99 protein-coding genes (2 of these 99 running past the window's edge) are annotated in these 115,343 nt (G+C 69.1%); 49 read left to right on the top strand and 50 right to left on the bottom strand.

From position 1 onward, the window contains the following. The 3 genes in view from ACFVVM_RS04340 to ACFVVM_RS04330 are tightly spaced (each overlapping or abutting the next) and all read right to left on the bottom strand, a layout consistent with a single transcriptional unit that may run on beyond the window. Positions 1–102 carry the start of a DUF742 domain-containing protein gene (locus tag ACFVVM_RS04340; RefSeq protein ID WP_071928220.1) on the bottom strand. Its footprint begins 249 nt before the window's first position, so only the first 102 of its 351 coding nucleotides appear in the window; the start codon lies at positions 100–102; its stop codon lies off the left edge, out of view. Next, positions 102–512, bottom strand: a complete 411-nt coding sequence (locus ACFVVM_RS04335; protein ID WP_302872329.1) for a roadblock/LC7 domain-containing protein — start codon at positions 510–512, stop codon at positions 102–104. The genes ACFVVM_RS04340 and ACFVVM_RS04335 overlap by 1 nt, the downstream gene beginning before the upstream one ends. Beyond that, the gene (locus ACFVVM_RS04330; protein WP_387612831.1) at positions 490–1,878 is read right to left on the bottom strand and encodes a sensor histidine kinase; all 1,389 of its coding nucleotides are present in this window, start codon (positions 1,876–1,878) and stop codon (positions 490–492) included. Before ACFVVM_RS04330 ends, ACFVVM_RS04335 begins: the two co-directional genes overlap by 23 nt. Before the next feature lie 293 nt (positions 1,879–2,171). Here ACFVVM_RS04330 and ACFVVM_RS04325 point away from each other — a divergent pair, with 293 nt between their 5' ends. From ACFVVM_RS04325 to ACFVVM_RS04315, 3 genes are all read left to right on the top strand, one after another. Beyond that, entirely contained in the window at positions 2,172–2,603 is a 432-nt protein-coding gene (locus ACFVVM_RS04325; protein WP_387612829.1) for an SRPBCC family protein, read from the top strand. 123 nt (positions 2,604–2,726) lie between these two features. Further along, positions 2,727–3,659 (top strand): family 2A encapsulin nanocompartment shell protein, encoded by a 933-nt coding sequence (locus tag ACFVVM_RS04320; protein ID WP_387612827.1) that lies wholly within the window; start codon positions 2,727–2,729, stop codon positions 3,657–3,659. Next, positions 3,631–5,559, top strand: coding sequence for a family 2A encapsulin nanocompartment cargo protein cysteine desulfurase (locus tag ACFVVM_RS04315; RefSeq protein ID WP_387612826.1), 1,929 nt, complete (start codon positions 3,631–3,633; stop codon positions 5,557–5,559). Before ACFVVM_RS04320 ends, ACFVVM_RS04315 begins: the two co-directional genes overlap by 29 nt. Positions 5,560–5,616: 57 nt before the next feature. Here ACFVVM_RS04315 and ACFVVM_RS04310 read toward each other — a convergent pair whose 3' ends face one another. Then, positions 5,617–7,149 carry a DHA2 family efflux MFS transporter permease subunit gene (locus ACFVVM_RS04310; protein ID WP_387612824.1) on the bottom strand — a complete coding sequence of 511 codons (1,533 nt, stop codon included), beginning with the start codon at positions 7,147–7,149 and terminating at the stop codon, positions 5,617–5,619. 103 nt (positions 7,150–7,252) lie between these two features. Between ACFVVM_RS04310 and ACFVVM_RS04305 the strand changes: the two genes are divergently transcribed. Both ACFVVM_RS04305 and ACFVVM_RS04300 read left to right on the top strand, forming a co-directional pair. After that, entirely contained in the window at positions 7,253–7,873 is a 621-nt protein-coding gene (locus ACFVVM_RS04305) for a VOC family protein (protein WP_387612822.1), read from the top strand. A 74-nt stretch (positions 7,874–7,947) separates the two neighbouring features. Continuing rightward, complete coding sequence (locus tag ACFVVM_RS04300) at positions 7,948–8,484, top strand: nitroreductase/quinone reductase family protein (RefSeq protein ID WP_387612820.1); 537 nt, start codon at positions 7,948–7,950, stop codon at positions 8,482–8,484. A gap of 37 nt (positions 8,485–8,521) precedes the next feature. Here ACFVVM_RS04300 and dapA read toward each other — a convergent pair whose 3' ends face one another. Beyond that, positions 8,522–9,424, bottom strand: coding sequence for a 4-hydroxy-tetrahydrodipicolinate synthase (gene dapA / locus ACFVVM_RS04295; protein ID WP_387612818.1), 903 nt, complete (start codon positions 9,422–9,424; stop codon positions 8,522–8,524). Between the two features lie 71 nt (positions 9,425–9,495). Between dapA and ACFVVM_RS04290 the strand changes: the two genes are divergently transcribed. Further along, entirely contained in the window at positions 9,496–10,494 is a 999-nt protein-coding gene (locus ACFVVM_RS04290; protein WP_387612816.1) for a LysR family transcriptional regulator, read from the top strand. Between the two features lie 100 nt (positions 10,495–10,594). Here the strand turns inward: ACFVVM_RS04290 and ACFVVM_RS04285 are convergent, their stop codons facing one another. Further along, positions 10,595–11,317, bottom strand: coding sequence for a GntR family transcriptional regulator (locus ACFVVM_RS04285; RefSeq protein WP_387612814.1), 723 nt, complete (start codon positions 11,315–11,317; stop codon positions 10,595–10,597). A 159-nt stretch (positions 11,318–11,476) separates the two neighbouring features. Here ACFVVM_RS04285 and ACFVVM_RS04280 point away from each other — a divergent pair, with 159 nt between their 5' ends. The 6 genes from ACFVVM_RS04280 to ACFVVM_RS04255 all read left to right on the top strand — a co-directional run bounded on the left by ACFVVM_RS04280 (position 11,477) and on the right by ACFVVM_RS04255 (position 17,672). Further along, on the top strand, positions 11,477–12,469 hold the full coding sequence (locus ACFVVM_RS04280; protein ID WP_387612812.1) for a BMP family protein: 993 nt from the start codon (positions 11,477–11,479) through the stop codon (positions 12,467–12,469). A gap of 5 nt (positions 12,470–12,474) precedes the next feature. Then, complete coding sequence (locus ACFVVM_RS04275) at positions 12,475–14,040, top strand: ABC transporter ATP-binding protein (RefSeq protein ID WP_387612810.1); 1,566 nt, start codon at positions 12,475–12,477, stop codon at positions 14,038–14,040. Positions 14,041–14,195: 155 nt separating this feature from the next. Next, complete coding sequence (locus tag ACFVVM_RS04270; protein ID WP_387616746.1) at positions 14,196–15,266, top strand: ABC transporter permease; 1,071 nt, start codon at positions 14,196–14,198, stop codon at positions 15,264–15,266. After that, entirely contained in the window at positions 15,263–16,189 is a 927-nt protein-coding gene (locus tag ACFVVM_RS04265; RefSeq protein ID WP_387612808.1) for an ABC transporter permease, read from the top strand. The genes ACFVVM_RS04270 and ACFVVM_RS04265 overlap by 4 nt, the downstream gene beginning before the upstream one ends. Positions 16,190–16,218: 29 nt before the next feature. Further along, the gene (locus ACFVVM_RS04260) at positions 16,219–17,199 is read left to right on the top strand and encodes an ornithine cyclodeaminase family protein (protein WP_387612806.1); all 981 of its coding nucleotides are present in this window, start codon (positions 16,219–16,221) and stop codon (positions 17,197–17,199) included. Continuing rightward, positions 17,196–17,672 carry a nucleoside deaminase gene (locus ACFVVM_RS04255; protein ID WP_387612804.1) on the top strand — a complete coding sequence of 159 codons (477 nt, stop codon included), beginning with the start codon at positions 17,196–17,198 and terminating at the stop codon, positions 17,670–17,672. Before ACFVVM_RS04260 ends, ACFVVM_RS04255 begins: the two co-directional genes overlap by 4 nt. 36 nt (positions 17,673–17,708) lie before the next feature. Here ACFVVM_RS04255 and ACFVVM_RS04250 read toward each other — a convergent pair whose 3' ends face one another. Continuing rightward, a complete protein-coding gene (locus tag ACFVVM_RS04250; RefSeq protein WP_387612802.1) occupies positions 17,709–19,070 on the bottom strand; it encodes an MFS transporter in 1,362 nt (453 codons plus the stop codon). A 104-nt stretch (positions 19,071–19,174) separates the two neighbouring features. Between ACFVVM_RS04250 and ACFVVM_RS04245 the strand changes: the two genes are divergently transcribed. Beyond that, complete coding sequence (locus tag ACFVVM_RS04245; RefSeq protein WP_387612800.1) at positions 19,175–19,966, top strand: LLM class flavin-dependent oxidoreductase; 792 nt, start codon at positions 19,175–19,177, stop codon at positions 19,964–19,966. A 147-nt stretch (positions 19,967–20,113) separates the two neighbouring features. On the opposite strand, the gene ACFVVM_RS04240 is transcribed toward ACFVVM_RS04245, so the two are convergent. After that, a complete protein-coding gene (locus ACFVVM_RS04240) occupies positions 20,114–21,400 on the bottom strand; it encodes an RNA polymerase sigma factor (protein ID WP_387612799.1) in 1,287 nt (428 codons plus the stop codon). Between the two features lie 6 nt (positions 21,401–21,406). Further along, entirely contained in the window at positions 21,407–21,826 is a 420-nt protein-coding gene (locus ACFVVM_RS04235) for a YciI family protein (RefSeq protein ID WP_387612797.1), read from the bottom strand. Between the two features lie 258 nt (positions 21,827–22,084). Here ACFVVM_RS04235 and ACFVVM_RS04230 point away from each other — a divergent pair, with 258 nt between their 5' ends. Continuing rightward, positions 22,085–22,864: a crotonase/enoyl-CoA hydratase family protein gene (locus tag ACFVVM_RS04230; RefSeq protein WP_387612795.1), complete on the top strand. Its 780-nt coding sequence runs from the start codon at positions 22,085–22,087 to the stop codon at positions 22,862–22,864. Positions 22,865–23,322: 458 nt separating this feature from the next. After that, entirely contained in the window at positions 23,323–24,150 is an 828-nt protein-coding gene (locus ACFVVM_RS04225; protein WP_387612793.1) for an SDR family oxidoreductase, read from the top strand. Here the strand turns inward: ACFVVM_RS04225 and ACFVVM_RS04220 are convergent. After that, positions 24,131–24,736, bottom strand: a complete 606-nt coding sequence (locus ACFVVM_RS04220; protein WP_387612792.1) for a TetR/AcrR family transcriptional regulator — start codon at positions 24,734–24,736, stop codon at positions 24,131–24,133. The two genes, ACFVVM_RS04225 and ACFVVM_RS04220, sit on opposite strands and share 20 nt — an antisense overlap. A gap of 140 nt (positions 24,737–24,876) precedes the next feature. On the opposite strand from ACFVVM_RS04220, the gene ACFVVM_RS04215 reads away from it, so the two are divergent. Both ACFVVM_RS04215 and ACFVVM_RS04210 read left to right on the top strand, forming a co-directional pair. Beyond that, positions 24,877–25,806 (top strand): metal-dependent hydrolase, encoded by a 930-nt coding sequence (locus tag ACFVVM_RS04215; RefSeq protein WP_387612790.1) that lies wholly within the window; start codon positions 24,877–24,879, stop codon positions 25,804–25,806. A 12-nt stretch (positions 25,807–25,818) separates the two neighbouring features. Beyond that, positions 25,819–26,958, top strand: coding sequence for a hypothetical protein (locus ACFVVM_RS04210; protein WP_387612788.1), 1,140 nt, complete (start codon positions 25,819–25,821; stop codon positions 26,956–26,958). Between the two features lie 154 nt (positions 26,959–27,112). Here the strand turns inward: ACFVVM_RS04210 and ACFVVM_RS04205 are convergent, their stop codons facing one another. Then, positions 27,113–28,105, bottom strand: coding sequence for an oxygenase MpaB family protein (locus ACFVVM_RS04205; RefSeq protein WP_387612787.1), 993 nt, complete (start codon positions 28,103–28,105; stop codon positions 27,113–27,115). Between the two features lie 70 nt (positions 28,106–28,175). Next, a complete protein-coding gene (locus ACFVVM_RS04200) occupies positions 28,176–29,339 on the bottom strand; it encodes a thiolase family protein (protein ID WP_387612786.1) in 1,164 nt (387 codons plus the stop codon). A gap of 358 nt (positions 29,340–29,697) precedes the next feature. On the opposite strand from ACFVVM_RS04200, the gene ACFVVM_RS04195 reads away from it, so the two are divergent. The 13 genes from ACFVVM_RS04195 (at position 29,698) to ACFVVM_RS04135 (ending at position 41,937) form a co-directional block, all read left to right on the top strand. Next, positions 29,698–29,922: a hypothetical protein gene (locus ACFVVM_RS04195; protein WP_387612784.1), complete on the top strand. Its 225-nt coding sequence runs from the start codon at positions 29,698–29,700 to the stop codon at positions 29,920–29,922. Then, the gene (locus ACFVVM_RS04190; RefSeq protein ID WP_387612783.1) at positions 29,922–30,107 is read left to right on the top strand and encodes a hypothetical protein; all 186 of its coding nucleotides are present in this window, start codon (positions 29,922–29,924) and stop codon (positions 30,105–30,107) included. The genes ACFVVM_RS04195 and ACFVVM_RS04190 overlap by 1 nt, the downstream gene beginning before the upstream one ends. Before the next feature lie 42 nt (positions 30,108–30,149). Beyond that, a complete protein-coding gene (locus ACFVVM_RS04185) occupies positions 30,150–31,001 on the top strand; it encodes an MlaE family ABC transporter permease (RefSeq protein ID WP_387612782.1) in 852 nt (283 codons plus the stop codon). 1 nt (position 31,002) lies between these two features. Further along, complete coding sequence (locus ACFVVM_RS04180) at positions 31,003–31,866, top strand: ABC transporter permease (protein ID WP_387612781.1); 864 nt, start codon at positions 31,003–31,005, stop codon at positions 31,864–31,866. 9 nt (positions 31,867–31,875) lie between these two features. Continuing rightward, complete coding sequence (locus ACFVVM_RS04175) at positions 31,876–33,303, top strand: MlaD family protein (protein WP_387612780.1); 1,428 nt, start codon at positions 31,876–31,878, stop codon at positions 33,301–33,303. Beyond that, the gene (locus ACFVVM_RS04170) at positions 33,300–34,322 is read left to right on the top strand and encodes an MCE family protein (protein WP_387612778.1); all 1,023 of its coding nucleotides are present in this window, start codon (positions 33,300–33,302) and stop codon (positions 34,320–34,322) included. The genes ACFVVM_RS04175 and ACFVVM_RS04170 overlap by 4 nt, the downstream gene beginning before the upstream one ends. Next, positions 34,319–35,332 carry an MCE family protein gene (locus ACFVVM_RS04165; RefSeq protein ID WP_387612776.1) on the top strand — a complete coding sequence of 338 codons (1,014 nt, stop codon included), beginning with the start codon at positions 34,319–34,321 and terminating at the stop codon, positions 35,330–35,332. Before ACFVVM_RS04170 ends, ACFVVM_RS04165 begins: the two co-directional genes overlap by 4 nt. Then, complete coding sequence (locus ACFVVM_RS04160) at positions 35,332–36,432, top strand: MCE family protein (protein ID WP_387612775.1); 1,101 nt, start codon at positions 35,332–35,334, stop codon at positions 36,430–36,432. Before ACFVVM_RS04165 ends, ACFVVM_RS04160 begins: the two co-directional genes overlap by 1 nt. Beyond that, on the top strand, positions 36,429–37,541 hold the full coding sequence (locus ACFVVM_RS04155) for an MCE family protein (protein WP_387612774.1): 1,113 nt from the start codon (positions 36,429–36,431) through the stop codon (positions 37,539–37,541). Before ACFVVM_RS04160 ends, ACFVVM_RS04155 begins: the two co-directional genes overlap by 4 nt. Beyond that, on the top strand, positions 37,538–38,722 hold the full coding sequence (locus ACFVVM_RS04150) for an MCE family protein (protein WP_387612772.1): 1,185 nt from the start codon (positions 37,538–37,540) through the stop codon (positions 38,720–38,722). The genes ACFVVM_RS04155 and ACFVVM_RS04150 overlap by 4 nt, the downstream gene beginning before the upstream one ends. A 15-nt stretch (positions 38,723–38,737) precedes the next feature. Beyond that, on the top strand, positions 38,738–39,322 hold the full coding sequence (locus ACFVVM_RS04145) for a hypothetical protein (RefSeq protein ID WP_387612770.1): 585 nt from the start codon (positions 38,738–38,740) through the stop codon (positions 39,320–39,322). After that, positions 39,319–40,539 (top strand): TetR/AcrR family transcriptional regulator, encoded by a 1,221-nt coding sequence (locus ACFVVM_RS04140; protein WP_387612769.1) that lies wholly within the window; start codon positions 39,319–39,321, stop codon positions 40,537–40,539. Before ACFVVM_RS04145 ends, ACFVVM_RS04140 begins: the two co-directional genes overlap by 4 nt. Positions 40,540–40,776: 237 nt before the next feature. Further along, the gene (locus ACFVVM_RS04135; RefSeq protein WP_387616744.1) at positions 40,777–41,937 is read left to right on the top strand and encodes a TetR/AcrR family transcriptional regulator; all 1,161 of its coding nucleotides are present in this window, start codon (positions 40,777–40,779) and stop codon (positions 41,935–41,937) included. Between the two features lie 49 nt (positions 41,938–41,986). Here ACFVVM_RS04135 and ACFVVM_RS04130 read toward each other — a convergent pair whose 3' ends face one another. Then, positions 41,987–43,132 (bottom strand): acyl-CoA dehydrogenase family protein, encoded by a 1,146-nt coding sequence (locus ACFVVM_RS04130; protein ID WP_387612767.1) that lies wholly within the window; start codon positions 43,130–43,132, stop codon positions 41,987–41,989. Between the two features lie 39 nt (positions 43,133–43,171). Then, a complete protein-coding gene (locus tag ACFVVM_RS04125) occupies positions 43,172–44,680 on the bottom strand; it encodes an aldehyde dehydrogenase family protein (protein WP_387612765.1) in 1,509 nt (502 codons plus the stop codon). 223 nt (positions 44,681–44,903) lie between these two features. Between ACFVVM_RS04125 and ACFVVM_RS04120 the strand changes: the two genes are divergently transcribed. The 3 genes from ACFVVM_RS04120 to fadD5 are packed head-to-tail and all read left to right on the top strand — an operon-like array spanning position 44,904 to position 48,290. Continuing rightward, entirely contained in the window at positions 44,904–45,890 is a 987-nt protein-coding gene (locus ACFVVM_RS04120) for an NAD(P)H-dependent flavin oxidoreductase (RefSeq protein WP_387612763.1), read from the top strand. Then, positions 45,887–46,693 (top strand): enoyl-CoA hydratase-related protein, encoded by an 807-nt coding sequence (locus ACFVVM_RS04115; protein ID WP_387612762.1) that lies wholly within the window; start codon positions 45,887–45,889, stop codon positions 46,691–46,693. The genes ACFVVM_RS04120 and ACFVVM_RS04115 overlap by 4 nt, the downstream gene beginning before the upstream one ends. Before the next feature lie 22 nt (positions 46,694–46,715). Then, positions 46,716–48,290 carry a fatty-acid--CoA ligase FadD5 gene (fadD5, locus tag ACFVVM_RS04110; protein ID WP_387612760.1) on the top strand — a complete coding sequence of 525 codons (1,575 nt, stop codon included), beginning with the start codon at positions 46,716–46,718 and terminating at the stop codon, positions 48,288–48,290. Between the two features lie 178 nt (positions 48,291–48,468). Here fadD5 and ACFVVM_RS04105 read toward each other — a convergent pair whose 3' ends face one another. From ACFVVM_RS04105 to ACFVVM_RS04055, 11 genes are all read right to left on the bottom strand, one after another. After that, entirely contained in the window at positions 48,469–49,818 is a 1,350-nt protein-coding gene (locus ACFVVM_RS04105; RefSeq protein ID WP_387612758.1) for a lipase family protein, read from the bottom strand. Between the two features lie 104 nt (positions 49,819–49,922). Continuing rightward, positions 49,923–50,915, bottom strand: coding sequence for a diiron oxygenase (locus ACFVVM_RS04100; protein ID WP_387612756.1), 993 nt, complete (start codon positions 50,913–50,915; stop codon positions 49,923–49,925). Between the two features lie 84 nt (positions 50,916–50,999). Next, positions 51,000–51,692: a TetR/AcrR family transcriptional regulator gene (locus ACFVVM_RS04095; protein WP_387612754.1), complete on the bottom strand. Its 693-nt coding sequence runs from the start codon at positions 51,690–51,692 to the stop codon at positions 51,000–51,002. A gap of 83 nt (positions 51,693–51,775) precedes the next feature. Continuing rightward, positions 51,776–52,933 (bottom strand): CaiB/BaiF CoA transferase family protein, encoded by a 1,158-nt coding sequence (locus tag ACFVVM_RS04090; protein ID WP_387612752.1) that lies wholly within the window; start codon positions 52,931–52,933, stop codon positions 51,776–51,778. Then, on the bottom strand, positions 52,930–55,143 hold the full coding sequence (locus tag ACFVVM_RS04085; RefSeq protein ID WP_387612750.1) for an acyl-CoA dehydrogenase: 2,214 nt from the start codon (positions 55,141–55,143) through the stop codon (positions 52,930–52,932). The genes ACFVVM_RS04090 and ACFVVM_RS04085 overlap by 4 nt, the downstream gene beginning before the upstream one ends. A 2-nt stretch (positions 55,144–55,145) precedes the next feature. Then, positions 55,146–56,024, bottom strand: coding sequence for an SDR family oxidoreductase (locus tag ACFVVM_RS04080; RefSeq protein WP_387612748.1), 879 nt, complete (start codon positions 56,022–56,024; stop codon positions 55,146–55,148). Positions 56,025–56,037: 13 nt separating this feature from the next. Next, the gene (locus tag ACFVVM_RS04075) at positions 56,038–56,910 is read right to left on the bottom strand and encodes a MaoC/PaaZ C-terminal domain-containing protein (protein WP_387612746.1); all 873 of its coding nucleotides are present in this window, start codon (positions 56,908–56,910) and stop codon (positions 56,038–56,040) included. Further along, positions 56,907–57,347 carry an SRPBCC family protein gene (locus ACFVVM_RS04070; protein ID WP_387612744.1) on the bottom strand — a complete coding sequence of 147 codons (441 nt, stop codon included), beginning with the start codon at positions 57,345–57,347 and terminating at the stop codon, positions 56,907–56,909. Before ACFVVM_RS04070 ends, ACFVVM_RS04075 begins: the two co-directional genes overlap by 4 nt. A gap of 34 nt (positions 57,348–57,381) precedes the next feature. Beyond that, positions 57,382–58,572 (bottom strand): lipid-transfer protein, encoded by a 1,191-nt coding sequence (locus tag ACFVVM_RS04065; RefSeq protein ID WP_387612742.1) that lies wholly within the window; start codon positions 58,570–58,572, stop codon positions 57,382–57,384. A gap of 207 nt (positions 58,573–58,779) precedes the next feature. Further along, the gene (locus ACFVVM_RS04060; RefSeq protein ID WP_387612740.1) at positions 58,780–61,176 is read right to left on the bottom strand and encodes a DUF4132 domain-containing protein; all 2,397 of its coding nucleotides are present in this window, start codon (positions 61,174–61,176) and stop codon (positions 58,780–58,782) included. A gap of 83 nt (positions 61,177–61,259) precedes the next feature. Further along, positions 61,260–62,231, bottom strand: a complete 972-nt coding sequence (locus tag ACFVVM_RS04055; protein ID WP_387612738.1) for a helix-turn-helix transcriptional regulator — start codon at positions 62,229–62,231, stop codon at positions 61,260–61,262. Positions 62,232–62,293: 62 nt separating this feature from the next. Here ACFVVM_RS04055 and ACFVVM_RS04050 point away from each other — a divergent pair, with 62 nt between their 5' ends. Beyond that, the gene (locus ACFVVM_RS04050; protein WP_387612737.1) at positions 62,294–63,079 is read left to right on the top strand and encodes an SDR family oxidoreductase; all 786 of its coding nucleotides are present in this window, start codon (positions 62,294–62,296) and stop codon (positions 63,077–63,079) included. 12 nt (positions 63,080–63,091) lie between these two features. On the opposite strand, the gene ACFVVM_RS04045 is transcribed toward ACFVVM_RS04050, so the two are convergent. Further along, complete coding sequence (locus tag ACFVVM_RS04045) at positions 63,092–63,931, bottom strand: alpha/beta hydrolase (protein ID WP_387612736.1); 840 nt, start codon at positions 63,929–63,931, stop codon at positions 63,092–63,094. 144 nt (positions 63,932–64,075) lie between these two features. Here ACFVVM_RS04045 and ACFVVM_RS04040 point away from each other — a divergent pair, with 144 nt between their 5' ends. Beyond that, entirely contained in the window at positions 64,076–65,275 is a 1,200-nt protein-coding gene (locus tag ACFVVM_RS04040; RefSeq protein WP_387612735.1) for a PucR family transcriptional regulator, read from the top strand. A 13-nt stretch (positions 65,276–65,288) separates the two neighbouring features. Here the strand turns inward: ACFVVM_RS04040 and ACFVVM_RS04035 are convergent, their stop codons facing one another. Together ACFVVM_RS04035 and ACFVVM_RS04030 are read right to left on the bottom strand one after the other, a co-directional pair. Continuing rightward, complete coding sequence (locus ACFVVM_RS04035; RefSeq protein ID WP_387612733.1) at positions 65,289–65,468, bottom strand: hypothetical protein; 180 nt, start codon at positions 65,466–65,468, stop codon at positions 65,289–65,291. A gap of 206 nt (positions 65,469–65,674) precedes the next feature. After that, complete coding sequence (locus tag ACFVVM_RS04030) at positions 65,675–66,313, bottom strand: hypothetical protein (RefSeq protein WP_387612731.1); 639 nt, start codon at positions 66,311–66,313, stop codon at positions 65,675–65,677. 18 nt (positions 66,314–66,331) lie between these two features. On the opposite strand from ACFVVM_RS04030, the gene ACFVVM_RS04025 reads away from it, so the two are divergent. The 4 genes from ACFVVM_RS04025 (at position 66,332) to ACFVVM_RS04010 (ending at position 70,612) form a co-directional block, all read left to right on the top strand. Beyond that, entirely contained in the window at positions 66,332–67,240 is a 909-nt protein-coding gene (locus ACFVVM_RS04025; protein ID WP_387612729.1) for an aminoglycoside phosphotransferase family protein, read from the top strand. 231 nt (positions 67,241–67,471) lie between these two features. Continuing rightward, the gene (locus ACFVVM_RS04020; protein ID WP_387612727.1) at positions 67,472–68,914 is read left to right on the top strand and encodes an ATP-binding protein; all 1,443 of its coding nucleotides are present in this window, start codon (positions 67,472–67,474) and stop codon (positions 68,912–68,914) included. Next, positions 68,914–69,327 carry a roadblock/LC7 domain-containing protein gene (locus tag ACFVVM_RS04015; protein ID WP_387612725.1) on the top strand — a complete coding sequence of 138 codons (414 nt, stop codon included), beginning with the start codon at positions 68,914–68,916 and terminating at the stop codon, positions 69,325–69,327. The genes ACFVVM_RS04020 and ACFVVM_RS04015 overlap by 1 nt, the downstream gene beginning before the upstream one ends. Before the next feature lie 67 nt (positions 69,328–69,394). Further along, positions 69,395–70,612, top strand: a complete 1,218-nt coding sequence (locus tag ACFVVM_RS04010) for a cytochrome P450 (protein ID WP_387616742.1) — start codon at positions 69,395–69,397, stop codon at positions 70,610–70,612. Positions 70,613–70,660: 48 nt separating this feature from the next. On the opposite strand, the gene ACFVVM_RS04005 is transcribed toward ACFVVM_RS04010, so the two are convergent. The 3 genes from ACFVVM_RS04005 to ACFVVM_RS03995 all read right to left on the bottom strand — a co-directional run bounded on the left by ACFVVM_RS04005 (position 70,661) and on the right by ACFVVM_RS03995 (position 73,595). Next, positions 70,661–71,893 carry a cytochrome P450 gene (locus tag ACFVVM_RS04005; protein ID WP_387612724.1) on the bottom strand — a complete coding sequence of 411 codons (1,233 nt, stop codon included), beginning with the start codon at positions 71,891–71,893 and terminating at the stop codon, positions 70,661–70,663. A gap of 195 nt (positions 71,894–72,088) precedes the next feature. Next, positions 72,089–72,925 carry an alpha/beta fold hydrolase gene (locus ACFVVM_RS04000; RefSeq protein WP_387612722.1) on the bottom strand — a complete coding sequence of 279 codons (837 nt, stop codon included), beginning with the start codon at positions 72,923–72,925 and terminating at the stop codon, positions 72,089–72,091. Between the two features lie 97 nt (positions 72,926–73,022). Next, positions 73,023–73,595, bottom strand: coding sequence for a PadR family transcriptional regulator (locus tag ACFVVM_RS03995; RefSeq protein WP_387612720.1), 573 nt, complete (start codon positions 73,593–73,595; stop codon positions 73,023–73,025). A gap of 63 nt (positions 73,596–73,658) precedes the next feature. Between ACFVVM_RS03995 and ACFVVM_RS03990 the strand changes: the two genes are divergently transcribed. Next, a complete protein-coding gene (locus ACFVVM_RS03990) occupies positions 73,659–74,054 on the top strand; it encodes a nuclear transport factor 2 family protein (RefSeq protein WP_387612719.1) in 396 nt (131 codons plus the stop codon). Positions 74,055–74,061: 7 nt separating this feature from the next. On the opposite strand, the gene ACFVVM_RS03985 is transcribed toward ACFVVM_RS03990, so the two are convergent. After that, positions 74,062–75,291 carry a glycosyltransferase gene (locus ACFVVM_RS03985; RefSeq protein ID WP_387612717.1) on the bottom strand — a complete coding sequence of 410 codons (1,230 nt, stop codon included), beginning with the start codon at positions 75,289–75,291 and terminating at the stop codon, positions 74,062–74,064. A gap of 11 nt (positions 75,292–75,302) precedes the next feature. Then, positions 75,303–76,592: a glycosyltransferase gene (locus tag ACFVVM_RS03980; protein ID WP_387612716.1), complete on the bottom strand. Its 1,290-nt coding sequence runs from the start codon at positions 76,590–76,592 to the stop codon at positions 75,303–75,305. Positions 76,593–76,684: 92 nt separating this feature from the next. Between ACFVVM_RS03980 and ACFVVM_RS03975 the strand changes: the two genes are divergently transcribed. Beyond that, positions 76,685–77,674 carry a Gfo/Idh/MocA family protein gene (locus tag ACFVVM_RS03975; protein WP_387612714.1) on the top strand — a complete coding sequence of 330 codons (990 nt, stop codon included), beginning with the start codon at positions 76,685–76,687 and terminating at the stop codon, positions 77,672–77,674. On the opposite strand, the gene ACFVVM_RS03970 is transcribed toward ACFVVM_RS03975, so the two are convergent. The 3 genes from ACFVVM_RS03970 to ACFVVM_RS03960 are packed head-to-tail and all read right to left on the bottom strand — an operon-like array spanning position 77,657 to position 92,099. After that, positions 77,657–78,709 (bottom strand): alpha/beta hydrolase, encoded by a 1,053-nt coding sequence (locus ACFVVM_RS03970; RefSeq protein ID WP_387612713.1) that lies wholly within the window; start codon positions 78,707–78,709, stop codon positions 77,657–77,659. The two genes, ACFVVM_RS03975 and ACFVVM_RS03970, sit on opposite strands and share 18 nt — an antisense overlap. Next, positions 78,706–81,465, bottom strand: coding sequence for a thioester reductase domain-containing protein (locus ACFVVM_RS03965; protein WP_387612712.1), 2,760 nt, complete (start codon positions 81,463–81,465; stop codon positions 78,706–78,708). The genes ACFVVM_RS03970 and ACFVVM_RS03965 overlap by 4 nt, the downstream gene beginning before the upstream one ends. Beyond that, positions 81,462–92,099 carry an HAD-IIIC family phosphatase gene (locus ACFVVM_RS03960; protein ID WP_387612710.1) on the bottom strand — a complete coding sequence of 3,546 codons (10,638 nt, stop codon included), beginning with the start codon at positions 92,097–92,099 and terminating at the stop codon, positions 81,462–81,464. Before ACFVVM_RS03960 ends, ACFVVM_RS03965 begins: the two co-directional genes overlap by 4 nt. Positions 92,100–92,293: 194 nt before the next feature. On the opposite strand from ACFVVM_RS03960, the gene ACFVVM_RS03955 reads away from it, so the two are divergent. Next, a complete protein-coding gene (locus ACFVVM_RS03955; protein WP_387612708.1) occupies positions 92,294–93,652 on the top strand; it encodes a cytochrome P450 in 1,359 nt (452 codons plus the stop codon). Here ACFVVM_RS03955 and ACFVVM_RS03950 read toward each other — a convergent pair. Then, complete coding sequence (locus tag ACFVVM_RS03950; protein WP_387612706.1) at positions 93,634–95,556, bottom strand: acyl-CoA dehydrogenase family protein; 1,923 nt, start codon at positions 95,554–95,556, stop codon at positions 93,634–93,636. The genes ACFVVM_RS03955 and ACFVVM_RS03950 overlap by 19 nt on opposite strands. Positions 95,557–95,662: 106 nt before the next feature. On the opposite strand from ACFVVM_RS03950, the gene ACFVVM_RS03945 reads away from it, so the two are divergent. Continuing rightward, on the top strand, positions 95,663–96,289 hold the full coding sequence (locus tag ACFVVM_RS03945; RefSeq protein WP_387612705.1) for a TetR/AcrR family transcriptional regulator: 627 nt from the start codon (positions 95,663–95,665) through the stop codon (positions 96,287–96,289). Positions 96,290–96,417: 128 nt separating this feature from the next. Then, complete coding sequence (locus ACFVVM_RS03940) at positions 96,418–97,041, top strand: class I SAM-dependent methyltransferase (protein ID WP_387612704.1); 624 nt, start codon at positions 96,418–96,420, stop codon at positions 97,039–97,041. Here the strand turns inward: ACFVVM_RS03940 and ACFVVM_RS03935 are convergent. The 3 genes from ACFVVM_RS03935 to ACFVVM_RS03925 all read right to left on the bottom strand — a co-directional run bounded on the left by ACFVVM_RS03935 (position 96,992) and on the right by ACFVVM_RS03925 (position 101,884). Beyond that, a complete protein-coding gene (locus ACFVVM_RS03935) occupies positions 96,992–98,461 on the bottom strand; it encodes a hypothetical protein (RefSeq protein WP_387612702.1) in 1,470 nt (489 codons plus the stop codon). The genes ACFVVM_RS03940 and ACFVVM_RS03935 overlap by 50 nt on opposite strands. 202 nt (positions 98,462–98,663) lie before the next feature. After that, positions 98,664–101,045: a glycoside hydrolase family 3 protein gene (locus ACFVVM_RS03930; protein WP_387612700.1), complete on the bottom strand. Its 2,382-nt coding sequence runs from the start codon at positions 101,043–101,045 to the stop codon at positions 98,664–98,666. Next, on the bottom strand, positions 101,042–101,884 hold the full coding sequence (locus ACFVVM_RS03925; protein WP_387612698.1) for an alpha/beta fold hydrolase: 843 nt from the start codon (positions 101,882–101,884) through the stop codon (positions 101,042–101,044). The genes ACFVVM_RS03930 and ACFVVM_RS03925 overlap by 4 nt, the downstream gene beginning before the upstream one ends. 148 nt (positions 101,885–102,032) lie before the next feature. Between ACFVVM_RS03925 and ACFVVM_RS03920 the strand changes: the two genes are divergently transcribed. Continuing rightward, positions 102,033–102,635 carry a TetR/AcrR family transcriptional regulator gene (locus ACFVVM_RS03920; protein WP_387612696.1) on the top strand — a complete coding sequence of 201 codons (603 nt, stop codon included), beginning with the start codon at positions 102,033–102,035 and terminating at the stop codon, positions 102,633–102,635. Positions 102,636–102,808: 173 nt separating this feature from the next. On the opposite strand, the gene ACFVVM_RS03915 is transcribed toward ACFVVM_RS03920, so the two are convergent. The 6 genes from ACFVVM_RS03915 to ACFVVM_RS03890 all read right to left on the bottom strand — a co-directional run bounded on the left by ACFVVM_RS03915 (position 102,809) and on the right by ACFVVM_RS03890 (position 108,652). Continuing rightward, positions 102,809–103,891: a zinc-binding dehydrogenase gene (locus tag ACFVVM_RS03915; protein ID WP_387612695.1), complete on the bottom strand. Its 1,083-nt coding sequence runs from the start codon at positions 103,889–103,891 to the stop codon at positions 102,809–102,811. 89 nt (positions 103,892–103,980) lie between these two features. Continuing rightward, positions 103,981–105,213 carry an MFS transporter gene (locus ACFVVM_RS03910; protein WP_387612693.1) on the bottom strand — a complete coding sequence of 411 codons (1,233 nt, stop codon included), beginning with the start codon at positions 105,211–105,213 and terminating at the stop codon, positions 103,981–103,983. 193 nt (positions 105,214–105,406) lie between these two features. Next, positions 105,407–106,291 carry an intradiol ring-cleavage dioxygenase gene (locus ACFVVM_RS03905; RefSeq protein WP_387612691.1) on the bottom strand — a complete coding sequence of 295 codons (885 nt, stop codon included), beginning with the start codon at positions 106,289–106,291 and terminating at the stop codon, positions 105,407–105,409. After that, on the bottom strand, positions 106,288–107,364 hold the full coding sequence (locus ACFVVM_RS03900; protein WP_387612689.1) for a maleylacetate reductase: 1,077 nt from the start codon (positions 107,362–107,364) through the stop codon (positions 106,288–106,290). The genes ACFVVM_RS03905 and ACFVVM_RS03900 overlap by 4 nt, the downstream gene beginning before the upstream one ends. Next, complete coding sequence (locus tag ACFVVM_RS03895) at positions 107,361–107,765, bottom strand: nuclear transport factor 2 family protein (RefSeq protein WP_387612687.1); 405 nt, start codon at positions 107,763–107,765, stop codon at positions 107,361–107,363. Before ACFVVM_RS03895 ends, ACFVVM_RS03900 begins: the two co-directional genes overlap by 4 nt. After that, positions 107,762–108,652, bottom strand: coding sequence for an NAD(P)-dependent oxidoreductase (locus tag ACFVVM_RS03890; RefSeq protein ID WP_387612686.1), 891 nt, complete (start codon positions 108,650–108,652; stop codon positions 107,762–107,764). Before ACFVVM_RS03890 ends, ACFVVM_RS03895 begins: the two co-directional genes overlap by 4 nt. A gap of 404 nt (positions 108,653–109,056) precedes the next feature. Here ACFVVM_RS03890 and ACFVVM_RS03885 point away from each other — a divergent pair, with 404 nt between their 5' ends. Next, the gene (locus ACFVVM_RS03885) at positions 109,057–109,803 is read left to right on the top strand and encodes a helix-turn-helix domain-containing protein (protein ID WP_387612685.1); all 747 of its coding nucleotides are present in this window, start codon (positions 109,057–109,059) and stop codon (positions 109,801–109,803) included. Between the two features lie 22 nt (positions 109,804–109,825). Here the strand turns inward: ACFVVM_RS03885 and ACFVVM_RS03880 are convergent, their stop codons facing one another. Continuing rightward, the gene (locus ACFVVM_RS03880) at positions 109,826–111,034 is read right to left on the bottom strand and encodes an acetyl-CoA C-acetyltransferase (protein ID WP_387612684.1); all 1,209 of its coding nucleotides are present in this window, start codon (positions 111,032–111,034) and stop codon (positions 109,826–109,828) included. 17 nt (positions 111,035–111,051) lie between these two features. Then, on the bottom strand, positions 111,052–111,831 hold the full coding sequence (locus tag ACFVVM_RS03875) for an IclR family transcriptional regulator C-terminal domain-containing protein (protein ID WP_387612683.1): 780 nt from the start codon (positions 111,829–111,831) through the stop codon (positions 111,052–111,054). Between the two features lie 256 nt (positions 111,832–112,087). Between ACFVVM_RS03875 and ACFVVM_RS03870 the strand changes: the two genes are divergently transcribed. Beyond that, positions 112,088–112,834: a CoA transferase subunit A gene (locus ACFVVM_RS03870; RefSeq protein ID WP_387612679.1), complete on the top strand. Its 747-nt coding sequence runs from the start codon at positions 112,088–112,090 to the stop codon at positions 112,832–112,834. Continuing rightward, the gene (locus tag ACFVVM_RS03865) at positions 112,831–113,484 is read left to right on the top strand and encodes a CoA transferase subunit B (RefSeq protein WP_387612677.1); all 654 of its coding nucleotides are present in this window, start codon (positions 112,831–112,833) and stop codon (positions 113,482–113,484) included. Before ACFVVM_RS03870 ends, ACFVVM_RS03865 begins: the two co-directional genes overlap by 4 nt. Before the next feature lie 78 nt (positions 113,485–113,562). Here the strand turns inward: ACFVVM_RS03865 and ACFVVM_RS03860 are convergent, their stop codons facing one another. After that, the gene (locus tag ACFVVM_RS03860) at positions 113,563–114,078 is read right to left on the bottom strand and encodes a TetR/AcrR family transcriptional regulator (protein WP_387612675.1); all 516 of its coding nucleotides are present in this window, start codon (positions 114,076–114,078) and stop codon (positions 113,563–113,565) included. A gap of 191 nt (positions 114,079–114,269) precedes the next feature. Beyond that, the gene (locus ACFVVM_RS03855) at positions 114,270–115,148 is read right to left on the bottom strand and encodes a hypothetical protein (protein WP_387612673.1); all 879 of its coding nucleotides are present in this window, start codon (positions 115,146–115,148) and stop codon (positions 114,270–114,272) included. A gap of 173 nt (positions 115,149–115,321) precedes the next feature. Here ACFVVM_RS03855 and ACFVVM_RS03850 point away from each other — a divergent pair, with 173 nt between their 5' ends. Then, positions 115,322–115,343, top strand: partial view of a hypothetical protein gene (locus tag ACFVVM_RS03850; protein WP_387612672.1) — the start only. Its footprint extends 770 nt past the window's final position; 22 of the gene's 792 nt are visible here — the first part of the coding sequence; its start codon is at positions 115,322–115,324; its stop codon lies beyond the right edge, outside the window.

Below are 115,343 nucleotides of genomic sequence, written 5' to 3'. Positions count from 1 at the left end.
CCTGACCAGGGTCACCAGGTCGAGTTCATGGGCCGCTCGGACCCGCCCACCCGTGCGCACGTACGACCTGACCAGGTCGGGATCGCGCCTGCCCCGGCTCATTACCTGCCACCGTGCCGGGGCGCGGCGCCGATTTCGTGCCCGACGCGCGAGGCCAGCTCGTTCATCCGGTGCGCCACCAGCGCGACGTCGACGTCGACCGTCGTCGCCACCCCGAGCAGCGCGCCGACCCCGGCGGCGGTGATCATGATCATGCCCTCGTCGTACTCGGTCATGTTCTGGCGCACCGAGTTCGACGACCCGCCGCAGAACTCGCCGAGCGCCTTGCCGAGGGAGCGCAGACCCGACGCGGCCGCGGCGAACCGCTCGGCATCGTCCTTGGCCACGCCACGGGAATGGGCGATGCGCAGTCCGTCATCGGACAGCAGCACCGCGAAGCGGACGCCGGGGATCTCCAGATCCTCGAGCAGCCACGCCAGTCGGTTCGTGCTATCTGCCACCGGTGTGCTCATCGGCTGTTCCTTCCGTGGTTCGCTCGGCCGCAGCGGCGCGACCGCTGCGGGAACCGCTGTGCCAGGCAGCGGCGAGGTCGGGGCGAGCCTGCCCCGATTCGGTGGCCACCCCCGCCGAATCCGGGGCGACCGGCCTGCGGCGGCGCTTGGGCAGCCCGCCACTGGTGATCTCGTGCACCGCGGCGCTGGGCGCCTCGGCTTCGACCAGCGTAGGCACCGGAACCGGAATATGTGCGGGAGCGGCGAGTTCGGGCTCGGGCAACCGCGGCGCGGCACCGCTGACCAGCAGCGCCGACGGCACGTAGACCATGGCCCGCATACCGCCGAAGATGTTCGGTCCGTCGACATGGACCGAGAACCCGTAGCGACCGGCCAGCGCCGCGATGCCGGGGAAACCGACCTTCGGCGCCGGACCGAGATCGTGGATGTCGACCGGACGTTCGCCGCTGAGCACCAGCCGCGCGTCCTCGAGCTGTTCGGGACTCATCCGCATGCCCGCGTCGTCGATGATGACGGTGACGCCGTGATGGCCCTCCTGGAAACCGACCTCGACGAACGAGGACGGCGGCGAGTAGCGCAGCGCGTTGTCGAGCAGCGTGGCGAGGGTGTGCACCAGCGGTTCGACCGCGCGGCTGATCACGATCCGTTCGCACTGTCCCGAGCGCACGCGCAGGAATTCGCGCACCCGCCCGGTGGCACCGCCCGCGACATCGGTGAGCGACTGCTGTGGCCAGCGGCGACCGGGCAGACCACCGGAGACGATCACATAGGACTGGGCCTGGCGGATCATCTGCTGCACGGTGTGGTCGATGCGGGTCAGCGTCTCGTAGATCGCGTCGTCGCGGTGCTCGCGCAGCGCGGAGCTGACCACCTGACCGAGGTCGGTGCCGAGGCTGACCACCGAGGTGCCGAACGACCGCACCGCGGCGCTGGTGGCCGCGCGCGAAGACGCCGCCACCTCGGCCCGCGCCTGCTCCTGGGCGGCCTTGACCTCGCTGGTGCGGCGCTGCTCGCCGTAGCGCTCGACCATCGCCCTGGTGTCCTCGGTGACGGTGCGCAGGTCCTCGGCGTGCCCGGTCGCGATCCACTGCAGCGCCTGGCCGAACTGCGAGTCGCCCAGGTCCGCGGGCACGTCGACCGCCACGGTCGGGATCTCGTGGCGGCGCACCGCTTCGGTGATCGCGGGTAGGGTGGTGCGCGCCAGCTGGAGCAGGGCTTCTTCGGCGGCGAGGCGTTCGCGGATCGCGGCGTCGGCGCGCAGTCGTTGCTGGCGCTCGTTACGCATCGCCACCACGGCAACGGCCATCGCGAGCAGTAACAGCGGTGCTCCGATGGCGAGTAGCAGCACCGCGATTCCTGAGTTCATCAGATCTTTCGTCGTCGTGACCACGCGACGCCCTGGCCGGTGGGCCCTGCCCGGCCTGCCCGGGAGGCATTCGCCTTCGACCGCGGGCCGGGTCGGAATATCCGATCCACATGCTCCGCTTCCAGCGACCCGCACACACTAGCAGCATCATGATCGACTTCGAAGTGGATCTTCCTGTCCGCCATCAGAATTCCCGCCGAAGCCGCCCGCGCTCCCGGACGGTTGATCTATTCTGATTCGCTATGCCTCGAGCCGCCCGAGGCGGAACCTCGGGTACCGGATACCATCCCGGCGTGGCGAAACTGAAGCTCTCCGTCGATGTCCCCGTCCCGCCGGATCAGGCGTGGGCCCACGCCGCCGACCTCCCGCGGCTCGGCGACTGGCTGACCATCCACGAGGCCTGGCGCGGCACCCTGCCCGAGGACCTCACTCCCGGCACCGTGCTCGTCGGCATCGCCCGGGTCAAGGGCTTCCGCAACAAGGTCACCTGGACCGTGCGCACGGCCGAGCCACCGCGGCGGCTCGCGCTCACCGGAACGGGCATCGGCGGGACCAAGTTCGGTCTCGGCATGCTGGTGGAGCCCAAGGGCACCGGGTCGAAGGTGAGTGTCGACATCGACCTCGGCGGCGCACCGCTGTTCGGCCCGATCGGCTCGGCGGTGGCGAAGGCGTTGCGCGGCGACATCGAGCGCTCGCTCGAGGCGTTCGTCAAGCTCTACGGTTGAGATTTCGTTACCTCGTGTAAACGGCCGTCGGACACGGCGATCTCGGTACGACAGCCGAGACCGGCGGGGGTTAGTCTGTCCCCGCCGGTTAACCGTCGATTTGCCTAATCTCGAGGTGGTTCGATGACCAAAGCTGTCCCCAGTCCAGTCGCGCTCGGCGATGTCGCCGCCCGCACACTGGCCAACGCGACCAAGACCGTCCCGCAGATGGAGTCGATCACCCCACGGTGGTTGGTCCATCTACTCAATTGGGTTCCGGTCGAGGCCGGTATCTATCGGCGCAATCGCGTCACGCACGAACAGACCGTCGACATCCAGTGCGACAACTTCGACGAGTCGCCCCTGCCGGAGACCTTCATCGATTACGAGAAGGATCCGCGCGAGTACCGTCTCAAGGCCGTCAACACGATCCTCGACGTGCACACCAGGGTCTCGGATCTGTATTCGAGCCCGCACGACCAGATCGCCCAGCAGTTGCGGCTCACCATCGAGGCGATCAAGGAGCACCAGGAAGGCGAGCTGATCAACAGCCCGGATTACGGGCTGATCGCCAATACGGTGGAGCGCCAGCGCATCACCACCCTGGCCGGGCCGCCGACGCCCGACGACCTGGACAATCTGATCACCAAGGTCTGGAAGGAGCCCGGCTTCTTCCTGACCAGTCCGCAGGGCGTGGCCGCCTTCGGCCGGGAATGCACGCGGCGCGGGGTGCCGCCGCCGACGGTCAGCCTGTTCGGCTCCCAGTTCCTCACCTGGCGCGGCATCCCGATCATCCCCTCGGACAAGGTGCCGGTGGAGGACGGGAAGACCTCGTTCCTGCTGATTCGCACCGGCGAATCCCGCCAGGGCGTGGTCGGGCTGTACCAGCCGGGACTGGCCGGTGAGCAGGGTCCTGGCCTGTCGGTGAAGTTCATGGGCATCGATCGCAGCGCGATCGCCTCGTACCTGGTCTCGCTGTACTGCTCGCTGGCGATCCTGACCGATGACGCGGTGGCCCTGCTGCACGGCGCCGAAGTGGACAAGTTCCATGACTACGCCCCGACCTACCGGGGCTGAACCGGGCGGGCAGCCCGGCTGGGACGCACTGCCGGACGAGGCGACGCTGAGTCGCCTCGCCGGTGAGTTCTTCGCCGCGCTGCCCACCGGTGCGCCGGGTGGTCCGGCCGGAGTGTCACTGCTGCAACCGGATTCGCCGTCGCCACCGGTGACCCCACCGGTGCCTGCCTCGGCGGCGCCGGTTCTCGGGGCGACTCCCCCGATTGCCCACAACCCCGCGGGGCCGAACGCGGCGGCACCGCCCGGTGTCCGGGCGCCCGCGGCCTTCGGCCAGGGTTTCGCACCGGCGCCGTCCTTCGAGCAGGGCTCCGCACCGGCGCCGGCCGCTGGACTCGGTTCCGGCGCGGCGCCGTCCGCCGGGCATGGTCCCGCGCCGACGTCGTACGGCGGACCGGCGTCGGCACCGGTGCAGCCCAGCGGGCAAGGCGCGGTACCGCCGGGCGGTCCGACTCCCGCACCGGAAGTGCCGGGATGGGAGGGCGCGCACGCATCGAGTGCACCGGCGAGCACCCCGGTCGATCCGGGTTCGGTGCACATCGATCCGTTCCTCGCCGCCCTGCCATCGCTGCGAGAAGTGTTGTCACCACCGCGTTCTCCGGGAGTGCCGTCTCCGGCCGGTGCGCCGTCGTTCTACTTCCTCGACAGCCCGGCACCGATCGCGCCGATCGCACCCGACCCGCATCCGCCGTTCGACGTGCACGCGGTGCGCGCCGATTTCCCGATCCTGGCCGAGCGGGTCAACGGACAGCAGCTGGTCTGGTTCGACAATGCCGCCACCACGCAGAAACCGCGGGCGGTGATCGATCGGCTCGCGTATTTCTACGAGCACGAGAACTCCAACATCCACCGGGCGGCGCACGAACTGGCCGCCCGGGCCACCGACGCCTACGAGAACGCCCGCGAGACCGTCGCGGACTTCCTCGGTGCGTCTTCGGCGCAGGAGATCGTGTTCGTGCGCGGCGCCACCGAGGGCATCAATCTGATCGCCCAGACCTGGGGCCGCAAGAATCTGCGCGAGGGTGACGAGATCCTGATCTCGCACCTCGAGCACCACGCGAACATCGTGCCGTGGCAGCTGCTGGCCGCGGAGACGGGCGCGCGGATCCAGGTGATCCCGGTCGACGACCGGGGCCAGCTGCTGCTCGACGAGTACACCCGCCTGCTCACCGATCGCACCAAACTGGTGTCGGTGACGCAGGTGTCCAACGCGCTCGGCACGATCACGCCGGTCCGCGAGCTCGCCGCGCAGGCGCACCGGGTCGGGGCGAAGTTCCTGGTCGACGGTGCGCAGTCGGTACCGCACACACCGATCGACGTGCAGGACATCGACGCCGATTTCTTCGTGTTCTCCGGGCACAAGCTGTTCGGGCCCACCGGAATCGGCGTCGTCTACGGCAAGGCGGCGGTCCTCGAGGACATGCCGCCGTGGCAGGGCGGCGGGAACATGATCGCCGATGTCACGCTGGAACGTTCGGTGTTCCAGCCCCCGCCGGGCCGGTTCGAGGCGGGGACGGGCAATATCGCCGACGCGGTCGGGCTGGCGGCGGCGATCGAGTACGTGCAGCGCATCGGCATGGACGTCATCGGCCGCTACGAGCACGAACTGCTCGAGTACGCCACCCCCCTGGTGGCCGCGATTCCGGGTGTCCGGCTGATCGGCACCGCGGCGGAGAAGGCCAGCGTGCTCTCGTTCGTGCTCGAAGGGTGCGATCCGGTCGATGTCGGCCGCGCGCTCAACGAGCACGGCATCGCGGTGCGCGCCGGGCATCACTGCGCGCAGCCGATCCTGCGCAGGCTCGGCGTGGAGGCGACGGTGCGTCCGTCCTTCGCCTTCTACAACACCACCGACGAGATCGACCGGATGGTGCGGGTCCTGCGCCAGATCGCCGAGCGCCGCTGAGATCACGAAAGCCCGGGCGCGACCTCGTTGTCGCGCCCGGGCTTTCGCGTGTCCGGCTCAGACCATCATCGACGCTTCGGTGTCGACCGGCGCCTTGGGTTTGGTCCGCGGCAGGAAGAACGCCGGGATCAGGGTGAGCGCCGCCAGGATGACCGCCACCCAGTAGGTGTTGCTGAACGCGCGCGCGGCCAGCTCCAGGCCCTCGGCGATCACCGCGGGCGGGAACTGCGCGGCGATCTCGGGTTTGACGTTCGAGGCGATGCCGATCTGCGTCTCGGGGAAGTTGTTGAGCTGGGAGGCCAGTACCACCGACATCGTGGCCGTGCCGATCGAGGCGGCCGTCTGATTGATGATGTTCATCAAGGTCGACCCGCGCGCCACCTGACCGTGCGTCAGAGTCTGGATGGCCGCGGTCATCACCGGCATCATCGTGCAGCCCATGCCGAGGCCCATCACGAACAGCGCGCTGCCGAGCATCAGATAGGACGTGTCGGCGTGTAGCTGGGTGAACGCGGCCAGACCGGCGGTGATGAAGGTGATGCCGAACATGACGATCTTGCCCGGACCGATCTTGTCGACCAGGAAGCCTGCGATCGGCATGGTCAGCATGGCGCCGATGCCCTGGGGCGCCATGAGCAGGCCCGCGTCGAAGGCGGTCTCACCGCGTACCTGCTGCAGATAGTTGGGCAGCAGGAAACCCGCGCCGAAGAACGCCGTCGCGAACAGCGACATGGTGATCACCGCGTAGCGCAGCGACGGATTGCGGAACAGGCGCAGGTCGATCAGCGGGTGCGGGGTGCGCAGCGCGTGGAACACGAACAGCACCAGCAGGACCGCGCCGATCGCCGAGGGAATCAGCACGCGCGCCGAGGCGACGGTCCCCATCTCCGGGATGGAGGACACACCGAACAGGAACAGGGCCAGGCCCGGGGAGGCCAGCAGCATGCCGACGAAGTCGAACGATTCCGAGAGCTTGGGCTTGTCGGTGGGGAACACGACGAAGGCCAGCACCAGCGCGAGCAGCCCCAGCGGCAGGTTGATCAGGAAGATCCAGTGCCAGCTGAACGCGTCGATGAGCCAGCCACCCAGGATCGGGCCGCAGATCGGGCCGAGCAGCATCGGCACACCGAGCACCGCCATGACCCGGCCGATCCGTTGCGGACCCGCCGCGTGGGTCATGATCGTCATGCCCAGCGGCATCAGCATGCCGCCGCCGATGCCTTGGAGCACGCGGAAGGCGACCAGGGATTCGATGCTCCACGCCATCGAGCACAGCACCGAGCCGAGGATGAAGAAGGTCAGCGCCGCCATGTAGAGGCGTTTGGTCCCGAAGCGGTCCGCCGCCCATCCCGTCATCGGGATGACCGAGGCCAGGGCCAGGGTGTAGCCGGTCATCGTCCAGGCGACCACCTCGACGGAGGCCTGGAAGTCCTCCATGAACGTCGGGATGGCCACGGTGACCACCGTGATGTCGAGGATCGACATCACGGCACCGAGGACGACCACGCCCGCCACTTTGAGAACGGCGGCGTCCAGCTTGTCGGTTGAGGGATCGGGCCCGGCGGCACCGATATCCGGAGGTTTCGTCACCGCTTGAGCCTGGCACCAACCTGGCCCGAAGACCAGCGAAATTTATTGTTCGTCCTGAATCAGACCGGTGACCTGGGCGTCCACACTGGCTATCGTGCGCCGGATGACCACTCTGGACCATCTGGTGCTCGCCGCGCCCGACCTGCCCGGCACCGTCGACCGCATCGCCAGGGCACTCGGCGTCGCCCCGATCGCGGGCGGGCGGCACAACGGCGTCGGCACCCGCAACTACCTGCTCGGCCTCGACGACCACAGCTATCTCGAGATCATCGGCATCGATCGCGACGCCCCCGAACCCGAGCATCCGCGCCCGTTCGGCCTGGACACCCTGACCGAACCGCGCCTGGCGGCCTGGCTGGCCCAGGTCAGCGGGATCGAGACGGTCGTGCGCGCGGCCCGCGCGGCCGGCTTCGACCCCGGTGAGCCCCGTGACATGTCCCGCACGACGGTCGAGGGCGAGGTGCTGAGCTGGCAGCTCACCGCGCCGTTCGCGACCACGGGCATCGTCGTGGTCCCCTATCTCATCGACTGGCTCGACAGTGCCCACCCCGCGCGCTCGCTGCCGCGGGTGAGTCTGCGCTCGTTCGAGGCCGTGCATCCCGACCCGGCGCCGGTGGAGGCCGCGCTCGACGCGCTCGGGACGAAGCTGACGGTCGCACCGGGCGTCGCTCCCGCGCTGATCGCCGTGCTGGATGGGCCCGCGGGTTCGATCACGCTGGTGTAGCGAATCGGCAGCCCACACCCGCCGAGTTGAACTACTATTTGTCGTAGTAGTTCAACTCGGAGCGGGGGAACGCCATGAGGGACTTCGTCACCGGACCACGCAATTTCCGCTCGCAGCCGGTCGACCCGACCAGTCGGCCGAGTTGGTTCGTGCGGGTCTACTCGGCCTTGGCCACCGGCCGCCTGGCCCGGCTCGTCTCCCGTCACCTCGCCTGGAAACTCGATCCGCTGCTCCTGCGGTTCACGCGCGGACGGCTCGCGACAACCCTCATCTTCCCGACCGCCGTCCTGGAGACCGTGGGTGCCAGAACGGGAGCCCGGCGGCGCAATGCCGTCATCTACTTCGCGGACGGCGATCATTTGGTCATCGTGGCGTCTCATGCGGGCAGTGCGACCAATCCCGGTTGGTACCACAACCTTCTCGCCGATCCCGAGGTCGTCTTCGGCGGAGTGCCGATGCGGGCGACCGTGGTCGACGACGAGCCCGAGCGCCGCCGGCTCTGGACACTCGCCGACCGCGTCTTTCCCGCCTACAGCACCTACCGGTGGGAGGCGGGCCGAGCCGGGCGCACCATCCCGCTCATCCGGCTGACCCCGCGCAGTACGCCCTGACCGGTGCCGAAAGCGGCACCACCTGGCGAAGGCGGGACTAGGCCGACGGCACAACGGCGCTCATCGCGACCTGGTACGCCTGTAGTGCCTTCTCGGTGGCCGCAGCAGTGGCGGCGAGCAGCGGCAACCGGACTCCTGGGTCGGGGATCGCGCCCTGAGCGGCGAGCACGCTCTTGATCACCACCGGGTTGGGCTCGGCGAACAGTGCGGCGCCGAGGGCATCGAGGCTGTTGCCGAGTACTCGGCCCCGCCATAGGTCGCCGGTGAGCCAGGAGGTGACGAGGTCGGCGTAGGCGGTCGGGGCGACATTGGCGGCGGCGAGGATCGCGCCGTGGGCGCCGAGGGCGAGCTGAGCGGAGGCGAAGCGATCGTCGCCGCTCAGAATCGTTGTGCGCGAACCGGCTTCGGCGAACAGGTGGACGGTGGCCGCGTCGACCCCGCCGACGGCGTGCTTGAAACCGGCGACGTTCGGGATGTCCGCCAAGCGCACCAGGGTCTCACCGCTCACTGTCCGCGCGGTCCGGTACGGCACGTCGTAGACGAGCACCGGAACCGGACTGGCTGCCGCGACCTGCGTGAAGTGCGCGATGACGCCCTCCTCGCTGGGCCGCACGTAATACGGCACCACCGCCAGCACCGCTGCGACGCCCGGCGGGAGTGCGGTGATCGCGTCGACCGACTCCGCGGTCGCGTTGCCGCCCGCGCCCACGATCAGCGGCGCGTCACGGTCGGCGCACACCCGCACGCAGATATCGAGGACCCGTGCCCGCTCGGCGCCACTCAGGGCCGACGCCTCGGCCGTGGTGCCGAGCGCGACGAGCCCGGTCGCGCCCGCGTCGAGAACGGTGTGCGCGTGCCGCTCCAGCGCCTCGGCGGCGAGGGCGCCGCCACTGGTGAACGGGGTGATCAGGGGGACGAAGAGTCCGTGCAGCGAGGTCATGGGTCCATGGTCGGGCGGCCACATACATCAGGTCCAGTTCACATTCCCGATGTCGACCGTAAGCTGAACTGATGCTGGATGTCCGCAAACTGCGCCTGCTCCGCGAACTCGCCCATCGCGGCACCATCGCGGCGGTCGCCGAGGCGCTCAGCTACACGCCCTCGGCCGTCTCCCAACAGCTCACCGCGCTCGAACGCGAAGCCGGCGTCCCACTCCTGGAACGCACCGGCCGTCGGGTCGAACTCACCCCCGCCGCCCACCTCCTGGTCGGCCACACCGAGACGATCCTCGCCGCCCTGGAACACGCCGACGCCGAATTGGCTTCCACCCGAACAGAACTCACCGGAACCCTGCGCATCGGCGCCTTCCCCACCGCCGCCCGCACCCTCCTCTCCCCCGCCCTGGTCACCCTCAGCACCGACCACCCCCGCCTCGAACTCACCGTCACCGAGATCGACCCCGCCGACGTCGCCGACGCCCTGCGCGCGGGCACCCTCGACATCGCCCTCACCCACGACTACGACCTCGTCCCCGCCGACCCCGACCCGTCCCTGCAGACCGAGCCGCTGCACACCGAAACCGTCTACCTGGCGACCCGAGATCCAGCCCCCAACCCCGCCGATGCCGAACCCCTCCAGCACGCCAGGCCCCGCCGCCCCAACACAGGACACCCGGCCCGAGATCCGGCCACCGCCCTCTCCCTACACACCGACACCAGCACCCAGGATGCCGATCCCCTTCGCGCGCACCACGAATCACCCTGGATAGCGGGCACTCCCGCAACCCTGTGCCACACGATGACCGTCCGCGCCTGCCAGGCAACCGGATTCACCCCGCACATCCGCCACCATGCCGACGACTTCACCACCGTCCTGGCCCTGGTCGCCGCAGGTGCCGGCACCGCGATCGTTCCCGCCATGGCCCTGCACGCCCCACCCGACGACATCACCCTCACTCCCCTGCCCACCCGCCGCCGCACCCACCTCGCCTACCGCAACGGCACCGCCACCCACCCCGCCATCACCGCCGCCCGCACCGCACTGCACGCGGCAGCCGCACACGCCCGCTGACCCTGCTGGACCACTGATCACCAGGCATCCATGTAGGCATCGGCCGAGAACCGACCGCCACCACAGCCTGGTGATCAACGGTCCAGGCCGGTCGTCGCCTTCAGGCCGACTTCTCGCGCGAGGGCGTGCGCTGGCGGGTGCGGGTAGCCGAGACCGGGTCGATGTCGGGCATGGACCACTGGGCCGAGAGGGCCAGGCTGGGTTCGCGGCCGGAAGCCACGTGGCGGTAGGCGATTTCGGCGGCGGCGTCGGGGTCGTTGGCCGCGATGGCGGCGTAGAGGTCCTCGTGTTCGTCGCACTGGGTGCCGGGGTCGCGTTCCTTCGTGAGGTGGAACAGCCAGCGGACGCGGGATTCCAAGGGGCGCAGCAGCGATTGCAGCAGCGGGTTGCCAGAGACCTCCACGATGACGGCGTGGAAGCCGGCATTGGCGGCGGCGATGGCGGCCTGGTCGCTGCGGGCGGTGGCCTGGCGCGCGGCGGTGAGCTGGGCGCGCAGGGCGGCCAGGTCCGCGGGCCCGGCGCGCTCGGCGGCCAAGCGGGCGGCGAGCACTTCGAGGCTCTCGCGCACGTCGAACAGGTCGCGCACATCGGTGACGGTGAACGGCGCGACGATGGCACCCTGGCGCGGCACGATCACGACGAGACCCTCGCGTTCGAGCATCTGCAGCGCCTCGCGCAGCGGGATCCGCGAGATGGCCAGTTCGGTCGCCAGATCTCGTTCCACCAGTCGCTGACCAGGACTCAACCGCAGGTCGATGATCCGGTCGCGTAGTTCCTCGTACGCCTGATCCCGCAGCGACTTCTTCACCGTTTCCTCCGCCACCACAGCATCCTTCCGCTCCCGCACGCCTCCCACGGTAGCCCGCTCGCGGGACGCGACCGTTTCTTACGTTTCGGTAATCCGCCCGTCATCTGCGGGCCGCAGGCTCTCACTTAACGGTATACCGCTAAGTGAGCGGTTCGTTCGATCAAGGAGTACCCCGTGCACAAGTCCACTCGGCGCGCGATCGCCTTCGGCTCGGCCGCCCTGGCCGCCGCCGCCCTGCTGTCGGCTTGCGGATCCGCCGACACCGCCGCTTCGGGCGACAAGCTCAAGGTCGGCGTGTTCTTCCCCGGTTCGCTGTCGGACACCGGTTTCATGCAGTCGGGGTACCTCGGCTACCAGCGCCTCGCCGAGACCCTCGGTGACAAGGTGGAGCTGAGCAAGGTCGAGCAGGTGGCCGCCGCCGACTACCAGCAGGCACTGGTTCGCTTCGCCTCCACCAACGACCTGGTCATCTCCCTCGGCGGGCAGACCGACGCCGATGTGCGCAAGGTGGCCCCGCAGTTCCCCGACGTGAAGTTCGTCGAGATCGGCGGCCCGGCCGACGCGGTGCCGATGGCCAATCTCGCCTATTACGATCCGCAGCAGCCCGAGGCGGAGTTCCTCAGCGGCGCGGTGGCCGCGGCGGGGTCGAAGTCCGGCGCGGTGGCCTTCGTCGGTGGCGTGGAGCTGCCCGCGATCGTCAACGCCGCCAACGCCTTCGGCAACGGCGCGCGCTTCGCCAAGCCCGATGTCCGGGTGCTCACCCCGCAGTACGTGGGCGACTTCAACGATCCGGCCAAGGCCAAGCAGGCCGCGCTGGCCAACTACGGTGCGGGCGCGGGCGCGCTGGGTCAGATCGTGAACCTGGGCAAGGCGGGTCTGGAGCAGGCCGCGGCCCAGTCCGGTGCGGCCGTCGTCGGCGGACCCATCCCCGGCGACTGCGGCAATCCGGTCTACCTGGGCTACGTGCACACCGATATCGGTGCCGAGGTCGAGTACGCGGTCAAGTCCGTCCTCGACGACACCTGGAAGGCCGAGAACGTGCAGTTCGGGCTGACCTCGGACAACGACGGCACCGACTTCGTGCTGTGCAGCACCGACACCGCCGTCGTCGAGGCGCTCGACAAGGCCAGGACCGCACTGGCCACCGGCGCCGTGAAGCCGTACTGACGATCATGAGCACTCCCGCATTGATCCTGCAGGGACTGGGGAAGAGTTTCGGTGACGTGCGCGCCCTGCACGATGTAGACGTCACCGTCGAAGCGGGCACCGTCCACTGCGTGCTCGGCGAGAACGGCGCGGGCAAGTCGACGCTGTGCAATCTGGTGTTCGGCGGCTACCGGCCCGACACGGGCCGGATGCTGCTGGGCGGCAGCGAGTTCCGGCCCGACTCCCCCGCGGCGGCGATGGCCGCCGGTGTCGCCATGGTGCACCAGCATTTCAGCCTGGTCACCACGATGACCGTCGCGGAGAACCTGCTGCTCACCCAGCACGGCCTCCGGATGCGCCGCAAGCAGCTCACCGACCGGCTCGACGAGATCGCGCAGCGGTACCGCCTGCGTGTCGATCTCGACCAGCGGGTCGCGACGATGCCGGTCGGGGCGCGGCAGAAGGTCGAGATCGTCAAGGCGCTGCTGCGCGATCCGTCGCTGATCCTGCTCGACGAACCGACGGGCGTGCTCGATCCGGCCGAGATCGACGCGCTGATCGACACCTGCCGCGCCGTCGCCGCCGACGGCACCGCGGTGGTGCTGGTGACGCACAAGCTGGGCGAGGTGGCCAGGGTCGCCGACGCCGCGACCGTGCTGCGCCGCGGCACGGTCGCTGGCGGCGGGCGGATGTCGACCACCAGCATCGCCGAGCTGCTCACCGCGATGGTCGGTCGCACGGCCGCCGATCTCGATCCGACCGTGGCCGCCACGCTCGGCATCGACACCGCGGCGGCGAAACCCACTGCCAAGCAGAGCAATTCGGCCGCCCTCGACGCGACCACCCCGGTGTTGTCGGTCGAGGGTCTGTGCGCCGAGCGCGACGACGGCAGCACCGCGCTCGACGAGGTGCGCCTGGCGGTCCGCCCCGGCGAGATCGTCGGCATCGCCGGGGTGGAGGGCAACGGCCAGAGCGAACTGATCGCGGTTCTCGCGGGTGGTGCTCCGGCCACCGGCGGCACCGTCACCCTCGACGGCACCGACATCACTGCCGCGCGGCCCGCCACCCGCACCGAGCTGGGCCTCGGCATCGTCCCCGAGGACCGGCATCGCGACGGGATGGTCGCCGACATGACCATCGCCGAGAACCTCTTCCTCGGTCGGCTCGGCCGGTTCCGCCGCTTCGGGCTGCTGGACCGACGGGCGATCGGTCGCGCCGCCCAGGCCGAACTCGACCGGTTCGACGTGCGCGCGACGGGGCCGTGGGTGCGGATGGGCTCGCTCTCGGGCGGTAATCAGCAGAAGGTGGTGCTGGCCCGCGAACTGTCCGCCACGAACCTGCGCTGCCTCGTCGCGGGCCAGCCGACCCGTGGGTTGGACATCGGCGCGGTCGATTTCGTACTGACCCAGTTGCGCCGCGCCGCCGCCGAGGGCCGCGGAGTGCTGGTGGTCTCGAGCGAGGTCCCCGAGCTGCTCGCCCTGTGCGACCGGGTGTTCGTCGCCTACCGTGGTGCGCTCACCGGTCCGGTCGAGACGTCCGATCCCACTGCCGCACAACAGATCAGCGAACTGATGATGGGAGTCGCGGCATGAGCACACCACCTCGGGAACAGACCGTGGCCGACTCGAGCCCCCGCCGCTGGGAGCAGGCCGTACGGAGCACCACGGCAGCCTTGCGTGGAACCGGTCAGCGGCCGATCGGCTTGCGTCAGTGCGCGCATCACCCGCTCGTCGTCGCGGTGGCGGCGATGGTCGCCGCCGGTCTGATCGGGCTGATCCTGGCCGCCGTCGCCGGCGCCGCCCCCGCTGCCGCGATGAATGCCCTGTGGGAGGGCATGTTCGGCAGCAACTACGCCATCGGCGCCTCGCTCAATGTCGCGGCCACCCTCATGCTGGTGGCCGTCGGCTTCACCATCGCGCACCGCGCCGGACTGGTGAATGTCGGTGGCGAGGGCCAGATCTGCGCGGGCGCCATCGCCGCCACTGCCGTCGGCACCACCTTCACCGGCGCGCCCGCCGCCATCACGCTGCCCGCCGTGCTGATCGCGGCCGCGGCCGCGGGCTGGTCGTGGGCGGCGATCGCGGCGTACCTGCGGGTCCGGCGCGGTACCAGCGAGATCATCACCACGCTGCTGCTCAACTTCGTCGGTCTGGCGCTGGTGCTGCTCGTCGTGCACGAGCCCGCGCTGCTGCGTCAGCCGGTGACCTCCTCGGAGACCCTGCCGCAGTCCGCGCCGCTGACCCCGGCCGCGCATCTGCCCCTGTTGGGCATCGAACGCTCCCCCGCCACCATCGCCCTCTGGATCGCGCTGCTGGCCGCGTTCGCCACCGCGATCCTGGTGCGGCGCACCGCGCTCGGCACCCGGCTGCGCGCGGTCGGGCTCAATCCCGATGCCGCCGCCCGGCTCGGGCTGCCCGTGCAGCGGCTGCGTTTCCTCAGCCTGTCCAGCGCGGGCGCGTTCTCCGGCGTGGCGGGCGGTCTGCTCGTGGCCTCGGCGCCGTTCGTGCTGGCCGAGGGCCTGTCCTCCGGGTACGGCTTCTCCGGTCTCGTCGTCGGCCTGCTGGCACGTGGCTCACTGGCCGCGGTGGTCGCGGTCTCGCTGCTGCTCGGATTCCTGGTCTCCGGCGGAATCAATCTCCAGCTGGCGGCGGGAGTGCCTGCCTCGACCGTCTCGGTCGTGGAGTCGCTGATGATCGTGTTCATCGCGGGCGCCGCGCTCTGGACCAGAACCATTCGCAAGTCCGAACCCGCTGCACCGCAGCCGGTTTCCCCCGTCGAATCCCCCGACACCACCGACCTGGCAGGAGCGCCGCGATGAGCCTCGACACGGTCACCGACATCGCCACCAGCGGGATCGGTTTCACCCTGCCCATCCTCGTGGCCGCCAGCGGCGAACTGGTCAGCGAACGCGCCGGTGTGCTCAATCTGAGCCTCGAGGCGATGATGCTGACCGGCGCGTTCGCGGGGGTGCTCGGCGCCGTCACCACCGGGTCACCGGTGCTCGGCGCCATCACCGCCGTCACCGCGGCGCTGATCTTCGGTGTGCTCCAGTCGATCTGGAGCATCGGGCTGCGCGCCAACCAGATCGTCGTCGGTATCGCCAGCAACGCACTCGCCCTCGGTGCCACCACCTACGGCGCGCGGCTGCTGCTCGCCGATGGCAAGGGACACAGCGTTCCCGGTTTCGATCCGCTGGAAATCCCGCTGCTGCACCGGATTCCGATCGTCGGTCCCGCCCTGTTCGGACAGACCACGCTCGGCTACCTGTGCATCGCGGTCGTCGCCGCCCTGGCGTTCGTGTTCGCCCGCCGCACCAAACTGGGCCTGGTGATCGACGCGGTCGGCGAGGACGCCGTCGCCGCCGATCGCACCGGTCTGTCCGTGCGCGCGGTCCGCTACGGCTGTGTGCTGCTGGCCGCGTTCGCCGCGGGCCTCGGCGGTGCGCAGCTGGCGCTGTCGGAGGTGCATTCGTTCAGCGACAACATGACCGGCGGCATCGGCTATCTGGCGGTGGTCGCGGTGATCGCGGGCCGCTGGCGCGCGCTCGGCGTGATCTGGGCGTCGGTGTTCTTCGGCATCGCCCAGGCGCTGCAGTTCGCGCTGCCCGCGCTCGGCGTGAGCGTGCCGTTCGCGCTGCTGGTGATGCTGCCCTATCTGATCGCGATCGTCGCCGTCAGCGGCCTGGTCGGCAACAGCCGCTCGCCGCGCGACCTGACCGTCGCCTTCGCCCGCACGTCCTGACCTGTCCCCGCTTTCTCGAGGAGCCGACGTTGACTCTGATCCTGTCGCATTCCGATGTGGCCGCCGTGCTCGATCGCGGCGAGGTGCTCGCCGCGGTCGAACGCGCGCACGCCGACCTCGCGCTCGGCACCGCGCTCGTGCCCGCGCCACCGGCGATGACGCTCGGCGACGCGGCGTTCGTGCCGATGGTCGCCGCCGCCGAATCCGCGGGCGCCGCTGCCGTGAAACTGCTCGCCGACCTGCCCGGCAACCGGGCGCGCGGGCTGCCGGTGCAGCGGTCGGTGATCGTGGTGACCTCGGCGGCCGACGGTGGCTGCGAGGCGCTCATCGACGGCCGCATGGTCACCGCCGTGCGCACCGCGGCCGCCAGTGCGGTCGCCACGAAACACCTTGCCCGGCAGGACAGTTCGGTCCTCGGGCTGATCGGCGCCGGTGGTCTCGCCGTCGAACACACCCGCGCCATCGCGCAGGTCCGGAAGCTCGAGACGGTGTTCGTCTGGTCGCGCACGGCCGCCACGATCGAGTCGTTTCGGGCCGCGATCGCCGATCTCGGTCTCGAGGTGCGCGCGCTCGACTCACCCGAGGCGGTCACCCGGGCGGCGGACGTGCTCTGCACGCTGACCCCCTCGCGCACACCGATCGTGCACGGCGCCTGGTTCGGCCCCGGTCTGCACGTCAACGCGGTCGGCGCCCCGCCACGGGCCGATCATCGCGAGGTCGACGGTGAGGCCATGCGCCGCGCCACCGTGGTCGTAGACTCGATCGGTACCACGCTCGCCAAGTCCGGTGACACGTTGCTGGCCATCGCCGAGGGCGCGATCACCGAGACGGCGGTGGGCACCGAACTGGGTGAGGTGATCGTCGGCCGCACGCCCGGCCGCACCGGCGCCGGTGACATCACCCTGTTCAATTCGGTCGGGATCGGCCTGCAGGACCTGGCCGCCGCCCGCCTGCTCATCGACAAGGCTCGCGCCAACGGCATCGGAACGGAAGTGGACCTGAGCTCATGACCGCACTCACCGAGATCGACAGCACCCACCTGCGCCGCGCGATCACCCTCGCCGGACAGGCCGCCGCACGCGGTGACCGCCCGTTCGGCGCGGTGGCCGTCGACAGCTCAGGCCATGTCATCGCCGAGGGCGAGAACGCGGTGAGCACCAGCGGCGACGTGACGACCCATGCCGAACTCGCCGCGATCACCGCCGCCACCGCGGCAGGCCGCGCCGAGTCCCTGCGTGGCGCGACCGTCTACGCCAGCGGCGAACCGTGCCCGATGTGCGCGGCGGCGATGGTGTGGGCCCAGGTGGGTCGCATCGTCTTCGCCGCCGAGGCGGCCGAGTTCGGGCAGATCCTGCCGGGTGGGCCGAGATTCGTGCTCACCTGCGCCGAACTCGTCGCCACGTCGAACGTTCCCGTCGAGGTCAGCGGGCCGCATCTGGGTGAAGAAGCCCTCGCGGTCTTCCGCGCCGCCGCGGCGGGCTGACGCCGGTGCCGGTCGCCGCGCGGCGACCGGCACCACTCACTTCACCGGCACAGGCTCCTCCAGTTCGCCCAGCTCGCGCTGTTCCTCGATCGCCTCCGGCGTGCCAGGGACCTGCGTGCCACGCAGCGACATGCCCTTGGTCTCGATGAGGAAGTAGGCCGCGATCAAGCCGATCAGGCAGGCGCCGAACATGTAATAGGCGGGGATCAGCTGGTCGCCGGTCGCCTCGATCAGCGTCTGGTTGATCACCGGCGCGGTGCCGCCGAACAGCGAGGTGGCCACGTTGTAGCCGATCGCGACGCCGGCGAAGCGCACGATCGTCGGGAACATGGCGGGGAAGGTCGCCGAGATGGTCGCCAACTGTGGCGCGTAGAGCAGGCCGAGGATGGCGAAGCCGACGATCGCGCCGGTCAGCGAGGTGCCGATCAGCTTGTAGATCGGGATCACCATGATCATCAGCGCCGCGCACGAGAACAACCACATCGGTCTGCGCCCCACCCGGTCGGAGAGCGCACCCAGGAACGGCAGCGTCAGCAGCATGGCGATCTGACCGATCAGCGGCACGAGCAGCGCGTCGGACTCCTCCATGCCGAGCGTGGTGCCCAGATAGGTCGGGGTATAGCTGAGCAGCGAATAATTCACCACGTTCAAGGCGATCACCAGGCCGAACAGCGTCAGCACCGGGCGCAGGTATTTCGTCACCAGATCGCGGTAGACGCCGACGGTTTCCTCGGTGGCGTCGTTGCGTTCCACCTCGCGGAAAACCGGGGTGTCCTCGACGCGGCTGCGCAGATACATACCGATCAAACCCAGCGGCCCGGCGATCAGGAACGGAATGCGCCAGCCCCAGGAATGCATCGACGATTCGTCGAGCACATTCACCAGCAGCAGCGCGGTCAGATTACCGAGCGTGAATCCGGCCAGCGTGCCGACTTCCAGGAAACTGCCATAGAATCCGCGCTTGCGGTCGGGCGCGTATTCGGCCATGAAGGTCGCGGCGCCACCGTACTCACCGCCCGCGGACAGGCCCTGGACCATGCGCAGCAGGTAGAGCAGGATCGGCGCGGCGATCCCGATGGTCTCGTAGCTGGGGATCAAGCCGACGACCATCGTCGAACCGGCCATCAGGATGATGGTCATCGCGAGGACGCGTTTGCGTCCGATCCGGTCGCCGAGTGGCCCCCAGATCATGCCGCCGATCGGCCGGATGAGGAACGACACGGCGAATCCGAGGAGAACGTAGACAACGCTCGATCCCTCGCCGTTTCCGGGGAACAGCGATACGGCGATATAGGTCGCCAGATAGGCGTAGACGCCGTAGTCGAACCATTCGACCGCATTGCCGATCGCCGATGCACCGATGGCCCGATGCAGCACCGATTTCGATTCCTGTGACATCCACAAAACCTCTCGTCGTCGCCTATCCGGGCTACCCGGGCCGATCAGCGAACAAACGTGTCGCGGGTGCGAAGAACATCACTCATACCCCCTACACTGCGGAAATGGTGCTGCGACACGGGGTATATCTGCCGCCGTTCGGCGAACTCGCCGATCCGCGGGTGCTGGCCGAGATCGCCGCCGAGGCCGAAGCGGCGGGCTTCGACGGGGTATTCGTCTGGGACCACGTGGCCCGCCCACACGACGAGGGACTGGCGGTCGGGGACGCCTGGATCGGGATGGCCGCGATCGCCGCCGCGACGAGCCGGGTGGTGTTCGGACCGCGGATCACCCCGCTGTCGCGTCGACGGCCCCAGGATGTGGCGCGCGAGTCGGTCGCGCTGGATCTGCTCAGCGGCGGCCGACTGATACTCGGGGTCGGTCTCGGCTCGGAGGCGACCGGCGAGTTCTCCCGGCTCGGCGAGGTCACCGCGCCACGCGAGCGAGCGCACCGGCTCGACGAGGCGCTGACGGTGCTCACCGCGCTCTGGTCGGGCGAGGTCGTACATCACGACGGGCCCGCCTTCCGGGTGGACGGGTTGCAGTTCCTGCCCCGGCCCGTACAACGGCCGCGCATCCCGATCTGGCTCGCCGCCCAGTCGGTGCGCCAGGCCCCACTGCGCCGGGCCGCCCGCTACGACGGCCTGTGCCCGGAGGCCACCCCCGGCGAACTAGTCGACATGCTGGCCATCGTCGCCGAGCACCGCGGCGACCTGACCGGCTTCGAGGTGGCGATCGCCGCGAGCACCGACCGCGACGCCTACGAGCGAGCGGGTGCCACCTGGTGGCTGGCCGAACTCCCCAAGATCATCTCCCGCTCCGACGCGCTGGCCCTGGTCCGGCGCGGCCCCCGCTAGCCGCGACATGGACAGGTGATCACCAGGCACTGGTGGCGGCCGGCTCTCGGTCGATACTCGCCTGAGCGCCTGGTGATCAACCGCCCAACTTGCGCGATGGTGCACCGAGGCCGCGAGTAGGGGCGCTGCCACCGCCCGGGCGGCGATTCAGGCGAGTGCCGCCAGTTTGCGGGCCAGTACCGCCCGCTCGCGTTCGTTGCCGCACAGGCGGATGGCCTCGGTCAGTTCCGCGCGCGCCTCGGCGGTCCGGCCCAGCCGGGTGAACAGTTCGCCGCGCACGCTCGGGAGCAGGTGTGACGACGACAGGGTGCCCGCGGCGACCAGCTCGTCGACGATCGGCAGCGCGGCGGCGGGACCATTGGCCATCGACACCGCGACCGCCCGGTTCAGCTCGACCACCGGCGAGGGCGCCAACCGGCCGAGCGCCTCGTAGAGCACCACCACCCGCTCCCAGTTCGTCTCCGCCACCGAGGGCGCGATCGCGTGGCATTCGGCGATCGCGGCCTGGAGGCCGTAGGCGCCCAGCCCGCGACCGACCTGTCCGGCCTTGGCCAGCGCGGCACGACCACGCCGGATCGCCGAGCGGTCCCAGCGGCGGCGGTCCTGCTGTTCGAGCAGCACGGGCTCACCGTCGGGTCCGGTGCGGGCCGGGAATCGTGCCGCGGTCAACTCCAGCAGCGCGAGCAGGCCGAACACTTCGGGTTCGGTGGGCATCAGCCGGGACAGCACGCGCGCGAGGCGCTGGGCCTCCCCGGCCAGGTCGAAGCGGATCAGATCACCGCCCGTGCTGGCCGACGACCCTTCGGTGAAGATCAGGTAGATGACGCCGAGCACCGAGCCGAGCCGAGAACCGCGTTCGGCGGCGGGCGGCACCTCGAAAGCGACCTGCGCCGCGCCCAGCGTCTTCTTCGCCCGGGTGATCCGTGCCTGCACGGTCGCGGTCGGCACCAGGCACGCCTTGGCGATCTCGTCGCTGGTGAGACCACCGACCACCCGCAGGGTCAGTGCCAGTCTGGCCTCCCGCGACAGCACCGGGTGACACGAGATGAACATCAGCGCGAGCACGTCGTCGTCGATCTGATCCGGATCCCACAGGACCTCCGCCGCCGCGCGCACCGGGTCGGCGCCCGCGCCGCCGGTGAGTACGCCGCCCTCGCCGAGGTCGTTGGCGAGGGCGGCGTACCGGTCGTCGAGGGCGGCGCGGCGCCGGAACGCGTCGATCGCGCGGCGCCGCCCGACGGTGAGCAACCACCCGGCCGGATGCCGTGGCACGCCCTCGCGCGGCCAGGTCACCAGTGCCTCGGCCAGCGCCTCCTGGGCGAGATCCTCGGCCATCGCGAAATCGCCGGTGTAGCGGGCGAGGGCGCCGACGATCCTGGCCGATTCGATGCGCCAGACGGCGGCGACGGCCTCGCGGCCGGTGTGGTCGCTCATCGTGGTTCAGAGCTGGCCGGTGGCCTCACGCCAGGCGCGTTCCTTCTGGATCCAGATGTTGTCCTGCGGGAACTCGTCGATGCTGCTGACCCGGCGGATCTCGGTCTTGGTGCCGGGGCCGCCGTAGGGCAGCCGCTTGGCCCACTCGATCGCCTCCTCCTTGGAGGCCACGTTGAGGATGTAGTAGCCGCCGAACAGTTCCTTGGTCTCTCCGTAAGGTCCGTCGGTGATGACCGGGGTCTCCGACGAGTAGTCGACGACCACGCCCTCGGCCGGGTCCTCCAGTCCTTCGGCGGCGACCAGCACGCCGGCGTTGATCAGCTCGTCGTTGAACTTGCCCATGGTCTCGAGCATCTCGTCGAAGTTCACCTCGCCCATCGCGGCGTAGGCTTCGTCGGTCGCGCGCATGATCAGCATGTACTTCATGGTGTTGTCTCCTCGGATCGGTGCGGATCCGCCTGCCGGATCCTGCTGTCATCCCTAGGTCGAACGGGCATCAGCGCGGATCGACACCCGATCGAAATTTCTTTTCGCGAGTTTCCGGCAGCCTACGACGCGGTGCGGTGTGGTGTCCGGAAGGTGAGCGCGGATGCGCGATCCGGCTGCCAGGGCACCGTCGGCGTGATACATGTCGAAGGGATCTGGCACGCCTCCCGTGCGCAGACATCGACAAAGGAGTCACCGGTGAGCGCAGTTCTCGTCGAGCAACGCGAGCATGTGCTCGTCATCGTCATCGATCGGCCGCAGGCCATGAACGCGGTCGATGCCGAGGTCAGCACGGGCGTCGGCGAGGCACTGGAGCGGGCCGAGGCCGATCCGCAGATCCGGGCCGTGGTGCTCACCGGCGCCGGAGAACGCGCGTTCTGCGCGGGCGCGGATCTGAAGGCGCTCGGCCGCGGCGAGTCGATTCTCGCTGCCGGACACGAGAACTGGGGCCTGGCCGGCTACGTGCGCCACCCGATCTCCAAGCCGACAATCGCCGCGGTGAACGGCTTCGCCCTCGGCGGCGGCACCGAACTCGTCCTGGCCAGCGACCTCGCCGTCGCCGCCGACACCGCCACCTTCGGCCTCCCCGAGGTCGCCCGCGGCCTCTTCGCCGCAGCAGGCGGCGCCTTCCGCCTCCCCGAACAACTCCCCCGCAAGATCGCCATGGAAATGATCCTCACCGGCGACCCCATCACCGCCCCTCGCGCCCTGGAACTCGGCCTGATCAACCGCGTCGTCCCCGCCGCCGACGTCCTCGACGCCGCCCTCGCCCTCGCCACCCGCATCGCCGAAAACGCCCCCCTCGCAGTCCAAGCCAGCAAACGCGTAGCCCTCGGCATCATCGACGGCACCCTCGCCGACGACGCCTCCTGGAACCACACCAACCACGAAATCGCCACCCTCGCCCTGACCGAAGACGTCCGCGAAGGCACCCTCGCCTTCGCCCAGAAACGCAAACCCACCTGGCAGGCCCGCTGACCGTGCCCCAGAACTTCGCCCCCGGATCCACCGTGCTCCGCCGCGAAGTTCTGCACGGCCAGGTCTGGCTGACGATGCCCGTCCAGGTCATCGCCGACGACGATGTCCTGGCGATCTGGTTCGACGACTCCTGGTGGCTACCGAGGTGGCGGCATTGGACGCCACCGAAGCTCAACACCCTCGGGCATCTGACAGAGGAGCCACCGAGGAGCGATCCTGGTACGTCCGGACCTAGACAAGAGGACGACCATGGACGTGATCGTCGACGACCCGACTCGCGTGACTCAGGTCTTCATCGGTCAGGTCCAGTTCGGTGAACAACTGATCGACATCGTTGTAGGACGGCCACTCCGTACGGTCGGGCAAATCCGTCGTGCCTTTCCTCCGTTCATCCGCTGCCGCTGCGAGACCCTTGATGTGGGGCCAGGATATCCGTGCTGACTGGCTACGATCGCCGGATGCGCACCCACTCCTCACGGATTCTGATTCTGGGCGCTTCCGGGTTCGTCGGGAGTGCGTTGCAGGCGCAATTGGGTGTACAGAATCAGGTCGTCGGGGCGAGCCGGGGTGGGCTCGTACGGGTGGACCTCCGGGACGGAACGGCAGTTCACGAGCTGGTGGGGCGGGGCTTCGATCTGGTGATTCATACCGCTGGAGTCGTGGATCTTGCTGCCGCGCAGCGTGATCCAGCAGCCGCACACGCAGCGAATGTGACCCCGATGGGGCGATTGCTCGATGCCGTGGAGGAGACCGGGGCGAAGCTCGTGTATCTGTCGACCGACAATGTCTTCGACGGGAGCCGCGAGTTCTACGACGAGACCGCTGCGCGGGCGCCGATCAATGTCTATGGGCGGACCAAGGTTGCGGCGGAGGACTTGGTGTTGGCGCGCGATCGGCATCTGGTTGTGCGGCTTCCGCTCGTCTATGGGCGGAGTCCGGGGTCGGACAAGTTTCTCGCTCGGTTCGCCACGACCGAGATCGAGGCGCGCACCGATATCGTGTGCAATCCGCTGTATCTGCCCAGTCTGGCCGGGATGCTCGAGCAGCTGTTCGAGATGTCGGGCGTGGTACATGTCGGGGGCGCCGAGACGCTGAGCCGGTACGAGTTGATGACGCGGGTGCGTGATCGGCTCGGCGCACCCGCGCGCGTCGTCGCGGTGGACGCGGGCACGATCGTCGAGGACTGTCCGCGCCCACGGCGACTCGTGTTGCGCAGCGTCCGGCACACGCTCACCGGACCCGAGGTGGACACCGCCCTCGACGATCTCACCGGGGCTGGGCGCTGATCGCCGTCCCCATCCAGCGGCGCAGGTAGCCGCGGAGTTTCTCGTCGTCGCGGGGCGGATCACCGGGCGAGAGGAAGAACGACTGCATGGTGCGCAGCGCGTATTCGACGAGTTCGCGCAGGGCGGGTTCGTCGTAGCCGTGGGCGGCCCAGTCGACGTCGAAGCGGCGGATCATCGTCATGCCGAAGGCCTGGGCCTCGTCGGAGGTGAGGCTGTCGGTGTGGGCGTTGGAGTAGGAACTCGACAGCATGATGCCCAGGTGGGGGGTGCGACGGACCTCGGCGAGGGTGTAGACGATGGCTTCGATCATGGCGGTGGCCGGATCACGCAGGCCGGTGACGTGCGCGGTCAGGCGGTCGAGGAAGCCGTCGACCGAGGCGATGGCGGCCGCGGTCATCAGCGCGTCGGCGCTCGGGAAGTACCGGTAGACCGTCTGGCGGATCACGCCGAGTGATTCGGCGACGTCGGCGATGCTGATCTCCGCACCGGTCCGGCCGATGAGTTCGACTGCGGCGGCGATGATTCGGCGCGATGCCTCCGCATCATCCGCCGGTGGACTCCCACCCCAGCCACGTCGTCGCGCCACCGGGTGGACGCTAGCACAAGCGCAGGTCACGGCGAATTCCCCGAAAGTGATCATACATACGGGTGTCCATTCGTATGATTGCCTCATCACCCGAGCGGCAGGCCGACCCGGCGCATGCCCGAACAACGAGGTACTCGACCGTGACAGATCTTCACGTCCGCAAAATGGACTTCGCGTTCTCCGACTACGACGTGCCGTTTCTGTGGAATCCGCAGAACCCGGCGTTCTCCTCGATGGCCAATGCCGTCTCGTTCCTGGCCATCGGCTTCGAGAAGATGATCGTGCAGCTGATCACGCAGGCGAAACCGCAGATCACCGACCCGGAAGTCGCCGAGGAGGCCGACGCGTTCATGCGTCAGGAGGGCCAGCACTCCACCGCGCACCGCCAGCACGTCAAGGCGCTGATCCGGCGCTACCCCGGCCTGCAGCAGACCCTCGACGCGGTGATCGGCGAGTTCGACAAGCTCACCGCGAGCACCCCGGTGAAGTACCGCCTGGCCTACACCGCCGATCTCGAGGCCACCTTCACCCCGGTGTTCAAACTGATGCTCGACAACGACGCGAGCCTGTTCGAGCCCGGCGACGACCGGGTGGCCTCGTTGTTCATCTGGCATTTCGTCGAGGAGGTCGAACATCGTTCCTCGGCGCTGATCATCTTCAACTCCGTGGTCGACAGCGAGCTGTACCGGATGCGGGTGGCGCCGTCGATCTTCCGGCACGTGATGCAGGTGATCCGGGTGGCGTGCGAGGGCTTCAACGAGCATGTGCCGCTGGAAGATCGGCAGGTCGACGCGATGTCGATGTTCGCCAGCTACCGCAATCAGCAGAAGCTGCGCCGGTGGCTGCCGTTCCTGGGCGCGCCGATCGAGAACGGAACCTCCCCGCGCGCTTTCGACGACCTCGCCCTGCGCGAACAGCTCATCGCCCTGGTCGGCATCGTGCGCAGTCAGATGCCGCGCCACAACCCCGCCCACGAGAACCTGCCCGATCTCGCCAACGAATGGTTCCAGCGCTATGACGACGGCTACGACGTAACCCGTTGGTACACCGCCGATTCCGCCCGCTCGTAGAAGGACCACCCGATGGCCGAGCTCTGCTCACCCACCTTTGCCGATCTCGCCGAACGCCTCGGCTTCTCCTGCGCCGAAGCGGGCGGACTGGTCGAGTTCCGTAATCCGGCCGACCTGGAGAACTGGACGCTGCCGGTTCTCGAACTGACCATCACCGTCGGCGCAGTGCTGGCGTTGATCTACGCGATCGTGCGCCTGCGCCGCCACGGCGATCCCACCAATCTGGTGCTGTGGTTCGGCGCCTGCGCCTACCTGTTCATCATCGAACCGCCGCTGTACTTCCCGGCCGCGTTCGGCATCGAGGAACATGTCGACACGATGTTCGCGCACAACGTGTTCACCGTGGACTTCCTCTGGGGACGGCTACCCCTCTACATCATCGCGATCTATCCGCTGATGGCGACGATGGCGTTCGGCATCGTCCGGATGCTCGGCATCTTCCGCCGCTACGGCGTGCTGGTCGGCGCCGTCTGTGTGGGATTCGTGCATCACGCCTTCTACGAGATCTTCGATCACATCGGCCCGCAGCTGCGCTGGTGGGAGTGGTCGCTGGACAATCCGATCAACCAGCCGATGTTCGACTCGGTTCCGGTCGGCAGCGTGGTGGTGTTCGCGGCGCTGTGGCCGATGTCGCTGGCGTTCTGCGTGCAGTACTTCGTCGGCAGGCACGTGGACGCGGGTACGCACTTCTCCGGGCTCGCGCTGACCTGGCGCACCGTGGTCATCGGCCTGGCCGCCTCGGTCGGTACCTTCCTGCTCCCGCTGCCCGCCACGGTGCTCGGGCTCGCCGGTGACACGGTCCGCGGGGTGGTGTATCTGCTCGAACTGGCGGTGATGGCGGTGGTCGCCACACTGGTCATGACGCGGCAGTGGCGGCAGCTGCGTGCGGGAACCGCGGACGATCCCGGCTATGTCGACCGCTTCGTCAAGATCTTCGCCTCGGTCTACCTGGTCGTGTTCGCCTTCCTCTGGCTCACCGCCCTGCCCGACTACTTCACCGCGGTCGACGGCGTGACCGGCAACGGCGACCCGATCGGCAACCTCTGGTACACCCTGGCCTGCTTCGTCGTCGCCATCCTGTCGGTCGTCGCCACCGTCACGGTGCCGCAACCGGTGGGCGCGCAGGCACCGGCGAAGGAGCCGACGGCTTAGCGGGGGTCGTTGCCGGTCGATTCGGGTTCATCCGGCGGTCGAGTCGTCGACCGCCGGTACGCGATGACCCCGATGACCAGGACGATCAGAGCTGCGATCACGAGTATCTCCATGGTCGGCGCCTACCCCGCGAGGCGCCGACCAATCACCATGCTCAGATGAGCGCCTTCTGCTTGCGAATGCGGCGGCGCACATCGCGCATCATCGAGTGGGTGCCGGCGAACCGGATGAACTTCGGGATGAACCGGTTGACGAAACCCACGAACAGGAAGAGGTGCTCGAACCGGCGCTGATCCGACTCGCTCCATTCGATCGCCATCTGCTCGCGGAAGTGCGGCGGCAGGAAACCCGCGGTCAGGAACTGCAGGAGCCCGCCCGCGAGGATCCGCAGCGACCAGTGGATCATCCGCAGGTGCACCAGATCGTCGATGTAGGCACGGAATTCGTCGTCGCACACCACGCCCTTGCACGCCTCGAGCCAGTACGCGTCGAAGTCGGCGCGGGTCTTGGGCCACATGTCGGGATGCACCTGCAGGGTGGTGCCGAAGGTGTCGGCGCCCTGGTAGAAGGCTTCCAGCTCCGCGGCGGTCATCTTGCCGTGCAGCATCTGGTGCGTGTCCTCGAAGCCGATGTAGATGGCCGCGGCCACATACATCTGCAGATTGCGGTCGAAGGCGTTGTATTTGACCTTCGATCCCGGCCGCGAGCGGACCTGGCGGTGCGCGACGTCGACCGCCTCGCGCATGGCCTTCTTGTCCTCTTCGGTACCGAGCACCGCGGTCGCGAGGTAGGCGGCGGTGGTGCGCAACCGCTTCCACGGATGCACCATCAGCGCACCGGATTCGACCTTGCTCTCCATCACCCCGGCCGCGACGCCCTGGTGCGCGAACTGCATCGCCACATTCGCCGCCGCGCCGGCGAACATCCAGAAGTCCAGCGAGTCGGCCAGTTGCGCGGGCCGCTTGCGCGGGGAGCGGTAGGTGTCGGGAATGTGGATGCGCACCCGGTCGAGAGTGAGTCCCTCGAAGGCTTGCGACGGTTCCGGGGCCCGCCCGGATCGCCACTGTGGCGCGGGACCTTCCTCGACGTAGTTCTCGCTGTTCGGGTTCCCGTACTCGGGGTCGCCCGGCTTCGTTGCCGTGGTCATGGTCATCCTTCCCAGAGGTGCCAGAACCGCACCGCTATGTTACTGCTAATTCTGATTGTCGCGGACCGGCTCACAGCCGTTCGATGATCGTCGCGTTGGCCAATCCGCCCGCCTCGCACATGGTCTGCAGCCCGTAGCGGCCACCGGTCTGTTCGAGGTGGTTGACCATGGTGGCGAGCAGGCGGGTACCCGAGGCGCCCAGCGGATGCCCGAGCGCGATCGCGCCTCCACGCGGGTTCACCCGGTCCGGATCGGCGCCCAGTTCGTGCTGCCAGACCAGCGGAACGGGTGCGAACGCCTCGTTCACCTCGAAGGTGTCGATGTCGTCGACGGTCAGCGAGACGCGCTCGAGCGCCTTGCGGGTCGCCGGGATCACGGCGGTCAGCATGAGCGTCGGGTCGTCGCCGACGACGGCGAAGGAGTGGAAGCGGGCGCGCGGGGTGAGACCCAGCTTCGCGGCCGTCGCCTCGCTCATGATCAGCGCAGCCGAGGCACCGTCGGTCAGTGGCGAGGAGTTGCCCGCGGTCACCGACCAGTCGATCTCCGAAAAGCGTTCCCGCATCACGGGATCGGTGAAGGCCGGACGCAGTCCCGCCAGGCCCGCCACGGTGGTGCCGGTCCGGATCGTCTCGTCGGCGGTGAGCTCACCGGCGGCCACGAGTTCGGCGTCGAAGCCACCCGCGGCCGCGGTGGCGGCGGCGAGGCGGTGCGAGCGCGCGGCGAACTCGTCGAGGGTCGCGCGGTCGAGCTTCCACCGGGCGGCCAGGATCTCCGCCGCGATGCCCTGGCCGATCAGGCCGTCCGGGTAGCGCGCGGCGAGCGGGGCGCGCAGGGAATCCTTGCCCTGGGTGTTGGAGAACATCGGCGCGCGGCTCATCGACTCGACACCACACGCGATGGCGATGTCGTAGGCACCGGCGAGCACGCCCTGGGCCGCGAAATGCACGGCCTGCTGGCTGGATCCGCACTGCCGGTCGACCGTGGTCGCCGGCACCGACTCGGGGAACCCCGCGGCGAGCACCGCGGTGCGGGAGATGTTGTTGGCCTGCTCGCCGCTCTGGGTGACGCAGCCGCCGATCACGTCGTCGACCAGGGCCGGATCGATCCCGGTGCGCACGACCAGTTCCGCCAGCACCCCGGCCAGCAGGGTGGCCGGATGCACGGACGACAGTCCACCACCAGCCTTGCCCCGGCCCGAGGGCGTGCGAACCACATCGACGATGACTGCGGACATCGTGTTCCTCCTGCACCATCGCCGACCCTCGGCGACTTCAGCAATAAGTTACTAATGATTCTCGCCATCGACAAGCAGCGCGCGTTTTCCCGCCGAATCTGTAGGCAATCGCCGATGTATGCGATATGTTACCGGTAATTCTCGTCACAACGGAGAGAATTACGAGTAACTTAGCCGAGGTGTCAGCTGCGGATCACCGCAAGCATGCCAGAGCCGTCCGGAGATCACGGGGAAGATCGCTGGATGTCAAGAACCCTTCCCCAAGAATGATCAGCAACATCATGCGACCGTCGACGACGCCGGCCACTCAGCCGCTTCGCCCTGGACGGTCCCCGCAGGAAGGAACGCCGGTACCGCCATGCTGCGACGGCTGGACAGGTTTCTCAGCTACGAGATGAAGGTGTCCGAGTTTCTCGGCACGCTCGTCATCCTCGGCATCCCCTACGGCCTCGTCGGGGTCGTCTGGACACTCACCCACACGAGCCATCTCGGCGATCTGCACGGTGTCGACCTGGTCGTCTCGTTCCTGGGATCGATCGTGTGCTGGCCCGTGCTCATCTTCGCGAACGTGACGATGACCTGATGATGGCACTGGTCTGGGTCATCGATCTCGTGGTGATCATCGTCAAGATCCTCGGCGGGCGCACACAGGTCAATCCGGTGCTCCGATTCGGCATGTGGCTCGCCTTTCTCTGCGTGCTCGCACTCGGCCTCGCGGCCGTCGCCGGCCTCGTCGCCCTGCTCCACCACTGGCTGAGCACGCTCTAGCCACCGAGCACCCACCCCGCAGCAAGAAAGGATCGGTGCAGCGTGACGCCGCAACCGGCCACCGAACCGTCCGAGGTCGGACGGATCATCGACAGCGCCACCGGGCTCTGGCGACGACATCCCCAGCAGTCGATCGAGACCCTGGGCAGGCAGGTCCTGCTCGGCAGGGCCGCGATCGCGGCGCTGTTCCTGTCGCTGGTGCGACGGCGATTCCCCTTCCAGGAGTTCGTCAAGCAGTGCGCGTTCATGGCCAATGTCTCGGCCCTGCCGACCGTGTTCGTGGCCATCCCGGTCGCGGTGGTGGTCTCGATCCAGGTCGGGGCGCTGGTCAACCAGGTCGGCGCCACCACCTTCATCGGCGCGGTGGCCGGACTCGGCATCATCCGCCAGGGCGCGCCGCTGGTCACCTCGCTGATGATCGCGGGCGCGGTCGGCTCGGCCATCTGCGCCGACCTCGGCTCCCGCACGATCCGTGAGGAGATCGACGCGATGAAGGTGATGGGCGTCGATCCGGTGCGGCGGCTGGTCGCCCCGCGCCTGGCCGCGGCGGTCCTGGTCAGCATGTTGCTGTGCGGGTTCATCGTGTTCGTCGGCTTCGCCACCGCGTACCTGTTCAACGTCTACGCCCAGAGCGGCACGCCGGGTTCGTTCATCAGCTCGTTCGCCTCGTTCGCCGTCGCCAACGATCTGCTGGTGGCGCTGTTCAAGGCGGCGATCTTCGGTGCGCTCACCGCGATCATCGCCTGTGACATCGGCCTGCACACCAAGGGCGGCCCGGGCGGGGTGGCCAACTCGGTCAACTCGGCGGTGGTCACCTCGGCGCTGATGCTGTTCGCCACCAACATCATCGTCACCCAGCTCTACAACAGCTTCTTCCCCTCGAAGGTGGTCTGAGATGGCGGCCGAATACATCCCGCCCACCTTGCGCCCGGTCCGCGCGATCACCACCGCGGCCAAGGTTCCCGTCCACGCCAATCAGCGCCTCGGCCACCAGGCCATCGTGTTCTTCCAGGCGCTCATCGCCATTCCGTTCACCCTGCGCCACTACCGCAAGGAGGTCGCCCGGCTGGTCGCCGATGTCGGCTGGGGCAACGGCTCACTGATCGTCGGCGGCGGCACGGTGGGCGTGGTGATCGTGCTGTGCGCCTTCGGCGGCATCACCGTGGGCGTCGAGTCCTATACGGCGCTGAATCTGCTGACCATGGGTCCGCTGACCGGTGCCATCTCCGGCTTCGCCACCACCCGCGAGATCGCGCCGATCCTCGGCACGCTCGCCTTCGCCATCCAGTCCGGCTGCCGCTTCACCGCCCAGCTCGGCTCGATGCGGATCTCCGAGGAGATCGACGCGCTGGAATCCATCGCCATCCGGCCGCTGCCCTACCTGGTCACCACCCGGATGATCGCCGCCACCATCACCATCATCCCGCTCTACACCCTGGGGCTGGCGGTGGCCTATGTGGCGACCAAGCTGTCGGTGCTGTTCCTCGGCGGAACCACCGCGGGCACCTACGACCACTACTTCTTCCAGTTCCTGGTGGGCGGTGACGTGTTCTTCTCGCTGTTCAAAGTGGTGGTGTTCGTGCTGATCGCCGCGTTCATCCAGTGCTACTACGGCTTCGTGGCCACCGGTGGACCCGAAGGCGTCGGGGTGGCGGCCGGGCGGGCGATCAAGATGGTCATCGTCGTCATGGTCTTCACCAATCTCTTTCTCACCCTTGCTATCTGGGGCATCGACCCCGGATTCCGGATCTCGGGATAGGTCGATCGAATGATTCTCGATCTCAGCGGCCGCGGCCCCAAACCCCTGCAGCTCACGCTCGCGGGGCTGGCGGTGATCACCGCGTTCGCGGTCGCGCTGTATCTGCTCGCCCTGCGCTACAACGGCGCGTTCGAGGACACCGTGGTGGTCGGCGCGGACCTGACCAGCACCGGCGACGGGCTACCCCAGCGCGCCGACGTGAAGTACCGCGGCATGGTCGTGGGCGCGGTCGGTTCGGTGGAGATGGTGGCCAAGGGTGAACGCCAGTACGCCACCTTCGAACTGAAACCCGGTCTGGCCGCGACGATCCCGGACACGGTGACCGCTCGTGTCGTTCCCGACAATATCTTCGGCGTCTCCTCCATCCAGCTGGTCGACAACGGCGCCGCCGCCTCGACCCTGCGCGCGGGTGCTGTCATCGCCGAGGACACCAGCGAGGCGACCGTCCAGTTGCAGTCCACCCTCAACACCCTGCGTGACGTGCTGGCCAACATCCAGCCGGAGAAGCTCGGCCGGGTGCTGGCCACCCTGTCGGCCGCGCTAGAGCCCAGTGCCCGGGTCCCGGGGTCGACCGTCGAACGGCTCGACCAGTGGCTCACCACCGTGCACCGGATTCCCGAGATCGGCGATCTGCTCGGCGATCTCGGCCGCGCGGCGACCGCACTGAGTCAGTCGGCGCCGGAGCTGGTCGGTGTGCTCGCCGATTCGGTCACCTCGGCCCGCACGCTCAACGAGCATCGCGCCCAGCTCGTCGACCTGCTCGTCCAGGGCGGCGCGACCGTGGACACGGTGAACGTGCTCTTCGCCGCGAACCCGGATTCGGGCAAGGAGCTCGTCGCCGGGCTGGACGGGCTGATCGGCGGCATCGCCAAGGATCCCGGCGCACTGCAGTCGACGGCGGCCAATCTCAACGAATCGCTCCGGAAACTGCAGCAGACCTTCAACTTCGGCCCGCGCAAGCAGATGACCTGGCGGATGAATGTGACCTTCACGCCGTTCCAGCAGTACACCGCCCAGGACTGCCCGCGCTACGGCGAGATGGCCGGTCCCCGCTGTGGCGGCCCGACCGTGCCCGATGTCGCACCGCCCCAGGAGTATCCGGCGTCGATGCTGCCGCAGTGGCTCGCCTCCGCCGGTCCCGCACCGGTGGCGCCGACGGTGACCCTGCCCGAACTGCCCCCGCTGCCCAACATCACTTTGCCGACGATTCCCGGCCTGCCGCCGATCCCGGGACTGCCCGCCATTCCGGGCATCACCGCACCGGCCGCGGCCCTCGATCCCGCGCCCTCCCCGGCGGCACAGCCCCAGCTCACCGGGATCGCCGCGGTGTCGGCCCTGGTCGGCGGTACGCCGACGGTCAGTCAGCTGCTGCTGCTCGGCGCGATTCTGGGCAACGTTCCCCTCGTCCTCGACACAGAAGGTGGTGTCCAGCAGTGAAATCCGGCAAAGCACTCATCGGATTCAGCTTCTTCGTCGTGCTGGCGACGGTGCTCACCTACACGATCTGGTCGACCCTGCAGCGCAGTGTCCCCGGCGAGACCACGAGCTATTCGGCGGTGTTCACCGATGTCCTCGGCCTGCGCGTCGGTGACGACGTCCGGATGGCGGGGGTGCGGGTCGGCCGGATCGACAAGATCGATTTCACCGAGAACTACGCCGCGCAGGTCGATTTCCAGATCGAGGCGCGCCAGCAGCTGACCGATTCCACCAAGGCCCTGGTGCGCTACCAGAATCTGATCGGCCAGCGCTATCTCGCGCTCGCGCCGGGCACGGGCGAGGGCGCGGTGATTCCGCCCGGTTCGCGGATTCCGCTCGACCGAACCGAGCCGTCCTTCGACGTCTCCTCGCTGCTGTCGGGGTTCGAGCCGCTGTTCAGCGTGCTGCAGCCCGATCAGATCAACTCGCTGTCGGAGACGCTCATCCAGGCGTTGCAGGGCAACGAGGTGTCGCTGTCGGCGCTGATCACCCAGGCCGCGCAGCTGGCGAGCACGTTCGGGGAGCGCGATCAGATCCTCGGCGACGTGCTGAGCAACCTGAGCTCGGTGCTGGCCGGTCTGGCCAATCGCAGCGGCGAGCTGGAGACCCTGATCACCCAGACCCGCAGCCTGATGGACGGGCTCTACGCCGAAGGAGAATCGTTGAAGAGTTCGGTCGAACGCGTGGCGGGGGCGACGGACTCGCTGGTCTCGCTCATCGGCGCGGTCAAGCCCGGTATGGCGCAGGCGCAGAGCAACGCGACCACCGCCGTGATGATGCTGCTCTACAACGGCGCGGCCCTCGATCGCATGGCCGTCGAGTTCCCCGACTTCCTCAACGGTGTCGCCCGGTTCACCCAGTACGGCACCTACGGCAACGCCTACATCTGTCGCCTGGACGTGTCGCTGTGGGGAGTTCTCCTGCCCGAGGGCCTGTTCTCGCAGGTCGGCGGCGACGCACAGTCGGGGGTGTGCCGATGATCCGGCCTCGCGTTCCAGAATTCCTGCGCCACAACCGGCATCTGCGGCTCGGACTGATCGCCGCCGCCTCGGTGCTGGTGCTGCTCGGCGCGTCGAGCGTGCTGTCGCAGGTCCGGCTGGGCGACATCACCATTCACGCCGAGTTCGCCCAGGCCGCCGGCCTGCGACCGGGCGCGACCGTCGACATCTCCGGGATCGAGGTCGGCGCGGTGCAGTCGGTGAACCTGGTCGACGACCGGGTCGAGGTGGCACTGCGCATCCGCCACGACATCCGGCTCGGCGCCGACGTGCGCGCGGCGATCAAGATGTCGACCATCCTCGGCCGCCTGCACATCGATCTGATCCCCGGAGACGGAAAAGGACTGCCCGGCAACCGGATCGGGCTCGACAACACCTCGGTGCCGTACAACCTGAGCAAGGTCATCCAGGACCCGACCTACACCTCCTCGTTCGAACGGATCGAACGCATCGACCCGGCCAAGCTGCGCACCGCGCTCGACGTGTTCAGCGAGCAACTGGGTGACTCGCCGGCCATGGCGGTGCAGGCCCTCGACAGCATCGGCGCACTGGCCCAGGTGATCAACAGCAGGCGCGACGAGGTCGACATCCTGTTGAAGAGCATGAATCAGGTCTCCCAGCTGGTCTCGGACAATCGCAACAGCGTGCTGGTGCTGCTCACCAGGGGTGAGGCCATCGGTGCCGCGGTCCAGCAGCGCCAGGCCCTGCTCACCCAGCTGCTCGACAATGTCGCCGAGATGTCGAAGCTGTTGCAGGACATGGGGATCGAGAACAACGGTGAGCTCGGACCGCTGATCGCGAACCTGAACACCATGTCCGACGGGTTGACCAAGAACAAGGAGAACCTGGACCGGCTCTACGAGATCGCGCCGGTCACCTTGCGCCAGTTCAACAATCTGCTGGGCAACGGGCCCTACGGCGAGATCTGGGCGCCGTGGATCCTGCCGGACAACTGGCTGTGCTTCGCGCAGGCCGTACAGGGGTGCAACTGATGAGAACTACGCGCACGGGAAAATTGGCGGCGGTCTGCCTGGCCGCACTGCTCGCGTCGGGCTGCGCGCTGCTGCCCGACAGCGTGACCGGCCTCGGTGACCGGATGCTGAGCGAGCGCAAACGCATCAGCGCCGACTTCGAGAACGTCGCGGGCCTGTATCCGGGCAACGAGGTCGCGATCCTCGGCGTCCCGGTCGGTGTCGTCGACTCGGTGACACCGCGCGGCAGCTACGTCGAGGTGGTGATGTCGGTCGATCGCGAGGTGCGCGTTCCCGCCGACGCCATGGCGGCGCTGATCTCCCCGCAGCTGATCACCAACCGCCACGTCGAACTCGCGCCGGCCTACACCGGCTCGGGGCCCGAACTGGCCGACGGCGCGCACCTTCCGCTGGCCCGGACCAGGACACCGGTCGAACTGGACCGGATCCTGGCCAATTTCGATCAGCTCGGCGAGGCGCTGAAGGGCGACAGCGAGGACGGTCCGATGGCGAGCCGGGTGCTGTTCCCCCTGCTCGACGGCAACGGCGACCGGCTGCGCGAAACGCTCGACGAGCTGTCGGCGGCCTTCGAGGTCACCTTCGCCAACAAGGACCAGATCGCCAACACCATCGTGAAACTCGGCGAGATCACCCAGATCATCGCCGAGAACGACCAGACCGTCCGGGATTTCAGCGGCCGCATCACCGAACTGGTTGCCCTGTTCGGCCAGCAGTCCCCCGGCCTGCAGGCGGTGCTGACCCAGCTCGACGACTTCATCACCAACACCTCCTCGGTGGTCGGCGAGAATCAGGATCAGCTCGCGGGCGCGCTCACCAAGTTCGTCGCGATCGCCGCCCAGATGCGGGCCAATGCCCGCAATCTCACCGAGATCATCGATGTCGGGCCGCTGATGTTCCAGAACTTCGACAACGCGATCAGCCGCGAACACCAGGCCCTGCGCCTGCACGGCCTGCTCGACAAGATCGTCCTCGACAGCGAGGTGATCGCGACGTTCTGCGAACGCGTGCAGATGCGCCTCGACGGGTGCCGCACCGGCAAGATCTCCGACATGGGCCCGGATTTCGGGCTCACCGCCGCGCTGTTGGGACTGACGCGATGACCCTGCGCACCACGCTGGCCGCGGCCTGCTGCGCCGCCGCGGTGGCCGCCTCCGCCAGCGGCTGCTCGATGACCGTGGCCCAGCTGCCGATGCCCGAACCCGGCATCGGCGGACCCGGCTACACCCTGCACGCCACCTTCCGGGACGCGCTCAACCTGCCCGATCGCGCGCACGTCAAGATCGGCGGCACCGATATCGGTGTGGTCACCGGCATTTCGACCACCTCGTTCCTGGCCGATGTCGAGATGCTGATCCGCACCGACATCCAGCTGCCCGAGGGCACCACCGTCGAACTGCGCCAGGCGACCCCGCTCGGCGACATCTTCGTGGCGATGACCCTGCCCAGTGCCGAGGAGGCCGGGCCGCCACTGCGGGCGGGCGCGACCATCGGCACCGAACGCACCGCCTCGGCGGCCTCGGTCGAGCAGCTGATGATGTCGGTCTCGATGCTGATCAACGGCGGCGGCCTGAACCAGGCGGCCAGGGTCACCGCCGAGCTCGACTCGATCTTCGCGGGCAAGGCACCCGAGCTCCAGCACCTGATCGGCGAGATGACCTCGGTCATCACCGCGCTCAACGCACGCACCGGCGACCTCGACGCGACCCTGTCCGGCCTGTCGGTGCTCACCGGCGAACTGGCACGGCGCAAGACCGAACTCGGTGCCGCGGCGGACAGTTTCCCGCAGCTGATCGGGCTGTTCGCCGAGAACAACCAGGCCATGGTCGACCTGATCAACAAGGTCGCGGTGACCATGGACGCGCTCGGCGACTTCAGCGCGACGAACGGTCCGCAGTTCGTCAGCCTGTTCCAGAGCATCCAGAATCTGATGTCGGGGTTCGTGCAGATGGGCGACGACCTCACCGGCACCCTCGACGGCTTCCATCAGATCTATCCCTCGGTGATGGACAGCATGCGCGGACCGAACCTCTCGGTCGGGGCGGTCCTGTCCTACCTCGATGTCGGCGCGCTCTCCGATCCGGCGGGCAGCCGCTGGCCCGACGGCACCGATGTGCCCGCCTTCGTCGGCAGTCTCGCCGACGTGATCGCCAAGGTGACCGGCCGCCTCAACAGCACACCGCAGCAGCCACCGCAGGAGGGACCCCGATGAATTCTCCGTTGTGGCAGTGGCTGGTTCGGCGCCGCGTCGCGGTGGCCAATGTCGGTCTCATCGTCGTCATGGTGCTGGGCAGTTTGTACCTGGGCGGCGCGGTCCTGCGGATCGACCCGACCAGAACGCCGTTCGCCGTCACCGTCGAGCTGGCGACCTCGGGCGGACTCACCGCGGGCAGTGATGTGACGTTCCGTGGGGTCAGGGTCGGCCGGGTCGGCGATGTGCGCGTGGCGGGCGACGGCATCGCCGCCGTGGCCGAGATCGACGAGGGCACACGGATTCCGGTCGGCGGCACGGTCACCGTCGCCCGTCTGTCGGCGGCCGGTGAGCAGTATCTGGACTTCCGGCCCGAGACCGACTCCGGGCCGTATCTGGGTCACGGTGCCGTCATCGCCCGGGCCGACACCGCGGTGCCCGTGCAGGTGCAGTCGGTGCTGGGCAATATGGCGGGGCTGGTCGGCGGCATGAACCCGGAGCGGCTCACCGTGATCGTCGACGAGCTGGACAAGGCACTGGCCGGTGGGCCGGACGGCTTGCGCAACATGATCTCCGGGCTCAGCCGCGCGATGGCCGGGCTCACCGATCTGCTCCCGCAGACCGAGCACCTGCTGCGCAATCTCCAGGTGATCGCGGAGACGACCTCGCACGCCCAGCCGGACCTCGGCACCATCACGAACGCGGGCAGCGCCCTGTTCCAGCAGTTCACGGCCGCCGACGCGGAACTGCGGCATCTGCTCGAGCAGGGGCCGGGCCAGCTGGCCACCCTCGGTGGGTTCGTCTCGCGCACCCATGATCCGATCACCGACCTGGTGACGAACTTCGTCGCGATCACCCGCGCGGCCAAACTGCGCCAGCCCGCCATCGAGCTGCTGTTCCCCAGCCTGAGCCGCTTCGCCGAGGCCGTCGGCGTTCCCGCGCACGACAACGCCTTCTACACCCTCGTCGACCCGTGGCCGCGCCCGACCTGCGACTACGACACGGTCCCGATCGTGCCGACCACCCCCACCACCGACACCAGGGTGCGGCTCTACAACTACTGCGTCACCGACAATCCCGCGCTGCAGGTCCGCGGTTCGGCCAACGCGCCACGACCCGCGGGCCCCGACAACGGTGCGGGACCGCCGCCCGGGGTGACCGGCGACGAACTGTCCCAGCCCGCGGTCCCCGCACCCCGATAAGGAGTCCGACAAATCATGAGCAGCGACGAAACAACTACCAGCACAACACCTTCCGAGACAACCGAAGCCACCCCGAAAGTGAAGTGGTGGGCGATGGATCGCAAGACCCTCGGTCTGCGCGGCGCCGCGGCGATTGTGCTCGGCGCCTCGGTGGCCACCTCGGTCTACTTCTTCGTCGAGAACAAGGACACCAAGGATCTCCTGGCCGCCCAGCAGGGCGCGCGCGAGGCCGCCTGCCACTACGCTCCCGTGCTGGCCGATTACGACAGCAAGAACCTCGACACCTACTTCACCGCCGTGCTCGACGGTGCGACCGGTGACTGGAAGAAGCAGTTCGAAGCCACCAGCACCGAATTGCGCGACGCCCTCACCCAGGGCGAGGTCGTCTCGAAGTCCACCGACACCCAGTGCGCGCTGCGCAGCGGCGACGAGTCCTCGGCCGAGGCGATCGTGGTAATCGGGACGACCATCTCCAGCCTCGGCACCGAGCACAAGGCCAAGCCCGGCCAGCTGTCGATGGTGCTCGGCCTGCGCAACGACGACGGCCGCTGGCTGGTCGAGAAGGTGAACTCGCCACTACCCGCGGTGCCCGCCCAGTGACCGACACCTCCCCCGACGCGCCGCCACGCCAGGTGCGGCGCAGGCCGAAGAATCGGCGCGCCCAGATCGCGGCGGAATCGGCGGCCGCCTTCGGCGCGCACGGCTATCACGGCGTCAGTATGGACGACATCGCCCGCCGACTCGACATCAGCTCGACAGCGCTCTACCGGCACTTCCCGAGCAAATACGCACTGTTTCGCGAGGAACTGCTGCGGCTGTCCGGGCTGGCGCTGCGCGCGGTCGCGCTGCCCGAGGAGGCCGCGGACTGGTCACCGCGTCGGCGCCTTGACCACGTCCTCGACGCGATCGTCGTCGCGACCATCACCAACCGCCCCACGGTCGCACTGGCCCGCTGGGAACGCCGGTATCTCGAGCCCGCCGACTTCGCGGAGTTCACCGGCCAGTTCACGACCGCGATCGCCGCCGTGCGGGCGCTGATCCGGGACGTGCACCCCGAACTCGACGGCCACGACCGCGTGGTCCGCGCGGTGTCGCTGTTCGCGGTGATCAGCAGCATCGGCGACCACCACGTCGCACTGTCGGTGAAAGCGCTTGCCCCGCTGCTCAAAGCGACCGTCTGGACGATGATCGACGCGGATCTGCCGGGCGAGCGCGCCGCGACGCCGATCCGGCGGGCCGGCGAGCGACCACCGCCGTTCAAGCACGAGCTGCTGCTGCGCAAGGCGGTGGAACTGTTCCACGAGCACGGCTACCCGAATGTCAGTGTCGAGGACATCGCCGTCGCCGCGGACCTGTCGGCCGCCTCGGCGGTGTACCGCTACTACCGCGGCAAGAGCGACCTGCTCGCGGCGGCTTTCCGGCGCGCGGCCGACCGGGTGTCCGCGGCGATCGCGCCCGCGGTGCGTGCGGCGACCACCCCCGCCGAGGCGCTGGGGACGCTGATCGACCTCTACGTCACCGGGTCCTTCGACGAGCGCGCCCTGACCTTCGTCTACTACGCCGAGTTCACCCACGTGGACCGGGCCGACCAGGTGACGCTGCGCCACCTGCAGCAGGTGATCGTCACCGAATGGGCCACCCTCGTGACCGAAGCCCGACCGGAGCTGTCGCTCGCCGAGGCCAGAATCCTCGTCCACGCCTCGTTCAGCCTGGTGGTCGACCTCGGCCGCACCTTCGGCGACGACGGAATCTGCCCGCCCGACCTGGTGATCGGGCTGCTCCACGCGGTCGCCCTCGGTCGGCCTTCCCCGCGCTGACGCCCGCGAACGACACACTCGCGGCGGGCCGCTCACCGCCGATGGGATCGGCGCGACGACCCGAATCCGGTGCGATGTGCCCGCACCGCCAGGCGATAGCATGACGGGCAAGATCATCGGGAACGCGCGGTCCCGCGAGGAACAAAGGGCAAGACGACGAGCAAGCAGGCAGACGAAGCATCCTCGGACACGCCGACCCGCCAGGTCCGGCGCAGGCCGAAGAACCGGCGCGCCCAGATCGCCGCGGAATCGGCGGCCGCCTTCGGCGCGCACGGCTACCACGGCGTCAGCATGGACGACATCGCCCGCCGACTCGACATCAGCTCCACCGCCCTCTACCGGCACTTCCCCAGCAAATACGCCCTCTTCCGCGAGGAACTGCTCCGCCTGTCCGGGCTGGCGCTGAGCGCCACCGAACTGCCTGACGCAGCCGCCGACTGGGCGCCGCGGGATCGCGTGGACCACGTCCTCGACGCGATCATCGGCCTGACCATCGCGAATCGGCCGACGGCGGCACTGGTGCGCTGGGAACGCCGGTATCTCGAGCCCGCCGATTTCGACGAGCTCAACAACCAGTTCACCGCGGCCATCGCCGCGCTGCGCGGCCTCATCGGCGAGGTCCGCCCCGAGCTGGGCCGACGCGACAGCGCGATCCGCGCGGTGTCGATCTTCGCCGTGGTCAGCAGCATCGGCGATCACCACGCCACCGTGCCCGCGAAAGCCCTTGCCCCGCTGCTGAAAGCGACGAGCTGGGCGCTCATCGACGCGGACCTGACCAGCCCCGGCACCGCGGCACGCGCGAGCTCGGTCGAGGAGCGCTACCAGCCGTTCAAGCACGACCTGCTGCTGCGCAAGGCGGTCGAACTGTTCCACGAGCGCGGCTACCCCAACGTCAGCGTGGAAGACATCGCCGTCGCCGCCGATCTCTCCGCCGCCTCGGCGGTGTACCGCTACTACCGCAGCAAGAGCGATCTGCTGGTGGCGGCCTTCCGGCGCGCGGGCGACCGGGTGGCGGCGGCGATCCCCCGCGCGGTCGCCGACGCGGACACCGCGGACGAGGCGCTGGGCACCCTGATCGACCTCTACGTCGCCGGTTCGTTCGACGAACGGGCACTGACCTTCGTCTACTACGCCGAGTTCGGCCACGTCGACCACGCCGACCAGGTCACCCTGCGTCATCTCCAGCAGCTCGTCATCACCGAGTGGGCCAAGCTCGTCGTCGCGGCCCGGCCGGAACTGTCGCTGGGCGAGGCCCGCATCCTGGTGCACGCCGCGTTCAGCCTGGTGGTCGACCTCGGCCGCGCCTTCGACGACGAGCGGATCTGCCCGCAGGACACAGTGGTCCAGCTGCTGGAGACCATTCTGCTCGGCCGGCCGCTGCCCCGTCCGGCGCACTGACCCGGGCGCCCCGCCGGACAGTCCGGCCGGGCGCCCGCTCCCCTCCTCGTCAGAGCCCGAAGGTCTTGCCGATGATGTCGCGCTGGATCTCGCTGGTCCCGCCGAAGATGGTCGACACCAGGGCACCGCGGACATGCTTCTCCATGTCGAACTCGCGGGCGTAGCCGTAGCCACCCATCATCTGCATGCCGGCCAGGGCCACCTGCTTGGAGGTCTCGGTGGCCTTGAGCTTGGCCATCGACGCCTCACGGGCGAAGGTCTTGGTCGGGTTGGCGTCCACGGCGGCGGCGACGCTGTAGACCAGCAGCTTGGTGCACTCGATCTCGGTGGCGAGATCGGCGATGCGGTGCCGCAGGGCCTGGAAGGAACCGATCGGCCTGCCGAACTGCTTGCGCTCGCGGACGAACTGCAAGGTGTCCTCGAAGGCGCGCTCGGCGGCGCCGAGGCTCATCGCGGCCAGGATCAGGCGCTCGAAGTTCAGGCCCGTCATCAGCTGACGCCAGCCGTTGCCGACCTCGCCGACCACCGCGTCCTCGGGGAGCAGGCAGTGGGTGAAGTACAGGTCGTTGGTCTCCTTCTGGTTGCCCATCAGCTCGATCGGGCTGATCTTCAGGCCCGAGGTGTTGGCGGGCACATGGAACATGGTGAGTCCCTCGTGCTTGCCGCCACTGCGGTCGGTCCGGGCGACCAGCAGGATGTTCTCGGAGATGTGCGCGTTCGAGCACCAGGTCTTCTGGCCGTTGATCAGCCAGCCGTCGGTGGTCTTCTCCGCGCGGGTGGTGATGTTGCCGACGTCGGAACCCGCCTCCGGCTCCGACATCGAGATCGACTGCGACGCACCGCGCACGATGCCGCGCAGCACGGCGTCCTTCTGCGCCTCGGTGCCGAACTTGGCGTAGGCGCCGCCGGTGATCAGGGTCGGGCCGATGGCGCCGATCGGCAGCAGGCCGCGCAGGCTCTCCTCGAGCAGGATGCACATGTCGACCATCGAGGCGTCCGAGCCGCCGTACTCCTCGGGCACGGTCAGGCCGAGCCAGCCCAGCTCGGCCATCTTGGCGTAGACACCCGCGTTGTGCTGCTCGGCGTCATGGTCGGTGAGCGCGTCGCGCTTCTCCCTGGTCCCCGCCTCACGCTTGGCGAACGCGGCGACCGCCGCGGCGAAATCCTGCTGTTCCGGGCTGAATTCGACGCCCATGAGTGTGTTCCTCTTTCCGTGGTCGGTGAATGTACTGGTCTACTTCGCGCGCCCGAAACGGCGGGCGGTGAGCTTGCGCACGAGCGACATGGTCGACGCGGTGCGGGAGAACGACAGCAACGCCATGCCGGGAATGACGAAACGCTGTCGCGCGATCGAATGCGGCCGGGTGAAGCCGAGCAGGCCCGCGGCACCGTGGATGCGGCCGATGCCGGACTCCCCCACCCCGCCGAATGGCAGCGCCGGGATCGCGGCGTAGGCGGCCGGGCTGTTCACCGAGGTCGCGCCGACCCGCAGCTGGCGGGCGATCTCCATGCCGCGTTTGCGGGAGAACACCGTCGAGGCCAGGCCGTAGCGCGAGGCGTTGGACAGCCGGATCGCCTCCTCGACATCGCGCACGCCACGGATGGTGAGGGTGGGACCGAAGGTCTCCTCCTCGACGGCGAGGGAGTCCTCGGGGGCGTCGAGCAGCACGATCGGGCGCACGAACGGCGCCTGCACGGAGTCGCGGCCACCGAAGACCGCCTTCGCGCCCCTGGCCAGGGCGTCTTCGACATGGCTGATCACCACATCGAGCTGGCTGGGCAGCGTCATCGGACCGTAGGCGGCGTCGGGGTCCGAGCCCGGCTTCAGCTCGGCGACCCGCTTGGTGACCTCGGCGACGAACTCGTCGAGCACCGAGTCCACCACGTAGCAGCGCTCGGTGCCGACGCAGGTCTGGCCGGAGTTGGCGATCGCCGACCAGACGACCGCGTCCGCGGCCGCGGCGACATCGGCGTCCTCCGCGATGATGGCCGCGTCCTTGCCACCGCATTCGAGGACCACCGGGGTCAGGCGCTGCGCGGCCGCGGCCATGATCTTCTTGCCGGTGGCCGTCGAGCCGGTGAAGGCGATCATGTCGACATCGGACTCGACCAGCGCGCGTCCGGTCTCGCCGTCACCGCTGACGACGCTCAGAATGCCCTGGGGCAGTGCGGGATTGGCCTTGGTGAACGCATCGGCGAACCAGTGCCCGACACCGATGGTCAGTTCGCTCGGCTTGAAGACTACGGTGTTGCCCGCGGCCAGCGCGTAGGCAATGGACCCGTTGGGCGTGTACACCGGGTAGTTCCACGGGCCGATCACACCGACCACCCCGTGTGGCCGCTGCTCGATCACCGCCTCGTGGTTGGCCATCATCAGGCCGGGGAAGACCTTCTTCGGCTTCAGCACCTTGGGCGCGTTCTCCGCGGCCCAGTTCAGGTGCTCGACGGCGGTGATCACCTCGAGGTAGGCGTCCTCGAGCGGCTTGCCGTTCTCGGCCTTGATCAGCTCGCAGAACTCGTCGATGTTATTGACGATGCCAGCAGCCCAGCGCAGAAGTGCCCGCTTCCGCTCGGTGAACCCGAGTTCACTCCACGTCTGCGCGGCGGTGCGTGCCCGCCCGACAGCAGCGGCGACGCTCGCGGCGTCGTCGACGGCCCACCGGCCGACCGGCTCACCCGTCGCCGGGTTCACGGTGCTCACCATCTTCGCAGAAATGGATGCGGTCGTGGGGGTTTCGGTCATTCTCGACCATCCTTCAGATAGCTCGACGGCGCCCTCGCACCGCACGGGACAGGCAGGGCGCCCACAGGTTCCAGCGCGCCGCACGAACTGTTGACAGGTCGCGCCGGCCACCGTTAAGTTCATCGTAATTCTCGTTAAGTTAATCACGATTCTCTTCGGTTGCAAAGAGCTGTCACCGCTCGGCGGCACTGCGGGGAAGCGTCGAATCCGGAGGGAGAGCGCAATGCTGCGCACCCGATTCACCGAGGCCTTCGGTGTCGAGCATCCGATCGTGCAGGGCGGAATGATGTGGGTCGGCCGGGCCGAGCTCGCGGCCGCGGTCTCGGAGGCGGGTGGGCTCGGCATCATCACCGGGCTGACCCAGCCGACGCCGCAGGCACTGCGCGAGGAGATCGCCCGCACCAGGGATCTCACCGACAAGCCGTTCGGGGTGAATCTGACGATCCTGCCGTCCATCACGCCGCCGCCGTACGCGGAGTACCGGCAGGCCATCATCGACGGCGGGGTGCCGATCGTGGAGATCGCGGGCGGCAATCCGGCCACCCACCTGCCGTTCCTCAAGGACGCGGGGATCAAGGTGCTGCACAAGTGCACCAGCGTCAAGCACGCGCTCAAGGCGCAGCAGGTCGGCGTCGACGGGGTGAGCATCGACGGCTTCGAATGCGCCGGGCACCCCGGCGAGAACGACACACCGGGGCTGGTGCTCATTCCCGCCGCGGCCCGCGAGCTGGAGATCCCGATGATCGCCTCGGGCGGCATCGCCGACGCCAAGGGCCTGGTCGCGGCCATGGCGCTGGGTGCCGATGGGGTGAACATGGGCACCCGGTTCCTCTGCACGGTCGAGTCGCCGATCGCGCACGCGGTCAAAGAGCAGATCGTGGCGAACACCGAGCTCGACACCAAGCTGATCTTCCGGACCATGAACAACACCGCCCGGGTGGCCGACAATGCCGTGAGCCGCCAGGTGGTCGAGATCGAGCGTGCCGGTGGCAGTTTCGAGGATGTGCGCGAACTCGTCGCCGGGGCGCGGGGCCGCAAGGTCTACGAGGACGGTGATCTCGACGCGGGGATCTGGAGTGTGGGTCAGTGTCAGGGACTGATCCACGACATCCCCACCTGCGCCGAGCTGGTCGGGCGGATGGTGCGCGAAGCCGAGGATCTCATCGCGGGCCGCCTGTCGGGCGCGATCGTCGGGGCGGTGGCGCGATGAGCGAGAGCGTGCTGATCGAAGAAGAACACGGCATCCTGCGGATCACGATCGACCGCCAGGCGCGGTTGAACGCGATCGACCTGGCGACCATGGACGAACTGGGCGAGCTGGTCGTCGATGCTCAGCGGCGCCCCGAGGTGCGGGTGGTCGTGCTGACCGGGGCGGGCAAGGCCTTCTGCACCGGTGCCGATCTGGCCGCCGCGGCCGCGGCGGGCGGCAACGAGGCGTCGCCGGAGCGGGTGATGGACAGCGCCAACGCGCTCATCCGCGCGATCGTCGACTCCCCGCTGCCGGTGATCGCCCGGGTCAACGGACCGGCGGCCGGGGTCGGCGCCTCGATCGCGCTGGCCGCCGATCTGGTCTACGCCGCCGATTCGGCCTATCTGCTGTTGCCGTTCACCTCCATCGGCCTGATGCCGGACGGGGGCGCGACCGCGATGGTCGCCGCCGCGATGGGCCGCGCCAGGGCCGCCGAACTGGCCCTGCTGGGCGCCCGGCTGCCCGCGCCCGAGGCGGCCGCGGCGGGCCTGATCACCCGCAGCCTGCCCGGCGAGGAACTCGATGCCGAGGTCGACGCGGTCGCCGCCAAGCTCGCCATCGGGCCGCGGCGCGCGCTGGAACTGACCAAGGCCGCGCTCAACGCCGCGACCCTGACCGAACTCGACGCCGCGCTGGCCAGGGAGAAGACCGGCCAGTCCGAGCTGCTCGTCTCGGCCGATTTCCTCGAGGGCATGACCGCCATGCTGACCCGTCGCCCACCGCGATTCGCCGGTGCGCCCACTCCGATCGCCGACCCGGCCTAGCCCACTCTCCGAGGAGACGACCATGACCACCGCCGTAGAACCGTCGCGCTCGCGCCGCAACCACTGGATGAACCAGATCGCGCTGCACGCCACCACGAGTCCGGACGGGCCCGCCCTGCGCTTTCTCGGCAAGACCACCACCTGGGGCGAGTTGCACGCCCGGGTCCAGCGGCTGGCCGACGCGCTCGCCCGCCGCGGTGTTGCCCCCGGCGACCGGGTGATGATCCTGATGCTCAACAACACCGAGTACATCGAATCGGTGTTCGCGATCAACAGCCTCGGCGCCATCGCGGTGCCGGTGAACTTCCGGCTCACCCCGCCCGAGCTCGTGTACCAGGTGAACGACAGCGGCAGCGCGGTGATCATCACCGACGCGGTCCTCGCGCCGCTGGCCGCCGCGGTGTCGGCGGCCACCGAGACGCTGCGCACCCGGATCGTGGTCGGCGCGCCGACCGGCGACGGCGCGCTCGGCTACGAGGACCTGCTCGCCGAGGAGGGTGAATCGCACGAACCACGCGATGTGCCCGAGGATTCGGCCGCGCTGATCATGTACACCTCGGGCACCACCGGCAATCCCAAGGGCGCGGTGCTGACCCACCTCAACATGCAGGCCCAGGCGCTGACCTGTATCCGGGCCATGCGCTACGGCCCCGACGACATCGCCTTCTGCGCCTCGCCGCTGTTCCACATCGCCGGATTGGGCAGTGTCGCTTCCTGTTTCGTACTCGGCTCGCTGACGGTGATCCACCCGCTCAAGGCCTTCGACGCCACCGAGGTCCTCGACGCGTGGGAAGCCGAACGGGCCACCTCGGTGTTCCTGGTTCCGGCGCAATGGCAGATCGTGTGCGCCGATCCCACCGTGGCACAGCGTGATCTGCGCCTGCGGGTGATCAGCTGGGGCGCCGCGCCCGCCTCCGACACCGTGCTGCGCGCGATGGCCGAGACCTTCCCGAACGCGCTCAACGTCGCCGTGTTCGGGCAGACCGAGATGTCACCGATCACGTGCGTGCTCGACGGCGAGGACGCGATCCGCAAGCTGGGTTCGGTCGGCAAGCCGATTCCCACCATCGCCACCCGGATCGTCGACGACGAGGGAAACGATGTCGCGCCGGGCGAGATCGGCGAGATCGTCTATCGCGGACCGACACTCATGCGCGAGTACTGGAACAACCCGCGCGCCACCGCCGACGCGTTCGCCGGGGGCTGGTTCCACTCCGGTGACCTGGTGCGCGCCGACGAGGAGGGTTTCGTCTACGTCGTCGACCGCAAGAAGGACATGATCATCTCCGGCGGCGAGAACATCTACTGCGCCGAGGTGGAGAACGTGCTGTTCGCCCATCCCCGGGTCCGCGAGGCCGCGGTGATCGGCCGGGCCGACGAGAAGTGGGGTGAGGTCCCCGTGGCGGTCGTCGCGGTCGAGGACACCGAGGAGATCAGCCTCGTCGACCTCGAAGCCCACCTCAACGAGCACCTGGCCCGCTACAAGCACCCGAAGGCGCTGGTCGTGGTCGAAGCCCTGCCGCGCAATGCCGGCGGCAAGGTCGTCAAGCACGAGCTGCGCAAGCTACACGGCTCGGCGGCCCAGGTCAGCGGCTGAGAACTCCTCGACCGCAACCAGGTCGACTCGGCGGCGGCCGCACCGGTCCCAGGTGGCCGCCGCCGAACTCGACACTGGATGCCGCCCGGCACCCAGTGTCCACGCCTGGCCACCACTGCTCCGGTCGGCCGGGCGCAGCAATGCGGCGCCGGCGCCAACCTGTCGATCGCGTCCGCGCCTAGGCGGCGCGACGGGCCGCGCCTGCTGCCTCACTGCCATCACGGTCGATGGCCGCGGCAGTGAGCGGACGGGCGAACAGCGCCTGGAATGCCGCCCGCGCCAGACCGGCGAACCCGCGGCGCCCGGCGGGCAGTGCGAGGACGCTGCGCACGGTGCGGGTCTCCGACGGCGTCAGTGCCGCATCGGCGAAGCGGTCGGCGAGCCAGTTCAGGCTCAGCGGTGTCGAGATCGCCAGCAGGCTCAGGTGCTCGCTCGTGCGGTCGCGCAGGTAGGTGACGTGGGCGCCGTGGGCGCGATACCGCTCGACCAGCGCGTCGATGTCGTCGACGGCGATGATCTGGTCGTGCACGGCCTGCACGACCAGCAGCGGTACCGCCGGGGCGGAGGTACCGAGCGCGAGATCGTCGATCATGGCGGCGAGTGCCTCGAGGGCGAGGACCTCGCTGATCGGCATCGTCGTGTGCCTGCTGACGTTGTACCGGGCCAGGCGCAGGACCGCGGCGGCCGTGGTGGACAGGGCCGCCTTGTCGAGCACCGCGCGCCCGTCATCGTTGAAATGGCTGCCGATGACGGTGTCGAGCGCCGGATACACCCGGCGCAACGCGGCGACGACCAGGGTGGGCAGGCCCGCGTGCAGGCCGCCGTTGAGGCGGTGGAAGGTCGAGAGCAGATCACCCACGGGCGAGCCGAGCACCGCGCCGACGATGTCGAGTTCGGGCGCGTAGGTGGGCGCCATCTCCACCGCCCAGGACGTGGCGAGGCCGCCGCCGGAGTAGCCCCACAGGCCGACCTGCGCGTGCGGGTCGAGGCCGAGCGGTGCGAAGTTCAGTGCCGCGCGAGCGCCGTCGAGGGCGCGGTGGCCGGGTTCGCGCGGGGCGCCCCACGCACCGAGCATGCCCTCGTGATCGGGGATCGAGATCGCCCAGCCGCGGGTCAGCGCGTCGACGAAGCACAGCAGTTCGACATGGGTGAAGGTGCCGATCGCCCGCGAGCCGCGCTGCAGGGCGTAGGAGGGGAACGCCTTGGACGAGATGGCATCGATGGCGCACTGGAACGACAGCAGCGGCGTCGTGGAGCCCGCTCCGCCCGCGGGCGCGATGACGGTGGTCACCGACGCGTCGGCAGCGCCGTTCAGATCGGTCGTGCGGTAGAGCAACTGCCATGCCGAGACCCGCAGCGGGATAAGGCCGAAGGCGGCCAGTTCCACTGGACGCCACCGCAACAACGTGCCCTCGGGCAGCCGCTCGTACCCGGCCCTTGGCAGGTAGAACGGGTCGAGCTCGGGCAGCACGGCCTCGGCGGGCGCGGGCCAGCTCTCGGCGTAGGCGCGGGCGGTGTCGGCAGTCAAGGGATGAACTCCAGGAAGTCGGGTGGCTCCGGCGGGGACCGGATGCGCGCGGGAACGGGCCGGGTGGGTGACCCGGCCCGTTGTGCGAGGCGGATCGCCGCTGGTCAGGCGGCCCTGCGGGCGGGCTCGGAGCGATAGCGCGAGACCGGCCCGTCGATGCCGAGCAGGCGCCAGGTGAGCTTGGCGACCGGATTCATCAACCCGGTGCTCACGACCAGGGCCCGCACGTCGGCGAAGACATCACGCTTGGTGATCTGCGCCTCGGGGCTGCCCCAGTACGCCTCGCGCATGACCTCGGCGGGGATGTCGAACTTCTCCACGAACTCCTTGGGCGGGGTCGCGATCATCGACAGCATCACCCGCATGGCGATCGGAAAGGCGACCGACAGCACGGTTTTCGTGATCGGGTTCATGTTCGGCACGTTCCGGCGCAGGTACTCATGCGCGAAGGAGATGTGCCGGGCTTCCTCGGCCACATGGATCTGCATCACCCGCTGCACCATCGGGTGCAGATCCGCGCCACCGCGCAGCAGCGACTTCTGCAGGTGGTCGATCGGCTCCTCGCCGCCGAGGATCATCGTGAAGAACAGCTCCGGGAAGTACTTCACCGCGGGCCAGATGATCATCGTCAGCTTGCGGTCGACCGAGCCCATCCCGATGACGTCGTGATGACCGATGCGGTTGATCATCTCCTGGAACATCATCGTGTGGTTGCACTCTTCGGCCGCCTCGTGGGTGACGTACCGGAACTCCGGGTCGCCATTGGGCACCGAGATCAGGTACTGCATGAGGCCACGGATGAGCAGCTGCTCGAAGTCGAGACCGACCTTGGCGATCCCGGCCTGGCGCCACATGCCCATCTCGATCTGCCGTTCCACCGGCTGGGCTTTGTACCAGGGGTGACGGCCCAGCGGGTCTTCGTCGGGCATGATCCAGCGCGGGTCGTTCGCGTGGACGGCCAGCTCGGGCGAATCCCAGTCGATGTCGACATAGGGGTCGAAGTGCTTGGTCACCGAGCCTTCGGACAGTCCGCGCAGGACGTCGTGGTACTCGGGATCGGTGGTGGTCTTCTTGGCGGCGGCGGTGGACAGCGTCATCGATGTCTCCTCAGTACGGTTCCTCCGTCCAGTTTAGTGGTACTGGCGGTACCATACAAGGGTTGACGCTACTTCGTGTTACACCTATTCCACCGGCGCCGCGGCGACCAGATCCGCGATCGGGGTCAGCGGATTGAGCATGACCCCCGCCTTGCGCAGGCTGCTGTCGATGATCGCCCAGATCGCTTCCTGCAGGTAGGACGACAGTTCGGCGGCGTCGAGCGGTCCCATCGACTGGCTGAGCCAGCGGTTCACGCTGGAGTCGACGAAGCCGACCAGGCCGAAGGCCATCGGCTCGGCGATCGTCACCGGCGCGGACTGGGCGCGCAACGCGTTCTCGAACACCTCTTTGACCGTGCCCGCGATGGCGATCTTGGTGCCGGAGACGATCGGCGAATTGTGCCGCCGGGTGCCCGGCGAACCGGCGCCGATGAAGTAGTGCAGGCGGGGATTGGCCGCGATCCAGCCGACGTAGGTGTCGACCGAGCGGGCGATCGCCTCGGCCACGGTGCCCTCGGGGTTCAGTGTCGGGGCCAGGACGGCCATCAGTTCGTCCAGGATGCGGACCCGCAGCTGTTCGTCGAGGTCCTGGCGGTCCTTGAACAACCGGTAGAGCACCGACCTCGGCACTTCCGCCCGGTCGGCGATCTCCTGCACTCCGACCGAGGCACCCTCGGCCTGCACGGCCGCGAGCGCCGCCGCGAGAATCCGTTCGCGGCGGTCGGCGCGGTGCCGATCCCAGCGACTGGCCCGGCCATCGGCGCGCTCTGCGGTCACGTTCCTCCCATCGGCGTCCTGCGACGAACTGTAGTCCAGCGACACCGGGCTGCTTCCGGTCGCCGCCGGTGCGCCGGGCACGCTCAGGCGATCGCCCCCGCGCGCCGTAACCGGCCGACCTCCTCCTCGGTGTAGCCGAGCCCGCGCAGCACCGCGCCGGTGTCGGCGCCGGACGCGCTGCCCGGCCGCGGAACCGGCGCGGGGGTGCGCCCGAATCGCGGTGCGGGGGCGGGCTGGGTGATCCCGCCGACCTCGACGAAGGTCTCGCGTGCCCGGTTGTGCGGGTGCTCGCCGGCCTGCCAGGCCGAAAGGACCGGGGAGACACAGGCATCGGAGTCGGCGAAGATCGCCGTCCACTCGTCGCGCGATCTGGTCGCGAAGGTCTCGGCCAGTACCGCGCGCAGCTTCTCGGCCTCGTCGAGGTCGTACTGGGCGGGCAGGTCGGCCTCGGCGAGGCCGAGCCGGTCGAGCAGTTCGGCGTAGAAGTGCGGTTCGACCGCGCCGACCGCGACGTAACCGCCGTCGGCGCAGCGGTAGGTGTCGTAGTAGGCACCGCCGCCGTCGAGGAGATTCTCCCCGCGCTCGCCTTCCCACAGCCCGGCGGCGTGCATGCCGTGCAAGAAGGCAGTGAGTAGCGCGGCGCCGTCGACCATGGCGGCGTCGACCACCTGACCGAGGCCCGAGCGGGTGCGTTCCTGCAGCGCGGCGAGCACGCCGACGACCAGCAGCATGCCGCCGCCGCCGAAGTCGCCGAGCAGGTTGACCGGCGGCGTCGGATTCTGGCCTGCCCGGCCGAGCAGGTCCAGTGCCCCGGCGACACCGATGTAGTTGATGTCGTGCCCAGCCGCGTTCGCCAGCGGACCGTCCTGGCCCCAGCCGGTCATCCGGCCATAGATCAGCCCCGGATTGCGCTGCGCGCAGTCGGCCGGGCCGATGCCCATCCGTTCGACCACGCCCGGCCGGAACCCCTCGACGAGGATGTCGGCGGTTTCGACCAGGCGCAGCACCGCCTCCCGGCCCTCGGGCGATTTCAGGTCGACCGCGATCGACTGTCGGCCCCGGTCGAGCACGCCCGAGGGCGCGAGCAACCCGGCGGAGTCGCCGACCCGGTCGACCCGGATCACCTCCGCGCCGAGATCGGCCAGCACCATGCAGGCGAACGGACCCGGGGCCAGACTGGCGATCTCGACGACCCGCAGACCGGCCAGCGGCCCGCCCGCCCGAGGACCGGGGGCGCTCACCCGGCGACCGCCGCGTCGCGGGGCAGGCCGAGCATCCGCTCGCCGATCACATTGAGCTGGACCTCGGTGGTGCCGCCGTAGATGGTGGTGGCCCGGCCCGCGATCAGCTGCTCCAGGGCGTGATCGCTGCGCTCACCGGGCACCGACACCACACCGGCGATGCCGAGTTCGGCGACGACGAACTCCGAGATGGCCTGTCCCAGCGCCATTCCCAGCAGTTTGCCGACGCTCGAGGTGGTCGAGACGTCGATTCCGGACAGCTGCTTGAGCACCACCCGCGACCCGATCACGTCCACCGCCCGGCTCTCGGCCATGAGCTCGCCGACGCGATACCGCGCCACCGGCGAGAGTTCCCGGCCGATGGCGAAGCGCAGCAGGTCGGTGTCGGTGGCGTAGGCCTCCATCTTCTGGCTCAAGGCCACCCGCTCACCGGCCAGCGTCGTGCGGGCCACGTGCCAGCCGTCGTCCACCGCGCCGACCACGTTCGCGTCGGGGATGAACACGTCATCGAGGAACACCTCGTTGAACAGCGCCGAACCGGTCATCTCGCGCAGCGGACGCACGGTGATGCCCGGGGTGGACATGTCGAGCACGAAGTAGGTGATGCCCTCGTGTTTGGGCTTGTCCGGGCTGGTGCGCGCGATGAGCATGGCCCAGTCGGCGAACTGCGCGACCGTGGTCCAGATCTTCTGGCCGGTGACCTTCCACCCGCCGTCGACCTTGGTGGCCTTGGTGGTCAGGCTCGCCAGGTCCGAGCCGGCGCCCGGTTCGCTGAACAGCTGGCACCACACCAGTTCGCCGCGCAGGGTCGGCACGACCAGCTCCTGCTTCTGGCGTTCGTCACCGTGCGGGACGATCGCGCCGACGGCCCAGGTGCCCATGAGCAGCTGCGGCATCTGGATGCCGGAGGCCTTGATCTCCTGGGAGATCACCACCTGCTCGAGCGGCGAGGCCGAGCGGCCGTAGGGGCGGGGCAGGTGCGGGAGGTTCCAGCCGCCGTCACCGAGGGCGACGAGCTGATCGTCCTCGTCGTCGATCCGCGCGATCTCGGCGAGTTCGGCGCGAATGGCGCCCCGGATCTGCTCGGCCTCGGCGGGCAGTTCCAGTTCGCTGGACAGGGTCAGCCCCGACAGCGCGTACTCGGCGACCGCCTCGGCGCGTTCGTCACGCGGCCCGAGCAGGCCGCGCAGGGCCAGCGCGCGCCGGTAGTACAGGTGCGCGTCGTGCTCCCAGGTGAAGCCGATGCCACCGTGCACCTGGATGCAATCCTGCGCGACCTGCACCGCGGCGTCGGGCACGATCAGCGCGGCGACGGCGGCCGCGTAGTCGGCGGTGTCGTCGTCACGGTCGAGGGCGAACGCGGCGTCCCACAGGACCGCGCGCGCCTTCTCCAACGCGATGCCCATCTGGGCGCACTTGTGCTTGACGCCCTGGAACTGCCCGATCGGACGACCGAACTGCACGCGGGTCTTGGCGTACTCCGACGCCGTGGACACACACCACGACATCACGCCCACGGCTTCGGCACCGAGCACCACGGCGGCGACCGCGCGCACCCGCGCGGCCGACACCTCGAGGACCCGATCCGCGGACACCTCGACCGAATCCGCCTGCACGCGAGCAGAACCGCGCAGCACGTCGACGGAATCCTGCGTGCTCACGGTCAGGTCGACGTTCTCGAACGCCACCCACCGCCGCGCGCCGTCGACGGTGACCGGCGCGATGATCACATCGGCGGTCCCGGCGCCGAGCACGCCGTCGGCCGTGCCGTCGACGACCAGCGCGCCGTCACGCAGCGAGCCGGTCAGGTTCGATTCCGTGGCGACCGCGCCGGTGCGCGAACCATCGGCCAGGCCGGGCAACTGAGCCTGGGCCCACGCCCCGCCCGCCTGGGCGAGCACCGCGCTCGCCAGCGCGGTCGGCACGAACGGCCCCGTGTGCAGGCCCCGGCCGAGCGGTTCGAGGGCGACGGCCAGCGTCAGCAGACCCGCGCCCTGGCCGCCCAGTTCCTCGGACACGTGCAGGCTCAGCAGATCCTGGGCGACGAGCGCGTCCCAGTAGGGCAGCTGCTTGCCCGCGTCGGTGGATTCGACCGCGGCCCGGACGATCTCGGGCGTGACGGTGCGTTCGACGAACCCGTTGACGGCGTCGGCGAGGGCCAGGTGGTCCTCGCTGACGCCGACCCCGAGCTCATAGCTGGTGCGTGCCATGGCTAGCTGGTCTCCTTCAGCTGGGCGGCGACCCCGTCGATGGTCCACGGGCCGTCGGTCTCGACCGTGCGCACGTCGTGCCAGCCGCCCAGCTCGATGATCGCGCCGCCCTGCACCGCGAACACCTTGCCGGTGAGCGGGCAGTCGGCCTCGGCCAGATGCGCGACCAGCGGGGAGATGTTGGCCGGGGAGAACGCGTCGAACTCGCCCTCGGGCACCTCGGCGGCGAACAGCGCGCCCATGCCGGGGGTGGCCAGGGTGAGCCGGGTCCGCGCGATCGGGGCGATGGCGTTGACCCGCACGCCGTAGCGCTCGAGCTCGTCGGCGGCGACCAGGGTCAGCGCGGCGATGCCCGCCTTGGCGGCGCCGTAGTTGCCCTGCCCGGCATTGGGCATGAAGGTGCCCGAGGCCGAGGCGGTGTTGATGACCGCCGCGTTGACGGGAACGCCCGCCTTGGTCTGGGCCTTCCAGTACGCCGCGGCGTGGTGCAGGGTGGCGGCGTGGCCCTTGAGGTGCACGGCGATGACGGCGTCCCACTGGGACTCCTCCATGCCCGCGATGAACGCGTCGCGCAGGATGCCCGCGTTGTTCACCAGCACGTCCAGGGTGCCGAATTCGCTGATCGCCTGGTCGACAAGGGCTTTCGCCCCGTCCCAGGTGGCGATGTTGTCGGTGTTGGCGACCGCGGTGCCCCCGGCGGCGACGATCTCGTCGACCACCTGCTGAGCCGGTCCGGCATCGGCGCCGGAACCGTCGTTGGCGCCGCCGAGGTCGTTGACCACGACCTTGGCGCCTTCGCGGGCGAACAGCAGCGCGTGTTCACGGCCGATGCCGCGGCCGGCGCCGGTGACGACGGCGACGCGTCCCTCGAGCTTTCCCATGAGTTCTGTTCTCCTAGTTGAATTCGACGCGGCCGTCGGTGATCGCGATCTGACCCGCGGCCTCGGTCTCGAAGGCGTACGCGGTCACGCCCGGTTCACCCGATTCGGTGCGCCACAGGCGGGTGGTGATGTCCTGGCCGGGCAGGACCGGCTTGGCGAAGCGCACGGCCAGGCGGCGCAGGCGCGCGGTGTCGCCGTCGGCGAGTTCGGTCAGCGCGGCCCAGGAGGTGAACGCCATGGTGCACAGACCGTGGTTGATGATGCCGGGCAGTCCGGCCATGCGGGCGATCTCGTCGTCGAGGTGGATCGGCATGGGATCACCCGAGGCAGGCGAGTACCGGAAGGTCTGGTCCTCGTCGATGTGCGCGGTGACCGTCGCGACCGGATCCTGCGCGCGGTCGGCGTCGGTGATCCGGTGCTCGGGCGCGGTGTCGCCCTCGCCGGGTCCGGCGTCGACCTTGCGGAAGAACGCCGTCAGCCACTGCTCGTTGACGAGTTCGCCGGCGGCATCCCGGGTTTCGGCGTAGACGACCACGGTCGAGCCGTTGGGCTTGCCCAGGTAGCCGATCGGCTTGGCCTTGACTACCAGTTCGTCGCCCGCCCGGATGGGCCGATGGAACCGGAAGTCCTGCTCACCGTGGACCAGCTTCATCAGCAGTTCCACCGGCGCGACCGACAGTGCGGCCGGCGCCATCGAGGTGAACACCGGCACCACCGCGAACACCGGCGGCGCGATCGACCCGTCGCGGTGCGCGGCGATCGGATCATTGGTCGCGGCAGCGTATTCGGCGATCCGCTCGGCGGTGACCGAGAAGCGCTCCTCGTCGGTCCACTCCCCCAGGCCGGAGCCGTCGAAGACGACCCCGGCCGATTCCGAAGTGGTCATGCGGCCGAACCGACGAGCTCGTTGAACTTGTCCATCGAGGCGCGCAGATCCGCCTCGGCGTGCTTGGCCACGGCCTTGCCGATCGGGCCGACGATCATGGTGCCCTTGAAGCTGGCGTCGAACGCGGCCGAGGAACCGGTGGCGGTCGGCTCCACCTTGAGCGCGAATTCCACGGTGACACCGGCCATTCCGGTGCCGGTGATCTTGAGGTACTTCTGCGGGTCGACCTCGGCGACGGTCCACTCGATCTTGTTGGCCATGTTCATCACCGACACGACCTCGATGAAACGCGATCCGGCGACCAGTTCGGCCGGCAGCTCGCTGCGCCAGCCCTGGTGGATGGTCAGCCACTCCTCCCAGTTCGCGAGGTCGCTCAGGCGGGCCCAGGCGGCTTCGGGGGTGACGGGAAGTTCGGTGGAAACGGAGACGGATGCCATGGGATTACTCCTTCGAGTGGGTGGGAGGTGGAAGTCAGCGGACGGCGGGGCGGTAGGCGGTCACCACGACCGCGCCACCGAGACCGATGTTGTGTTGCAGGGCGATTCGCGCGCCCTCGACCTGGCGGGCGTCGGCATTGCCGCGCAGCTGCCAGGTGAGTTCGCTGCACTGGGCCAGACCGGTGGCGCCCAGGGGGTGCCCCTTGGAGATCAGGCCGCCGGAAGGGTTGACGACCCACTTGCCGCCGTAGGTGGTGGCGTTGTCGTCGACGAGACGACCGCCCTCGCCCGGCGCGCACAAGCCGAGTGCCTCGTAGGTCAGCAGTTCGTTGGTGGAGAAGCAGTCGTGCAGCTCGATGACGTCGACGTCCTCGGGGCCGAAACCGGCCTGCTCGTAGACCTTCAGCGCCGCGGTGCGCGACATGTCGGCGCCGACCAGGTTGATCGCGGTCGGGTTGGTGAAGGTGGATTCGAGGTCGGTGACCATGGTCTGGCCGACGATCTCGATCGCGCGATCGGCCAGGTCGTGCCGGTCGACGAATGCCTCGTTGGCCAGGATCACGGCGCCGGAGCCGTCGGAGGTCGGCGAGCACTGCAGCTTGGTCAGCGGGCCGTAGATCGGCTTGGCCGCGAGGACTTCCTCGAGGCTGTATTCCTTCTGGAACTGCGCGTACGGGTTGTTCACCGAGTGGCGGTGGTTCTTCACGCCGATCTTGGCGAACTGCTCGGCGGTGGTGCCGTAGCGCTCCATGTGTTCCTTGCCCGCGGCGCCGAACATGTACGGCGCGGGCGGCATGGCGAATTCCTGCAGTTCGGCCAGGGCCAGCAGGTGCCGCATCATCGGCTGTTCGCGGTCGTCGAAAGTCGAACCGAGCGAACCCTTCTGCATCTTCTCGAAGCCGAGCGCGAGGGTGCACTCGGCCAGCCCACCGCGGATGGCCTGCGCCGCGAGATACAGCGCGGTCGACCCGGTGGAACAGTTGTTGTTGACGTTGACCACCGGGATACCGGTCAGCCCCAGTTCGTAGACCGCGCGCTGCCCCGAGGTGGACTCGCCGTACACGTACCCGACATAGGCCTGTTCGACCTGGTCGTAGCCGATTCCGGCATCCTCGAGCGCTTTGGTCCCGGCTTGGCGGGCCATCTCCGGGTAGTCCCACTCCAACGCGCCCGGCTTCTCGAACTTCGTCATGCCGACGCCGACGACGAACACCTTCTGTGTCATGTACGCACTCCCGTGTGCCGTGTGCCCCTGATACGTGGGACACGGTGTCACGCCAATGTATGTTGGACACCGAGTCCCAGTCAATACCCAGAAAGAACCGACACCTGACCGGTTGAAAGTGTCGTGGAACACCAAGATCGACCAGTATGATCGTCTTTAATGAGATGAATGTCCCGGGTACTCTGCCGGGCCGGATACCGGGCGGATTCAGGCCCGCGTAGCGGTGCCCGCGACCGAAACGACCAGGTCAAGGTCGCGCACGACCTCGGAGAACGCGATGGGTGATACCTCGTTCAGTGGCAGGGCGCGACCGTCGGCGAGAAACCGGATCTCACCGATCTCCACGGCACCGTGTCCGAAGTATCCGCTGAAGTCGCAGCGCAGCGCGGCGACGAGATCGGCACCCGCGGGCCTGGTCGCCTGGTAGTCGTCGTAGCGACCGTGGGTGGACCATCCGCGACCGGACAGCAGTGCGACCGCCTGTGCGCCGTCGACCGTGCGGCCGTCGAAGCGCCGCGAAACCGCACCGGCCGCGCGTTCGGCCGGGGTGAGCGAGTAGAGCTCCCTGGACACCTGCGGGACCGGCTGTTCGATCCCCTGCCGCTCCAGGCGCGACTGCCACTCGACCAGAGTTCCCTGCTGGTGCAGGTCGACAGGGTGCACAGCGGTGATCGGGCCTGCGGTGTCGACCTCGCCGAGCAGCCCGATGGTGCCCACCCGGTCGCGCCACAGCAGGGCGGGCAGCATGGCCGCACCGGCGGGCAACGAGCGCAGTCGCCCCAGCTCGTCCGGCGTCACCGGCGCCCCGGTGGCGACGAGGCGCTCGAGCAGTCCGTTCCGCATCCGCCTTGCCTGCTCGCGGAGACGTTCCTGATGATCACGCAGCTCGCGATAGGCCGGGTCGGCACGCACGGCGGCGGGAACGGATTTCAGCTCCCGATCAGCTCGCGAGACCCGCAGCTCCGGCTCGGAACCATGGAACCGCAACCGGATTCGATACTCACCGACGGTCGTCTCCGTGGGTGTCGCGGTGGCGATGCGTGCCTCGCAGTCCCATTCGAGCCGACTCGCCTCCACCACCCCGGCCACCTGCGCCAGGTGGTCGAGGGCGACCTCGATCGCCGCGGCATGACTGATCCGGCGATTGGGACCGAGCGTGGCGCCCTTCTTCGCGGATTCGCGGATCGCCAGATACCGGTCGAGAACCGTTTCGGGCGGATCGAGCGGCAACATGCCGAAGGCGGCGATCCCGTGCAGTGCATGGTGTTTCACCCGTTTGACGACCTGGGCGCGGTTCCACCCGAGGACGGCGGAGACGAGTTCGCTCGGCACGAGGGCGAGCAGCCGTCGCACTTTCTCCGCGCCCGCCTCGTCGATCGCGGCCAGCAACGCCGCCCGGTCATGCCGGACGACCTCGTCTTGCGGTATCGCCCGGATCAGGCGCAGCAGGCGCGCGCATTCGGCCAGGTCGAACAGCGGCAGCAGGGCCTCGGCGTCACCGGCCCGGCCGCGCCAGCCGAATACCGTGCGCCGCACCGCGACCGGCTGCTCGCGCAGGAGGTCGAGCAGTTCGGTGCGTTCGGTGTCGGTCAGTTCGGCCGTGCCGAGGTGCTCGGCCACCTGCTGCTCACCCGGCCACGACAACGCCGCGCGGACGAAGCGCAGCCCGCGCGGTGCGAACCCCTTCGGGAACACGGCCCAGCCCACGGGATCGGGCGCCGACACCAGCCGCCAGGTCATCGAATCCACCAGTGCCCGAACGTCATCCGCACACGCCAACGGTGCACCGGTCACCTCCCCGCTGCCGTTCCGGCCGACGATGGCGTAGCCGAGATACCGATCCGCGGTGAACACTCGCTCGACAACCATGGCGTCGAGCGCGTCCGCGCGGTGCAGCGCGTCGAGGATGCCTGCGGCCGACTGCCGGTCCAGACTCCCCAGCGGGGTCAGCGCGAGCACCCGCAACAGGTCGACATCGGCGTCGGCGATCGCGCTCGCCGCCACCTCGTCCAAGAGCAGCCGATGCCGCACGTCCACCCCGAGATACGCGGCCAGCAACACTTTCCGGCGCGCCGACGGCCACGGCGCGGCCAACAGACCCGTGATGTCGGGCGCCGCGCCGGGCGGGACGGCGGCATCGCAGAGCTCGTCGGAGGCCGCGGTGGTGTCGCGGAACCCAGCGTCGTCGAGCCCGTCTGGGGCTGCGGTGATGTCGCCCGGCACGCCAGGCGGAAACGCAGCATCGTAGAACTCGTTGGGGGCCGCATTGGTGCCGCGGAAAGCGGCGTCTTGGAGCTCGTCTGGGGCTGCGGTGATGTCGTCCGGCGCGCCGGGCGGGAAGGCGGCGTCGTAGAGCTCGTCGAGGGCTGTGGTGATGTCGCCGATGTGATCGACCAGGTGGCCGTTGGCGCGATCATCACCTTCGTCGATCCGCGCCAGGATCTGGTCCGCGCGCACGCGCAGTGCGGCGGCATCACCCTCTTGCGCTCTGACCTGATCCACCCACTGCCACAGCGCAGCCCGTTCTCGGTGCACAATCTCGGCGTAGATGTCGGGAACGGTCCCTTGCGAACCACCCGGCCCGTACACCTCGACATCACCCACGGCCGCCACCCTACAAGCGCCCTCTGACAGCGACTACGCTGCCGACACTCGCGCGGAACGAACCCGTGGGCGAGAATCCGTGGCTACCGAGCCGGGTGAGGTATCGCCGCCGTGTAGCGGGCGGCGAGTGTCGCGATCGCCTCCGCGAGTTCGGACGCGTGGCCATCCTCCAGATGGAAGTCCAGGTCCATCGCGGCAAGGTAGGCCGCGAGCAGTTGCGGGGTCTGGGCTCCGGCTTCGAGGGCGCTGGTGTGCGCATCGATCGGCTCGACCGTCCAGAGGCCGGCCGGTATCCGCGCCGCCACAGTCTCGACAGGTGCGTCGACGATCACCCGGGCGCGGTAGTTCCACAGTGCCGCCATCCGGCCATGGGTCACGAAGGCGACGAGGTCGCGGGCCGGGAGTTCCCTGGCGGTGAATCGAGGCCCGGTCGGGGTCTTCGGGGAGATGCGGTCGGCGCGGTAGCTGCGCCAGTCCTGGCGATCGAGGTCGTAGCCGACGAGGTACCACCGGCCACCCGAATGCACCAGGCGGTACGGTTCGACACGGCGATCACTGGGTGACCCGTGCCGATCGGTGTAGTCGAAACGGAGCACTTCGCCACGCTCGACGGCCGTGGCCACCGCACGAAAGGTACTGGGCGACACCGGTTCCCGAGTGTTGGGACTCGCCTCGGCGACCGCGCTGATCGTGTGCAGCCGGTGCCGCAACCGAGGCGGGAGCAACTGTTCGAGTTTGGTGGCCGCCCGCGCCGCGTCCTCGTCGATACCGGCGACTCCGGCACCCACCGCGGTGCGCAGCGCGACGGCGACCGCGATGGCCTCGTCGTCGTCGAGTTGCAGCGCGGGCAAGGTCGCACCCGCACGGAGCCGATACCCGCCGGCCACTCCGGACACCGCGTCGACCTGATAGTCGAGCTGGCGGAGCCGGGCGACATCGGCACGGACCGTCCGGGAATTCACGCCGAGCCGGGACGCGAGCTCGGCGCCGGTCCACAGCCGCCGGGTCTGCAGCAGCCCGAGCAGTTTCAACAGCCTGACACTGGTATCGACCATGCCCAGGAGCTTGTCACCGATCGCGGAACGATTCGTGCCGCGATCGCTGCCACCGTGTCGGCATGACAACTTCGACAACCCCCTCCACTACCTCGTACCGGCCGCTGGCGAGCCGCGGCGCCCTGGTCACCGGAGGATCGCGCGGCATCGGCCGTGCGATCACCAGCCGATTGGCCGCCGACGGCGCCACGGTGGTGCTCACCTATGCCGAGCGGTCCGACGCCGCCGACACACTCCTCGAGGAGGCCGCCGAATCGAACGGCCAGGTGTTCGCGGTGCGGATGGATCTCGCCGACCCCGACCAGGTCACCGCCGCGTTCGAAGCGGCGGACGAGGTGTTCCGCACCGCGGGCGTCGGCCTCGACATCCTCGTGGCCAACGCGGGCATCTTCACCAGCGCGCCACTGGCCGAGGCACCGGTCGAGGAGTGGGATCGCGTGATGGCCGTCAACGCTCGTGGCACGTTCCTGACCCTGCGGCAGGCAGCACCGCGACTGCGTGACGACGGCCGAGTCGTCACCGTCTCCACGGTCGGCACCCAGTGGCCCAGCCCGGGCGAGGCGATCTACGCCGCGAGCAAGGCCGCGGTCGAGCAGCTCACCCGGGTCGCCTCCCGCGAGCTCGGGCGCCGGGGCATCACGGCCAACACCATCTCGCTCGGCCCGACCGACACCGATCTCCTGCGTGCCAGTGCGCATCCGAGTGCCCTCGAAGGCGCGGCCGCGATGACCGCCCTCGGCCGCCTCGGCCGACCGGCCGATATCGCCGATCTGGTGGCGCTGCTCGTCCACCCGGACAGCCGCTGGGTCACCGGCCAGATCATCGGCGCGGACGGCGGCTTGACCTGACCGCCGAGCGAATCACCTGGTGATCCAGGCGATCAACTCGTCCTCGACTTCCGCGCGATTGAGCTCGTTGAGGATCTCGTGCCGGGCGTCCGGGTAGACCCGGTAGGTGATGTCGGTGAGTCCGGCCGCGCGGTAGCGCTGGACCTGGAGGTCGCTGAGCCGGAGCTTGTCGTTGAGCGGGTCGCGGTCGCCGACCATCACGTACAACGGCAGGTCGGGGCGGATTCCGCGCGGCTCGGCGAGCCGTTCGGCCGCGGTCTTCGCGAGCAGGCCCATATTGGCCGGGTCGATCTCGAATCCGCACCAGGGATGGGCGAGATAGGCGTCGACCTGTGCTTCGTCGCGGCTGATCCAGTCCGCGGGGGTGCGGGTCGGCGCGAACTCCCGGTTGAAGAAGCCGAGCAGGTCACCCTCGGCGGCGGCGATCTGGACGAACAGTTCGTCGACCGCCGTCGTGCCGCACAGCACCGCCGCGTCGATCAGCTTTTCGTGGTCGAGCAGGTACTGCTGCACCGCGAACGAGCCGAGGCTGTGCCCGAACAGCACGACGGGCAGTCCGGGATGGCTCGCGCGCAGGATCGTGGTGAGCTCGGCCATGTCCTCGACCAGCAGGTTCCAGCCGTTGTCACCGAGGTCGCCGGGCACACCGGCCATGCTGTGCCCGTGCCCGCGATGGTCGGCGGCGTAGACGGCATAGCCCAGAGCCGCCAAACGCTCGGCGAGGTGGCCGTAGCGCGCACCGTGCTCGCCCATGCCGTGCGCGATCTGGACGACACCACGCACGGAGCTCTCGGTGGGCAGCCACTCGCGCACGAAGATGACCGTGCCGTCGCTGCTGGTGAAGGTGGACATGGACAACTCCTGGCGGGTGGGAACGGTGGAGACAACTCGAAGAATCGTCGCACCGATGTGACCCCGATCCCATGGGATCGCCCGACCGAATAGCCGGACAGTTGTTGTTCCCGGGAACAACACCACCCTCGGTAAGCTGCGGAAATGTCCAGACAGCCAGGAGAGAGCCCGATCGATGACGTCGCGGCCGCACTGCTCGCGCGCATCGACGATCTGGGGTCACGGCTGGCACTGCGCTTCCTCGACGAGCTCGAGACCTACCGCAATCAGAGCCAGGTCCCGTTCGACACCATCCAGACCTCCTGCACCCGCAATCTCACCCTGATGGTGCGGCACTTCACCTCCAGCGAGCCGGTGGATCCCGAGCCGCCGAAGGAGACCGGCAGGCTGCGCGCCCGTCAGGGCGTACCGCTGGCGGAAACCCTGCACGCCTTCCGGATCGGGTTCGAGTTCCTGTGGTCGGAACTCGTCGCCGAGGCCAGACGCCATCCGGCGGTTACCGACGCCGTGCTGGTCGACCTGGCCGCCGAGGTCTGGGCCCTGGCCGGTGAGTACTCGGTCGCCGTCGCCGCCGCCTACCGGGAAATGAGCTCGGAGCTGGTGCTGCAGCGCGAACACGAGCGATCGGTGCTGGTCGAGGCGCTGTTCACCGGTGTCATCGCCGATCCGGCGACGCTGGGCGAGGCCACCCGCATCCTCGGTCTGCCGCCGCGGGGGCGCTATGTGGTGGTGGCCGCCGAGGTGAGCACGGCGGGTCGGGAGGCGCTGCCCGGGATCGAGACGACGCTGAGCCAGGCCAGGATCACCTCGGCGTGGCGGCTCCAGCCCGATCAGCAGGTCGGTGTTCTCGCCCTGCCGCGCGACCGCGAGGCCGCGGCGCTGGCGGCCTTGCGCAAACATCGGGCCCGGGTCGGGGTGAGTCCACCCTACGAGTCACTCACCGAGACTCCGCAGGCCCTGCACTTCGCGCGCCTGGCGCTGGTCGGTCTCGGCGACCGTGCGTTCGGGGTCGCGCGCTTCGACGACAACCCGCTCGGCATGGTCGTGGCGGCCGCGCCGGTGGAGGCCGCGCATCTGGTCGAGATCCACCTGTCCGGACTGCTCACCCTCCCCCACGAGGAACGCGTCCGGCTGCTGGAGACCCTCGAAACCTGGTTCGCGGCACAGGGTTCCGCCGCTGCGGCGGGTGAACGCCTCTACCTGCACGCCAACACCGTCCGCTACCGGCTGCGCCAGATCGAGAAGCACACCGGTCGTGCGCTGGCCGATCCCGCTGCGGTCCGCGATCTCGGCGCGGCGCTGCAGGCGTGGAAGGTACTCGCCGCCCGACGTCCGGATGCCTGACCGATGCGACAGATCAGATGTCGGCGAGTGGAGTCCTCCGCTGACCGAATCGGCGGGCGATCTTCGGCTCCGCCATGACGCCTGCCCACCAGGAATCCAGCGGGCTCGGCTCGGGCCAGCGCACGTTGGTGGCTTCCTCGTCGTTGTCGGCCTGCGGTGCGGTGGCGGGGTCGGCGTGGAGATCGCTGGACATCTGGTACCTCGGATCGATCGACGGCGCAGAGCGCACTCAGTGGGGCGTGCCCACGGTGGGAACCGTGTTGTCGTTCACAGCACCGCCGGGGTGGGCATCGGCGGGCACGAGCAGAACGAGAATCGGAGGGAAAGCCGGTTGTTCGACCACTGTCCACCGTACACTGTGGCACCTCGCGACGGGCCCGATCGCGCCCGGTCGTGACCTCAGCCGAGGAGATCGAGCTGTGGTGCGGTCACGTCGGAGGTGTCTCCCCTGACGTAATCGTGGCGCATGCCCCTGAGCGTCACGAGGCGCTCGCCGAGATCGGCGTCGACCCCGGGTTCGATCCCGAGATCCTCGCGGATCGCGCGGCGCAGCAGGCGCACGCCGAAGCCCAGTGAATCGTCCACGAAGCGATAGAGGGCCGCCACGGCCACGGCGTCGTTCACGTCGATCTCCAACGCTGCGCGATGCCCGATGTCGAGGCACCGATTCACCTCGGACGCGAAATCGAGCGCCCGGTCCGACACCACCATCTGCGCACGGGAATAGCTCTCGTGCAACACCTCTCGCGCCGCCACGAACTTGGCGAGATCAGGAGTGCGCCCACCGCACCTCTCGTCGAGGTGATGCCGGATGGCCGCACGGCAGGAATGCGCCGCGGTGTTGAGGCCCGCGTAGATCGTCCGCTTCTCGTCGGTGGCCTCCTTTCGGGTGAGTTCCCGCAATTCCTCCGCCCGATTGTCGCGCTGCACCTGCACATCGATGCGCTTGCTGCGAATCGCGAAAACCTGGGTCACGACGCCGCCACCGAGCGTTCCGACAACCGTGATCGCGGCAACCGCCACATTGGTCCAATCCATGGTCGCTATTCTCACCCGGTGCGAGCACCCATCACCGTCCCCGATGCCTTCGCGCGCAAGAAGTTCGACAGCGCCGGCGAACGCGGCCGAACCTGGATCACCGCTCTGCCCGCGCTGATCGACGAACTCCTGGACCGGTGGTCGTGCACACCCGACGGCGCGGTGATGTACGGCGAGGTGGGCATCGTGGTACCGGTCCGCCACCGCGAACTCCCGCCCGCCGTCATCAAGGTCTCGTTCCCTCATCCCTGCACACTCCGCGAACCGGACGCGTATGCGGCGTGGCAGGGCATCGGCGCCGTCCAGCTCTTCGCCCGCGCCGACGAGCATTTCGCCATGCTGCTCGAGCGCGCGCACGGCACCCTGGCCACGGTGACCGATCCGGCGGCGGCGCTCGCGATTCAGGGCGGGCTCACCCGCGCACTGGCGGTCGAGGCGCCCGCGGGCCTGCCGCGCCTGTCCGATCAGATGGCCGACTGGGCACGCGACATGATCGCCGACGCACGCGCTCTCGGCGATCCACTGCCGCGCCGGGTGCTCGACGCGGCGCTCGCCACCATCCGTGAACTCGGGCACGACCAGCCGAACACCCTCGTCCACGGCGATCTGCACGACGCCAACGTCCTCGCCGCCGACCGCGCACCATGGCTCGCGATCGACCCCAAGTGCCTGGTCGGCGATCCGGCCCACGACGCGCTCAACGTGATCCGCAGCCCTCGTTTCGACACCGTTCTGCGCCTGCCCGATTCGCGCGCGGACCTGTCGCGTCTGCTCGACATCTATTGCGACGCGGCCGATATCGACCCGCTCCGCGCGCGCCGCTGGATGCAGGTCGGCGCGGTCGGAGAGGCGCTGTGGGGGCGCGTCCACGCCGACCCCGACTGGCTCGTCCGAGCCACCGACCAGCTCGCCGAGGCCATGATGTGACCGGGAACACCCTATGTCACGTCAATGAATTGCCCACCACCGCAACGTGTTCCGCGCTCGCTCGAAAGCACTGCTAGGGTAGGCGAATTCGCCGTCGACGCAGGACAGCGAGCCAGTCCCGCGGACCGTCGAACCGAGTGCGATCCACGGCGACGACAGTCTCGTCGGAGGGACCGACGAGGTTCCGGCCACAGTTTGGTTCTTCGGTCGGTGACGACGACAAAGGAACCGATGACTCCGACTATCGCGGTCTTCTTGTTCGGCATCGCAACCCTGGTGTTGCTCGGCGCGGTCGCGGTGGCGCTGCTCGCCCTGCGCAACGAACGCCAGATCCGCGCTCGCCTGGCTGTGGCCGAGCGCGAGCTCCACGGCCACGAGGAAGCGATGACCCGGCTCATCGAGTCGACGCTGCCCAGGATCACCGAGGCGGTCCGCGGCCACACCGAGCCCGACACCACCGCGGAAGTTCCGGCCCAGCTCCAGGATTCGACCTTCGCCCGGCAGCTGGCCCAGATCGCGCTCGACTACGCCGCGGATCTGCGGCAGGTACAGCACGAGACCGCGCTCGCTGTCGAGCAGGCCGCCGAGGAGCACACCACCGCCCAGGTGGCGACCGCGCAGGAGGCCACCCGCGCCCAGGTCTCCGCCGATGCCCGTGCGGCGACCAGCAACGCGGTGCGCGCATTCGGCACCACGGTGGTCAGCCTCGGTGCCGATGTCGGCCAGGTGGTCAGCAACGCGTTGCGGGAGAACCGCAACGACGAGGTCTACGCGATCCTGAGCCGCATCGACCACACGGTCCAGCAGATGATCCGCCAGGCGCAGGCCTATGTGATCGTCTCCGGTGGCCTGCCCGGCAGGCGCTGGCCGCAGCAGACCGTGGGCGATGTGGTCGGCGGCGCGACCGGGCGCGTACGTGACTATCTGCGGGTGCGTACCGGGCATTGCGATCAGGTCGTCGTCAGCCGGGCGGTCGAGCCGCTGGTGCACACCGTCGCCACCCTGCTCGACAACGCGCTGCGCTACTCGCCGCCGTCCTCGTTCGTCGACATCACCTTCCAGCAGGGCCATCACGGCGTCACGCTGATCATCGACGACGCGGGCGTGCGGATGAGCCAGGAGCAGATGGAGGAGGCGCGCCAGGTGCTCTCGGGCGAGCGCATCGTCGACATCAACGCCCTCGGCCCGTCCCCGAAGGTCGGCTTCCCCGGTGTCGCCGCGCTGGCGCGCCGCTACGGTTTCGCCGCCTACGTCGACGGACCCAACATCTACGGCGGTACCAGGGCGATGGTCTTCATTCCGGCGGCCCTGCTCGTCGACGCCGCCGATGTGCGCCGACGCGACACCGAGCCCAGGCATGCCGCCGCACCCGAACCCGCTGCGCCCCAGGTGGAACCGATCGAGAGTCCCGAGCCCGTCGCACCGCCGCGTCCCGCGGTCGCCCTCGCCGCACCCGCACCCGTGCAGGCCCCCGCACCGGCGAGCGACGAGCCCGCCGACGACCGGACCACCGGCGGGCTGCCCAAACGCAGGCGTCGCGAGATCGCCCCGGCCGACGAGCGCGCACACACCACCGACGCGCCAGGCCGCCCCGAGCTCGCCGCCGCCTGGGCAAGTGGATCCCGGCACGGTCGCGCCGCGGCCGAGCGTTCGACGAAAGGGCACGACATCTGATGAGCACTCCGATCGCAGACAGCACCAATCGCCTCGCGTGGCTGCTCGACGACCTGGAGCTGGCGGGTGTCCGCTTCACCGTGCTGTTATCCGACGACGGTCTACGCGTGGCGCATTCGAGCGCCATCAGCAGGGACGAGGCCGAGCGTTTCGCCGCCGCCGCGTCGGGGTTGCGGTCCCTAGGCCGGGCACTCGGCGAGTTCTGCGGCGGGCCGGGAAACCTGATCCGCCAGACCATGACCGAGTACGACGAGGGCATGATCCTGATCACCGCCGCCGGTGCGGGCACGCTGCTCGGCGTCGCGACGACCAGCGAGGTCGACCTCGCGCTCGTCGCCCATCGGATGAACGAACTGGCCGCCAGGGTGGGCCGCGAACTCGGCGTCCCGCCGCGCGGCGGTGACCCGCGATGACCCGGTTCCCGCGAGAGGAGAACACGCAGTGACGCTCGAAACCTCGTTCGATCCCGCTCGATACCCGGTGACCCCGGATTCGCGCAGTGGTCAGGATCGGGTGCCGTTGTACTCGGAGGAGTTCGCCGCCGACCCGCAGAGCGCCTATCGGGCCATGCGGCACCGGTTCGGTTCGCTGGTGCCGGTCGACCTCGTGCCGGGAGTGCCCGCCACCCTGGTGATCGGCTACCGCACCGCGGTGCAGATCCTCAACGATCCCGACCACTTCCCCGCCGACGCGCGGATGTGGGAGCGCGACATCCCCGAGGACTGCCCGGTCAAGCCGATGATGCGGTACCGCCCCAACGCCATTCGGACCTCGGGCACCGAGCACGCCCGCTACCGTGAGGCCACCGTGGCCGGGCTCGCCGGCGTCGATCTGTACCGCCTGCATCGCACGGTCGAGCAGATCGCGATGCCGGTGATCAACGGCTTCTGCGCCGACGGCAGCGCGGATCTGCTGAGCCAGTACGCCTTTCCCGTCATCTTCGCCACGATCAACGCCATGCTCGGTGTCCCCGACGATCTCGGCGTCGGCGTCGCCACCGGTATGGCGCAGATGTTCGAGGGTGGCGAGACCGCGGTCCAGGGCGCGAAGCTGCTCGAGGACTCGCTCTACGACCTGATCCGGCTCAAGCAGGCCGAACCCGGCGACGACGTCGCCACCCGGCTGGTGCAGCATCCCTTGCGGCTCAACGACGAAGAGCTGATGAACCAGCTGCTCACCATGTACGGCGCCGGAATCGAGCCGATGCTCAACCTGGTCCTCAACACGGTCCGGCTGATGCTCACCGATCAGCGTTTCGCGGGCAGCCTGCTCGGTGGCAGCCTGTCCACCCGCGACGCCCTCGACGAGGTGCTCTACACCGACCCGCCGATGGCCAACTTCTGCACGACCTATCCGCGCCAGCCGATCCTCGTCGACGACGTGTGGCTGCCCGCCCATCAGCCGGTCGTGATCAGCATGGCGGCGTGCAACAACGATCCCGCGATCGGCACCGGCGACTTCCTCGACAACCGGGCGCATCTGGCCTGGAGCACCGGACCGCACGGCTGCCCGGCGAAATCCCCCGCCTACCTGATCGCGCAGGAGGCCATCGACCAGCTCCTCGATGCCCTGCCCGAGCTCGAACTGGCGGTGCCCGAGCACGAATTGGTCTGGCGTCCGGGCCCGTTCCACCGGGCACTGGCCGGCTTGCCGGTGGTGTTCCCGAAGACGACCCCGCTGGCGATGCCGACCTACTGAGCTGATCCTCGCTCGGCCGGAGACGATCCGGCCGAGCGAGGCAGCGGGCTACTCGCCCAGGCGCACCGGCAGGTGATGGTGGCCGTTGGAGATGAAGCTGGGCACGGTGCCGAGTTCCTCGACCGGCGCGGTGAGCGTCATCTCCGGGAACCGTTCGAACAGCGCGGGCAGCGAGACCAGCGCTTCGAGCCGGGCCAGCGGCGCGCCCAGGCAGTGATGCGCGCCGTACCCGAAGGCCATGTGCGACTGGTTCTCCCGGGTCGGATCGAACTCGTCGGCGGTGGCGCCGTGGCGCTGCGGGTCACGGCCCGCCCCGGCGTACCCGGCCAGGATCGCCTCGCCCTGCGCGATGCGGACACCGTCGATCTCGATGTCGGACACCGCGAAGCGCAAGGGCAGATGCGCGACCGGCGATTCGAATCGCAGTGTCTCCTCGACCAGTTCGGGCCACTTGACCGAGCCGTCGCGCAGGCGAGCCAGCACCTCCGGCCGGGTCAGCAGCGCGGTGATCGCCTGATCGAGCAGGTTGACGGTGGTCTCGTGGCCCGCCGAGATCACCAGCAGCAGGGTGCCGACCAGTTCTTCCTCGGTGAGCTGGGTGCCCTCTTCCTCGTCGCGATGCGAGATCAGCAGGCTGGTCATGTCGTCGCCGGGCTGTTCGCGACGCAGGGCGACCAGTTCGCCGAGGATCCGGTACATCTCCATGTAGTTGGCCTGGGACTGCTCCGGGGTGAGCGTGGTGTCGAAGATGCCGTCGACACAGGTACGCAGGCCGGGGCCGAGCGATTCGGGCACGCCCATCAGTTCCGAGATCACCTGGATCGGCAGCGGATAGGCGAACTGCTCACGCAGATCGACGGTCTCGCCCGCAGGCGTCGCGGCCAGCGCGTCGAGCAGGTCCTTGGTGATGCGCTCGACCTGGCCGCGCATCGCCTCGGTGCGCCGGGCGGTGAAGGCGGGCGCCACCAGCTTGCGCAGCCGACGATGATCGGCGCCGTAGGCGGTGAACATGTTCGGCGCCGCGACCCACAGATACAGCGGCCAGTCGGGCGGGATCTCCCCCGCGACGAACGCGGGCCAGTGCTGCCCGGCGTCCTTGGAGACCCGGGAGTCGATGAGCAGTTTCTCGAGCAGCGCGGCATCGGTGATCGACCATGCCTGCACCCCGCCTGGCAGCTCGACCAGTGTGGCGCGGCCCTGCTCCCTGATCCGGACGATCTCCCCCTGAATGTCCTCCCCCGACGTGTCGATTACCAACGGACTCGTCACCGATTCCACCATGAAACCTCTCGATCACCGGTGTTTCCTGGACCCCAGTGCAGGCGATCGCATCGAAACATATTGCTGTAGTGGACCTTCCGGTCCGTTAGCGATGCTACCGGTGGCGGGCGGTTATCGCAGTGAGACAACGGCATACGATCCCACCCCGTGAGACCGATTGGCCGGTAACAAAAGCGATGATCCGGGTGGTGTGGCTCAGCTGTCGACCGACCGTGCGCCGCGGATCGCGGTGCGTACGGCGTCGGTGACCACGTCGGGCGCCTCGACCATCACCAGGTGTCCCGCGTCGTCGACGACGATCTCGCGGACCGGTCGCAGCGTTCGGTTGAGCACGGCGCCGGCGCGGGCCGACAGCACCCGGTTGCGGGCACCCCAGATCGTGGTGATCGGGGGGAAATCGCTCGGCGGCGCGAACTCGTCCAGTTCGGCCAGGCGCGGGATCTGCCGGGAGATCGCGGCCGTCACCATGAGCCGTCGCGGCTCGGTCCATCGGGTCCACAGGTGCGCGACGACCTCGTCGATGTCGTTCCCCCGGGCGGCGCCGAGTTGTTCGCCCACGATCAGCCCGGCCGCCGGTCCGGGAATACGCACCCGCGCCAACACCGAGTCGAGTCGCACGTTCCGGCCGAGCACGGCCGCCCAGCCGGTGCGGGTCGGGCGCAGGGTCGCCGGGGTGAGCGGGCTGCTGAGGACCAGCGACCGCACGCGGCCCGGGTGACGGCGGGTGTGGAGCAGAGCCAGCGCGCTGCCGAAGCAGTGCCCGACCAGCGTCACCTCCCGCAGGTCCCGCTCAGCGAGGAACGCCTCGACCAGGGCGACATAGTTCTCGAGGGTGTATCCGTCGTCCGGCGCGTCCGAGTCCCCGTAGCCGAGGAGGTCGAGCGCGAAAACGTGCTGGGTGTGCCGCAACGCCTCGACCTGCGCACCCCAGATCCGCCGGTCACCACCGAGGTTGTGCAGGAACACGATCGGCTCCCCCGAGCCCGCTTCGTCATAGGCGATCGCCGTACCGCGAAAGTCGAAAGTAGGCATCGGCCCGCTCCGTTCCTGGTCACCGGCCGCGCCGCCCACCGAACCACGACGTCACGGTGTCTGTCACGGTAGCCCACCCGAGCCACCCACCTCGGCGTTATGGGCCGAGTTGGCGAGCGAGCAGGCGCCGGTCGATCACGGTCAGCGCCAGTTCCGACCAGCGAATGTTCTCCTGTTCGAAGGAGATTCCCCGCAGCAGGGTGAGGTAGGGGCCGACGCGTTCGGCCTCGATCAGGTAGGCCTGTTCGGTCGCGCCGTCGAGTACTCGGTCCCGAAGTCGTTCGTAGCGGGCGAGTTTGGCGCGCGACCAGGTCATCCGCTCGGCGACCGAGGCGCGGACCTCGGCCAGGTCGCCGATGTCCATGGCCTGCACCTTGACCAGCAGTTCGTCGCGGATGGCGGTGGGCCTGGGCGGTTCGGTGGTGAACTCGCGCAGCGCCCGCCACCCCGCCGGGGTCAGCGAGTGCACGCGCTTGTTGGGCCTGCGTTCCTGCTCGACGACGCGGGTCGCGATCAGGCCGTCGGCGGTCATCCGCTCGAGCTCGCGGTAGAGCTGCTGCGGTGTGGTCATCCAGTAGTTGGCGACCGAGGCGTCGAAGCCCTTGGCGAGGTCGTAACCGGAGGCCTCGCCCTCGACGAGAGCGGCGAGAACCGCGTTCCGTAGTGCCATCGCCGAAGTCTAGGCTAGCGTTCACCTACCTAGTAATAAAAGTGACTATGTGAGGGGTAGCGGATGCATCCGTTCCGGAAGGCCGTCGAGGCGGGCGATCACGCGGCGATGACCGCCCTGTTGGCCGATGACGTGGTGTTCACCAGTCCGGTGGCGTTCAAGCCGTATCCGGGCAAGGCCATCACCAGCGCGATCCTGGGCGGGGTGCTGCGGGTGTTCACCGACTTCCGCTACGTGCGCGAGATCGCCGACGGGCCGAATCACGCGCTCGTGTTCGAGGCGAAGATCGGCGACAAGGCCGTCAACGGGTGCGACTTCCTGCACCACGACGCCGACGGCAAGATCGACGACTTCATGGTGATGGTCCGGCCGCTGTCGGCGGCGACCGCGCTGGCCGAGGCGATGGGCGCCCAGTTCGAGCAGATCCAGCGCGAGGCCGCCGCCGAACTCGGTCACTGACCGAGGGTCACCGCGAGGACGAATCGTCACGGTGCCGGGATCCGTCGATCGCGTCCGTGTAGACCGAGACCAGCCGGGCGAGGTGCCCGGACTGACGCGGTTCGTCGGCGTGCCTGGCGAGCGCGGTGCGCATCGTCGACAGGCGTGATCGGTCTCGGGTGAGGTCGGTGAGCGCCGCCGCGAAGGCGTCCACCGTCGGGTCCGGCGTGCGCAGACCGCCTGCCGCGGGGACGGTTTCGGTGAGTTCGGGATCGCAGTAGACGACCGGCAGGCCCATCGCGACGGCTTCGAGCAGGACCATGCCCTGGGTGTCGCAGTCGGAGGTGAGCAGGAGCAGGTCGTGGTCGCGCATGGCGCGCAGGCAGGTGGCCTGGTCGACCTCGCCGTGCAGGCGGATGCGGTCGCTCCCGTCGGCCGCCGCGCCGACCCGGTCGGTGAGCGGACCGCTGCCGTAGACGTCGAGGGTGCAGCCGGGCACGCGACGGACCACCTCGATGGCTTCGAGCGGGCGTTTCTCGGCGGACAGGCGGCCACACCACAGGGCCCGCAGCGGACCGTCGGGACCCGGCACCGGACCGTCGCCCGCGCGGACCTGGTCCAGGAGCGCGTCGTCGATGCCGTTGGAGACCACGTGGATCGGCCGGTCGACGCCGCGCGCGGTCAGCCGACGGGCGAAGTGGGCGGTCGGCACGACGACGCGGTCGGCGGCCTGGGCCTGGGCGATCAGCGGGCGCCAGGCGAGTCGCGCGGTGCGGCTGTCACCGTCGTGGACGGGCTGGGTGCGCAGCGGCACGAACCAGCCGTGCACCAGGCGCATGGTCAGCGCCGCCGCATACGGTGACGGCGAATACTTCTCGATCATCGTGTCGTCGCGGCTCTGCATGCTCTGCACGATCGGAATCCCGTGGCGGCGGGCGGCGCGCGCACCGGCGATGCCGCTGCCGTAGGTGGTCAGCGCGTGGACCACGTCAACGGGACCGCGGTGGTGAAACGCCGCATCGATGAGATGCCGGTTGGCCCTGGACGGCAGCACCACCGGCAGTCCGTTCGACATCGAGAACGGCACCGTGTCGAGCACGACCGTGTCCTCGTCGCCCGACTCGGAATCCGGTGCGGGCGCGGTGAACACGGTGACGCGATGGCCGAGTCCGCGCAGCCCGTCGCACAGGGAACGCATCGCGGTCTGGACCCCGCCGAGGGTGTCGGGGTGGAAGTCGGTGAACAGCGCGACGTGCACGGCGGCCCCGCTCAGGCCGAGGCCGTTGCGGTCAGTCGCTCCACCGCGTCGGCCGCGGCGCGCACCCCGTTCTCGGCCGACACCGCGCGGCCGAGTTCGGCGGCCCGGTCGCGGGCTTCGGGAGTGAGCGTGCGCACCAGTGCGTCGTGCAGCCGGTCCTCGGTCAGCGCCGGATACGGGAAGTCGGCGCCGATGCCGAGTTCGGCGATGCGCCAGCCGTAGAAGAACTGGTCGCTGTGCACGCCGATCACCACGGCGGGCAGCCCGGCGCGCAGCACGTCGTGGGTGTTGCCGCTGCCGCCGTGGTGCACGACGGCCCGGCACCGGGGCAGGACGCGGTCGTAGTCGAAGGAGTCGAGCACGAAAAGACTGCGGTCGTAACCGATTCCGCGGGGATAGCCCTCGCCCTTCACCGCGACCAGGGCCCGCGCGCCCAGCCTGCGGCAGACAGCGGCGATGAGGTCGCAGGCGCCGACCGGATCGAGGATCGGCATGCCGGTCAGACAGAAGTAGACCGGCGGCTCGCCCTCGTCGAGCCATTCGGTCAGTGCCGTGTCGACCTCGGCCTCGCCCCACGCTCCGCGCAGGCGCGGCGGGAGGATCGGCGCGCCGACCACGGTCGAGCGGTCCGGCCAGTCCTGTGGTGTGGGCAGCAGCACCGGACTCACCATGTGCACCAGCGGAATTCCGTCCTCGCGAATGCGCCGGAACGGGTTGCGGGGCCGCCCTGGCAGGTCCATCAATTCGCGGACCCGCTTGTCGACGCGGCGGTAGGCCACGCCGTAGGCGAATTCGAATCCCGCGTAGCTGGCCAGCCGCAGCCGCCGCGAGGAGAACATCTTCTTGACCATGAACGACGACGGGAACTCCCCGGTCCGCTCGAGCGGATACGGCAGCACGCCGATCACCTTCTGGCCCGTCTTGCCGCCCCGCTCCATCGCCCACGGCAGCGTCGAGGCACACGAGACGATCACATCGGCCGACTCGACCGCCTCGGTGAGCACCTCGTGCATCCGCTCGCCGCGCTCGCCCGCCATGATCTTGACCGTGTCCAGCATGATCCGCACGAACGGCAGCGTCTTGCCCGAGGACAGCGCCCGCTTGGCCGCCGCCGATTCCAGCAGTTCGGCGGAGTTGAACGGAATGACATGCGGCTCGAAACCGGAGCGCCGCACCACCTCCGCGTAGTTCTCGGTGGCGGTGATCGTGACCTCGTGGCCGCGCCCGGCGAATTCGTCGGCCAGCGCGAGATAGGGCTGGTGATCGCCGCGGGTTCCCGCCGTCAACAACGCGATTCGCATATTCTCGACTTCCGTTCGTGATCGGGTGTGTTCGTGCCTTGGTCGGATTCGCGGCCGCCGCCTCGGTCGGACGCCGGTGTTACGGTCGGTGGGTGACCGACGAATTGCGCCTCGGAATCCTCGGTGCCGCCCGCATCGCCCCCGCCTCGGTGATCGGACCGGCCGCCCGGCATCCGGCGGTCGTGGTCGGCGCGGTCGCGGCCAGGGACCGGTCGCGCGCGCAGCGCTTCGCCGACAAGCACGGGATCGGGCAGGTGTACGGCAGCTATGCCGAACTGGTCGAGGCGCCCGATCTCGACGCCGTCTACATCCCGCTGCCCAACGGGCTGCACGGTCGCTGGACCCGTGCCGCGCTCGCGGCGGGCAAGCACGTGCTGTGCGAGAAGCCGTTCACCGCCAATGCCGAGGAGGCGCGCGAGATCACCGCGCTGGCCGAGGATTCCGGGCGGGTGGTGATGGAGGCGTTCCACTATCGCTATCACCCGCTGATGACGGCCGCCGAGGAGGTCATCGCCTCCGGCGAACTGGGCACCTTGCTGAGAGTGGAAGCGGCACTGTCGTTTCCACTGCCGCGGTTCTCCGACATCCGCTACGACTACGACCTCGCGGGCGGCGCCCTCATGGACGCGGGCTGCTACGCCGTGCACATGGCGCGTGTACTCGGCGGCGACACCCCCGAGGTGGTCACGGCACAGGCGAAACTGCGTGATCCGCGAATCGACCGGGCGATGACCGCCGAGCTGCGGTTCCCGGCCGGGCACACCGGCCGGATCCGGTGCTCGATGTGGTCGTCGGATGTGCTGCGCATCGGCGCCACCGTGGTCGGCGAGCGGGGCCGGATGCGGCTGGTCAATCCGGTGGTGCCGCACCTGGGTCATCTGCTGATCGTGCGGTCCGAGCGCGGCAGGCGGGTGCGCCGGTTCGACCGCCGCACCTCCTACGACTACCAACTCGACGCCTTCGCCGGGGCGGTGCTGCGTGGCGAGCCGGTCGCGACCACGCCCGCCGATGCCGTCGACACGATGCGGGTCATCGATGACATCTACCTGGCCGCCGGGCTGCCATTACGCCTGCCCCGCTGAGTGCTCGTCGAGGAAGTCGACGAGGTGGCCGAACACGTCCAGTGCCGCGCCACGGCCGATGAAGGTGTCGAGGTGCCCGTAGGAGGGGATCTCGACGTATCGGACGTCCAGCTCCGGATTGCGCGCCGCCAGCACCTCGTGGCAGAGCCTGTTCGAGTCGAGCCAGGCGGCATTGCGGCTGCCCGACAGCAGCAGTACCGGGCAGTCGATCCGGTCGGCGTGGTCGAGCGCGTTCGCCGGGAGGGCCTGATAGCGGTCGTCGTCGAGGTTCCAGCGCACGACGGCGTGGGCGAGTTCCATCTGCCGCAGGTGCGCGAGCGGGGCGAGGGAGATCGTGCCGAACAGCTCGGCCAACCGGTCGTGGGTGCGGGCGTCGAGATGGTCGTGTTCGAACAGTTCCGCACCCATCCCCCAGCCGTGGTGGACCATGCGGCAGGTGGGGTCGGGGCATTCGCCCTTGCGCGACAGGGCGGCGTAGAGCAGGGTGCGTCGTGACCACAGTCCGACCTTGCGGAAGTCGGATTCGAGGTGGTTCACCCGTGATCCGATCAGTTCGCTGCCGAGCAGTACCCGCACTCGCGTCGACGTGCTGACCTTCGGGGTGAGAAAGACGCCCTGAGCCACCACACCGGCCAGGCCGGGCAGCAGGCCCGCGGTCAGGCTCTGTGCCACCGCCAGCGCGCCGATGCAGTGCGCCACCACGAACAGCGGTCGGTCACCGATGTGCGCCCTGACCTCGGCGAGGGCGGCGGGCAGGTCGTAGAGGGCGACGTCGTCGAGAGAGTAGGGCGGACCGGATTCGTTGTACGGCAGGCGGGAGCTACCGCGCCAGTCGAGCAGCCACGATTGGTAGCCCGCGTCGGCGAACACCTGGGTCACGTTCCGGATCTCGGTGAGCGAGAACATCTCCGAGGACACGCCCTGCCCGTGCACCAGCAGCACCGCGGGCCCGTCGGCCGGACCGACCCGGCGCAGGCGCAGGTCGAGGCCATCGGCGGTGCGGAAGGTGAGCACCTCGGGTTCGGTGGTGGTCATCGGCGGTCCTTCCGCAGGGCACGGCGCAGGTCGAGCAGATCGATGCCGACGCGCAGTACCGGTTCCATCAGGCTCTTGCCCAGTTGGCCGCCGAACCAGCTCAGCCACACCAGTTTCGCGAGCCGCTGCTGGCGTTCGGGCAGGCGCGGGTCGACTTCGATGCCGTCGATCTGGTCGGGCAGGTAGGTGTGCGTCGGCACCGCGACCTCGCCGGTGTAGGCGGCGGGTTCGCCGGGGCGGCCGATCTCGATCACCTGGGTGCCGAGCTGGCGGATCAGGCGGCGGCGCGCGGCGGCGAACTTATAGCCGGTCAGCCACCAGGTGGCGCCGGTGGAATCACGCAGTGTCAGTTGATAACGCATGATCGGATGCCGCAGTTCGTCGCGCAGGGGAATGCCCTCGTGCGGACGGACCGTGGCGGTGCCGGTGACGGTGAGCGGCTCGTCGTGCAGTGCGGCGCAGGTGAGTTCGCCAGTCACGTCGAGGGTTCGCGCGGTGAACACCTGGGCGCTGCTGGCGACGGACAGGGTCAGCCGAAGATCGCACGGGATGTCGGCCTCGGTGCCGCTGGGTCCGACTGTGCCGGAGAGTGTTTCGTTGAACCGCAGGTACGGTTGCTCGCCCGATGCGCCCATCGCGGCCAGCGCCTCGAGCATGCGCCCGCGGGCGGGGCCGGAGGTGCTCGGCCGCGGCAGGCCGTTCGCGGCGACGAAGGCGTCGGTGCGGGTGGCCGAGGCGGGTGGGGTGTCCACCATGGCGGCCAGCTGGCGGCGGGCGGCCGGGCTCTGGAGCAGCTGGGCCAGCGATTCCAGTTCCGGCACCGGTCCTTCCTTGATGGCACGCACCACGTCGGTGCACCACTGTTCCCAGTGCTGCACGCGAATCCCCATGCCGCCCAGTGTGGTTTCGGCGACGATCCGGTCGAGGGTGGTCGGTGGCCCGGTCAGGTGGTAGGTGTGGCCCCACGCGGCGGGCGTGGTGACGACCTGCGCGGCGACCCGGCTCACCCAATCCACGGGTGCCGCATTGAGATACCGGAATCCCGGCACGGTGCGGAACCGCAGGAGTGCGGCGGTGATGCCGGTATTGAGGTCGCGTGGGTTGTGCGCGCCGGTCTCCGGATGACTGCCGATCCCACCGGGCCGCAGCACCGTCACCACGACGCCGTGCTCGCCCGCTCGGCGCAGGATGGCTTCGGCGGCCCACTTCGAGCGGTCGTACCCGATCGGCAGCGTCGCGACGTTCGCGGTCGGTGTCTCCTCGCCCAGCGTGGTGGCGTCGGACCCGTTGAAGACCGCGAGCGAGGAGATGTGGTGCAACGGTTTGGGTCGGGTGGTGCAGGCCAGTTCGGCGAGCGTCAGCGGGCCGAGCACGTTGGTCCGGCGCAGGGAGGGGTAGCCGCGTAGGAAGTCCACCGCGGCGCCCGCGTTGACGATCGAATCGACCTCGGCGGCAAGGGAATCCCAACGTTGCGCCGTCAATCCCAGCCGTGGCTCGCGCAGATCACCCGCGAGCGGCGTCACCCGCCGCAGCACCTCCCGCGACCAGGGCAGTGCGTAGCCACGAACAGCCTGTTCGAGCCGTCGGGTCGCGGCGGCATCGTCCTCGGCGCGCACCAGACAGATGACGTGCGCATCGCTGTGCCGCAACAGGTCCAGCAGCAGATGGCTGCCGAGGAATCCGGTCGCCCCGGTCAGCAGGATGCGGCGCGGGGCAATGCGCTCGGGCGCCGCCACCACCGGGAGCCGGTCGGCCCCAGCCAGGTCGGCGAAGAGTTGCGCCAGGTCATCGGTATCGGCGTCCGCATCTCGACGCACCGAGCCCGTCGGCGCCGAAGCGCCCGTATCGCCACCCGCTACCGGTTCTGAGGCTGAGGCCCCCGACCACGTGCCGGTCGTCCCGACTGACCCGGCGATCAGTAGCGACGGCGACGGCGACGGCGACGGCGACGGCGACGAGAAACCATCCGCCGTATCCGCGGTCGACTGTGCCCTAGCGACGACCACTCCGCCTACCGCGACGCCGGTCCCTCGCCCCGACGTGGCACTTTCGGAGCCGTTGCTTTCGGCTCGCGGCGCGACGTACTCCGGATGCTCGGCCAGCCAGCGTCGGGCGAGCCTGCGTGGTCGCGCGTCGAAGAAGACGGTGTCCAGGTCGAGGTGGATGTTCAGGTCGCGCGCCAGGGCCGCGACGAATTCCACCGCGGCGATGGAACTACCGCCCGCGTCGAAGAAGTCGGTGTCGGCATCGAGGGATTTCGTGCTGAACAGATTCGCGACCGCGGTGACAGCAGCGACCACTGCCTCGAGGTCGGTGGCAGCCGCCTTGCCGCCGCTGTCCGCCCGAGCGGCATCGATCGCGTCAGCGGCTGCGGGCCACGCTCCGCCGCGCCGCGTTTCGATCGGTCCGGAGGCCGCGCCGACTGTCACCGCCGGTGCGCGACCCGGATCGTTCTCGCCACCATCCACGGAGCCGGACTGCGGCGAGTCGCCGTTCTCGCGCGACCGGGACGACTTGCCTTCGCCCCGCTGATCGGTCCCGCCGGGTGTCGGCGACGCGTCGTGTTCGTTCTCCACGTGTGGCCGAGCCGTGGGTTCGATGAGCTCGCCGGCCGGACCACCCGTGCTCGTGACGCCGACGCGGGACAGCAGCGACGCGATGTCCATACCCGCGGTTGCGCGTTCGAGGGATTCTCCTCGGGCGCGCCGGTCGACGGACGGGTTGCGGACGGTTGTCGGTTCGTCGGGATCGGTCACCCGGTCACCTCCTCGGTGTTCGCGGTGGTGTGCCAGGACCTGAACTCGCGCAATCGGTTCGGTGTGGTCGTCACTTCCTGCGGCCCTGCACTGATCGAGCTGTCTTGGAGGCGGGCGGCCAAGCGGCGGGCGGGTTCGTTGCGGGCGGTGTGGTCGACCGACAGGTGGACCGTCGAGCAGCCGAGGGCGTCGGCGCGGTCGGCGACCCACTGGAGGAGGCGTTCTTCGACACCGCGGGCGAGGGCTCGGCAGCTGAGTTGCCAGCCGGTGATCCGGAGCGCGTCGCCGTCGGCGTGCAGGGCGAGTACGGAGATGAGGCCGTAGTCGCCGAAGCGGTCGCGCGCCGTGGCGGTCCACACCTCGCCGTGCTCGTGCCACCGGTCGAGGTCCTCGGCGGTGACAGCGCCCAGAGTGAATTGGGTGGTCCGGCGCACGAGTTGGCGTGCTCGCGTCAGGGTGTCTTCGGTCAGCGGCTCGATATCGACTTCCAGGCCCAGCTGGTCGAGGAACTCCTCGAATTCCAGTGCGGCACGGGCATGATCGCGGTCGGACTCCTGCCGATAGAAGTCGGCGCGCAGGCGATCCTCGGTGGTCACCGCGAGCGGGACCATTGGCCAGAGGCGCGTGAGGAACGATTCGAGTGCGTCGGCGGGTGGGCAGGTCACCGACAGCACCTCGGGCAGCTGCGCACGCATTCGCGCCACCTCGACGGGGTTGTCGTCGAGGAAGCAGAAGGTGTCCAGGCCGAGACCCAGCGTGTGGGCGATATTCTCCAACCGGTCCGGTTTTCCGTCCCAGCCCGCCGAGACGGCGGCGAAGTCCGCCTGGCCCAGCGGACTGTCCGACCGGTCCAGGATCGCCCGGACGGTGTCCTCGTCGTTGTTGCTCACCAGCACGAGCAACGTCCCCGCCGCGCGCCACTGGCGCAGCCGCCGTGCCAGCTCGCGACGCGTCGCGTCGAATTCGACTCCGGCAGCACCGATCTCACCCGCGATCCCACTCCACAGCGTGTCGTCCCCATCCACCGCGATGACCTTCGGCGAGGGTTCGGAGATGGCCGTGACGGTGGCAGCGAGGGTCAGGGCGATGGCGGCCTGGAACTCCGGCGTGAAGGGCAGGTGCGCCAGGACTTCGGTGCGCTCGTCGAATGGATCGGCCACCGCGTGCAGGCGCGTCCACTCTCCCGATTCGAGCACGGCGACACCGGGAACATCGCGCAGGTTCTCGACAAGGGTCCGCTCCCAGGCGAGCAACCGATCCGCGGCTTGCCGCGTCGGCGCCACGCCGACGATGATCGGCCGACCCGTACGCTCGACGACGCCCTTGATCACTGTGGGGAACTCGACGGCCAGCTCGGCGAGGACCTCGTCGGTGACCTCGCCGAAGCGCTCCAGATCCGCCGCCCGCACCAGCACGACACCGAGTGTGGTCGACGGCTGCGCGAACACGCCCGACGGGTCGCGCAAGCATGCCAGTACGTGGTGGTACGGCGCCTCCGCGACGGAGATCGCGCTCGCCGGTGACGCGGCGACCAGCAGTTCGGGCAGCCTGCCGAGGGCGAAAGTCGCCGCGACCGCCGCCCGGACTCCCGAAACATCCTGCGGCCCAGTCGTTTCGGCGCGGACAGCGGCGCCGGGATCGGCGACGGCGGCTTCGACCACCGCCAGATAGTCCGTCCCGAAGTCGGCGCAGGTTCGCGCGTCGATGATGTCGGTGTTGTAGGTGAACCAGACCTGCCCGGTGTCGGGGAGCACCGCGATCATGAGGTCGAGGTCGGAGTAGCCGGTGCTCACCGGGACGATCTCGGCCCGGCCGACCGCCGAGTTGGCGCGCAGGTAGTTGAAGTACACCTCCACCAGCGGCGCGTTGTCGCGGGCGAGACCCTCCCCGGCGAGCGCGGCGATCACCTCGGCGAAGCCCGCGCCCGGCGCGAGCAGGTTGCGCAGGCGGTCGCCGGTGCGGCGCAGCACGTCGGCGACGAGATCACCGGTTTCCACGGCGGCCGGGAAGGGCACGGGCACACCGAAATACCCGACCGCATCGGTCGCGTCGGCGTGCATCCGGGTGTCCACGGGGACGGCCACGGCGAACCGGTCGACCTGCTGCCTGCGCGCGAGAGTGACGGTGAGCGCGCCGAGGAACACCGCGGCCGGGGTGATGCCGAGTTCCCGTGCCCGCTCGGCCACCCGATCGTGCAGACCCTGCGGCATGTCCAGCGCGAGCGCACCGGCACCGTAACCGCGCTCGGCCGGACGCGGCTGTGCCAGCGTCAATTCGAGCCGCTGCGCACCGGCGAACGCGGCCCGCCATCGGGCGACCGCGTTGTCGTCGCGCCTGGCCGGCTGGGCGGCGAGCAGCTGGTGCAGGTCGCGGTTGGTCACCGTGTCGTCGAGGCCGATGCCGGACAGTTCCGCCACGAGTTCGCCCGCGACCAGCAGCATCGACTGCACATCGCTCATCGCGTGGTGCGCGCCGAAAAGCAGGACCTGGTCGGCGGATTCGGCATCGAGCAGCGCGAAGCGCCACAGTGGTCCGGTCGCCACGTCGAAGGGTACGGCCATCAGGTCGCGGAACTCGGCCTCGGCGGCAGCGTCATCGAGGTGGTCGAGGGCACGCCAGTCGATCGACAGCGCGGCTTCGCGATGGATTTCGAGCTGGCGGCCGTGCTCGTCACTGGGCCGAATCGCGGTGCGCAGGGCAGCATGTCGGCGAGCCAGCCGGGCCACCGCCTGCTCGAGGTCCGGCCGGGTGACCCGCGTGCGCAGCCGCACCGCGACACCACCGGTCTGCGCGGCGCTCGGGATACCGAGCTGTTCGGTCCGGAGCAGCCGCATCATGTCCCTGGTCACCGGCAGCACTTCGACCTCGGGTACGTCGAGGGCGAGGGTCTCGGTCGAGCCGGAGTCCTGCCGCGCGACCTCGTCGACCAGATAGGCCGCGAGATCGGTGAGGTTCTGTTCGGCCAGGATCGTGCCGAGCGGCACCGCGATCCCGGTGTGCTCGCGCACCTTGTTGCGCAGTTCGACCGCCATCAACGAGTCGAGACCGAGACTCTGGAAGGTCTCCTCGGCCGCGACGGTCGCGGTGCCCGTGTGCCCGAGCACTTCCCCGGTCCATCCGGCGACGGCCGCGGTGACCACGGTGATCGCCTCTGCTCGCGGGAGCGCTCGAAGCTCTCGCGCGAACGCCGATCCCGTCGCGGGATCGACCGCCGCGTGATCGGCCACGGCCCGCCGCGGAACCCGGCGCACGAGCCCGCGCAGCAGCGGCGGCACCGCGGGCGAGCGGCGCAGGACCTCGGTGTCGAGCAGCAGCGGGACCAGCATCGGATCACCCTGTGCCAGTGCGGCATCGAAGCAGGCCATCCCCTCGGGCACCGAGAAGGCCCGCACGCCCGCGCGGGCGATGCGCCGGATATCGGCCTCGGCCATGTGCTCGTGCATGTCGACTTCCCAGGCGCCCCAGGCCAGCGATTGCGCGGGCAGCCCGAGTGACCGGCGATGGACGGCGAGCGCGTCGAGATAGGCGTTCGCCGCCGCGTAGTTCGCCTGACCCGGTGTACCGAACAGGCCGCCCGCCGCGGAGAACAGGACGAAGATCGACAGGTCACGGTCGGCCGTCAACTCGTGCAGATGTTGCGCCGCATCGACTTTCGGACGAAGGACCGCAGTGAGCTGGTCCGGGGTGAGCGAGCCGATCGTGGCGTCATCGAGGACACAGGCCGCGTGAACCACACCCGCCAGCGGCAATCCGTCCAGCAGTTCGGCCAGCGCCGACCGATCGGTGATGTCGCACGCGGCGAACCGCACCCGCACCCCACGCCGCTCGAGATCGTCCCGCAACTCCGTGCCGCCGGGTCCGTCGATGCCACGTCGGCTGACCAGCACCAGATCCCGCACCCCGTAAGCGTCGGCCAGATGCCGGGCGAGCGCGGACCCGAGGCGCCCCGGCGCCCCGGTCACCAACACGGCACCGTCACCGAGCGATACCCGCCGCTCCGGAGCCGGCCCTTCGGACAGCCGAGCCAACCTGGGCACGAACGCCAGGCCCTCCCGCACGGCCACCTGCTGCTCCCCGGCAGCGAGAACGGCCGCGAAGTCCACCTCCGCGTCAGCACTGTCCACCAGCACAATCCGCCCCGGATTCTCCGATTGCGCCGACCGCACCAACCCCCACACCACCGCACCGACCGGATCAGGCCCCACACCGCCCACCGCATCGCGGGCCACAGGCGCGCCCACCGCGCCGATCCCGGAATCTTCCGCATGACTCACCACGGCGGTCGCGCGCGGACCGACCACGTCGGGCTGCGTCGCGCGCGTGTTCGCGGAACAACCCTGGGCAGCGCCCGCACTCGAGCGGGCGTGGTCCCCCACGTCATTCGACGCTCCCCGCGTGCCAGCGCGGGCGTCGTCCGCGACACCCCCGGGCAACCCGCCTGTACCTGCCGCAGCGGAACGGACTGCGCCCGACGCACTCACGGCGACACCCGGCACCGCCGAGGTGGAGCCGGCTAGGTGGACCGCGTCTCGCGTGTGCAAGACCAGGGTCGTTGCTTCGAAGCGGCTGTCGCCGAGGAAGTTCTGCAGTGCGGCGAGGACACCCTGCGAGGTGTCGTGTACTTCTGTCGGCGAATTGCCTTGGGGGACAGTCAGGATGACGACGTCGGTCGTTCCGGGTTCGGTGGCGTTCCAGTCGCCGATGCTGTGCGCACCGGGTGCTGTGGCGACGCGCAACGGGGTCCACTGCACCTGGAACAGACGGCGATGCGCAGGGGCGAGTTCGGCGGCCTGCCATTGCGTGGGGTCGACCGGACGCAGGAGCAACGACCCCACCGACACGACCGGCTGCCCGGTACGGTCGGTCGCGGACATGGTGACCGTATCGGCGCCGGAACGGGCGAGCCGGACGCGCAGCACGGTGGCACCGGTGGCCGACAGCGCCACATCGGACCAGACGAACGGCAGCAGAGCGTGTTCGCCCTCGTCGGCGAACAGCGCGGTCGCGTGCAGGGCAGCGTCGAGCAGCGCCGGATGGATCCCGAACTCGGCGGCATCGCCGTGTGCGGACTCGACCAGTTCGACTTCGACGAAGATCTCGTCATCCCGGCGCCACGCAGCCCGCATCGCCCGAAACACGGGCCCGTAATGGTGGCCACGGGCGAACAGTCGGCTGTACAGCTCGTCGATATCGACGGCGACGGCCCCGACAGGAGGCCAGGCGTGCATCGGCATCGCATCGTGCACGGCTCCGTCGTGGCGCGCCACACCGCGCAACCCGCCGACGCCGGCCGGAGGCCGCGGCGCCCCAATGGCCGCGGAGTAGTCGGGCCGGGCACCGCCCGACAAGCGGCTGGGCACGCCATCGATCGTGTGTCCGGGTCCGAAGGCCCCCGCCCTGCTGTCCGGATCGAGGCCGTTCACGCGGCCGGAGGCAACCCCGCCAACCCTGTCGAGCGTGGCATCGTCGTCATCGGTCGAGCCGTGACCGGACGCCGGCGCACTAGCGGACGAGCTGCCCTGCGCCACCGAGTAGTCGAGCTCCTCGGCCAGGATTCCCTCGGCGTGCAACATCCACCGCGCATCCGGTTCGCTCTCGGGTCGAGCGAAGATCCGCACCGTACGGCAGTGATCCGCATCGGCCCCACCGACCACGACCTGGATCTGCACGGACCCTTGCTCGGGCACCAGCAGCGGCGCACGCAGCACCAGCTCGCGCACCACTGGGCAGTCCACCTCGTCGCCGGCCCGGACCGCCCATTCGACCAGGGCCGCACCGGGTACCAGGACCACATTCGGTCCCGCGTGGTCGACGACCCACGGTTGCTGTGCGCGCGAGATCCGGCCGGTGAGCGATACTCCACCCGAATCCGGCTGCGGCACAGCGGCACCCAGCACCGGATGGGTGACATCGTCGAGGCCGAGCGACCCGGTGTCGCGGTTGGCGCCCTCGGTCCAGAAGCGACGCTCGTCGAAGGCGTAGGTGGGCAGGTCGACCCGTCCGCGTTCGGGCACGAGCCGGGACCAGTCGAGATCGTGCCCGGCGACGTACAGCGCGGCCTGGGCCCTGGCCAAGGCGGTCGGTCCGTCCTCGTCGCGGACCAGCGAGCCGACCGCGATGACCTCGCGGTCCAGCTCGTCGGCGACCGTTTTCACCGCCGCCGTCAGCGACGGGTGCATGCCGAGTTCGACGAAATACCGGAACCCGTCGGCGATCAGTCGCTCGACGGTGGCCGCGAATCGCACGGTCTCGCGGGCGTTGCGGTACCAGTAGTCGGGCCCGGCGGGCGCCTCTGTCACCGGTTCACCGGTCACCGTCGAGTACCACGGCACGGTGGGCACCGCCGTGGTCAGATCGGCCAGCTGATCGGTCAGCGGCTCGCGGATGACCTCGATCAATCCGCAGTGCCCGGCGAGTCCGGGACCCGACGCGCCAAGCCGCGTGTAGATCCCCGCCCGGTCCAGCTCGGCCAGCAATTCCGTCACCGCGGCCTGCTCACCCGCCACGATCGTGGACCGCCGGACATTGACCGCCGCGATCGACACCCGCCCGTCGAACGCGCGCAGCCGCGTGGCGACCTCGGCTTCGGGCAGGCCGATCATCGCCATGGCCGCCGGTTCGTCGATGGCCTGCATGAGACGGCTGCGGGTGACGACGATCCGCACCGCGTCGTCCAGGGTGAGCACCCCGGCGCAATAGGCGGCCGCGATCTCGCCCTGACTGTGCCCGAGCACCGCGTCCGGGCCGACCCCGGCCGCGCGCCAGGTGGCGGCCAGCGCGGCCATGGTCGCGAACAGCAGCGGCTGCACGACGGGGAAATCGAAGAGATCCTCGGCACTCAGAGTGGTGAGTCGGTCCACCAGCGACCACCCGATGTGCGCGCCGAATGCCTTGTCGCACAGCTCGAATTCCGCCCGGAAGTCCGCGCTGGACACGAGCAGATCGCACGCCATGCCGACCCACTGCATGCCCTGCCCGGGAAAGACGAAGGCCGTCTTGGCATTGGTCAGCACCGGCCCGGCACCGACCACCACATCCGCCGAGGACCGGCCGTGCACCAGATCACCCAGCGCGGCGACCATGCCGTCACGATCGGCGGCAACCACCACCGCCCGGCGCTCGAACTGGCTGCGCTGCACCGCCAAGGCGCGCGACACCTGTCCCGGCTCCAGCCGAACATCGGCCTCGACCAGCGCGAGCAAACGTTTCGCCTGCCCGTGCACCGACGCCTCGCTGCGCGCCGAGATCGGCAGCAGCGACACGCCACCGGCGGCGGGCTCGGCCTCCTCGACCGCGGTCGGCGGCGCTTCCTCGAGAATCAGGTGCGCGTTCGTTCCGCTCAGCCCGAAGGCACTCACACCGGCCCGGCGCGGACGATCACCGCGCTCCCACTCCCCCGCCTGCGCGTGCACGGCCACCCCGCTGCGCGCCCAGTCGACGTGAGGTGAGGGCTCCGTCGCGTTCAAGGTGGCCGGAATCCGTTCGTGCTGCAATGCGAGCACCAGTTTGATCACGCTGGCCACGCCCGCGGCTGCCTGCGTATGTCCCACATGGGATTTCAGCGAGCCGATACCCAACGGCCGCGCCGGATCGCGTCCCGGCCCGAAGACCCGGGCCAGTGCCCGCGCCTCGATCGGATCGCCGAGCGCCGTCCCGGTCCCGTGCGCCTCCACGTAGTCGATGTCGTGCGGCGCCAGCCCCGAGGCTCGCAGCGCCGAACGCAACACCTGCTCCTGTGCGGCGCCGTTGGGAGCGCTCAGCCCCTGACTGCGACCGTCCTGGTTGACCGCCGAGCCGCGCACGACCGCAAGCACCCGGTCCCCGTCGCGACGCGCGTCACCGAGCCGCTTCAACAGCACCAGCCCGGCGCCCTCGGCCCACACCGTCCCGTCCGCCTCGGCGGAGAACGGCGCGCAGCGGCCCCGCGGCGACAACACGCCCAGCTTGCACAGCTCGATATGGGCGACCGGCGACATCAGCAAGGTCGCCCCGCCCGCCAGCGCCATCTCGCACTCCCCCGCGCGCAGCGCCTGCATGGCCAGGTGCATCGCGACGATCGAGGACGAACAGGCGGTGTCGAGGGTGACCGCGGGCCCGTGCAGACCCAGTGTGTAGGAGATGCGACCGGAGGCCACGCTGGGCGAAAGACCGGTTCCCACTTGGCCGTTCAGTTGGTCGGGCGCCGGGTCGGCCAGATAGCCGGTGCTGTACACGCCCAGATACACCCCGGTCGCGCTGCCGTGCAGGGTGCGCGGATCGCGGCCGGACCGCTCGATCGCCTCCCAGGCCAGCTGCAGCATCATCCGCTGCTGCGGGTCCATCACCGCGGCCTCGCGGGGGCCGATGCCGAAGAAGGCGGCGTCGAAGCGGTCGATCCCGTCGACATAACCGCCACGGAAGGTGTAGGCGGTGCCGGGCGTGGTCGCATCGGGGTCGTAGAGGCCGTCTATGTCCCAGCGGCCCGGTGGCACCTCCGACAGGCCGTCGGTCTCGCCGTCGAGGAGCCGCCACAGGGCTTCCGGGGAGTCCGCGGCACCGGGGAATCGACAGGACATGGCGATGATCGCGATGGCATCGTCGTCATCCGCGTCGTCGCGCGCTTCCGGTTCGACGGCTTCGGGTGCGGCGGTGTCGCCCTCGGCCGCCCCGGCCAGCACCGTGGCCACACCCGCGATCGTCGGATGGTCGAAGAACAGATTCGTGTCGATGAAGCGGCCGACGAAATCGGACAGGTCGACGACCAGCTCCACCAGATCGGCCGAGCCCAAACCGAATTCGACCAGCGGACGATGAATGTCGACCCGTTCGGGATCGAGCAGTGCCTGCCGGGCGATCGCGTGCACCAGCCACGACCGCACCGCCTCCACGGACAACTCCGCCGCGGGCGCCTCGACCGCGGGCACCTCGGCCGCCGTCTCGAACTCCTCGAACTCGTCCTCGGGCGAGCGCATCGGCCCCGCCAGCAACGCCAGCACGTCACCGGACAGATACGCCGCCCGGCACGCCGAACGCTGGATCTTGCCGCTGCTGGTCTTGAACACGGTCCCCGGCCGGATCAACAGCACCGCGGCGAGCGTCAGCCCGTGCTCGCTCGACACCGCGGCCCGGATCGCGCCCTCCGCCGCGGCCAGCTCCCCGGGATCGGAGCCACGCACCTCGGCCACGACGACCGGCTGTTCACCGTCCGTACCGGCCTCCACGGAGAAGGCCGCTACACAGCCCGCGCGCACCTCGGAGTGCGCCGCCTCCACGGTCGCCTCGATGTCCTGCGGATAGTGGTTGCGACCGTCGACGATGACCAGATCCTTGTGTCGACCGGTCACGAAAAGCTCACCGCTGGAGAGGAATCCGAGATCACCGGTGCGCAGGAAGCGGCGGTCGTCGCCGGGCAGGGTCGCCCCGAACACCTCGGCGCTCGCCTGCTCGTCCCGGAAGTACCCCGCCGCCACGCTGTCCCCGGCGACCCAGATCTCGCCTTCCTCGCCGTCGGCGCGGGCGATGCCGCTGCCCGGATCGACGATCGCGAGCGACATGCCCGCCGCCGCCGGGCCGACACCGACGAGTTCCCTGCCGTGCGCGGAGATCCCCGGCACGATCGTCGGCGCCGCGGTGGTGGTCGGCGCGGTGACGATCAATGTCGCCTCGGCCAGCCCATAGACCGGCTGCTGGGCTTCGGCGCGGAAACCCGCGCGGGCGAAGGTGTCGGCGAAACGCCGTACCGTCGCGGCCCGGACCGGTTCGGACCCGTTGAACGCCACCCGCCAGCGACTCAGATCGAGCTGATCGATCTGTTCCGGGGTCACCCGCCGAAGACACAGTTCATAGGCGAAATTGGGTCCGCCGCTGGTGTGCGCGCCGTAGGTGGAAATGGCCTGCAGCCAGCGTTCCGGCCGCTGCAGGAAATGCAGCGGCGACATCAGCACCGAATTCGCACCGAGATACACCGTGTGCAGCAGCGGCGCGATCAGGCCCATGTCGTGATACATCGGCAGCCAGCTCGCGAACAGGGCACCGTCCCAGGACTCCACCAGTGCGCGATCGTGCCCGAGACCGGCGGCGAGCGCCTCCTGATTGTGCAGCAGATTGCCGTGGGTCAGGACCACACCGCGCGGCGCGCTGGTCGAACCGGAGGTGTACTGGATGAAGGCCACCGAGTCCGGCGACAGATCCGGCTCCTGCCAGCGCAGGGCGGCGGCATCGGGCAGCTCGTCGGTGGCCAGCCCCGGCAGTCCCGCCAGTTCGGGAATCTCCGCGCTCAGCGCCGCCGACTCCGCGACCACCCGCCGCGGCGCCAGCACCACGTCGACCTCGGCGTGCGCGACCATCCGCCGCAGTCGGCGCAGCGATCGGTTGTCCCATTCGGGCAGCGGCGCGGGCACGGCGACGACCCCCGCGGCCAGACACCCGAAGAAGGCCTCGGCGAACTCGGGTCCGGCCGGGAACAGCAGCAGCGCCCGGCGCGGCGCGGAGTCCTGCAGGACCGCGCCGATCGCCCTGGCACGGCGCCCCAGCTGGGCATAGGTCAATTCGCGAACGACACCATCGACGTCCCCATTGTCCAAGAATCGATAGACCACCTCGGCCGGCCGATTCTGGACCCGGGCGAACAATGTCTCGACGAAAGTGTTGAGCACGAACTACTTCCTCTGACCGTGGAACCCGCTGACTGCGCCCACACTAGCGGGCAGGTGACCACGCCTGCCGGACCTTCGAAATAGACTCCATCATGGTTAGCCCCGGTAATTAGGGGCTTCTGAATATCGACTCCGGTTGCTATGGCCACAATTCCACGATTGCAAGTCGTGGTTCCAACGGTGAGGATGGCGGAGTGTCACAGACCCCGATATCGCTGCGCGAACTCCCCCGCCTCCGCACCCGCGACCTCGCCCAGCTGGGCGGACTGCTGCGGCCGGGCACGCACACCTCCCCGCTGCTCGCGCTCGGCGAACGGTTCGTGGTCAGGCCGCCGGGATTTCCGACCATGCTGGTCACCCACGACATGGGCGATGTGCGGGCGCTGTTCGCCAACAACGACGACTTCTCGATCGGGCAGGTGCTCAGCCGCTTCTCCAGCCACGATGTCATGTTCGGCAAACAGACGATGATCTTCCTCGACGGCGCCGAGCACCGCCGCGAGCGCAAACTGTTCGCGCCGCCGTTCCAGTCCGGCGCGCTGCGCTCCTACGAGGAACTGATGGTCGAGGTGGTCGAACGCGAACTGCCCAACTGGCCGGTCGGCGAACCGTTCGAATTCCTGAAAGTCGGCTACGACCTGGCCATCGGGGTGCTGCTCGGTGTCGTGTTCGGCGATGTCGCGCCCGAACGCCGCGACCGGCTGAAGTCGGCGATCAGCGCGTGGTTCGGCGAGATCGAGAGCCGCGGTTTCCTGGCGGTCACCCTGATCACCCCGCTCATCGGCGGCGCCACCCTGCCGTATCCGCCGCTGCGGCGCCGCCAGAACGAGGTCGACGCCGTCATCATCGAGGAGATCGCCGCCCGGCGCGCCGCGCCCGCTGCGGCCGCGGCCCCCGCGAGCGGCCACCGCGATGTGCTCTCCCGCTATGTCGGCACCGACCTCGACCAGCACGACGACGCCGCACTGGCCCGCAACATGCGCGGCATCCTGCTCGGCGCCTACGAGACCACCGCCATCACCCTGGGCTGGATCGCCGCCATGCTCGCCGGTCATCCCGAGTCCATGGCCGAGGTGGACGCCGCCGTCGACACCGGCGACACCGAGCGCCTGGACGCCTATCTCGACGCGGTGATCGCCGAGGTCATGCGCCTGCGCCCGGTCTCACCCTTCACCGGGCGCCGGGCCCTGCGCGACACCGTGATCAACGGCGTGGCGATTCCGAAGGGCGCCATCGTCATCGTGCCGATCCTGCTCATCCACGAATCCGAGCGGCACTATCCGGACCCGCTGACCTTCCGCCCGGAACGCTTCCTCGACAACCGGCCGAGCACGCATTCCTGGCTCACCTTCGGCGCGGGCGCCCATCGCTGCCTGGGCGCCCAGTTCGCCCTGGCCGAGGCCCGCATCCTGTTCCGCACCGTGCTCGAGCACCGCCGCATCGCGACGGTGCCCGGGCCGGTCGAACCTCCGCGCCGCTATCACACCGGGCTGAGCCCGGCCGACAACGCGCGCATCACGCTGTTTCCCCGCGTTCAGGCGTTCATCTCGTAGGCGCCGGCCAGCGACCTGGCCTCGGCCAGGACCCGTTCGAACCGGGACTGGTCGAAGACCGGACGGCGGACCAGGTCGAGGGCCCGTCGCTGCTGGGCGGGCGTGGCGGTGGGCTTGTTGTGCAGGGTCAGCGCGTTCGCGGAGAACGCGCGCACGAAGCCGTCGAAGATCTGGTCGAGTACGGCCTTGTCGGTGCCCTCGATCCGCGCCTGCTCCAGGATCAGCTGCGCGTACGGCACCGCCGTGAACAGTTCGCCGAGCGCGAAGAGGAAGTCGACATCGGCCTGCTGCGTAGCGGTCGGCGCGGCGGCCGCCAGCAATGCCTGCAAGGCGCGCACCTGCTCCAGGAACACCGCCACGTTCGGGACATCGGCGAACTCCTCGAACACCGGTCGCCAATCCTCGAACCGGATCCGGCCCAGGCCGCTGCTCGGCCCCTGGCGGAACAGGAATTCGTCGTCGGCGGTGTCGCGCCGAGTCGGCACGGGAGCGTAAGTCGCACTGGCGAATTCGGCCCCGAGCGGCTTCACGACCGTGCCGAGGCGCGGCGCGATGCGGCGGCTCGACCAGCTCAGCGCACCGGCGACCGCTCTCGTGGCCCCGGCGGAGGCCACCGAGGCGCCGGGAATCGACTGCAGCGCCGCCAATCCCGCGTCGGCCGGATGGAACATGTAGTTGGCCATGAACTTCAGTGACAGCGCCATGTTCACGTGGACGGTGCCCTCGAGGCGCGGCAGGCCGAACATGGCCGTCATCGCGATCGGGAAGTACATGTCGTTCTCGAAGCCACGGGCGGCGATCACATCGGCGAGATCCTCGATGACCCGCTGCCCCTGCCGCGTCACCGACATCTTCTCGATGGCGTTGAACAGCAGGTAGCGGCGATCCTCCGGCGAGGCCGAGCGCATGTAGTCGATCGCGCGCTCGCTGTAGAGCTTCATCGCGACGATCCGGGCGTAGGAATCGGTGATCAGCGAGCGCACCTGCGGGAACTCGGTCACCCGGTGCCCGAACAGGATCCGGTTCTCGGCGTGGTTGATCGCCTCGTAGTAGGCGTGCTCGCAGGCGCCGATGGCACCGAAGCCGAGGTTGAACTTGCCCACGTTGACCGTGTTCATGGCGGCGTGGAAGGCGTCCTCACCCTGGTGCAGGATGTCTTCCTCGGCCACCGGGTAGTTCTCGAGATCGAAAGCGGCGACGTAGATCTGGCTGTTGACCACATTGCGCCGCAGCTTGTACGCCTCGTGCTGGCTGTCGGCGACGAAGAACAGATACCCCTCGTAATCTGCCTGGGTCGGCTTGCTCGTCAACGCCTTCGCGCTGTCGATGATCGGCTTGTCCGAGCGGCGCCCGAACACCGACACCATCGAGGCCAGGTTGCCGTTGCCGATGTAGTGCTTGCCGCCGGTCGCGCTGTACCCGCCGTCGGGCTGCGGGTCGACGATCATGTCGGTGGAGTACACGTCGGCGCCGTGCTCCTTCTCCGACAGGCCGAACGCGAAGATCTCCCCGGAATCGAGCTGCGCGGCCGCCTTCTTCTTGGCGGCGCTGTTGCTGCTCTGCCAGATCGGGCCGAGGCCGAGGATCGTGACCTGCCAGACGTACCAGTAGGACATCCCGTAGAAGCCGAGGATCTGGCTGAGGGTGGCGTTGCGCCCGGTGTCCCAGCGCTTGTCCGGATCACCGTCGGCCTCGGCGGCGGGGGTGAGGAAGGTGGCGAACAGCCGCTCCCGTTTCACGAAGTCCAGGAAGTCCGAGAGCCAGACCCGCTCGTGGTCGTCGGTGACCAGCCGGGTCTTACCCCTGGCCTCGAACCAGTCGACCACCGCGCGCAGCAGCCTGCGCGTCTCGGGATCGAACTGGGCGAAGTCGCAGTTCTTCGGGTTGAACAGGGCCTGGGGCATCGTCGCTCCTCACACGGGCGTCCAGCCTCGTCGGACGCTTCATTCACGAATGTAGCATTTTTCTACATCGGTGTAGGAAATCGTGGCCTGTTGCTATCGTGGACCCATGGCTAGTGAGACGTCCGTTCAGCGGCGCGAACGGGCGGCACACCTCGGCCCCGAACGCCGACGCCCCCAGGTACTCGACGCCGCGCTCGAGATCGCCGCCCGCGACGGCATCGCCGCGGTCACCATGGGCGCGATCGCCGAACACATGCGGGTCACCCGACCGGTCGTCTACGCCTGCTTCCCCGACCGCGTCCAGCTCATCGACGCCCTGATCGAACGCGAGGAGAACTTCCTGATCTCCGGCGTCCTCGACATCCTGCCGCCGCGCCGCACCGACGCCGACGAGACCGTCTTCGTCGCCGGCTTCCGCGCCCTCCTGCACAAGGCGGCCAGCCGCCCCGCCGCCTGGCGTCTGCTCTACGGCAACCCCGACCCCGCCGTCGCCACCTCCTTCGGCCGCGGGCGCCGCCTCGCCATCACCCGCTGCACCGAACTGCTCCTGCCGACCCTCCAGGCCTGGGGCGTCACCGACGCCGAACGCAAACTCCCCGCCCTCGTCGAACTCTGGGTCTCCGCCGGCGAAGGCGCCGTCCGCACCCTGTTCGCCCACGAATCCGACTGGACCCCCGACGAACTCGGTGCCTTCACCGGCGCCGCCGTCTACCGCGCCATGCGTTCCGCCTGACCCACACCAAGATCACCACGCTCTGGTGGCGGCCCCTTCTCGACCGTTGCCGCCACCAGAGCGTGGTGATCAACGGTCCAGTCGGCGGCCTAGGGTGGGTTGGGGGCCGGTCGAGTGGAGAGGTGGTCATGGACGTGGCGAAAGAGCGCACGCCGAGTGCGTGGGAGGAGCGCGTCGCGGCGGACCCGACGCATTCGACCTGGTATGTCGAGCGGTTCCGGACGCTCGCCGCGCAGGGTGAGGACATCGTGGGCGAAGCCCGGCTGATCGACGCGATGCTCGGACGCGGCAGCCGCGTGCTCGACGCGGGCTGCGGACCGGGGCGGATCGGCGGCTACCTCCACGGCGTCGGGCACACGGTGGTCGGGGTCGACGTCGACCCGGTTCTCATCGAAGCGGCCACCGTCGACCACCCTGGTCCCACCTGGCTCGTCGGCGACCTCGCCGAACTCGACCTCCCTGCCCGCGGCATCCCCGCGGACTTCGACGTCATCGTCTGTGCGGGCAATGTGATGACCTTCCTGGCACCGTCGACCCGCTCGGCGGTGCTCACCGGCTTCGCGAAGCACCTCGCGCCGACCGGTCGCGCGGTGATCGGGTTCGGTGCCGACCGCGGTTACCCCTTCACCGACTTCCTCGCCGACGCCGAATCGGCTGGTCTCACACCGGATCTGCTCCTGTCGACCTGGGACCTGCGCCCGTTCACCGCCGACGCGGATTTCCTGGTCGCGGTGCTCTCGCCCGCGCACTGAGCCCGGCCGACCATCCTTGACCGTCTCCGGCGGGGTGATTCAGTTGCCGTGCAACCACCGTTGCTTCAGGTTCCAGTGGTTGTCCCACCATGCGCGTTCCGCGGCGGGATCGGCGCCTGCGGGCGGGGGTGGGGATTCGCCGGGGAACAATCCGTTCGGATCGGGCGCCGACCCGGGTCGGCGTTGGTGGGTCAGTCGGCGGAGCCGGCGGCGGCTCCGCCGGTGGGGAGGGGGCGCCCGGGTTCGCCGGTGGGGCGCCGGCGTTCGCAGGCGGATTGGGGGCGCTGGGGCCCGTCGCGGTGGCAGGTGCCCAGTCCGGGTCCGCCGGACTCCCCTGCGGAACAGGCGCCGGAGCGATCGCCGGGGGCGGCGCGGGAGCCGGGTCGACTACCGACGTCCGGCCAGGGCCTGGCGCCGGATTCGGGGCGGGGTCGACGTCCGACGTCTCGCCGAGGCCTGGCGCCGAATTCGGGACGGGGGCGGGCGGTGACGCAGTGTCCGAAGACGGGACCGGAACCTTCGCTTCGGTCGTGGCCTCGACGGCTGTCGCGGCCCCCGACGGCGACGAAGGGCTGGTCGCGCTGGGCAAACCCGCGTTCACAGCCGGTGAGCTGTCGTCCCGCACCTGTGTTGTCGCCGCGAATCCGATCGCGACCAGCAGTGCCGCGGCGGCTGCCGCCGTCAGCGGTAGCCGACCGGGACGTCGGGGCTCTTTCGTCGGCGCGACGGACCCGTTTCGCACCTGGTCGGCCGCCACGAGCGCCGCTCCCCGTGCCGTCGCGTCGGCGAAGTCCGGCAGGAGAACGACGGGCGCCGTGAGTTCGTCCTGCAAGATCGTCGCGATCTCGGGTTCGGCCGCTCCCGAGCCGCAGAGGGCGACCACGCTGGGATGGGTCGGAATCGAGGCCAGCATCGACCGCAGGTGACCGATCGTTTCGCTGATCGGGTCCGCGTCGAGTACCTCGGTGGAACCATCGTCGGCGGTGCCCGCACCGATCCGGGTGGTCCAGGACTCCGACGCCAAGATCTGACCACGGTCCGCCCCGGCCACGACCGCGGTCGCGGTGCGATCGACAACGTTCAGTAACACCACGGTCCTGAACTCGTCCAGCTCCGGCGCGTCACCGACCAGCGCGGACATCGCCGATCCGGTCGAAACCAGCGACGATGTCCGCCATCGTCCCGACGCCAGCTCCGAGACGATCTTCTTGCGGTCCTGGGGCACGTGATAGGCCACCGCGACGTCCGCGATACCCGGCTCCGCCTCCGCGAGAGCATCCAGCGCGCCGACGATCGACCCACCGTCATCGACCCGCTGTTCGACCGACCGCAGCACCTCGGGCCGCGCCATCGGCTCGGTGGAGAGCAGTACCCCGCGGACGACACCGAGCTCTGCTGATATTCCGGCTGTGATTGTCATGGATCACCTACTCGATCAATCTAAGGGCTCCCGCCAGGTTCGTAGCGAGCACACTCAGCGATCGGTCGACACCCAAGTTGTGACCGGCCTCACCGCCCGGCGGCGGTGGGGGATGCGGCGGTGATCAGGCAGAGGTGCCCGAGGTCAGGTCCATGAACGCCTGACAGAGCGGATTGTGCACCTCACTTGCTACGGGTGAATATCAGCTGATCTCAGCGGTGAGCGGGAGGGCGGAGACCGAGGTGCCGATATGCAGGGTGAAGGTGCCCGGTTCGACGGCCCAGCCCTGTTCGGTCCAGTGCTCGAACGAGCGTCGCGGCAGCTCGATGACGGCGGTGACGGCCTCGCCCGCACCCGCCTCCACCGCGGCGAAGCCCGCGAGCCATCGCACCGGCCGGTCGACGGCACTGTCCTCGCGCGACAGATACGCCTGCACCACCTGGCGCCCCGAACGCGTGCCGGTATTGCGAACGACGACGGCGGCGGTGCGCCCGGACACGGTCAGGTCCGCGAGCTCCCAGCTCGTGTAACCGAGGCCGTGGCCGAACGGATAGGCCGGGGCCACACCGGCTTTCAGCCAGGCGCGGTAGCCGAGGTGAATACCCTCGGTGTACGGCAGGGCGTTGTCGGCGGCCGGTTTGGTGTCCAGGACCGGCACGTCGGCCATGACCTTGGGCCAGGTGGTGGGCAGACGGCCGCCGGGTTCGGTCGCGCCGGTGAGCACATCGGCGAGCGCATCGCCGAATTCCTGGCCGGGGAACCAGGCCAGCACCACCGCGGCCACGTCGTCCCGCCACGGCATCTCCACCGGCGCACCGGCATTCACCACCACGACGGTCCGCGGGTTCACCGCGGCCACCGCCGTCACCAGGTCGTTCTGCCGGCCGGGCAGGGACAGATCCGTGCGGTCGTAGCCCTCGGATTCGATCGCCTCGGTGGTGCCGACCACGACGACGGCGACCTCGGAGGTCCGCGCCAGCTCCACCGCGGCGGCGAACTCCTCATCGGCGGAGCGGCGCGGCCGACCGATGCCGAAGGTGACGCCCATGGCGGGCAGGCCCTTGTCGAGGGCGGGAATCAGTTCGATGAGCACATCGACCTCCTCGCCCTCGGCAAGGGTGCGGGTGACCCAGCGCTGCGGCGGATTCAGTAGCATCTCGACCGGATCGCTGCCCTCGGGGAACACGGTCTCACTGAGCACCGCTTCTCCGTCGAGCTCCAGGCGCAGCGTGCCGACACCCGCGTAGCCGATACGCCACTCCCCCGCCACATCGGCGCGCAGGCGACCACGGATCTCGAAGGACTTGGACTGCATCGCGAACGGCGTGCCGAAGAGCATGAGATTGCCCGCGGTGCGGTGCTCGGATTCCAGGACGGTCGCGCCGTCGAGGTAGCGCAGGTGCACACCCGGCGTACCGGTCTCCGGATCAGTGACCAGATCCAGCGGCACCGCGATCATGTTCTCGTTGAGGTGCACGCCCGGCGTATACACCACCGGCAGGACCTCGCGAAGGCCCTCCAGCGGCGAACTCGTCTGCGACGGAACAACTGTCGAGCTACCACCGCCACCGAAGCGCGGCGCGGCGGCGGCCGCGCCCAGCAGGGCGACCTGGGCGGGCGCGCCCAGTGGCAGCACACCGTCGTTGGCGGCCAGCACCATGGCCTTGGCGGCGGCGTCACGCACCAACCGGCGCGTGGCCTCCTCGGTGAAAGTTGGCGGCTGCGCAGGGGTTCCGTCGAGCGCGCCCACCCGCTGCGCGAATCGCAGGATGCGGCGAACCTTCTCGTCGATGGTGGACTCGGGCACCACACCATTGCGAACGGCCTCGACCAGCGGCGCGCCCCAGAGCTCCCACGGGCCGGGCATGGCCAGGTCGGTGCCCTTGGCGGCGCCCTCGGTGGAGCGCACGGCGGTCCAGTCCGAGACCACCACACCGTCGAAGCCCCACTCGCCCTTCAACGGCTCGTCGAGCAGCGGGTTCTCGGTCATGGTGACACCGTTGACGGAGTTGTAGGCGTCCATGATCATCCACGCGCCGGCCTCGACCGACCGTTCGAACGGGTACAGGTACAGCTCGCGCAGGGTGCGATCGTCGACGATCGAGTCGGCGGTGAAGCGTTCGGTCTCGGAGTCGTTGGCCACGTAATGCTTCGGACACGCGCTGACGCCGTGGTCCTGCACGCCCGCCACATAGGCCGCGGCCATCTCCCCGGTGAGCATCGGGTCCTCGGAGAAGCACTCGAAATGCCGTCCACCGAGCGGAGACCGGTGCAGGTTGATGGTCGGGCCGAGCACCGCGTACACGTTCTTGCGGCGCGCCTCGGCGGCGATGAGCCCGCCGATCTCGGCCAGCAGATCCCGATCCCAGGTGGCGGCCAGCGCCGACCCGGACGGCAGGCTGATCGAGGGGTCGCGCTCGTCCCAGGTCTCGCCGCGCACGCCGGAGGGGCCATCGGAGACGGGCATCTCGGTCAGGCCGATGCTCTCGTCGCCCGCGAAGCGGAAGACACCGGATCCGGAGACGAGCCGGATCTTGGCCGCCAGGTCCAGTTTCGCCAGGAGGTCTTCGATCGTGTCGGTCATGCCAGTTCCTTCCAGAAGTTCACCAGATCGGCCGTCACCTGCGCGGGGACATCCTCGTTCGGCACATGCCCGATTCCCGGGTACACCGCGGTCCCTGCCCGCAATTGTCGAGCGAAGTTCTCGTGGATCTCGGGATCCCACAGATCGTTCGTGTCGCCGTAGGCGACCAGCAGCGGCACGCCGGCATCGCGCAGCGCGGCGGGATCGGCCAGTGGCGGGGCCTCCATGCACCGCAGAATGCCGAGGATGTTCGCCTTCTCCGTCCGCACGATGCGGTTGTGCAGGAATTCGGCGCGCTCCGGCGAGAGCGTCTGCCCGGCGGCGGCCATGGCATCACTCATCTGCTGCCTGAGGAATTCCTGACCGGCCGATTCCACCACCTGCGCCACCATCCGCGGCGGCGGGAACTTGATGTCCTCGACCGAGGAGGGGCCCGAGGCCAGCAGGGTGAAGCTGCGGAATCGCGCGGGCGTCTCGACGACCGCGACCCGGGAGACATAGCCGCCGAAGGAGTGCCCGACCAGGTGCACGGGCGCGTCCGGCGAAACCTGCTCGACGACGCCGTGCAGGTCACCGACGAAATCGGCCATCGTGTAGGCGGCGACATCATCGGGCCCCTCGGACTGCCACTGACCGCGCTGGTCGTAGGCCACCGCGCGATACCCGGCCGCCGCGAGCAGCGGGAGGATGAAATCGAAGTCCTCCTTGGAGCCGGTGAAGCCCGGCACCAGCACCACGGTGCCGAGGTTCGGCGTGCCGAGGGGCGGGTCGACCGCCCATCCGGCGAGCGCGCCCGCGCCTCCGCGCAGCGTGATCGATTCGATCGGCACCTCGGCCATCGGCTGTCCTTCCTCGCACGTCCCGGTACGGCTGGCACGAGTGTGCCAGCGGACAACCCAGTTTACCGAGTACCCACTCGGTACTGTGATGTGTTCGTTATCTTTCCCGATTCTCGCAGGTCCCGGCGTTCGACTACTGTCGCTCCTCATGACGCCGCATCCCCAACGAAGGAGACGGGGCGACGACCGTCGCGAGCAGATCATCGACCAGGCGCTCGCCAGCTTCGCCGAGAACGGCTATCACAACTCCTCGATCGCCGAGATCGCCACGCGTTGCGGGCTCTCCCAGCCCGGCCTGCTGCACTACTTCCCGAACAAGGCGGCCCTGCTCGCCGCGGTCCTGGACTACCGCGACCGCCTCGACTACGACCGCCTCGGCATGAACCGCCAACTGCGCGGCACCGACGCCCTGCAACAGCTGGTCCGGCTGGTGGAGCACAACACCCACGTCCCCGGCCTCGTCCAGCTCTTCACCGTCGTCACCAGCGAAGCGGTCACCACCGACCACCCCGCCCGCACCTGGGTGGTCGATCGCTACCGAATCCTGGAAACCCACCTGGCCGCCGCCCTCGAAGGCGGCATCACCGACGGCACCTTCCGCCCCGACATCGACGCCCCCGCCGTGGCCCGCCAGATCACCGCCATGATGGACGGCCTCCAACTCCAATGGCTCCTCGACCCCGACCGCGTCGACATGGCCACCCTCTTCCGCACCTACATCGACGACCTGACCATCCGCCTGTCGGCTTGAACCAGTTGGCCGGTTCGAATACTCAGAGCAGTTGCCGCCTGCGTCGAATTCCCCGTCGGCGCACCGGGCGGCTGCGATCTCTTCCAGAACATCCTGCAACTACTCAGCGCCGGCTCCTCCAGCCTCAGCGGGTAGTCCGAAGGCATCCCGACCCGACGATGCGAGCGACCCGGTCACCCTGTCCTGACCGGCCACACGCCGGGGTCGATGAGAATCTTGCCTTCGACCTGTCCGGCGGCGAGCCGATCGAGTGATGCGCCCAGATGTGCGAGTCCTACCGGGGTTTCGGCGAACTCGGTGCCGAGCAATGGGTCTGCCGCGAGGATGTGCAGTGCGGCGGGGAGGTCGGTGTCGCAGACGTGGGCCAGCGTCGTGTCGAGGGTGATCTCGCGGAAGATCATCGAGTGCATGTCGAGGGCGGGCTTGTCCTTGGGAATGCCGACGGCTTGAACGCGGCCGCCGTCGATGACCATCTCGAGTGCCGCCGCCAGTTGGCCGGGCGCCCCGCTCGCCTCGATGACGACATCGGGTTTGCGGCCGTCGAGTGCGTCTGCGACATCGGCCCCGATGGACTCCGAGGGAGTGAGGGTGCGATCGGCGCCCAGGCGTTGCGCACGGTCGAGGCGGCTGCCGGGGAAATCGATGACGGTGATGTCGAACTCGCCGAGGTGCCGCAGACCGGCGAGGACGAACGAGCCGATCGCACCGGCGCCGATGATGACGACGTTGTCGCCCGCGCGGGCACCGGACCGGCGTGCCGCGTGGATGCCGACGGACAGAGGTTGGGCGAGTCCGGCGTGGTCGAGGGCAAGCCCGGTGGGCAAGGGGCGCAGTGTTTTCGTCGGGGCCGCGACGAATTCGGCCATCCCGCCGTGGACGTTCAACCCGAGGGTTCGGTACTGCGTGCACTGGTTGGTTCGGCCTTCGCCACATCGTCGGCACCTGCCGCACCAGACACCGGCGCCACAGGCGACCAAGCTGCCCGTGGCAAAACGAGAATCCGGGTCGGCTTCGACGATCTCGCCGACGAATTCGTGGCCGGGAATGATCGGGCCGAGGTGTCCGCTATGGGGGTGGCGGCGTTGCACGGGAAAGGTTTTCGGACCGGCGGTCCACTCGGAGGCGTCGGTGCCACAGATTCCCGACCGCAGCACCCGCACGAGGGCCTCCCCTGCGCCGGGGGTGGGGACATCGACCTCTTCGAGCCGAATGTCGCGGGGGCCGTGGTAGACGGCGGCTTGCATCGTTGACGGCACAGCAGTGTCTTCCTCGTCGAAATCAAGGATCGGGATCGGGCGGGCCGACGAGTGGTCTGGGCCGACACGGCCGACCCAGACCACTGATGTCAGACCTTGACGGGTTCTCCGTCACGCGGGTCGGTAACCGGTTGGGCGACCGCGTCTTCGGTGGTCACACTGCTGCGCGGCAAGAACATCGCCACCATCGCGGCGAGGGCGAAGAAGCCCGCACAGACGATGAGACCGCCCTGGAATCCGATGCCGGCGGCCAGCCCGGCCAGGGCGAACGGCGCCAACGCCGACACGCCGCGGCCGACGTTGAAACAGAATCCCGCACCGGTCGCGCGGGCTCTGGTCGGGAACAGTTCCCCTAGGTAGGAGCCGAACAGGCCGAAAAAGGCGGTGAACGCACCGAACAAGGGGCCCATCCACAGCAGGGCGGTCTCCTGCGTGGTGAGTGCGTAGATCGGCAGCGTCAGCGAGACGCCGAGCAAGGTGATGATGATCGTTCGGTGACGGCCGATGTGGTCGGCGAGGAAGCCGAAAGCGTTGTAACCGATGAACATCCCCACGTTCAGCATCGTGATGAACAGCGCGACCGAGGTCGACGGCAGCCCACGCTCGGTGGTGAGGTAGGTCGGCAACCAGGTCATCGCGCCCCAGTAGCCGAACAGCGCGAGGGCCGCCATGAGGGTGCCGAGCAGTGTTCGTCGGCGGAGCGAGGAGCCGAGCACATCCCGTACCGAGACGACATCGCCGGCGTTGTCGGCCTTCTGAGCTACCCAGCTGGCGGATTCGGAGAAGAAGATCGCGACAATGGCGATCGGCAGCACGACCGCGCAGCCCGCCACCAGGAACATCAGTCGCCAATCCGGCAGGAACCAGCCCGAGATCGTGGCGGCCATCGCACCGCCCGCGGGGAAGGCACTGATCACGAACGCGGCCGCGCGGCCACGGTGCTTCTCCGGCCAGGTCTCGACCACATAGGCCGAGACCACACTCCACACCGCACCGAGGCCGATTCCGGAGAGGAACCGCAGCAGCAGGAACATCTCGAAGCTCGGCACCACCGCGATCACGGCGGTGAAGGCACCGAAGGTGGCCAGCGAGGCGAGTAGTGCCTTCTTGCGACCGAAGTTGTCGGCCACATAGCCGCCGAGCACGCTGCTGACTCCGATGCCGACCAGGGTGGCGGTGGCGAGGAGCCCGCCCTGGGTGATCGTCAGGCCCATGTCGGCGCGGATGGACGGTAGCGCCATGGACAGCAGGACGATTTCCAGGGCGTCGAACAGGTAGGCGAGGAAACACCCACCGAGCACGATCCAACGTGTACGTCGCATCGTTGTACCTCCAGTGTGAGCTGCTGGGGTCGTGCCCGGGCAGCAGTGATCTCGAATCGCAGCGAACGGGCGTTCACCGCATGGGTGGAACCGGCACCGAGTCATTGCCTGCCAGTGCGTGGTTCCGGCGAAAGGCATGGCTGTGCCGTTCGACCCGGACCTCGATGGGTCCGGTCGTGTGTGTGGCGGAGCGCTAGCTGCCGTCGTGGGTGGCCAGCACCAGGTCGAAGGTGATGCTGGCCCAGCCACCTTGCGGATGTGTCCCGTCGGGCGCGGCGGTATCGACGTGGTGGACGGCCTCGACGACGAGGTTCGCTTTCACCCCGAACACCGCGTCGCAGTCGAGATAGGGGTCGCCCGCGACGAAGATGTGGGTGATCAGGGGCCGGAACTCCGGCGCGGTGACCATGTAGTGCAGATGCGCCGGGCGCATCGGGCCGCGGGCGGTCGCGGTCAGCAGGTCACCGACCGGGCCGTCGTGGGGAATCGGATACGGCGCGGGCAGTACCGACCAGAATCGGTATTCGCCGTCGGGACCCGAGCGCAGCCAGCCGCGGCCGGCCGAGCGGTCGTCGGTGTACTGGACGTCGTAGAAGCCGTCGGAGTCGGCTTCCCACACTTCGATCCGCGCACCCTCGATCGGCTCGCCACTGACCGAGCGAACCTGGCCGGATACATAGCAGGGCAGGCCCTTCGCGCCCCGGGCGATATCGCCTCCGAGCGGAATCTCCGGCGCGGAATCGACGAAGAACGGACCGAACACCGTCGATTCGGTGGCATCGGGCTCGGCCGGTTCGTTGATGGCGACCGTGAGCATGGACAAGCCGAGTACATCGGAGAGCAGAATGAATTCCTGGCGCCGTTCGTCGGTGATATGACCTGCGCGCGTGAGGAATTCGATTGCCGACTCCCACTCGTGTTCGGTGAGCCGGACGTCGCGGGCGAAGGCGTGCAGGTGCCGCACGAGGCTGTGCATCACCTCGCGCAACCGGGGATCGGGGGTGGCGTCGAAGCTGGCCAACACCTCCTCGGTGACGGCCTGTTCCTTGTCGACGGCGGTGGCCGGGTCGCCGGTCATGCCGTGGGCCCCGCGGGGGCGGATCCTGCCCATGCGCCGTGCAGGATCGCGCGTAGCCCGCCCGGAGTGACGGGGGTCGGGTTGTCGGCCGGAGCGATCGCCAGGATGTCGTCGATCACGTCGTCGATACCGGATTCGTCCATGCCGAGCTCACGGAGCCCCGCGGGGACGCCGACCTCACCACCCAGTTCACGCAGTCCCTCAACGATGTCGACCCGCCCGAGAGCGCGGCTGATCCGATCGACGGCCTCGCCCGCGTAGGGGGCGTTGTAGGCCAGTACGTAGGGCAGCACGATGGCGTGAGTATGGGCGTGAGGCAGGTCGAACGCCCCGCCGAGGACATGGCAGATCTTGTGGTGCAGCCCGGATCCGGCAACGGCGAATGCCGATCCGGCCAGGTAGGCACCGAGCAGCAATTCACCGCGACTGGCCAGGCCGGTCGGGGTGGACGCGATGGTGGTCAACCCGTTGACCAGGTGACGGATGCCGTCTTCGGCAACCGCGCTGGACACCGGGCTTCGCCGTGGCGCCCAGAAGGCCTCGACACAGTGCGCCACCGCGTTGAGCCCGCTGGCGACCGAGAGTTCCACCGGCAGAGTAAGAGTCAGCTCCGGGTCGTAGACGACGGTCTTGGGCAGGACCCGCTGATCGGTCCCGGTCGTCTTGCGCCCGCGCTCGGTCAGTCCCCAGACCGGGGTGACTTCGGATCCGGCGTAGGTCGTCGGCACGGCAAGCACCGGCAGACCGGTGGTCAGGGCGACGATCTTGGCCGTTCCGGTGGTCGAGCCGCCACCCACCGACAGCACCGCGTCGGCATCGGCGTCGACCGCGACCTTGCGGGCCAGCTCGGCGACCTCGGCAGGAACATGGGGGCGGACCTCGGAGAAGGTCGCGACCACCCGATCGGCGAACGGTGCGCACAGCTGCGTCGCGGTGCCGTTCTCGGCATCGGTGGCGATGAGCAGAACGCGGCGGGCACCGAGCAGGTCGAGCTCGGTGAGCAACTGGGTGCGCGCGGCACCGGCGCCGAAGACGACCCGGCCCGGCAGACCGTCGTAGGTGAACTGTGTCATCGGATCGCCCCCGGGATGACCGTCGGGCCATAGCCGAGCAGCAGCCACCGATCGCCGACGCGCACCCAGACCGCGAGCGCGCTGTTGGCCAGTTGTTTGCGCACCCCACCGGCGGTGATGTCGGCGCGCATCTCGCCGGAGACCAACACGGTGTCGCCGACGACGACGATCCGGTCCACCGGGTGGTCGATGTGGTGGTAGACGTAGAAGCCGGTGCGCAGTTTCTCCAGATAGCTGTCGAGGGTGTCGACCACGGCGTTGGAATGCGTGTAGAGCAATTCGGGGTGCGCGAAGGCGGCGAAGCCGTCGACATCGCCTGCCACCACCGCGGCGTAGCGTGCGTCCTCAAGCGAGCGGATGGTCGATTCGATCTCGGCCGTGGCGAGGATGTCGCTGGTCATGAGCGGGCTCCTGTCGGTGGTGTGGTGGAAAGGGTTTCGCGCAACATCACGCCGTTGCGGCGGCGCAAAACGGTGAGGACTTCGGCCATGTCGGCCTGCCCCAGCCCAGTGGACACGGCGTCGTCGAGGACGGCGAACGCGGCTTCGGCCCCGGGCAGCATCAGCCGATGGCGGTGGGCCAGCGTGAGAGCCAGGCCGAGGTCCTTGCGGATCAGCGAAACCGGCGCCGCGACCGGGGTCGACTCCGGCGCGAGGTAGGACTGCTGCTTGTAGCCGACATACGGTGCACCCGCCGCGCTGTTGCGCAGGATGTCATAGAACGCGACCGGGTCGAGGTCACCGGCTTCGGCGAGCAGAAGTCCTTCCGCGACAGCCTGACTCAGCCCGGCCAGGACCGCGTTGACCGCGAGTTTGGCCGTGGACCCCGAGCCGACCGGCCCGGCATGGAACTGGGCGGTGGTCATCGCCGCCAGCACCGGTTGTACCCGCTCGAACTGTTCGGGCGTGGCGCCGACCATCGTGGTGATGGAGGCGGTTTCGGCCATCGACACACTGCCCGACACCGGCGCGTCGATCACCGCAAGGTGCGGCAGAACAGCGAGTTCGCGGACGATCTCGGGACCGACGGTGCCCATCACGATGTGCAAGTGGCCGGGGGCGACGGTGCGCAGACCCTCGATCACCACGTCGCGGGTGGATTCACCATCGGGCAGCATGCTGATCGTCAACGCGGCGGCGGCCAGCGCGTCGGGGAAGTCGGCGAGGCCGACCCCCTCGGGCCCTTGTTCGACGTGGGGGTCATAGGCGAGGACGGTGTGCCCTGCCGCGGCCAGGTGGGCGGCCATCGGCCTGCCCATACGGCCCAGGCCCGCGAATCCGATCAGCACGGTCCCTCCCCCGCTACGGAGGCTGTCGCGGCGAATCGGTGAGCGGTGGTGAGAAGCGGAGAAGAGCAGGCCGACCGTAGTCGCGCAATCGGGAAAGACACGAGTCTCCTTCGTCGTCGATGACGGGGAACGGGGCTGAAGCCACCGTGAATGTGTTCAGTATCATTAAACATCTCGAGAGTGATGTCAACCACGGAACAACGGTCTCCGCATCGAAGAACACCCTTGGCCAACGCTCGCTCCACCTCGAATCGGCACCTCAGTGGGTAGAACACCCCTCGAAACGCCACCTCGGGACGGGCCGCCCGGGTTCACCTTGCTCCGCACGTAGTGTTCATCCTTAATGAACCCGTAGTGTTCACTGGTAGTTGATTTTGTTTCGGCGAGTGGACAGAGGTGCGCTGATGCAGGACAGGATCGGGCCGGCGTTGAAGCAGGCGCGTCTGGATCGGGGTTCGAGCCTGCGTGGGTTGGCGGCCGCGGCGGGCATCTCCGCCAGCCAGCTCTCACAGATCGAGAACAACAAGTCCCAGCCGTCGGTGAGCACGCTCTACGCCCTCGTCAACCATCTCGAGGTCTCCCTCGACGACCTGCTGGGCCTGCGGTACGGTCGTGCCGAGCCCACCGCAGAACCCGCCGGACATGCGGGCACGAGCCGGTCCACCGGGGTTGTTCAACGCGCCGCGGACAACCCGGTGATCGAGATGGCCAACGGAGTCCGGTGGGAAAAGCTCGCGGTCGACCCGGACGCAGGCGTAGACGCCCTGCTGGTCACCTACGAGCCGGGTGCCGCGAGCTCGGTGGACCGAATGCCGATGCGCCACTCCGGAACCGAGTACGCCTACCTCTTCACCGGGGAGTTGACGCTGCTGCTCGATTTCGACAGGTACACCATCGGCGCGGGCGATTCACTGTGCTTCGATTCGACCCGGCCACATATGTACGTCAACCAGTCGGGTGAACAGGCGCGCGGCGTGTGGTTCGTCGCGGGCCGCCATGAGTCCGGCCCGACCAGGGCATGGGTCGCCGCACAGCTCGGTGAGACCGACACCGAATCGCCCTTGCGCGTGACGAATGCGGTCGACGCACTGGATCTCCTCGGTGCCTCCGTCGCGCGACCACCCGCGGCCGAGCCCGGTCGTGACAGCTAGTCGCGACCGGGTCCCGAGCCGATCAGAGGCGTTCGAAAACGGCTGTCAGCCCCTGTCCGCCGCCGATGCACATCGTTTCGAGGCCGTAGCGGCCTTCGCGGCGGGTCAGTTCGTGCAGCAGAGTGGCCAGGATTCTGGCGCCGGTGGCGCCGACCGGGTGGCCAAGGGAGATTCCCGAGCCGTTGGGGTTGACGCGTGGGTCCTCGGGTTCGACCTTCCAGGTCCGCAGCACTGCCAGTGACTGCGCGGCGAAAGCTTCGTTGAGTTCGATCACGTCCATGTCGTCGAGCGTGAGATCCAGTCGCGCGAGTGCTTTTTCGGTCGCGGGTACCGGACCGATGCCCATCGTGGACGGTGGTACGCCCGCGACTGCCCACGACGCCAGTCGAGCCATGGGGCGCAGTCCGAGGGCGTGTGCACGCTGCGGTGTCGTCACGATACAGACGGCCGCGCCGTCGTTCTGACCGCTGGAATTTCCGGCGGTTACGGTGGATTCGGGATCGATGCCGAGACGGATAGGGCGCAGCTCGGCCAGCGTGTCGAGGTCGGTGTCGGCGCGTGGGTGCTCATCGGTGCGCACCAGCAGTGGTTCCCGCTTGCGTTGCGGCACAGTGACACTCACCAGTTCGGCCTCGAAACGGCCAGCTCGTTGCGCGGCGACGGCGCGCTGATGCGACTGCACGGCGAGCGCGTCCTGGTCCGCGCGGCTGATGGCGAACTGCGCGCGCAGGTTCTCCGCGGTTTCGATCATGCCGCCATCGATCGGAAAGTTCTTGCCACCAGCGGTGATTCGCGCACGCGCGAGGCGGTCGTGCAGCACCGGCCCGTCGCCACGGATGCCCCAGCGGATGTCGGTGGCGTAGAACTCGGTGCGGCTCATGGACTCCACACCGCCCGCCAGGACGAGATCACTACCGCCGGATTGCACCTGCATGCAGGCTTGCAGCACTGCCTGCAGACCCGACCCGCAGCGCCGGTCCACCTGGAGTCCGGGCACGCCGATTCCCAGGCCCGCGTCCAGCGCGGCGATGCGGCCGACAGCGGGCGCTTCACCGTTCGGCGAGGACTGGCCCAGGATGACGTCGTCGACGGCCGCGGAGTCGAGTCCGGTGCGGGTGATCAGTTCGGTGATCACGGCCGTGGCGAGGTCTTGCGGGGCGATGTCTTTGAACACCCCGCCGAATCGTCCGACCGGGGTTCGTAGTGGTTCGCAGACAACAGCTTCGGGCATGGCTCTTCCTCGTGGTGTCAGGTGGTGGATCGGATCCGGGTGAGGTCGTGCTCGATCGCGGCACCGGTCTCGAGCAGGGCGGGGACCAGGGAGTCACGGACCTCGCCGAGTGTGTAGCGGGCGGCCTGGGTGGAGATGTTCACCGCGGCGACGACCACGCCGTGCTGGTCGCGCACGGGCGCCGCCATCGACCGCAGACCATGCTCGAGCTCCTGGTCGACGACGCAGTAGCCGTCGGCGCGGACCTGGGCCAGCTCGGCGCGCAGTTGTCGTTTCGTGGTGACCGTCGTGTCGGTGAGGGGCGTCAGGTCGACCTTCGCCAGATAGTTCTCCAGCGCGTCGGCGTCGAGGTCGGCGAGCAGGACCCGACCCATCGAGGTGGCGTAGGCGGGGAACCGGGTCCCGATGTTGATCGACACGGTCATGATCCGGCTGACAGGGACACGAGCGACATAGACGATGTCGGTACCGTCCAGGATCGACACCGAGGTCGACTCACGAACCTTCTCGGCCAGCGCCTCGAGGTGCGGGCCCGCCAGATCGGGCAGGCTCAGGCTGGACAAGAAGCTGTACCCGAGCTCGAGCACGCGCGGCGTGAGCCAGAACTGGTTTCCGTCCGAGCGCACATAGCCGAGCTCGACCAGGGTGAGCAGGAAACGCCGGGCGGTCGCCCGGGTCAGGTCGGTGGCGTGGGCGACCTCGCTGAGGGTGCGCCGTGGATGCCGGCCATCGAAGGCCCGAATGACGGCGAGGCCGCGCGCGAGGGACTGCACGTAATCCGGCGACGGTTCTGTCATGGCTGCCGTAACTCCTTCTCCCACTGGGCCCGATGGCGTCCACTCCGCGGCGAACGTCGGTTCACCGAGCCAGGGCCCGAGGCTACGTCGCGACGGCCCGGCACGAGGCTCGGCATGCACGAAGAAGCGGGTGTTCATGATGCGAACGCAAGTCCGCATTTCGAACACGCTACGTCCACGGCTCCAGCCGACGCAAGTGTTCGATATGCGAACGCAAGTGCGCATTGCGAACATCTCGGCTAGCATCGCTGTCGTGATGGACAAAGTCATTGCGACGGCCGTCGAGGCCGTCGCCGATATTCAGGACGGCGCGTCGCTCGCGGTCGGCGGATTCGGCCTGGTCGGAGTGCCTCAGGTACTCATCGACGCCGTACTCGCCCACGGCGCCACCGATCTCGAGGTCGTGAGCAACAACTGCGGCACCGCGGGCGTCGGATTGGGCGTGCTCCTCGACGCGCACCGGATCCGCCGTACGACCAGCTCCTACGTCGGATCGAACGCGGAGTTCGCCCGTCAGTTCCTTGCCGGCGAACTCGAAGTCGAACTGACGCCGCAGGGAACGCTGGCCGAGCGGATGCGGGCGGGCGGTGCGGGGATTCCGGCGTTCTTCACCCCCGCGGGCGTCGGCACACAGGTCGCCGACGGTGGTCTGCCGCTGCGCTATGACGGCGACGGTGGGATCGCGCTGGCCAGTCCAGCGAAGGAGACTCGGTTCTTCGGCGGGGTGCCCTATGTGCTCGAACACGCGATCGTCACCGATTTCGCGCTGGTGCACGCCTGGAAAGGCGACCGCCATGGCAACCTCGTCTACCGCCGCAGCGCGCGCAACTTCAATCCGCCTGCCGCCACGGCGGGCCGGATCACCATCGCCCAGGTCGAGCAGCTGGCGGAACCGGGTGAACTGGATCCAGACGAAGTACACACCCCCGGCATCCACGTGCAGCGCGTGGTACACGTGGGCACAGTCGAGGTCGGAATCGAGAACAGGACGGTGCGGGCATGACGTGGACACGCCAGGAGTTGGCAGCCCGGGTGGCCGCCGAGCTCAGTGACGGCCAGTACGTCAACCTCGGCATCGGTATGCCGACCTTGGTGCCCAACCATCTGCCCGACGACGTCACGGTCGTTCTGCACTCGGAGAACGGCGTGCTCGGCGTAGGGCCATACCCTACAGCGGACGAAGTCGATCCCGAGCTGATCAACGCGGGCAAGGAGACGATCACCGTCCTGTCCGGTGCGTCCTGTTTCGACTCGTCACAGTCCTTCGGGATGATCCGTGCCGGCTGCGTCGATGTCGCTGTTCTGGGCGCGATGCAGGTCAGTGCCAACGGCGACCTGGCGAACTGGATGATTCCGGGCAAGATGGTCAAGGGCATGGGTGGCGCGATGGACCTGGTCCACGGCGCGAAACGGGTCATCGTGATGATGGAACACCGTTCCCGCGGCGGCGAACCCAAGATCGTCGAGCAGTGCACCCTGCCACTGACCGGGTTGGGTTGCGTACACCGGATCATCACCGAGATGGCCGTACTCGATATCGGTTCCGACGGGCTGACACTCGTCGAAACCGCTCCGGGCGTCAGCGAATCCGACGTTCGAGCCGCCACCGGAGCAGATTTCACGGTCGCGCTCGCCACCGCTCCCGCCCGATGAGATCCGGTGTTGAAGCCCACGCCGAAGGGGGTGCGGGCTTCAACACCAGCCTGGTCCGTTCGCGGAGCGTGACTCTCGTCAGGCCCGTTCGCCGTGCAGGGTGAGGGTGTCATCGATGCAGCGGGCGATGAACACGTCATCGATCGCCTGTTCTCCGACCAGTAGCCTGAAATACAGTGGCGCGGAAAGGGTTTCGAGGACCGCCCGCGGATTCACCGCTGCCGGAAGTTCACCACGCTCCACAGCTTTGATGATGACCTGCGAGCTCCGCTCGAAACGATCGTTCCAGAATTTGCGGCGCGCGGCATCGACCTCCGGATCCGATGACAGCGCCACGGTGGTGCCCACCAACCGCGCCATGCCCGGGCGCGAGATCAGGTCGGCCACCTGCCCGGCCAGCACCGCCAGATCCGATCGCAGGCTGCCGGTATCCGGCGCGGGGTTACCGACGGCGGCAAGCTCGGTGACGGCCTCGGCGATCAGCGCGGTCCGGGTGCCCCAGCGACGATAGATCGTCGTCTCGGCGACACCGGCGCGTGCGGCGACATCACCGATGGTCAAACCCTCGATGCCGTGCTCGGCGACCTGCTCCAAGGTCGCGGTCAGAACAGCGTCACGCACCCGCGCCGAGCGCCCCCCGGTCCGCTTACGCGGAACCGGGGGTGTCGCCGACTGCTCGTCGTCGGCATCGAGTCCACTCTGATCCATGGTCCAGTTGTACTCGACGGCCACGCCGTATGCCGAATGCCGACCGAGGGGACCGGCGCGCCCGGCCCCACCCGGGGTCAACGCAGATATGCCTCGATCCAGTTGCCGAACTCGGTCGCGAGATGCCACTGGTGCTCGCTGACGTACAAGCCGGGCACCGCCGCGGGAAACGCGACTTTCAGCTGACTGCGGAACCCACCACCGGGTTCGTCGCGGAACTGGTGACAGACCCCGCCGATGAGTTCACCGTCGGAGAGCTTCGCCGCGCCGGCGACCGCGAACGGGTAGGACGGATCCGCGGCGACCACCACCTCGGCCGGGTCGGTGTACTCGACGAGGAAACGGCTGGCGAGCATGGCTCCACCGGTCACCTCGACGACCTCCTGTTTCCCATCGGGCATGGTGGCGATGATGTAGTGGTCCGGGCACGCGTCGGTCCAGAACGTCTGGTCGTTGTTCACCCGCGCCCGGTCGAACGTGTCGATGAAGCCTTGCGCGCTGCCGCGATCGCTGGCGATCTCGACGGTCGACACGGCCCAGCGTCCACCCGAGGCCGCGAGCGTGGCGCGGGTGGCGGCCTCGGCGGCGACGAGCTCGCCGGCGAGCAGCTCGCGCAACCCGTCGGAGCCAATCAGTACGCGAGCCTGTGCCAGCACCGCCCGCGCGGCGGGGATGTCGTCGACGTTGACCGCGAAGCGGGCGAGGAGTGAGTCGAGCTCACCGGTCAGCAGGCCGACGTAGTCCTTGCGCAGCCGAGCCGCGGCGACCGACAGCCGACGCCGTTCCCACTCGACGACCTTGCCCTGGTCGACCAAGAGACCGTCGATGTATGTCCGCAGTCCGGCTGCCGATGGACCAGGGTCGGCGAAAGTGGTTCCCGCGCCGGCACAGGCGACCGCCGCAGTGGCGGCCGTCACCCCGGCCGCACGGACGATGAAGCTTCTTCTGGTCAGCATCGACCAATTCCCTTCGATCTAAAGCTAGGTCAACTTGCGATAACAGAGCTTCCGGCACCGTCGTCGCCTTGTCAACGGCTTGCAGACGATTAACGCCACAAAAACTTGCGTTTCGAGCCATGAGGCGGCAGTCTTACTGCAAGTTCTTATAGCGTTAATGAAAGGCAGTCGCCATGGACGATCCCATCGAGATCC

Source organism: Nocardia sp. NPDC058176 (genome assembly GCF_042883805.1).
Lineage (GTDB): Bacteria > Actinomycetota > Actinomycetes > Mycobacteriales > Mycobacteriaceae > Nocardia.
Note: the sequence above shows the minus strand (reverse complement) of the source record. Positions and strands in the feature narration are given on the sequence as shown.

Bases quoted from the DNA above. Each gene is read 5' to 3' on its own strand.
- ACFVVM_RS04335 (WP_302872329.1), bottom strand. From the start codon at position 512: ATGAGCACACCGGTGGCAGATAGCACGAACCGACTGGCGTGGCTGCTC.
- ACFVVM_RS04330 (WP_387612831.1), bottom strand. From the start codon at position 1,878: ATGAACTCAGGAATCGCGGTGCTGCTACTCGCCATCGGAGCACCGCTG.
- ACFVVM_RS04320 (WP_387612827.1), top strand. From the start codon at position 2,727: ATGACCAAAGCTGTCCCCAGTCCAGTCGCGCTCGGCGATGTCGCCGCC.
- ACFVVM_RS04315 (WP_387612826.1), top strand. From the start codon at position 3,631: ATGACTACGCCCCGACCTACCGGGGCTGAACCGGGCGGGCAGCCCGGC.
- ACFVVM_RS04305 (WP_387612822.1), top strand. From the start codon at position 7,253: ATGACCACTCTGGACCATCTGGTGCTCGCCGCGCCCGACCTGCCCGGC.
- ACFVVM_RS04300 (WP_387612820.1), top strand. From the start codon at position 7,948: ATGAGGGACTTCGTCACCGGACCACGCAATTTCCGCTCGCAGCCGGTC.
- dapA (WP_387612818.1), bottom strand. From the start codon at position 9,424: ATGACCTCGCTGCACGGACTCTTCGTCCCCCTGATCACCCCGTTCACC.
- ACFVVM_RS04290 (WP_387612816.1), top strand. From the start codon at position 9,496: ATGCTGGATGTCCGCAAACTGCGCCTGCTCCGCGAACTCGCCCATCGC.
- ACFVVM_RS04275 (WP_387612810.1), top strand. From the start codon at position 12,475: ATGAGCACTCCCGCATTGATCCTGCAGGGACTGGGGAAGAGTTTCGGT.
- ACFVVM_RS04270 (WP_387616746.1), top strand. From the start codon at position 14,196: ATGGTCGCCGCCGGTCTGATCGGGCTGATCCTGGCCGCCGTCGCCGGC.
- ACFVVM_RS04265 (WP_387612808.1), top strand. From the start codon at position 15,263: ATGAGCCTCGACACGGTCACCGACATCGCCACCAGCGGGATCGGTTTC.
- ACFVVM_RS04255 (WP_387612804.1), top strand. From the start codon at position 17,196: ATGACCGCACTCACCGAGATCGACAGCACCCACCTGCGCCGCGCGATC.
- ACFVVM_RS04250 (WP_387612802.1), bottom strand. From the start codon at position 19,070: ATGTCACAGGAATCGAAATCGGTGCTGCATCGGGCCATCGGTGCATCG.
- ACFVVM_RS04245 (WP_387612800.1), top strand. From the start codon at position 19,175: ATGGTGCTGCGACACGGGGTATATCTGCCGCCGTTCGGCGAACTCGCC.
- ACFVVM_RS04240 (WP_387612799.1), bottom strand. From the start codon at position 21,400: ATGAGCGACCACACCGGCCGCGAGGCCGTCGCCGCCGTCTGGCGCATC.
- ACFVVM_RS04235 (WP_387612797.1), bottom strand. From the start codon at position 21,826: ATGAAGTACATGCTGATCATGCGCGCGACCGACGAAGCCTACGCCGCG.
- ACFVVM_RS04225 (WP_387612793.1), top strand. From the start codon at position 23,323: ATGCGCACCCACTCCTCACGGATTCTGATTCTGGGCGCTTCCGGGTTC.
- ACFVVM_RS04210 (WP_387612788.1), top strand. From the start codon at position 25,819: ATGGCCGAGCTCTGCTCACCCACCTTTGCCGATCTCGCCGAACGCCTC.
- ACFVVM_RS04205 (WP_387612787.1), bottom strand. From the start codon at position 28,105: ATGACCACGGCAACGAAGCCGGGCGACCCCGAGTACGGGAACCCGAAC.
- ACFVVM_RS04200 (WP_387612786.1), bottom strand. From the start codon at position 29,339: ATGTCCGCAGTCATCGTCGATGTGGTTCGCACGCCCTCGGGCCGGGGC.
- ACFVVM_RS04195 (WP_387612784.1), top strand. From the start codon at position 29,698: ATGCTGCGACGGCTGGACAGGTTTCTCAGCTACGAGATGAAGGTGTCC.
- ACFVVM_RS04190 (WP_387612783.1), top strand. From the start codon at position 29,922: ATGATGGCACTGGTCTGGGTCATCGATCTCGTGGTGATCATCGTCAAG.
- ACFVVM_RS04180 (WP_387612781.1), top strand. From the start codon at position 31,003: ATGGCGGCCGAATACATCCCGCCCACCTTGCGCCCGGTCCGCGCGATC.
- ACFVVM_RS04175 (WP_387612780.1), top strand. From the start codon at position 31,876: ATGATTCTCGATCTCAGCGGCCGCGGCCCCAAACCCCTGCAGCTCACG.
- ACFVVM_RS04165 (WP_387612776.1), top strand. From the start codon at position 34,319: ATGATCCGGCCTCGCGTTCCAGAATTCCTGCGCCACAACCGGCATCTG.
- ACFVVM_RS04160 (WP_387612775.1), top strand. From the start codon at position 35,332: ATGAGAACTACGCGCACGGGAAAATTGGCGGCGGTCTGCCTGGCCGCA.
- ACFVVM_RS04155 (WP_387612774.1), top strand. From the start codon at position 36,429: ATGACCCTGCGCACCACGCTGGCCGCGGCCTGCTGCGCCGCCGCGGTG.
- ACFVVM_RS04150 (WP_387612772.1), top strand. From the start codon at position 37,538: ATGAATTCTCCGTTGTGGCAGTGGCTGGTTCGGCGCCGCGTCGCGGTG.
- ACFVVM_RS04145 (WP_387612770.1), top strand. From the start codon at position 38,738: ATGAGCAGCGACGAAACAACTACCAGCACAACACCTTCCGAGACAACC.
- ACFVVM_RS04130 (WP_387612767.1), bottom strand. From the start codon at position 43,132: ATGGGCGTCGAATTCAGCCCGGAACAGCAGGATTTCGCCGCGGCGGTC.
- ACFVVM_RS04125 (WP_387612765.1), bottom strand. From the start codon at position 44,680: ATGACCGAAACCCCCACGACCGCATCCATTTCTGCGAAGATGGTGAGC.
- ACFVVM_RS04120 (WP_387612763.1), top strand. From the start codon at position 44,904: ATGCTGCGCACCCGATTCACCGAGGCCTTCGGTGTCGAGCATCCGATC.
- ACFVVM_RS04115 (WP_387612762.1), top strand. From the start codon at position 45,887: ATGAGCGAGAGCGTGCTGATCGAAGAAGAACACGGCATCCTGCGGATC.
- fadD5 (WP_387612760.1), top strand. From the start codon at position 46,716: ATGACCACCGCCGTAGAACCGTCGCGCTCGCGCCGCAACCACTGGATG.
- ACFVVM_RS04100 (WP_387612756.1), bottom strand. From the start codon at position 50,915: ATGACGCTGTCCACCGCCGCCGCCAAGAAGACCACCACCGATCCCGAG.
- ACFVVM_RS04085 (WP_387612750.1), bottom strand. From the start codon at position 55,143: ATGGCACGCACCAGCTATGAGCTCGGGGTCGGCGTCAGCGAGGACCAC.
- ACFVVM_RS04080 (WP_387612748.1), bottom strand. From the start codon at position 56,024: ATGGGAAAGCTCGAGGGACGCGTCGCCGTCGTCACCGGCGCCGGCCGC.
- ACFVVM_RS04075 (WP_387612746.1), bottom strand. From the start codon at position 56,910: ATGACCACTTCGGAATCGGCCGGGGTCGTCTTCGACGGCTCCGGCCTG.
- ACFVVM_RS04070 (WP_387612744.1), bottom strand. From the start codon at position 57,347: ATGGCATCCGTCTCCGTTTCCACCGAACTTCCCGTCACCCCCGAAGCC.
- ACFVVM_RS04065 (WP_387612742.1), bottom strand. From the start codon at position 58,572: ATGACACAGAAGGTGTTCGTCGTCGGCGTCGGCATGACGAAGTTCGAG.
- ACFVVM_RS04055 (WP_387612738.1), bottom strand. From the start codon at position 62,231: ATGGTCGATACCAGTGTCAGGCTGTTGAAACTGCTCGGGCTGCTGCAG.
- ACFVVM_RS04050 (WP_387612737.1), top strand. From the start codon at position 62,294: ATGACAACTTCGACAACCCCCTCCACTACCTCGTACCGGCCGCTGGCG.
- ACFVVM_RS04045 (WP_387612736.1), bottom strand. From the start codon at position 63,931: ATGTCCACCTTCACCAGCAGCGACGGCACGGTCATCTTCGTGCGCGAG.
- ACFVVM_RS04040 (WP_387612735.1), top strand. From the start codon at position 64,076: ATGTCCAGACAGCCAGGAGAGAGCCCGATCGATGACGTCGCGGCCGCA.
- ACFVVM_RS04035 (WP_387612733.1), bottom strand. From the start codon at position 65,468: ATGTCCAGCGATCTCCACGCCGACCCCGCCACCGCACCGCAGGCCGAC.
- ACFVVM_RS04030 (WP_387612731.1), bottom strand. From the start codon at position 66,313: ATGGATTGGACCAATGTGGCGGTTGCCGCGATCACGGTTGTCGGAACG.
- ACFVVM_RS04020 (WP_387612727.1), top strand. From the start codon at position 67,472: ATGACTCCGACTATCGCGGTCTTCTTGTTCGGCATCGCAACCCTGGTG.
- ACFVVM_RS04015 (WP_387612725.1), top strand. From the start codon at position 68,914: ATGAGCACTCCGATCGCAGACAGCACCAATCGCCTCGCGTGGCTGCTC.
- ACFVVM_RS04005 (WP_387612724.1), bottom strand. From the start codon at position 71,893: ATGGTGGAATCGGTGACGAGTCCGTTGGTAATCGACACGTCGGGGGAG.
- ACFVVM_RS04000 (WP_387612722.1), bottom strand. From the start codon at position 72,925: ATGCCTACTTTCGACTTTCGCGGTACGGCGATCGCCTATGACGAAGCG.
- ACFVVM_RS03995 (WP_387612720.1), bottom strand. From the start codon at position 73,595: ATGGCACTACGGAACGCGGTTCTCGCCGCTCTCGTCGAGGGCGAGGCC.
- ACFVVM_RS03990 (WP_387612719.1), top strand. From the start codon at position 73,659: ATGCATCCGTTCCGGAAGGCCGTCGAGGCGGGCGATCACGCGGCGATG.
- ACFVVM_RS03980 (WP_387612716.1), bottom strand. From the start codon at position 76,592: ATGCGAATCGCGTTGTTGACGGCGGGAACCCGCGGCGATCACCAGCCC.
- ACFVVM_RS03970 (WP_387612713.1), bottom strand. From the start codon at position 78,709: ATGACCACCACCGAACCCGAGGTGCTCACCTTCCGCACCGCCGATGGC.
- ACFVVM_RS03950 (WP_387612706.1), bottom strand. From the start codon at position 95,556: ATGCCCCAGGCCCTGTTCAACCCGAAGAACTGCGACTTCGCCCAGTTC.
- ACFVVM_RS03945 (WP_387612705.1), top strand. From the start codon at position 95,663: ATGGCTAGTGAGACGTCCGTTCAGCGGCGCGAACGGGCGGCACACCTC.
- ACFVVM_RS03940 (WP_387612704.1), top strand. From the start codon at position 96,418: ATGGACGTGGCGAAAGAGCGCACGCCGAGTGCGTGGGAGGAGCGCGTC.
- ACFVVM_RS03935 (WP_387612702.1), bottom strand. From the start codon at position 98,461: ATGACAATCACAGCCGGAATATCAGCAGAGCTCGGTGTCGTCCGCGGG.
- ACFVVM_RS03930 (WP_387612700.1), bottom strand. From the start codon at position 101,045: ATGACCGACACGATCGAAGACCTCCTGGCGAAACTGGACCTGGCGGCC.
- ACFVVM_RS03925 (WP_387612698.1), bottom strand. From the start codon at position 101,884: ATGGCCGAGGTGCCGATCGAATCGATCACGCTGCGCGGAGGCGCGGGC.
- ACFVVM_RS03920 (WP_387612696.1), top strand. From the start codon at position 102,033: ATGACGCCGCATCCCCAACGAAGGAGACGGGGCGACGACCGTCGCGAG.
- ACFVVM_RS03910 (WP_387612693.1), bottom strand. From the start codon at position 105,213: ATGCGACGTACACGTTGGATCGTGCTCGGTGGGTGTTTCCTCGCCTAC.
- ACFVVM_RS03905 (WP_387612691.1), bottom strand. From the start codon at position 106,291: ATGACCGGCGACCCGGCCACCGCCGTCGACAAGGAACAGGCCGTCACC.
- ACFVVM_RS03900 (WP_387612689.1), bottom strand. From the start codon at position 107,364: ATGACACAGTTCACCTACGACGGTCTGCCGGGCCGGGTCGTCTTCGGC.
- ACFVVM_RS03895 (WP_387612687.1), bottom strand. From the start codon at position 107,765: ATGACCAGCGACATCCTCGCCACGGCCGAGATCGAATCGACCATCCGC.
- ACFVVM_RS03885 (WP_387612685.1), top strand. From the start codon at position 109,057: ATGCAGGACAGGATCGGGCCGGCGTTGAAGCAGGCGCGTCTGGATCGG.
- ACFVVM_RS03880 (WP_387612684.1), bottom strand. From the start codon at position 111,034: ATGCCCGAAGCTGTTGTCTGCGAACCACTACGAACCCCGGTCGGACGA.
- ACFVVM_RS03875 (WP_387612683.1), bottom strand. From the start codon at position 111,831: ATGACAGAACCGTCGCCGGATTACGTGCAGTCCCTCGCGCGCGGCCTC.
- ACFVVM_RS03870 (WP_387612679.1), top strand. From the start codon at position 112,088: ATGGACAAAGTCATTGCGACGGCCGTCGAGGCCGTCGCCGATATTCAG.
- ACFVVM_RS03865 (WP_387612677.1), top strand. From the start codon at position 112,831: ATGACGTGGACACGCCAGGAGTTGGCAGCCCGGGTGGCCGCCGAGCTC.
- ACFVVM_RS03855 (WP_387612673.1), bottom strand. From the start codon at position 115,148: ATGCTGACCAGAAGAAGCTTCATCGTCCGTGCGGCCGGGGTGACGGCC.